This is a genomic window from Pedobacter sp. 01N310 (assembly GCF_056399805.1).
On sequence record NZ_JBFTSB010000005.1, the window covers coordinates 230,687 to 346,029 of the forward strand.

Below are 115,343 nucleotides of genomic sequence, written 5' to 3' on the forward strand. Positions count from 1 at the left end.
ATCTAAAACCAACTGACTGGTTTTGGCGATCACGATGTGATGATGTGGAAAGATACTAAGCCTTCTTCCTGCAGCACCCTGGTTAGTTACCATTACACTTCCATTACGGGCAATTAAGGCTTCGCAAAGGGTAATGCCTACCTCGGCCTGTTCAAAATCTTTATCGGTTTGGTAAAAAGGAAATTCATATTTGCTCAAAAACTGTTGAAGTTCTGGTTCCCAGCAGTATATTTTCCGCCATTTAAACTTGTCGGCCAGCTGTAGCATGTTTTCAAAAAAATCGATCCCGTCTTCGCAGAAGATAAAGTTGCCAGATACGGCGGTGAGCTGTTCGGCAAATAATACCTCTAGCTCATCTGTATTTTTTTTATACAATTGACTTTCTTCTAAATTAGGATAAGGGTTTTCGCGCTTCTCTAATAGTGCTTTCCTTATCTTTTTTAGTATTTGTTCTTTCGCTGTCGTATTATCCTTCATTATAAAAAAAAGCTACCCTAATAATTAAACTAGGGTAGCAAATGTAATAATAGAAATTATTATTTATGCTTCTACCGGAGTAATATGTCCGGGAGTTCCGCTTTCTCCTTGGTTTTCGAATAATCGTTTACCAAAAATCACTTCTAAATCGTCTTTAAATAAAACTTCTTTTTCAATCAGGATATCAGCCAATTGGATCAATTTATCTTTATTTTCTTCCAATAAACTAATTGCTCTTTGGTATTGGCCTTCAATTAATGCCGAAATTTCTTTGTCGATAGTTAAAGCGGTATCCTCTGAATATGGTTTAGAGAAATTATACTCGTTCTGACCAGATGAATCATAATAAGTAATGTTTCCTAATTTATCGTTCAAACCATAAATGGTAACCATTGCTCTGGCTTGTTTGTTCACTTTCTCTAAATCGCTAAGTGCACCGGTAGAAATGGTATCGAACATCACTTTTTCAGCTGCCCTACCACCCATAGTTGCACACATTTCATCAAGCATTTGGTGAGGGCGAACAATTAAGCGTTCTTCAGGCAAATACCAGGCTGCACCTAGGCTCTGTCCGCGTGGTACAATAGTAACCTTAACTAAAGGCGCCGCATGTTCTAACAACCAGCTTACTGTGGCGTGACCAGCCTCGTGTATCGCAATAGCGCGTTTTTCGGCTGGTGTAATGATTTTGTTTTTCTTTTCTAAACCACCTACAATTCTATCAACAGCATCTAAGAAATCTTGCTTATCAACTGCCGATTTATTTTTACGGGCAGCAATTAATGCCGCTTCGTTACAAACATTTGCAATGTCTGCTCCTGAGAACCCAGGCGTTTGTTTTGCTAAAAATTCGGTATCAAGCTCTTCTGATTTTTTAAGCGGAGTGATGTGAACTTCGAAAATTTGTTTACGCTCGATAACATCCGGTAAATCAACATAAATCTGTCTGTCGAATCTACCTGCTCTTAATAATGCCTTATCTAATACATCGGCACGGTTAGTGGCAGCTAAGATAATAACGTGTGTATTCGTGCCAAAACCATCCATTTCAACTAAAAGTTGATTTAAGGTGTTTTCGCGTTCATCATTTCCACCCATTACACCGTTTTTACCACGGGCACGGCCAATAGCATCAATCTCATCAATAAAGATGATACATGGCGATTTATCTTTTGCTTGTTTAAATAAGTCGCGAACACGAGATGCACCTACCCCTACAAACATCTCTACAAAATCTGATCCTGACAGAGAGAAGAAAGGAACCTGAGCCTCGCCTGCAACAGCTTTAGCCAACAAGGTTTTACCAGTACCCGGCGAACCTACAAGTAAAGCACCTTTAGGGATCTTTCCACCTAAATCGGTATATTTTTTAGGGTTTTTTAGGAAATCTACAATTTCCATTACCTCTGTTTTTGCTTCTTCTAAACCTGCAACATCGTTGAACGTAATGTTTACCTGGCTTTCTTTATCAAATAAAGTTGCTTTTGATTTTCCGATACTGAAAATCTGACCGCCACCGCCAGCACCACCGCCCATTCTGCGCATCATAAAGATCCAGAAACCGATTAAAAGCAACACAGGTAAAATGATACTTAAGAACCAGCTTGCTAACGGATTGCTGCGACTGGTTTTTTCCGCCAATACCCTTGGTTGGTTAGCAGGAAGATCTTTTTGCGAATCGGCAAGTTGTTTGTCAAGGCCATCCATCGTACCTGCATTGAAATATACAACAGGGCTAGCTGTGTTATTTACACTAAAAGTGTTATTACTTTTATATGCATCGTATAATGGTTTTTTTAGGCTATCTTTTTTGATGTAAACCTCTACACGGACTAAATCGTCTGATTTATAGGCAACAACTTTCTGAACATCACCTTTAAGTAACATCTGTTGTTCAAACTTTTGATAGGTAACCTCTTTACCGCCATCGGTAGTAAATAAAAACTGTGCGGCTATAATCGCAATGATAATGGCTGCATAAACCCAGAAAATATTAAATTTTGATCCTTTTTGTGGTTTTTTAGGAATATTTGGAATTCTTTTTCCTTGTTTTTCGTTGGTATTTTGATTGTCGTTCATTTGTCTTTGTCAAAATGGTTCTATAGGTTATGCGCTTTGATAATTTGTGCTTTCTGCATCCCCCCAAAGTTCTTCTATGCCATAAAAGTGGCGCTTTTCGGTTTTAAAAATGTGCACAACCACATCGAAATAATCAAGAATAATCCAATCTGCTGATTCAAAACCTTCTTTATGTCTTGGATCGGCCTGAGTGGCTTTGTATATTTCTTTTTCTACACTATCAGCAATAGCTTTTACCTGAGTACCAGAGTTGGCGCTCGCAATAATAAAGTAATCAGCCACTGAGGTATGAATATTTCTAAGATCTAACCGCACTATATCTTCTCCTTTTTTTTCCTGTATGCCGTGAACAGCTAACTCAGAAAGGTATGTAGAAAGGGCTACTATTTTCTTTTTTACCATTAAAATGCTTTAATTTTGGAATTACAATATTATAAATTCAACACTTGCAAAATAACACTTTTTCGACACTATTTGTTGGTCAAAATTTAATCAAATTAAAAGAAGTTGATTCTACTAATAACTTTTTAAAAGATTTGGTGTCAAAATCCGAGCCATTAGCCGAAGGGACTGTAATTATGGCAGATAATCAGTTTGCCGGAAGAGGACAGCAGGAAAGCGTTTGGGAAACACAGGCAGGAAAAAATATAAGCACAAGCATTTATTTGAAACCTTCTTTTTTGCCTCTTAATAAACAGTTTTATTTAAATATGGCCGTTAGTTTAGCCGTTAGTGATGCTTTATCTTGCTTTGTACCGGGAGGGATAAAAGTAAAATGGCCTAATGATATGTATTACCAAAATAAGAAATTAGGCGGAATATTAATCGAAAATACACTGACAGGCAATTCTATTAAATCATCAGTAATTGGCATTGGTTTAAATATTAATCAATCCGAATTTTCGGATAGTATTAGCCAACGTGCTACTTCCGTCATTCAAATTTTACAAAGAGATGTGTCTTTAATGGATATTATGGATAAATTATTCATATTTATGGAAAAATACTACTTAATTTTGAGGACTGGGAAATATAGTATTTTACAAAATGATTACCTTTCAAGGCTTTATAACTTTAATATTCCAGCGTTATATATGCAAAATGGAGCGTTTTTTGAAGGTACTATAACAGGAGTTGAAGATGATGGTAGGCTAACGGTTGATACAAAGAATGGCTTAAAAGTCTTTAATTTTAAAGAAATAGAATTTACACACACAAAATAAACACACAATGAAAAAAACCACCCTAGTGCTTTCGATGGTACTTTTTACCATCGCAGGTGCATTTGCCCAAATCGAAAAACCGGTTACCTGGGCTTATTCTGCAAAGAAAATAAGTAAAGATGAAGCCGTTATATATTTAAAGGCTACAATCGAAGACAGGTGGCATATCTATTCGCAAAATGTGAAAGACGGTGGTCCGGTAAAAACTACATTTACTTTTGCCCCTTCTAAAGATTTTAGCCTGGTTGGTAAAACAATCGAGCCCAAAGCAATTGTTAAATACGAAAGTACATTTAAAATGAATGTAAGTTATTTCGAAAAAGCAGTGATTTTCCAGCAAAAGGTGAAATTAAATAAGGGTACAACTGCTGTTAAAGGAAAAGTGGAGTTTATGGTTTGTAACGATAAACAATGTCTTCCGCCAGAAGAAGTTGAGTTCAGCGTTCCGGTTAAATAGTTGACATCAAAATATTTACAAGCAGTTCCGAATTTTCGGGACTGTTTCTTTTTAAAGTAAAATCTACGTGGAGTAGTGGTTTAAAAAAAATCGTTTCTAAAATTATTCTTAATTTCACGGTTTCAAAAAATACACACACAAAACACACAAATGAAAAAGGTTTTATTATTGTTATTAATGGCTACAATGTTTATTGCATTGCCAGCCCTTAAGAGTTATGCCCTGGTAACCCAGGATACCACAGCAACTGCTCCTCCCGATGATATTGTTTTTACTGAAGTAGGTTCTGCACAGGATAGTGCAGCCAATAGCAAGGTAAAAACGGAAAAAGATACCCTAAAAAAGGATACAGCCAAAGTAGAAAAAGCTGCGGTAGCTGGTAAGGATGCCCCGAAACAATCGCTTTGGGTAACCTTTGGTTTAGGCCTTTTGGCCGGTATTGCCGCTTTTTTTCTTCCATGTATTTTTCCCATGGTTCCACTTACTGTTGGTTTTTTTACCAAAAGAGCCGAAAGCAGAGCAAAAGGAATCAGAAGTGCCATAATTTACGGCTTATCGATCATTGTAATTTATGTTGGTTTAGGCGTAATTATTACCTTGATCTGGGGCGCCAGTGCATTAAATGAAATATCTACCGATGGATTTTTTAATATTTTCATCTTTCTTATACTCATTGTTTTCGGCATATCGTTTTTAGGTGCATTCGAAATTACCCTGCCAAGTTCCTTTGTAAATAAACTTGACGCAAAATCGGATGCTAAAGGTTTAAGCGGGATCTTTTTCATGGCAGCAACCTTAGCTGTTGTTTCCTTCTCTTGCACGGGTCCACTGATCGGAACCTCATTAGTTGCCATTAATACCGATTTGCTAACACCTGTTGTGGTAATGTTTGGTTTCTCATTATCGCTAGCGGTAATTTTTACCATGTTTGCCATTTTCCCTAGTTTAATGACGGGACTGCCAAAATCTGGCGGCTGGTTAAACTCCATTAAAGTTTTTCTTGGCTTTTTAGAACTGGGCTTATCTTTAAAATTCCTTTCAACAGCCGATTTGGCTTATCACTGGGGCATATTGGATAGAGAGATTTTCTTGGCCATTTGGATTGTACTTGCGTTAATCTTAGGTGTTTATTTATTGGGAAAAATCAAATTTTCTCACGATAGTGATCTTCCCTATGTTTCTGTGACTAGATTATTTATTGCAACAGCAACTTTCGTATTTGCATTATATTTAGTGCCAGGACTATTCGGCGCACCTTTAAAAGGGGTAAGCGCATTGGTGCCGCCTTTGTCAACCCAGGATTTTGTAATCGGACAAGATAGTGGTGGTGGCGCCAGTCAAGCCAATACTCCTAGCCACCCAAAGCGGAAATATTCAGAATTCCTGCACATTCCGCATAATATTGATGGATTTTTTGATTACCAGGAAGCGTTGGCTTATGCAAAGGAGGTAAAAAAACCGTTATTCCTTGATTTTACAGGCCACGGCTGTGTAAATTGCCGCGAAATGGAGGCAAGAGTTTGGTCTGACCCGAGAGTGCTTAAAAAATTGAAAGAAGACTATATTGTTGTGTCGCTTTACACGGATGATAAAACTGATTTACCAGTTGCTGAACAATTTGATTCTAAAATTTTAGGCACAAAAGTGAATACAGTCGGTAAAAAATTTAAACATTTGCAGGCCGAAAGATTTAATACCATTTCGCAACCATATTATGTACTTTTGGGTACTGATGAAAAAGAATTAGTTTCGCCTCCTATCGGAGTAGAATTTAATATAGATAAATATTTGCAATATCTGGACAATGGATTATCAGAATTTGCCAAGAAACAAACAAATGAATAAGATTAAGAATATTGGTGTTTTAACCTCTGGCGGAGATTCGCCAGGCATGAATGCCGCAATCAGGGCTGTAGTAAGGGCCTCAATTTATTATGATATTGAAGTAACCGGGTTTATCCGTGGGTACGAAGGGTTGATCAACAATGATTTTATCCCTATGGACCGCAAATCTGTAGCAAATATTATCCAGCGCGGAGGAACCATTTTAAAAACCGCACGCAGCGAAGCTTTTAAAACCGTTGAGGGCAGAAAAACAGCTTACGAAAACCTAAAAGCCAATGGAATTGATGCCTTGGTTGTAATTGGTGGTGACGGAACATTTACAGGCGCAAATATTTTTTCAAAAGAGTTCGATTTCCCAATTGTTGGTTTGCCTGGCACTATTGATAACGATTTAGCCGGAACAGATTTTACCATTGGTTACGACTCTGCCATTAATACTGTTATCGATGCGGTGGATAGGATCAGAGATACAGCCGAATCGCACGACAGGCTTTTTATAGTGGAGGTAATGGGCCGCGACTCCGGGTTAATTGCTTTAAGAAGTGGAATTGGTGTTGGTGCCGAAGCCATTATGATTCCGGAAGCAAACATGAATGCAAACGACATTTTGCATAAACTGGAGCATAGCCGTAAAGATAAAGCCTCGAAAATTATTATCGTTGCTGAAGGTGATGATACCGGTGGCGCATTTAAGGTTGGCGAAATTCTGCAGGAAAAATACCCGCATTACGATACTAAAGTTTCAGTTTTAGGGCACATTCAGCGTGGTGGAAAACCGACCTGTATGGATCGTGTGCTGGCGAGCCGCTTAGGTGTTGCTGCTGTAGAGGGTTTAATTAATGGCGAAAGCGGTGTTATGGCTGGCCAGATTAACCGTGAAATTGTTTTTACTCCTTTTGATCATGCCATTAAACACATTAATGCAGAAAAAGTGAGCTCTAAATGGCTTAAATTAATCGATATACTTTCGTTTTAATCGAAAAACAGGATATAAAAAGAAAAGTCTTTCCCGCACCGGAAAGACTTTCTTGTTTTTGCTTAGTTTTCGCAATAAGCAAATTTCTTAATCTTCTAAAATTACAGCTGTACCATTGGCGCTCACCATTAACATGCTGCCACCGCTGCCTACCGTTTCATAATCTAAATCTACACCAACAATTGCGTTTGCGCCTAATGCGGCTGCATACTGTTGCATTTCGTTAACTGCTGTATCTTTTCCCTCTCGTAAAACGCGTTCATAAGAGCTCGATCTGCCCCCTACTATATCTGTTATGCCAGCAAATAAATCTTTAAAAATATTTGCGCCAATAATTGTTTCTCCAGTAACAAGACCTATATATTTTACGATTTTTCTGCCCTCAACTGAAGGCGTTGTGGTTACTAACATAGTTTCAGTTTTAATAATTAGAACAATTTTTTTTAGAAATGTTACATTTTTTTTGAAAAGCCCATTTTATATTTCTAAAAGAGTTTTTTTACTTCCAAAACCAAAAAAAGATGAAGCTTCGAAAATAAATTTATGTAATTACCAATGGTTTTGCATCACTATTTAAAATTACCATTATGAGACCATCTAAAACCTTACTCACCCTTCCCCTATTATTGGCCATATTTTTTGTTCAGGCGCAAATGCCTGTTTTAAAGGTGCAGCAAGCCGAAACCAGCGAGCAAAAAGATGCTGTTAAACTTAAAAAGTTAAATATTGATGTGCAGATTACCGGAAATATTGCTAAAACGGTAATGACGATGACCTTCCACAATAACAGTAACCGAATTTTAGAGGGCGAATTAACATTCCCTATGCCCGAAGGAGTAAGCATTAGCCGTTATGCTTTAGATATAAACGGAAAGATGCGTGAGGCTGTTCCGGTAGAAAAAGCGAAAGCAACGGAGGTTTTCGAAAGTATTGAACGCCGTAGGATAGATCCGGGCTTGTTGGAAAAAGTTGAAGGAAATAATTTCCGTACCAGGATTTATCCCCTACCTGCAAATGGCAATAGAACCATAACTGTAGGTTATGAAGAAGAGTTAAGTTTTAATAATAAGAATGTTTTAAAATATCATTTGCCATTAGATTATAACCAGGCCATTGAAAAATTTTCGTTAAAAACTACCGTTTTTGAAAGTATCATAAAACCAGAACTTGGTGAACAGCCAGACGGCAGCTTTGACTTAAAAGCCAATGGAAATACCTATGTTGGACAGATCGATAAAACCAACTATCAGCCTAAAAATGGTTTGACTATTAATCTTCCAAAGAGAAATGATCTGACAGAAGTGCAAATGCAAAAAGCATCAACAGGTTATTATTTTCTGGTTAATGTTTTTCCTAAAACTGAAAGCCGTCAAAAGCAGTGGGCTAACCAAATTGGTTTAATCTGGGATACATCTTTAAGTGGTCTGCAGCGCAATACCGAGAAGGAAATAGAACTGCTGGATTTAATCATCAGGCAAAAACAAAATTTAACCATCCAGTTAGGCTTGGTTAATAATGGTTTTAAAAACGCAGGCACTTTTGTCATCTCAAATGGTAACTGGACACAGTTAAAAGATAAACTGAAGAATCTAGTGTATGATGGGGGAACAAATTTCAGCGCCATAAACACTAAAAGCCTGCAGGCCGACGAATATATTTTATTTACTGATGGACTTTCGACATTCGGAAAAAATACGGTTAGCTTAAATAAACCGGTTCATTGTATCAACACAGCGTTTAAAGCTGATTATAGCACCTTGAAATTTATCAGTATGAAAACCGGCGGACAATTTGTAAACCTCAATTCCACCTCGGTTGCTGAGGCTTTTAAACAATTGAATCAGCAAAACCTTCAGTTTTTAGGGATTAAAAATGGAGTAGATGTAAGGCAGACTTATCCTTCAATGAAAGTAACCGTAAACGGGCATTTTTCGCTGGCCGGTATTATGAATGCGTTTAATACGGAATTTACGTTGCAGTTTGGTTTTGGAAATACTGTTGTTTCAGAACAGGTTGTTCGGTTAAATGCTACGGAGCATACTTTGAGCAGTATTGATGTTAGCCGCGTTTGGGCACAGAAGAAAATTACTGAAATGGACATTCAATATGAGGATAATAAGGATGATATTAGTGTTTTGAGTAAACAGTTTGGCATCGTTACCCGTAATACCAGCCTCATCGTGTTAGAAAATCTTGATGATTACCTGCGTTATGATATTGTGCCTCCTGTTGAATTGCAACAGGCCTACAATGCGGCTTTAAAGCAGCGCAGAACAGCAATTCTGGAACGTAAGCAGGATTTAATCAATGCTGCGATAGCAATGACCAAAGAACTGAAAACCTGGTGGAATACCGATTTCTACTATAAAGAACCAGGAAAGAGGGAAGAGAGATATCCTGATCCAGGGCAAAGGGATGTAAATGGAGATCCCACAGGCAATATTGCAATTTCTGATCCAGTTGGCGAAGGAAGAAGAAGCGCGCTTGTTGCTGAGCAAGTACGCGAGAGAAGAAGAGCAGAATCGGCAAGTCAGATGAGAATGCCAGCTGCGGCTGCGAAGCAGGAATTGGCCACTAGCGAAAACAACGCCCTTAATGAAGTTGTGGTCGTGGGATACGGTACTCAGCGAAAATCATCCGTTACAGGCTCAGCAGTAACCGTTAGTGGAAAAGATTTACAACGAGGTTCATCAAATGAAATAATGAGTCTGTTGCAGGGAAAATTAGCGGGGCTTAATATTACACGATCCACAGGAACGGTAGAAACCCAGCCCGCCATCGTTATCCCCGAATTTAAAAGTGATAAAGATTATATGAAAAACCTGGTTGGAAAACCAGACAGTGCTTATCCGGCTTATTTGAAAATGCGCTCGAAATACATTTCAACACCAATGTTTTATTTTGATGTGGCCAATTGGTTTTATCAGCAGAAAGATAGTGTTAAGGCACTCACCATTTTAAGTAATATTGCCGATCTGGACCTCGAAAATGCCGATTTATATAAAACTTTGGCCTATAAATTAAAGCAGACCGGAAATTATAAAGATGAACTTTTTATTACGCAGAAGGTTTTGCAATGGAGGCCTATGGATGCGCAGAGTTACCGCGATTATGCTTTGGCACTAGCAGATAATGGGCAATACCAGGCTGCGCTTGATCATTTATATAAGGTACTTACCCAAAGTTATAACAGTCAGATTGCCGATCGAGATCAAGGAATCGAGGAGATTGTGATATCCGAAATCAATAACCTGATTGCAAAACATAACAATAGCTTAAGTACCAAAGGGATTGATAAAAGGTTAATCCAGCCTTTGCCAGTAGATGTGCGCGTGGTGCTCAACTGGAATAAGAATGATACTGATATCGATCTATGGCTAACCGACCCAACTGGTGAAAAAGGATTTTATGGAAATTCGAGAACAAAAATAGGTGGCAGGATCAGCAACGATTTTACATCAGGTTATGGCCCTGAACAATTTATGATTAAAAAAGCAATAAAGGGAAAATATAAAATCGAAGTTAACTATTACGGTGATAGGCAGATTAACATTAGCGGACCAACAACCGTAACTGCCGAGATTTATACCCGATATGCCACAGGTAAACAACAAAGAAAAGTAATTGTATTGCCTATGGCGGCTGGAAGTAGCGGCGGAAACCTGGTAGGCGAATTTAATTTTTAGGATTATATTAACTAATTGCATTCATGGGCGTCGACTTAAGTCGACCCCTATGATTAATATTATAGTAATAACCCCGCTACCTCCTCCCAGGTATTTACACGTTCATATTCGGTTACAAGCAAATTATGTGGCGATGTAAATAATAAAGGGCGACCAGCAAAATTGACAAAGTTTTTAGTGCGGTCGTCAATTATAATATCAACATTCACAATTTTATTTCCGCAGAACATAATGTGCTGCCAGTCGATGAAAGGAAAATGCTCGGTCATCCAATCGTACTTATCAATCAATGAATTTCGGAACTCCATCGCCGCCGAAACAATATAAACATCATATTTCTCTTGTAAGGCCTTAATTACGCGTTGACTATCTTCGATAACTTCAAGATCTCGGAAAAAACCAGGTTCATTTATATATTCGAACCATTTCTGGTTAATCTCTTGCGGGACATGGTGATAGATTTCGTTTCCGGCATCAATTTTTAAATCTAAAGGAACGTTAAAATCCCGGTTATATAGTTTAATAAATTTTCCAAGGGCATCGGCAATTACCTCGTCCATATCAATCGCAATTCTTTCCATTTGTACCTGCAAATATTTCGGCGCAAATATCCTGAAAACAAAGAAATTAAACTATGTTTTTAATTTACAGTATTTTAGTTATCTTTGCAGCCCCGCAGCATGAAGCTCCGGGAACTATGTTGAATACATAAATACAAAAAGAAATGGCAACTAAAATCAGATTGCAAAGATTCGGTAAAAAAGGAAAACCTTTTTTCCACGTTGTGGTAGCAGATTCTCGCTCTCCACGTGATGGTAAATTTATTGAGCGTTTAGGTTCTTACAACCCAAACACCAATCCTGCAACCATCGAAATTAACTTCGAAAAAACTTTAGCTTGGGTTAACAGTGGTGCACAACCAACTGATACTGCTCGTGCCATCCTTTCTTACAAAGGTGTTTTGTACAAAAAACACTTAGAAGGTGGTGTTAAAAAAGGAGCTTTAACTCAAGAACAGGCAGATGAAAAATTTGCAGCTTGGTTAGATGCTAAAGCAGGTAAAATTTCTGGTAAATCAGAAGGTTTAGCTACTTCTAAAGCGGATGCGCGTAAAGCGGCATTAGCAGCAGAAGCTAAGAAAAAAGAAGATAAAGCAGCAGCTATCGCAGCTAAAAATGCACCAGTTGCAGAAGAAGTTGTTGAAGAAGAGGTTACTGAAGAAGCACCAGCTGTTGAAGCTGAAGCAACTGAAGAGGCTCCTGCAGCAGAAGCTACTAAAGAAGAAGGAGCAGAATAATTTTAATTATTTTGTCTCATAAAATAGCGTTCCGAATTTCGGAACGCTATTTTTTTAACTAAAAATGTCATCCTGAGGCACGAAGGATCTGTCCCATCATTAGCAGATCCTTCGTGCCTCAGGATGACAAATACAATTATATGAAACACGAAGAAGCATTTTATATTGGTTACGTTACTAAAACGAGGGGTTTAAAGGGAGAAGTTCAGGTATTTTTCGAATTTGACGAGTACGAACAGCTCGAATTTGATGTGGTATTTGCCGATATGAATGGTAAGCTTGTTCCCTATTTTGTGGCTTCGGCAAAACTGCAGGCCAATAAAACAGGCTATTTTAACTTTGATGATGCTGATCATATTGATAAAGTGCAGCCGCTATTAAAAAAGAAATTATACCTGCCCCTATCGCAAATGCCCGAACGCGAAGAAGGAGAATTTTTCTATACCGATTTTAAAGGCTATTTAGCAATAGATGAAACCTTGGGCGAATTGGGCGAGATTTTGGAAGTAAACGAATATCCGCAACAATTTGTGGCTACAGTGATATATAAAGAAACCGAAATCCTGTTCCCGTTAAATGAAGATTTTATTGTAGAATACGACGAGGATGAAAAAACATTAAACCTCGATCTGCCAGAGGGTTTACTAGATATTTATCTGGAAAACTAAAAATCAAAAACATTTACGTGTTTTACTATTGCTAAGCCTGTTTTGTAAAAAAAGCAATCTTTTAATAAAATATTCTAGATATATTAAAATACTTAATTCAGGTTTCCAGGCGGACAATCAGTACGATCGAATCAGGAAGTGTGTTCCTTTAACCGTATTGGCGCTAAAAATGGCCCGGGTTTTTGATAAGCCTGTTGAGGAAATATTTGAACTGGAGGAGGGCGATTAACAGATAATGTTTTTTAAGAAAAAATTGTTAATTTGGATCTCATACTAACCAAAATTAACATGCTCAAAAGAATATCAAAAATTGCAGTAATTTTCCTTACAGCGCTAACCATCTTTTCTTGTAAAACCGTACAACAGGCTAATTTAAAAGAAATCAAACCATTTGTTGGCATCTGGAACGATACTACTAACCCAGGAAGTAAGATTGTTTTTAAAGCGGATGGAAGTTTTTACAATATCGCCAATGAAGGTGGTGTACAGATCATCACGCATAGCGGTACATTTAAAATTTTGTCAAACAACATGTATGTGCTAAATATTTCGGATGCAAGGGCCGATGCTACTTACGATCTTAAAGGCAGGCAATATGCAAACTATTACACCTTAAGTAATGACAAAAAAACAATGAAAGTAAGCGGTGTTGTTGACGGACGGAACGGTAGAAAGCCGTTGCAATGGGCGAGCGATCTGATAAAGGTTAATACGCTGGATTAATATTTACCACAATGAATTTCTATAAGAGCCAAAATTGATACTGAGTATAGCAAAATTCTCCTTCAGGCTATAGACTTCAGACTAAAGGCTTACCTTTGCACCATGCGTTTCGATATTATAACAGTTTTACCCGCTTTATTAGAAAGTCCGTTTGCTCATTCTATTTTGCAACGTGCACAAAAAAAAGGCATAGCCGAAATTGTTGTGCATAACCTGAGGGATTATGCAACCAACAAACAGAAAAGTGTTGATGATTACCAATATGGCGGAGGGAGCGGTATGGTAATGAGTATTGAGCCTTTTGCGGCCTGTATCGAAAAGCTTCAGTCAGAAAGAGAATATGATGAAATTATTTTCATGAGTCCCGATGGTGTTACTTTAAACCAGAGCACGGCCAATGAATTATCTATTAAAAAGAATATCATTATTTTGTGTGGACACTACAAAGGCATAGATCAGCGTATACGCGATATCTTTGTTACCAGGGAGATATCAGTTGGTGATTATGTTTTAAGCGGTGGCGAGCTTCCTGCAGCGATTGTGGTAGATGCTGTTGTGCGTTTAATCCCGGGTGTTTTAAATGATGAAACTTCTGCCCTATCTGATAGTTTTCAGGGAGAACTGCTTGATGCTCCTGTTTATACCCGCCCGGCAGACTGGCGTGGACATAAAGTGCCCGATGTTTTATTAAGCGGTCATGAAGCTAAGGTGAACGAATGGAGGCATGAACAAGCATTGGAGCGAACTAAAATCCGCCGTCCTGACCTTTTAGAATAAAATTTCCTTGTAAATTATAAAGGTAAATTCTATTTTAGGAGAAACGCTTCTAGTTCCTGATAATATGCCCAAACAGATCGTTATTTGTGATGACCATTTACTTTTTTTAAACGGCATTTCCGAATTGCTTAAAAATACCGGGAAGAACTACGGCATTTTTAAATTCAGCGATGTACATTCTTGCCGAAACCATTTAATGCATAACATTGCTGATGTTTTCATCTGTGATTTAAATATTAACCACTTTGATGGATTTGTATTGATCGAAGAACTCAGATCCCAACTAAAAAACACCAAAATAATTGTTCTCACTGCTTATTACGAAGATTTTCTGATTCAAAAAGCAAAGAAACTAGGTGTGAATGCTTTCCTGAAAAAGGAAACACCTGCCGAAGAGCTTATCAGTATTATCGAATCAAATAAAGACACAACGTTTTATACCAATAAGAGTTATAAAAAAGGCGAGAGTGTGTATAGTGCCATTGATGGTTCAATTGTCAATAAATTCCGGATATCCAGACAGGAAAAAGAGATTATTAAATTAATTATCAAAGGATTAACCAGTAAGGAAATTGCTGAAGTCCTATTTATCAGCATAACAACCGTAACAACCCATCGGAAGAACATCCACCGGAAGTTGGAAATCAATAACAGCAGTTCGCTCATTAAGTTTGCTCATGAGAATAATCTACTTGATTAGCTTTCTGCTATTCCCGCTACTCTCTTGTGCACAAATCACAAACAAATCAATATCTGTAATATCCAGCTACGCTGTAGACCAAAATTCATCGTGGACGAGCGGGATACTCCAACAACAAAAATTTCATCCGTTTAAGCAGAATAGCAAGGTTAATATCGGCTACAACAAAGATGCGGCGGTATGGTGCAGATTTATTGTGAAAAATATAAACACTTCACAAAGTACTAAAACATGGTTGTGTTTTAACAACAACCATATCGATAGCCTTAGCCTTTATGATGGTAGATTAATTAAAACCATTGGCGATAGAACGGTTGGCCAGAGTCCGTTTATTGAAACCCTGGCATTTGAGCTTAATCTGCAACCAGGGGAAGAAAAATTACTTTGGGTACGGGTTAAAAAAGAGACTTCCTTTTTAGATTTTTCTTATAGTTTGGAAGATCAAGCTTATTTAGAAAGCAAATCATCTCAAAAAACAGCATTGACATCTTTTTTTATCGGTATGGTGTTTTTGCTGCTCATGATCAATGGGATATTGTTTTTCATGACTAAAAACAAGTTATACGGATATTACATTGGCTATTCTATATTAACGGTGTTTTACACAGCAATTACAACCAATTTCGCCAAGCACGTTTTATTTCCCGAGTTTAGGTTTTTTAGCGAGGGCCGGGTTTACACTGGAGCACTTTGGTATATTGCCCTGAGTATTTTTCTTGGATATTTTTTAAAGTTAAAAGAAAACCAGCCCGTTAAGCATAAGTTAATCATAGTGCTTGGTGGCATAAACTTTTTGTTGATTTTAATCTCTATTTCCTTATTGGTGTTTTATAAGGGTTTTGAATTTCGTTACTTTTTTGTGTTAGGCTACATCATATTCCTGGCTTCTATCGTCGTACTTTTCTGGGCGGCATTAACGCATCTAAAAATTGAAAAAACCCAGGCTATTTATGCGCTTCTTGCCTTTGCTCCGCAGTTTGTATGGGGTGGGTGCTTAATTTTAAAGACCTTTGAAATTATTCCAAAATCACTGAGCGATAATTGGATGTTGTTTATCGGTCTTTATGAAGTGTTTTTGTTCGGCTACGTTTTATCAAGAAATTACATCGATATTTTTTTGAAGAACAACGAGCTGATGCAACAGGTTATTTTCGAAAAAGAAAGCTCATTGAGGGCCATTAGTGAGGTTCAGCTACGTGAGCGGAGAAACATCGCTAACATTATTCATGATAATGTAGGGAGCAAGATTGCGCATATTATTCATCTTTTTGACATGAAGAATGCCGAGCTTGCCAAGCAAACAATTAACGAACTGGCTGAGGATATCAGAGAGATCTCTCATAAAATTCTGCCGAAAGCACTTGATGAAGGCGCTTTGATATCTAGTTTACAAAGCCAGATCTCAAGTCTGAACGCAGGTTTGACGGACGCGAAAATTGAGCTTTTCTGTTACGATTTTCCTGATAAAATTGATGAAAAATGGATTTACGATTTATATCTTATCGCACTGGAAGTTATAAACAATGCCATTAAGCATGGTAGCGCTGAGTTAATCACCATCGAACTTTATAAATATCCCAAAAATTACCATTTTCAATTTACGGATGATGGGCTCGGCTTCGATCTGCAGAAAACAAGCAGGGGCTTTGGGCTCGAAAACATCGAAAAGAGAGTAAATTACTACAAAGGTAATTTCGAAATCAGTAGTGTTAGAAACGAAGGCACTATTATTCAGATCAACATCCCATCCAATCGCTAGTCTTTAACTTTTTCATTAATTCTGTATATGTAAATATACCCTTTATTGGGTATTTCTGCCCGGGTATCTTTAGCATACTTTAGCTTAATAAAAGCAATACACCCTTTAAATTAATGGAAATGAAACAATTACTTACGGCAGTACTAAGTGTGCTGGCTATTACGGGTTATGCACAAGACTTAAGTCCAAAAAAGAACGAAAGTGGAAAATACGGATTTGTAGACAAGGCGGGAAAAGAAGTGATCCCTTTTAAATACGAAAAGACCGGATACAGCTTCCACGAGGGATTAATTGCGGTTAAACTAGATGGGAAATATGGATTTATAGATGAAACAGGAAAGGTAGTTATCCCATTCAAATATGATGATGCCATTTACTTTAAAGATGGTTTTGCACAGGTTGAGCTAAATAAGAAATCGGGTTATATCGATAAAAAGGGTAAGGAAATCACCGCTCTAAAATACGATGTTGCCTTTGATTTTTATGAAGGTATTGCCAAGGTGAGACTAGACGAGAAATATGGTTTTATTGATGTTACGGGCAGAGAAATCACTCCTTTAAAGTACGAAGACGGAAATAACTTTAAAAATGGTTATGCAAGTGTGAAACTAAAAAACAAATGGGGTTTTATCGATAAAACGGGCAAAGAATTTACAAAGTTTAAATACGACTATGCAAAAGATTTTAATGATGGGGTTGCTCCTGTTGAAAAGAATAAACTCTATGGCGCCATTGATCAAAACGGAAAAGAAATCATCCCTTTCAAGTATAGGTTCATTGCTGATTTTGAGGATGGTTTAGCTAAAGTTGGACTTAATGGAAGAGAGGGCTTTATAAACAGAACAGGCGAAGAAGTTATACCGATTAAATACGATGCGGTTGGTAGCTTTGAGAATGGAGTGGCCAGGTTTAGATTAAACGGCAGATGGGGAGCGATGGATAAAACAGGTAAAGAAATTACACGATAAATAAACATAGACATGAAAAAATTAACAGTATTGTTTTTTTTGCTTTATGGCTTTTTTGCCTTTGGTCAGGAGACTTACGAGAACAAAAAATTAGCCCTTATTAACGATATTTTTTATAAAACCACAAGGCAAAACATCAACTCCTTTATGAAGGATAAAGGTTTTGAAAAAGGAGACGTTGAAGAAGGGGAAGGTGATGTTAAAGAAATATTGGCCTTCGACTCCAAATTTGACATGATGGAGGTGTCTTACGCGAAAAGTGGTAAAATTTCGACTATAGTTTGCATTTTTTCAGGTGCGATTAATGTGGCATTTATCGATATGGAGCTAAAAAATAAAGGATATACAGCTAAAGTTGTTAAACAATCTATAGATGGGCAGCCGGTTAATAAAAATATCTGGAGCAAATCCGGAACGAAGTACAATTTTGTTACCTATGCCGATGAAAAGGAAAAAATTGGCGTTTTAGGCTATGGCGTGTATTAGGACTGGTCGTTAAAACCCTGGCCTGCTTAATTAATAAAAATGAAACTCAAAGGCGCAGAAAAACAGTTCTGGTGGCATTTTGGACATATTACCGAAGCTAAAAATATCCCTACAGAACTGCCTGGTTTTGCCAGTATCGATTCGATGGTTGATGATGAGTATTTAGCCATGCTTTTTGCAAAAGTTTCGGTTATGGGGAGTATTTATTTAAAAGAAACGAGAGTGACCGATGAAGGGGTGAAATTGATCAGCAATGTTAGGCAACTTAAAGATTTAACCCTGATGAAGCATGAAAATATTACTAAAGCGTGTTTGCCTTATCTGAACAAACTGACCGATCTGGAATACCTCGATATCTGGAGGACTAAAATTCGCTTAGAAGATATAACGGTTTTAAAAGATTTAAAAAACCTTAAAGAACTGTATATATCGCCTCAAGACGAAGGGATGGAAGAAAGTCAGGATACCATTTTAGAAAAGATAATAAAAGCGGAGGAAACCTTGCCTAATTGTATTATTCACACTTGATACCATCAATAGGTAAATATTTTACCTCAGGATATTAAACACTAAATTCGCCATATATTAGGGAATAAGTGCTCTCCTGATCTTTTGGAATAGAAGCATTTAACACAATCGAATGTGGAATTCATAAAGAATGTGGAAAAAATTAAAATAGGTTTTTTTTTCTCAAAAAAAATCCCTAATATTGCAATCCGATTTTCACGGGATGAAATATCGATTTAATAGCTTAAAATCATGGATTTAGTAAAATTTGTTGAAGAGCAGGCCATCGCGAAAAAAGATTTTCCTGCGTTCAAGTCTGGCGATACAGTGAGCGTACACTATAAAATTCGCGAAGGTAATAAGGAACGTATCCAAATTTACCAAGGTGTTGTAATACAACGTAACAGTGCTGGTGCTAACGAAACTTTCACAGTTCGTAAAATGAGCAACAGTATTGGTGTTGAGCGTATTTTCCCTATCAATTCTCCAAACATTGAGAAAGTAGAAGTAAATAGCTATGGTAAAGTTCGTAGAGCGAAATTGTTCTATTTACGTGCTTTAACTGGTAAAGCTGCTCGTATCAAATCTTTGAGAAAATAATACTCTTTATTATAAGATATAGCCTTCACGATTAATTTCGTGGAGGTTTTTTTGTTTGTACCTTTGTTAAATGTTAGATTCTGCTTTTTTCGACCAAGTTTTTTGGGGTAACACCGTAAAAGCCTATTTCCTTTTTGGAGGGATACTTTTTTTAGGCTTAATGTTTAAAAGGATTGTATCAAAACTTTTGAGTAAACTGCTGTTTAAGCTCTTTAGAAACTTCTCTAATCAATCTCACGATGAAGCGTTCGTTGGGCTTTTACTTAAACCGATAGAGGTTTTTATTCTGTTAACCACACTTTATCTATCCATCAACCAGTTAAAACATCCGTTAGAGGTGGCTGTATTCCATTACAGCAAATTAATTGGCAAGGTTAAAGAGTTAATACCTGTAACAATTGGCGATTGTATTGACCGGATATTTTTGTTCGGGATCATCTTGTCTATTTTTTGGATTATTTTAAGGATAATCGACTTCATTAGCCATGTGCTTCTTTATAAAGCTTCGCTTACAGATAATAAGGCCGACGATCAACTGGTGCCCTTTTTAAAAGAGCTGTTTAAAACGATCGTAATCTTTATCGGTTTTTTTACTCTTCTGGGTTTTGTTTTCGAGGTTAATGTATTAACGCTGATTACAGGATTGGGTATCGGTGGTATTGCCATTGCTTTGGCTGCTAAAGAGAGCTTAGAAAACCTAATAGGTTCATTCACCATTTTTTTAGATAAACCTTTTACCGTTGGCGATCTGGTAAAGGTTGACGGTGTGGAAGGAACGGTTGAAAAAGTAGGTTTTAGGAGCACAAGGATCAGAACTTCTGAAAAAACGATGGCTACCATACCTAATAGGGGTATGATTGATGGTGTTTTAGAAAACCTTTCGCTCAGGAATTCGCGCAAGGTCTCTTTTATTATCGGGCTTACTTACGAAACCAATTCGGAGTCACTTAGAAAAATTATTACCGAGATAGAAAGTTACATCAATAATCATCAAGGTACCAGTGATGATGGAAATGCTTCCTTTAAGAGCTTCGGCGATTCGGGTTTAAATGTAGAGGTTAACTATTTTGTAACCGTGCTAAATTATGCCGAATTCCTTAAAATCAGACAAGAGATCAACCTTGAAATTATGGATATCGTTATCCGTAATAAGTCGGATTTTGCCTACCCTACACAACGATTAATCAGCGACAGGCCAGCTCCGGCAGGTAATAATGACGAGGTAGGTAATGATACTATGGATTAAGTGATTACGTACCCGATGATCGTCATGCTGAATTTATTTTACAAGTAGAAATAGTATTTTCAATTGCCTTGTAGCTACTACGTGGTCAGCATCTTTTCCTGCAGAATAGACCCTGAAATGTATTCAGGGTGACGACTAAATTAAAATATATATAGAATATCTTAAAGGGATATAAATCAACACCAAAATATTTGTAAATGAACAAAGAAGCCGACTTAGTATAAACTAAATCGGCTTTTATTATAAATTGTATTGTTCTTTTAGCTTAAAGTAGCTAGTGTAGTGATGCCGCCTTTTACAACCTGGTTAAGTTCTACGTTCACTTTTGTGCCTATGGGTAAAAACACATCAACCCTCGAGCCGAATTTGATGAAACCAAATTGCTCAGCCTGTACTACCTGATCGCCTTCTTTAACATACCATACAATTCTGCGGGCTAAAGCACCAGCAATTTGACGGAACAATACAGGGGTGCCATTTTTATGCTCTACAACAGTTGTAGTACGTTCATTCTCCGTTGATGATTTTGGATTCCACGCAGCAAGGTATTTTCCTGGATGATATTTGAAGAACTTTACCACTCCAGAAATTGGATTACGGTTAATGTGAACATTTATTGGCGACATAAAAATCGAAACCTGTAAACGTTTATCTTTAAAATATTCTCCTTCTTCTGTTTCTTCAATTACCACTACTTTGCCATCTGCCGGGCAGATAACCAGGTTTTCGCCCGAAGAAAAGCTGCGGCTCGGGTTTCGGAAAAACTGTAGTACAATAATAAATAATGCAGCTGAAAAGATATAAATGAACCAGCGCAACCAGGTTATATCGTGATATTTATAATCAACTACCGCATTGATTACGAAGATAAACAATATGCTTAAGGCAATGGTAGTGTAGCCTTCTTTATGTATGGTCATTGTTTTAGAAATTATTGGGCAAAGGTGCGAAAAATAAATTAATACAATCTAAAAATTATGCCTCGGTTGCTCTGTAAATATCAGTCAGGTTTCTACCAAGACCATTATAATCTAATCCGTAACCCACAACAAATTCGTTAGGTATTTCAAAACCAACGTATTCCAATTCTTCAATTTCATATTTTAAAGCACTTGGTTTAAGCAAAAGAGAAGCTACTTTAATTGAAGCAGGATTTTTTTCTTTTATCGTTTTTAAAATATGCATTAAGGTTAAGCCTGTATCAACAATATCTTCCACAATGATTATATCTCTGCCTTCGATGTTATCAGGCAGTCCGATTAATTCTTTTACATTTCCCGAACTTGCTGTACCTTCGTATGAGGCCACACGCATAAAAGCAACTTCGCAGGGTACGTTTATTTCCTTGATTAGATCGGCCATAAACAAAAAACTACCATTTAATACACCAATAAATAGCGGGCATTTGGCCTCGTAATCAACATTGATCTGGATGCCCAGTAAACGGATCCGTTTGTTTAAGGTATCGTTCTCTAAAAATATCTCGAACGCTTTATCCTCTACTTTTATTTTGTGCATGTTACTGTTGAAAGGTTATTGTTGTTTAATTGTATGAATCGGTTAATCGTGGGTTTTAACTAAGAACTGTAAACTACCAATTGCAAACTCGGTCATGGTTAATTGTTTAAATCTGCTAATCATCTCTAAACCCCAAACTAATTTTGGTTAATTGTTTAATCATTTGGCTCACTGGTAACTGCCGACTGGCAACTGCAAACTGATTACTACTGAGTCTTTTCCAATTCCTTTTGCCGTCTTCGTTCTTCCCTACGCTCCTGCCTTAATTGTTTTTTGGTTTTAGTGGTATCGGCTGGCGTGGTTATCTGTTTACTTGAGGTATCTTTTTTAGATCCGCCACCAAAAAGGCGTTCGAAGAAGCTTTTATTTTTGTCGTGTACAATTACAACCGGTAAGCCGTCTCCATCATCATCAAATGCTGTAGTATCAATAACAGCCGTGTCAGGGGCTAAATACTGGCGGAGCCCCTCTCTTAAACGTACGTTATAGAAACCATACCCAGAAGTATCGCTCGGCACTAAACCCCTTCTTGCCATAATATTTCCCATAAACCTAAAATAGTTGAACATGTAAGGTTTCAAGCTACCATCAGCCATGAATTTATACATCGATGCCTTTGGTTTAGGAACAATACTCGCCAGGAACAATCCATCACCGATGGTTAAATCAGCAGGTTGTTTTCCAAAATAATAGCGCGAAGCCTCACCTATTCCATAAATATTCTGGCCTAGTTCCATAATGTTGAAATACACTTCGAGCATCCGTTGTTTGCTTACCAGGTGGTTATGCTCAATAAGCCAAACAATTAATATCTCCTCGGCTTTACGGGCCAAGGTTTTTTGACGGCTTAAATAAACATTTTTAACCAGCTGCATACTGATGGTACTGCCACCGCGTTTAAATTTCTTTTCTTTAAAGTTTACGGCGATTGATTTACGGATCGATTCTTCAACAAAGCCGTTGTGCGTAAAAAATGACGGATCTTCTGCTGTTAAAACTGCATTGATAAAGTTTTTCGAAATTGACGATAAAGGTGTAAAATTTGGGTTTGATGGGCCTATGGTAATATCGCGCATTGGTTTGCCATACTCATAAGGGGTATAAACAAATGGGCTGTTGATTTTTTGCAGATTGGTTTTACCCCATTGTACAATTTTGAAATCAACGGGTGTTAAGGTAGAGCTAAAGCGCACGCTGTCTGGTACTTTAGTGTCTAAATAAAAATTTAGGTTATATTTCACCTTGCCCTGTACTTTTAATCCTTCCAGCGATTCGAACAGGCCTTGTGGAAAAGCATCTAAAACCCCTTGTGCATCCTGTTCTTCGGCATTTAGCTTTAACTCATATATTTTGTTCTTTCCTAAAGTATATTTAACAAAAGGATGGATCTGTGCATTTTTTAGGTATGCTGTTGAGGTGCTGTCTAAGGCAATGAAATTAGGCCCAACTAAAATATCGGCATCCAGTTTTGCACTTTGTACAATGATGTCGTTCGAAGCAATGCGTGGCTGATTAATCAGCATGTTTTTTACCGACCAGGAGCCAGAAATTTTATAATCGTCGCCGCTGTATTTTGCATTTTTAAGCTCGGTTTGTAAGGTATCAAAACTGATTTTTGCGTGTAGCTTATTGTTTAAGTAAGGTAATTCCAGTTTTTTTCCATCAGCATAAGCGGTAAAGCTCAATTCTTTGCTGCCTGGGTTTACATAACCGTTTACATGCCAGGTAGATTCGTTATTGTTTACATCAATGGTTGATTTTAAATCGCCGCCATCAATTGTAGCCGTTGTTGCAAAAGTCAACTTGGCTGTATCGTGGTCATTTAATTTAAAGATCATGTTCTTCACATCCATATCGTCAGGGATTTTGTATAAAACCTGATTTAAGATGTTGCTGGCTATTTCTGGTAAGTTGGCTTTTCCATTGGTTTGGGTGCTGTCTTTTTTCTTGCGCTTTAAGATGAAATCGATATTTGTGGTCGAATCTTTAAGTACAACACTTACAAAGCCATTGTTAAGTTTTACTTCTGAGAGTTTTACTTTGCCAAAAATAAGCGGGAAAAGTTTTACACCAACACTGAGTTCGCCAATATTAGAAAGCGTATCCCTATCTTTAGGAACAACAGAAATATTGGTCATTTTTACGGTGCTAAGCCCTGTAAAACCGGCCGATCCGATTTTAACCTCCAAACCATAATCCTTGTCGGCCTTGGCAATCGCTTTGGCCACCATTTTTTTAAGAAGTGCTTCCCTTTTGCTATAGGCTACCGCACCCAATGCAATACAAACAACTAAAAAAACACCTAAAATCCAGGCTCCGATTTTTAAATATTTTTTGGGGATCTTAATTTTTGGTATTCGCATATAGTCGTTAAAATGGTTAATTGCTTAAACGTAACAATTAAATGTTTATTTCGTGTTAAAATTACAGTTAAAAAGCCTAAATAAAAGTATTTGTGGCTATGTTTTGTTAATTTTGAATTTAAATTAATACCATGCAGATTAGCCCGCAACAAGTTTTAGATGCGCTTAAAAATGTTGAAGATCCCGATCTTAAAAAAGATCTGGTTACTTTAAACATGATTAAAGATTTACAGATAACAGATAACCAGGTCAATTTTACATTGGAGCTTACTACGCCGGCATGCCCGATGAAAGAAATGCTGAAAAACGCCTGTACAAATGCCATCAAGCATTTTGTATCGCCAACGGCAGAGGTAATCATCAATGTAACTTCGAGGGTTACCCAACCAAGCAATTCATCATCGTTAGATAACATCAAAAATATCATTTTGGTTTCATCTGGAAAAGGAGGCGTTGGTAAATCTACCGTAGCAAGTAACCTGGCAGTTGTATTGGCTAAAGATGGTGCCAAAGTTGGCCTTATCGATGCCGATATTTATGGGCCATCGGTACCCACCATGTTCGATCTGGTTGATGCGAAGCCAGGCGCTGAAGAAACAGCCGATGGTAAAACCAAAATTTTGCCGATCGAAAAATACGGGATTAAATTATTATCGTTGGGCTTTTTTGCAGATCCGGGGCAACCAGTGCCATGGCGCGGACCAATGGCATCAAACGCAGTAAAACAATTGTTTAACGATACCAACTGGGGGGAACTGGATTATCTGATCGTAGATCTTCCGCCGGGAACGGGCGATATCCACATCACCATTACGCAGAGTTTCCCAATTTCGGGAGCGGTTGTGGTTACGACACCTCAACAGGTTGCTTTGGCCGATACGCACAAAGGTTTGGCTATGTTCAGAATGCCGGGAATTAATATCCCAATTTTAGGCGTTATTGAAAACATGTCGTATTTTACACCAGCAGAATTGCCGGAGAATAAATATTATATCTTCGGAAAAGGTGGCGGTACCGAACTTGCCGCACGTTTTGATGTGCCATTTTTAGGCGAAATTCCGATCATACAAAGCATTTCGGAAGCTGGAGATAAAGGGAAACCGGTAGCACTAAACCAGAACCCTCTGCTTGATGTTATATTTGGAGATATTGCAAGTAAAATTGCTCAACAGATATCCATCAACAATGCGCAAATGGTGAATTGCTAAAAAATTACTATTTTTATAAATTAAAATATATATAATGAATTTAACAGAACAAGTAGAACAGGCATTGGAAACTATCAGGCCGTATTTAAAGGCTGATGGAGGTGATGTTTCTGTTGAAGAAATTACATCTGAAGGAACAGTAAAGCTTAAGCTTTTAGGCAACTGCGGTTCTTGCCCGATGAGTTTCATGACTATGAAATCTGGTATCGAACAAGCCATTATGAAAGCTGTTCCTCAGATCACTTCGGTAGTTGCCGTTAACATGGCCGAGCAAGATTAAGCTTTAACACTATTTAACAAGGAAGTTTTATTAATAAAATTACTTTTGTCTTAATGAGATATTGTGTTGCCCTAATTTGCCTTATTTTTTCTGTTACCGCTTTTGCACAACAAAAGCCGGCACAGGATAAACTTATCCAATTTTCAGGGATTATTACCGATATCGATAGCTCAAATGTGATTCCTTATGTTACCATCACCAATCTTTCTGCAAAGAGTAAAAGGGTTGGTGCTGATTATAGAGGATATTTTACCTTCATTGTTAATCCTGGTGATACCATCTTGTTTACGGCCATTGGTTATAAGAAGTTTTCTACTGTAATTCCTGAAGGCACACCTGATAGCAAATACACCATTATGGTTAAATTGAAGGCTAATGTGATCGATTTACCATCGGTGCGTGTTTTTCCATGGGCAACAACAGAAGAATTTACCCGCGAGTTTTTATCAATGAAACTGGCGGATGATGATATGGCCATAGCCAAAAAGAACCTTTCGCGCTCCTCAATTGATGGTTTAATTCAAACCTTGCCACGTGACGGACAGGAAATAGGCAGCCAAAACTATCGGTATAATTTTGATAGGATGATCAATAAAAACATGGTACAAACCAATCCCCTACTTAATCCTTTCGCCTGGGGTAAGCTGATGCAGCAGATTTTTGATGGGGATAAGAGTAGGACGAATTAGTCTGGAGTCTTAAGTTCGGAGTCCTTAGTCTTGGGATGCAGAAGACCAAACGCTATTTAATCATTATCTTATTTATTTTAGTTAGCAGTCATCCTGAATTTATTTCAGGTTTTATGCGGCTATAAAGATCCTGAAATAAATTCAGGATGACGACCGAGAGTAATTAATACTGTAGACCTTAAAACAAAAAAGGGAAAACGTTTCCATTTTCCCTCTGATATCTTACATCAAAACTTATCTTTTCTTACTCTTATTCGGAAACTTCATTTTGTAATCTGTTTTGATATTTCCTTTCGAAATCGCATCCAGTTTGCTTTTAAGCATGGTTTTGCGAAGAACACTTACTTTGTCTGTAAATAATTTTCCTTCAATATGATCATATTCATGTTGGATTACGCGTGCAGGCATTCCGTCTACATCTTCAGTATGTTCTACCCAGTTTTCATCAAAATAGGTAATTTTGACATTCGGCTTGCGCATAATGTTTTCACGGATATCAGGAATACTTAAGCAGCCTTCGTTAAAACTCCAGGCCTCTCCCGTTTCTTCCAAAATTTCGGCATTGATAAATACCTTTTTGTAGCCCGGTGTGCCATCTTCATCTTCACCTGTATCAACAATAAACAAACGGATAGGCAAACCAATTTGAGGGGCAGCTAAGCCTACACCATTTGCATAATACATGGTGTCGAACATGTCGCTGATTAATTGTTTTAATCCTGGATAATCTTTATCGATATCGGTTCCTACCTTTTTTAAAACAGGATCACCGTAAGCTACTATTGGTAATTTCATTGTATTATATTTTTTTCAGATCTCAATCTGAGTTTGTTAATTAGTGCAAAATGCTGTCAGTCTGAGCCTGTCGAAGACCCCTAGTTAAGTCCTTCGACAGGCTCAGGATGACAAAACGAAAGATTTTGACTTACAAAAATAAGAATTATTCCTCTATTGGGCAGAAAGTAAAGATATTCAGTTGCTCGATATTTAAAATTTCATCCGTAACTTCTGCCATTTGCTTGGTGGTAACGGCATTTATTTTCTCAAAAACAGTTTCCAGAGAATCGATTTTGTTATGGTCGATCAGGCTTTTGGCCATCGAAATGATTAAACCGATCCTGTTTTCTTCACCCAAAGCAATCTGTCCGATAAATTTGTTTTTGGCTTTTTGTAACTGCAATTCATTTAAAGGATGTTCTCTGAGCTTTTTGATCTCCTTAAAGATTAAAGAGAGTGCTTTGGCCTGCTTTTCTTTATCTGTTCCAAAATAAATGGAAAAAATACCTGTATCGCTTAATGGAGAAAAATTGGACTCAATGGTATAGGCAATCCCATGTTTTTCTCTGATCTGTAGATTTAATACCGAACTCATTCCATTGCCGCCAAAGTAATTATTCAACAGCATTAAAGGCACCTTTTGCAATTGGTGCGTAGAATATGCCTGCCTGCCTAAAATACAGTGTGCCTGCATAATCGGCTTGTAGATAGTTGTATTGTTTTGTGCGATTATACCTGGCTTAACCCTTTCTTTGTTTGGATTATTCTCTTCAACATCAGCAAAATGTTTACTCCCTTTATTTACAACACTATTTAGGGTGTAATTGCCTAAAACGGCTACCACAATTTCGTTTGTGCGGTAATTGGCCTTTATGAAATTGATTACATCCTCCCTGGTAAAATGCTGAACGGATTCGGTTGTGCCCAAAATGTTATTGCCCAGTGCATGCCCAGCGAAAAGCATATCTTCAAAATCATCGTTTATGGCCTCTTCCGGTTGATCTAAATAAGAAGAGATTTCATCCAGGATTACACTTTTTTCTTTATCCATTTCCTCTTCAGGAAAGGTTGAGTGGAACAGAATATCGTTGAAAAGATCTAATGTTCTATCTAAATATGGATTTAAAAAAGAGGCGTGCACGCAGGTGTATTCTTTTGTAGTATAGGCATTTAGATCTGCCCCAACACTCTCCAAACGATTTAATATCTGGTTGGTGCTCCGTTTTTCGGTACGCTTAAAAATCAAATGCTCAATAAAGTGTGCTAAACCCGCTTTGTTTTCAGGCTCATCGCGCGATCCTGTGTTGACGATGATGCATGCGTGAGATATGGCAGAGGCCGAGGGCACATGCAGTAAGCGTATGCCGTTTGGCAAAGTGTGAACATTGTATTCCATTGGGGGGCAAAGATAAGGCTAATTGCTTACAAAGCCTCTGTATCTGGGTATTGCAATTGTAAAGCGGAAATCAATTTATTCTTGGTAGGCCTTTTGAGTATCAAAAAAATAAAATTAGCTGCACCAAATATCAAAAAGAATGAATTATGTGTCATAAAAAAACCAACAATATTGAAAAGAGCACCCCCTTCCAGCATTGCTGAACTAATGATAAACGCACTTTGATACATGTTAATCTTCGTATCGGCAGGAGCTTTTTTGTCGATTTTTGCCATTAAGTTTCTGTAAAAAAAGATGCTCGCCGAGATGGTGATCAAGCCCATAATTGGAAATATTGGGTTAAAAGGCGAAGTGGTTTTAGGGTTGGCATCAAAAAACATGATTTCGCGATTGAGAAAGATGGTTACTAGTGCAAAGAGGAAAACGCCAGCGCATAAAGCAAGGTGGATAATTTGGAGTGTTTTTAGTTTAGTGTTCATTGTGGGATGTAGCTTGATTTAAATTTTAAAAAGGATGTTCGTCATTCCCAACTTGATTGGGAATGACGAACCGAGTAAAAAATTATTTCGTTATCCCCTCCAACGAGAATAGAAACGCCCAGCGTAACGAAACATCTTTTAAATAATCGAAACGGCCTGATGCGCCGCCATGGCCAAATTCCATATTGGTTTTAAGCAATAATACGTTCTTATCAGTTTTAGTTGCCCTTAATTTGGCTACCCATTTAGCTGGTTCGAAATACTGCACCTGGCTATCGTGTAGGCCTGTAGTAACCAACATGTTCGGATAGGCCTTTTTCTCTACATTTTCATATGGAGAATAGCTTTTCATATAATCGTAAGCTGCTTTTTGTTTAGGATTTCCCCACTCGTCAAACTCATTGGTGGTTAATGGAATGCTTTCATCCAACATGGTGTTAATTACATCTACAAAAGGAACATCAGCAATAATACCGTTCCATAAATCGGGAGCCATATTAGCCACAGCGCCCATCAATAAACCACCTGCGCTACCTCCATGTGCATACAAATGGCCTTTTGATGTATATTTCTGATCAACCAGGTACTCGCCCGCTGCAATGAAATCGGTAAAGGTATTTTTCTTTTTCATCAATTTACCGTCTTCGTACCATTGGCGTCCCATTTCCTGTCCACCACGGATGTTGGCAATGGCGAAAACAAAGCCACGGTTTAATAGACTTAATCTTGGCGAAGAGAAGTTTGCATCTGTACTCGATCCATAGGATCCATAAGCGTAAAGCAGCAATGGTGCATGTCCATTCTTTTCAAAGCCTTTTTTGTAAACCAAAGCAATTGGGATTTTTGTGCCATCTTTTGCTGTCGCGAAAACTCGTTCCGTTGCATAATCTTTAGGATCGTAACCACCAACAACTTCCTGCTGTTTCATTAGTTTTTTATCCTTTTTCTCGAGGTCGTAATCGTAAACTGAGTTTGGTGTGGTTAAAGAGGTGTACGAATAACGCAGTGTTTTGCTGTTATATTCTGGATTTGCGCCAACACCGGCAGCGTAAACAGGTTCATCAAACTTGATATAATAATCGCTACCATCCTTCTTCAGTACGCGTAGCTCGGTTAAGCCATTTTTACGTTCTGATAATACCAGATGGTCTTTAAATTCTTCTCCATATTCGAGTAAAACATCTTTGCGGTTTGGAATAACCTCTTTCCAGTTTTCTTTTTCTGTTTTATCCAGAGGGCATTGCATCAAACGGAAGTTTTTGGCATTCCAGTTGGTTACGATGTAAAACTTATCATCTACGGTTAAAATATCGTATAAAACATCTTTTGAGCGTGGCGAAAATACTTTAAACGCTGCCTCTGGATGATCGGCATCAATCATTCTATATTCGGTAGTTAATGTTCCCTGCGACGCAATAAAAATAAAACGGCCATTTTTCGATTTCATTACGCCAATATAGTTGCTGTTGTCTTTTTCATCATAAACGACAGTATCTGTTTTAGCATCGGTGCCAAGTGTGTGTTTTTTAATTTTTTCGCTTAATAGTGTAATGGGGTTTTTCGAAGTATAGAAAAGTGTTTTATTATCATTTGCCCATGCTACCCCACCTTCGGTATTGGTAATGGCATCCTTTAACATTTCGCCGGTTTCTAAATTTTTAACATTGATGGTATATTGGCGGCGCGAAACCTGATCTACTCCAAAAGCTAAAAGTTTATTGTCGGGACTAACACTAAATCCGGTTGCGCTGTAATAGGCATGGCCTTTTGCCAGATTATCTACATCTAACAGTATTTCCTCAGCGGCCGATAAGCTCCCTTTTTTACGACAATACTTAAAATATTGCTGTCCGTCTTCGGTTCTGGTGTAATAGAAATATCCATTCTTGAAAACAGGAACAGATTCGTCTTTTTCTTTAATCCTCCCTTTCATTTCTTTAAACAGATCAGCCTGAAATTGATCTGTACTTTTCATCATCGTGTTGAGGTAAGTATTTTCAGCTTTTAAATAATTGACAACTTTTGTACTATCAGGCCCTTTTTTAAAATAATCGATCATCCAATAGTAGTTATCTACCACGGTATCGCCATGTATTGTTCTTTTATGCGGAATAATCTCTGCTATAGGGGCCTTGGCATCGGGCCATTTAATTGCTTTCATTTCTTTCTTTTGAGGGTTGTTACAAGCCGTAATTGCACTGAGCAATATTATGCCTGGTAAGATACGTTTCATAGTGGTTTGAGTTAGGGTGAATGCAATTTAATAATTTAGTTCAATAGTTCATTGGTCATTTGTTCATTGGTAGCGTGGCGGTTAACTGGTTAATTGTTTAAATCGGTTAACTTGTAATAAGCAAGCGGTACTTCTGACCTCCGTCACCAAACTTCGGACTTATAAAATAGTTCATTTGTGATTGGTTAGTGGCATGGAGGTTAATTGTTTAAATCGGTTAATCGACTCCAAACGCCAAACTCCCAACCCCAAACTAATTACCATTTTTGTAAAAAACCATTATGCCCATAGATAATCATCTGAATTAGAAAAATTGATGGTAAATTGCCACATCAAATTGCTTGAAAATAATAATGAAATTAGGGTACAAAAAAATAGTTGTTAAAGTTGGTTCGAATGTAATTACACAGGCGAATGGTTTGCCTGATGAAGCAAGGATTAAACATCTTGTGAATCAACTGGCCGATATAAAAAAACTTGGTATTGAGGTTATTTTGGTTTCTTCGGGTGCGGTAGCATCAGGCAGAAGTTTGATCAAGGTATCTGAAAAACAAGACGCCGTAACTACCCGCCAACTGTTAGCAGCCATTGGTCAGGTTAAACTGATCAATACCTACGCTAATTTTTTTGCAGCACATGAAATTCAATGTGCACAGGTTTTGGTTACCAAAGAAGATTTCCGCGACCGGGCACATTATTTAAACATGAAGAACTGCTTACAGATTTTGCTTCAAAATGAAGTAATCCCTGTGGTGAATGAAAACGATGTAGTTTCGGTTACTGAATTGATGTTTACCGATAATGATGAACTGGCTGGATTAATTGCTTCGATGTTAAATGCCGATGCCTTGATCATCCTGTCGAATGTAAACGGCATCTACAACGGCGATCCGAAAATGGAAGGATCGGCTGTTATTGAGGAAATTAATGGTTCGGTTGCTAATTTGGCCTCTTTTATCCAAACGGGTAAATCGCAATTTGGCCGTGGTGGAATGATTACTAAATCGACCATGGCGCAAAAAGTAGCAAAATTAGGCATAACAGTCCATATTGCCAACGGAACGCAAGATGATGTGCTCACTTCTTTACTAAACAATGAACTGGTGCACACACGCTTTGTTCCCGAAAAAAGTAAATCGGGCAAGAAAAAATGGATTGCCCATTCTGAAACTGCTGCTACGGGCATTGTGAAATTAAACGATGGCGCAAAAACAGTATTAACCTCTGGTAAAGCCACCAGTTTGTTGCCCGTAGGGATTATCGAAATACAAACAGACTTTTTAAAAGGCGATATTATTAAAATTATTGACGAAAAAAACAATCTCATAGGGCTCGGGATAGCAGAATATGGATCAGATAAAGCCAGAGAACGTATCGGACAGAAGAAACAAAAAGCGCTGGTACATTACGATTATTTTTACTCGGCTATTTAAAGGTTTAACCACAAAGGGCACAGAGAAAATCACGGAGAGACACAGAGTTAAGCAAATTCTCTCTTTTTCCTCTGTGTAAAACTCGGTGGCCTCTGTGGTAGAAAAAGGACAAAATGGATTACAAACAATACTTCGAAAAAGTAAGGCAGGCAAGTCGTACCTTGGTTAGCCTGAGCAAAGAAACAACAGATGCAGTTCTAACAGATCTGGCTGCGGCTTTAGTGGCCAATACTGAATTAATTCTTGCTGAAAATGTAAAAGATTTGGCAAAAATGCCCATCGAAGATCCAAAATACGACAGACTGAAGTTGAGTGCAGCACGTATTGCTGACATTGCGAATGATCTTAAAAATGTTGCTGGCTTAAGCAGTCCGTTGGGTAAAATTCTCTCAGATAAAACGCTGGAAAATCAGCTTCATATACAAAAAGTTAGTGTGCCTTTAGGTGTTGTAGGTGTGATTTACGAAGCGCGCCCAAATGTTACTGCTGATGTATTTTCACTCTGTTTTAAAACCGGAAACGTTGCTGTGCTTAAAGGAGGCAGTGATGCTGAATTTTCGAATCTGGCTATTGCAAAGGTGATACACGAGGTTTTGGATAAGCATAAAATCAATCGAAATGTTTTAACCCTATTGCCAGCCGAAAGAGCTGCAACCGAAGCTTTATTGAATGCAAGAGGTTTTGTAGATGTGCTGATTCCAAGAGGAAGTCAATCGTTAATTAATTACGTTCGCGAAAACAGTAAAATCCCCGTTATTGAAACCGGAGCTGGGATTGTACATACTTATTTTGACGAGACGGGCGATCTAGAGAAAGGCAAAGCAATTATTTTTAATGCAAAAACCAGAAGGGTAAGTGTTTGTAATTCGCTTGACTGTGTATTAGTTAATCAAAATCGGCTTAATGATTTGGCTGCGCTTTTATCTCCCCTAGCTGATGGCGATGTTGAGTTATATGCTGATGAAAAAAGTTTTGAGCTATTAAAAGCTTCTTATCCTGAGCAATTGTTAAATCAGGCTAAACCTGAACATTTTGGTACAGAGTTCTTATCTTTAAAGCTAGCTGTTAAAGTAGTGGCTGATTTAGCTGAAGCTTTGAACCACATTGCCGATTATAGCTCTAAACATAGCGAAGCCATTATTTCTGAAGATGCCGCTAATATTGCCCAATTTTTAAACGAAGTAGATGCCGCTGCGGTTTATGCCAATGCCTCTACCGGATTTACGGATGGTGCACAGTTTGGCCTTGGCGCTGAAATTGGTATCAGCACACAAAAACTCCATGCCCGCGGACCAATGGGGCTGGAAGAATTAACCAGTTATAAGTGGGTGGTAAGAGGTGACGGACAAGTGAGAAAGTAATGTTATTGTCATTCTGAGGGTTAATTTATATTATAAAATCAATATTAATGATTATTTTTTTTACCCTACAGCTCATGCTTTCCTCGGCTCACCGCCGCCGATGGGCTCTTTCTTTTTGGTGTCAAAAAGAAACAAAAAACACCGGCTGAAAATTTTTCTTTCGAAGTTAGTGGGTTGGCTGTGTGGGTGGAGTCCGAAAAATTTGTTAGGCCGGATTTAAGTAGAACGGGGACACGGTGCTACGGCCTAGTTGGGTGGAAATACGCAGGCGACATAAACCATTTATATTTAGATGATTGCAAAATAACGTTAATGGCAGTGTAGCAAAGAATCAAACCATAGAAAACAGTCATTAGATTTGTTGCCTTCAGTATAAATGTTAGCGCAGTGCAACTAACTTAAAGATTCTTCGCCGGGCTCAGAATGATAGCATAATATTATAATTCAAAGACCTCTCCTCTTTCTGGCACGGCAACATTAAAGCCATCTTCTTGTAAAGCCAATGATAAACTTTTGAGGCTTTTATCTTCACCATGAACCAAGAAAACTTTTTTGGGCTGTCCTGTCTGTTTAATTGTTTTCACTAAGTCATTGTGATCGCCATGGCCACTGAGCAGATCAGTTTGGTGTATCGTGGCGTAAACCATCATTTCCCGGTCTTTAATGCGGACAATAGGTGCTCCGCTTAATAGCTTGTAACCGAGTGTTCCTTTTGCACAGTAGCCAATAAAAAGAATGGTGCAATAATAGTTCTGAATGTTGTAGTACAAGTGATCCTGAATCCGCCCGCCTTCTAACATGCCTGCAGAAGAAATAATGATACAAGGATCAAAATAATTAGAAACATCTTTACTTTCTTTCATCGTTTGAACATAAGCAAGATGCTCAAATTCAAACTCATCACCCATGGTTTGGTAAAAATCTTTCGCTTCCTGATTTACCAGGTTATGGTGTTTGCGGTAAACCTCGGTAGCTTGGATGGCCATGGGGCTATCTACAAAAATCTGAACGGGCGGCAATAGTTTTTTGGTGAAAATCTGGTTTAAGGCAAATACCAACGATTGCGTACGGCCAATACTAAATGCAGGAATAATCAATCGCCCAGGGCTTTTAATGCAGGCTTCGGTAATTTCCTGAACTAATCTTTCCTCTAAGGTCTGGTCTTTGGTGTGCACCCTCCCGCCATAGGTTGCTTCACTTACCAGGTAATCAACCTCTGGCAGCGGTTCAGGGTTAACCAATACCGGATAGTTCTCTCTGCCAATATCGCCTGTAAAAGCAACTTTCTTCTCTACGCCATCGTCATTGATGGTTAAAATAGCTGCAGCAGCGCCAAGCAAATGGCCAACTGGCACAAAGGTTAGGCTAATATCGCCGTTGATCTTGAAAGGCTTGTTAAATGCAATGGTTACAAAACGATCGATCGTATCCATTACATGTTTGTGCAGGTACAAAGGTTTTGGTCCGCTAAAATTGCCGCGTTTAGTTCTGGGTTTTCGGCCGGCCTTCCTTAAGAAAAGTTCTACAGAATCGAATAATAGTATCGAAGTAAGATCGGCTGTTGGTGGTGTACAGAGCACCTGACCTTCAAAACCCAATCGAACCAGTGTAGGTAAATTACCAGAGTGATCGATATGGGCGTGAGTTAAAATAACGAGGTTTATACTTGCCGGATCGAAAGGGAATTGCTGGTTTTCTTCCTGGTAGGTTTCCTTCTCGTAATCTAATCCACAATCTATCAGTATTTTATAATGTCCAACTTCTAGCAGGTGCATACTCCCTGTTACCTGTTGTGCTGCGCCCCAAAACGTTAACTTCATCTTCTTATCTATCGCGTAAGTTCTTTAGCCGTAAAGTAATATAAATGATGGGATTTTTAAACAATCAAGCGTAATTTTTTAATTATAGTCCATTTTCTTCCCTAAATTTGAGTCCCTTCGATATTTCACTTTTTGCCTCTTCCGAAAAATCTTCTAAATCAGCTGTTGTAATGATTTTATCTACAAGCATAGCAATTACAGTATCTAAAAACCATGAATTTCTAAGCCCGTCATATCTTCTGGCGATGTGTTTGTCGAAATCTGTTACAGTGGTAAAAATTTTATAATAATCGTCTCTATTATCTTCAGGCTGTTGTGTTTTCCATTGGTCTAAAATTTCGGAGAATACCTGCATTTCTTTTTTTAGTTCCCGTTGTAAAGCTATCTCGAATAACTTTCTGGCAACTTTGTTATCTGCTTTAGAAAAACTCATATTCATCGTTAAAATTATAGCATAAAGATAACAATGTCTTATATATTCAGCCCAACTTAAGCTCAACAAAAAGATTTTTTATCTTTGAAGAAAAATATTCGATATGCAAGAACCTTTTGATATAGAAATCGGACCAATTAATTATTCAGTTTTCCCTGAAGGAAATGATTCGTATACCATTTTCAAAGATGGAAAAGAATATATTCAGATTCAGAAGGATACTTCATCTATCTGGTTAAAAATGGATTATAAAACCGAACTTCCAATTTTTGAAGAAGACGAGGAAGTGAATGCTATTGGCCAGGCCATTGAAAAATATGTGCCTGAACCTGAAGACGAGGAAGAAGACGAGTTATAATAAGTAATCCTCAACAAGGTTTGGTTAAACCAGCCTGTGTTGAGGATTTTAAATTTAGGCAAGGAGCTTTAATAATTCTTCTGCAACTTTTTCTGATGAGGCAGGGTTTTGTCCGGTAATCAATAAGCCATCAACTAAGGCATAGGGATTCCAATCAGCTATCTTGCTGTAATGTCCACCATTTTTTATCAACATATCCTCTACTAAGAAAGGCACTACGTTTGTTAATTGTACAGCTTCTTCTTCGGTATTGGTAAACCCGGTTACATTTTTGCCGTTCACCAGGTATTCACCATTTATCTTTACATCCTTAAGCACTCCCGGAGCATGACATACAAAAGCAACAGGCTTGTTGGCGTTATAGAATTCGGTAATGAGTTGTTGTGAAGTTGCGCTTTCTGCTAAATCCCAAAGTGGTCCGTGACCACCAGGATAAAAAACTGCATCATAATCATCCATCACTATATCGGCCAGTGGAATGGTATTTTTTAATTTGGCCAATAGAACAGCGTCTTTGTCCATTCTTTTCGTCGTTTCGGTTTGAAAAGAAGGATCTTCACTTTTAGGGTCAATTGGTGGTTGACCACCTTTTGGTGAGGCCAATACAATATCAATGCCTYTGTCGGCTAAGGCATAATATGGCGCTGCCAATTCTTCTGACCAAAAACCTGTTTTTAAACCTGTATTTCCTAATTCGTCGTGGCTTGTAAGCACGAATAAAACTTTCTTATTCATATTTTTTTGCTAAGTGTATCACAAAATTAGTGCTCTTGAATAGGGCAGCAAAGGACTTCAATCACAAATTTAATGTGCGCAAAATCACACTTTTGCGGAAAGCCTGCTTAAGGTTTCTCTAGAAATGCCCAGGTATGCTGCGATTATTGTTTTAGAAACCCGTTGCATCAATTGCGGATACTGTTGAGCGACTTGTTCAAAACGCTCTTTCGGGCTTGTGGTCAAAAGTGATAAAACCCTTTGCTGTAGCGCTACATAGCCTAAACTGTTTTTTATCCTGAAAAAATGCTCCATTTTATGGCTTTCGTTGCATAGCTGATCTAAACTATCTTTGCTGATAGAGAGTAGTTCGGAGTTTTCTAAGCAACTGATGTTCGTAATCGATTTAACATGCCCATAAAAAGCCCTAAAATCGGAAAGCCACCAGTTTTCCATTGCAAACTGAATAATATACGCTTTACCATTGGCATCTGTAAATGTAGCCTTTAGTAAACCTTTAACTACAAAATAAATGTGATTAACAAATTCGTCTTCCTGGATGAGGTACTGGTGTTTTTTAAGCGTTTTAGGTTTGAAATGTGCTGCTATATGCTCAAACTCCTGATCGGTAAGGGAAATGATTTCTTCGAGGTGTGTTTTTAATTCAAAACTCATGCTATAAATTTAACTAAATTAAGCATGAAACTCATTTTTTGCTTTTGGAATGAGGTAAGGAGAAAAAATAAGGCCCGATTTTTTATTGATCGGGCCTTCTGTCTTTTTAAATGGTTTACCTCGTGCAATTTGCTGTCCAGGTTTGCCCATCTTTCGAAACCAAAATTTTAAGGGTACTGGCATCAATACTGATACCGGTTAAACCCGATCCAATACTTACATAACTGTTGTCGCCCGTTTTTTCAAACTTTACTCCTGTAATATCAGGAATCCCGTTACCAAAGTAAAAATTATACGTTTCACCAATTTTGCTTACTGTTACTTTACCATCGGTACTGTTGATGGTAGTCTCACCACTACGATAGGAAACGGTTCCTTTGTAAGTACCCACAAAGAAGTCTCGATCTGCTGGATCGGTATCTTTTTTACACGATACCATTACGGTTAATGCTATTAAAAGCATGCTGAAAATTTGAACTGTCTTTTTCATCTCTTTCACTTTTTTAATTTTAAATAGGTAATAAATGTAACAGAGCTATGACAATGACTATGCCAAACGAGTCATTAATGCTCAAAAAATAGTGAGATACAGAATAAAAACAACATAAAAATGTATATTTAAAACGCTGTTTAATAGGTTTTTATAATTGCAATTGGTGGCGTTCTTCACTCCTGCTGCCCATAATAGATTTTTTACAGCTGCTTGCGCTCACAAATAAATAAAACTGTTCAGTTTAGAAGAACATCGCTTATTTATTGAAATTGATATAGACCGATATTTGAAGAAAAAAGAAATTTTTACCGCTCAAAGAAATCAAAGAGCAATATATTTCACGTTATTCTTTAGTATAATTTGAAGGTCCGTTAATGTCTACCGTTTTGCCTAAAAAGTGTGGTTTTCTACCAATTAAAATATCAATTGTAGATTTTACAACGGCAAAATATTCTCTAAAAGAAGCATATTTGTAACCCTGATACGTTCCTTGATCGGCAGCAAAGCCATATGATTTGACGCCCAATTTATTTCCAATATTGATACACCGGTTTAAATGATATTTTTGTGAAACCAGAATGGCCGTATCAACCTTGAAGATATATTTAGATCTATATAAGGTAGAGTAGCTATCAAATCCAGCATAATCAAGATAGATCTTATTGGTATCAACACCGTGCTGATAACAGTAAAGTTTCATCACCGTTAACTCGTCATGCTCATCGCTACCGTTGTCGCCAGATAACAGAATTTTATCAATTTTATGGTTTTTATAAAGTTCGATACCAGCATCGAGCCTATCTTTTAAGTATTTGCTAGGTTTATTATTGTTAATGCCTGCTCCGAAAATAATGGCCACTTTGGTTCCTGGTGTGTCTTTTTCTTTTGAAAAAATTACCGGATCAGTTTGAGATTTTACCAATAAATTTATGCCCAACACTACAATAATGCCCAATAAGGAGGCATAGATTAACAACTTTATGATTTTTTTAGTCTTCATGGATTAGACGGTAATAATTATTTATCTCTTAAAGATAGTTAAAGGCAAAACGGATTATCCCATGTATTTAAAAATTGATTTTCTGCAAATCTTTTTTACCCTGCCCAACCATCCCTATCTAAACTCCTATAATTGATGGATTCTGCTAAATGCTCGAGCTCTACATTTTCACTTCCGGCTAAATCGGCAATGGTTCGGGCCACTTTTAAAATCCTATCGTAAGCACGGGCTGATAAGCCTAGCCTTTCCATTGCGGTTTTTAATAAAGTAGTACCTGCTTCGCTGATCTGACACACTTTACGCACCATTTTCGGGCTCATTTGGGCGTTGCAGTGCAATTCTTCTTTATCAAGAAAACGTTTGTCCTGAACTTCCCGGGCTTTAATTACACGTTCCCTAATGTGGTTGCTTCGTTCTGTGTTGGCTGTGGAGGCTAATTCTGTAAAATTAACCGGCGTTACTTCTACATGAAGATCAATCCTGTCTAGAAGTGGTCCAGATATTTTACTCAGGTACTTTTGAACCACTCCTGGTGCGCAAACACAATCTTTCTCCGGATGGTTGTAAAAACCGCATGGGCAGGGATTCATTGAGGCCACCAGCATAAAGCTAGCCGGATACTCTACCGAAAATCTTGCCCTTGCTATGGCCACTTTACGGTCTTCTAAAGGTTGGCGCATTACCTCTAAAACGGTACGCTTAAATTCGGGTAGCTCATCTAAAAACAAAACGCCGTTATGGGCCAGCGATATTTCTCCGGGCTGTGGGTTTATTCCCCCGCCCACCAAAGCAACATCGCTAATGGTATGGTGTGGGGAGCGGTACGGACGGATGGTCATTAAAGCATCGGCAGCAGAAAGTTTTCCGGCAACGGAGTGGATTTTTGTGGTTTCTAAAGCTTCATTTAAATTTAATGGGGGTAAGATAGTTGGCAGACGTTTGGCTAACATGGTTTTGCCTGCCCCTGGCGGACCGATTAAAATAACATTGTGACCACCTGCTGCAGCAATTTCCAATGCTCTTTTAATATTCTCCTGGCCTTTAACATCGGCAAAATCGTGCTCGTAATTATTGATGTTTTTTAAGAATTCTTCTTTCGTATTGATTTTAACCTGTTCCAGTTTTTCACTCTTATTAAAGAAAGCGATTACCTGAGCCAGGTTTTCTACACCATAGGCAATTAAATCGTTTACAATGCCAGCCTCGCGAACATTTTGTTTCGGTAAGATGAAACCTTTAAAACCATCTTGTTGTGCTTGGATAGCGATTGGTAAGGCGCCTTTAATGGGTTGAATGGTCCCGTCTAAAGAGAGTTCGCCCATAATGAAATAGTCGTCCAATTCATCACAAGGAATCTGTCCAGATGCTGCTAAAATGCCGATGGCTATTGGGAGGTCATAGGATGAGCCTTCTTTTTTAATATCTGCAGGCGCTAAATTGACTACAATTTTCTGCTTCGGCATACGGAACCCCGAAATATTAATGGCGCTGGCCACACGTTGAAGACTTTCTTTTACCGCATTATCTGGCAGGCCTACCATATAGTATTTTGTACCTGCGCTAATATTCACTTCGATTGTTATGGTTAGTGCATTTACGCCATAAACAGCACTCCCGTATGTTTTTACAAGCATTGATTTTAATTAAAATAAATTCGGATGTAAATTATTCGGGATGAATATTGATTCTAATATACAGATTATTTAAAAAAGATCAAGTTTTAGTATCTATTAGCGAGTCGATTTCACCAACCGCTGTTAAATAAACCTGATTGGACGATCCCGACTTTATGTCGGGACAGGGAAAGCAGGGCTAAAACCCTCCTATGGAAAGCTGAACACTCATTTCCAAAACCTATAAAACAAAAATCCCGACCATTACTGATCGGGATTTATATTATTTTGAAAGATGCTGAAACAAGTTCAGCATGACGCTGTGGGTTGCGACCTGGATTTGTATTTTCACGAAGAATAAGGCCTTACGCCCTAAACCCTCTACTCTAAACCTTCTAAATTATCTGCCAAATGGCATTTTAGGCATACCTTTCATCATTGCTGCTGCGGCTGCCGGGTTAGAAAACTGCTTCATCATTTTACGCATATCTTCAAACTGCTTAATTAGTTTAGTAACTTCTTCTACCTTGCTGCCCGAACCTTTTGCAATACGTAAACGGCGGCTTTGCTGGATACTATCTGGGTTTTCTTTTTCAAACGGAGTCATTGAGTTGATAATCGCTTCAATTGATTTAAAGGCATCGTCCTGAATATCTACGTTCTTCATCATTTTGCCCACTCCAGGAATCATACCCATCAAATCTTTCATATTACCCATTTTCTTGATCTGCTGAATCTGGTTGTAGAAATCGTTGAAATCGAATTTATTCTTGCGGATTTTTTTCTGAAGTTCTGCTGCCTCTTTCTCATCGAACTGCATCTGTGCACGTTCAACAAGCGACACCACATCACCCATGCCCAAAATACGCGATGCCATACGGTCTGGATAGAAAACATCAAGTGCTTCCATTTTCTCGCCGGTACCGATAAATTTAATTGGCTTGTTTACTACCGATTTAATTGAAAGCGCTGCCCCACCGCGGGTATCGCCATCTAATTTAGTTAAAACAACGCCCGTAAAATCAAGTCTGTCATTAAATACTTTGGCTGTATTTACCGCATCCTGACCGGTCATCGAATCCACCACGAATAAAATCTCGTGCGGCTGAGTTTTAGCCTTAACTTCAGATATTTCGTTCATTAAAGATTCGTCGATCGCTAAACGACCAGCGGTATCTATAATGATTACGTTATTTCCATTTTCTTTACCGTGTGCAATACCTTCTAAAGCAATGCCAACAGGATCGTTTGAGGCACGGTTAGCGTAGACTGAAACACCAACCGAGGTTCCTAAAACCTCCAATTGATCTACAGCCGCCGGGCGGTACATATCGCCTGCAACCAATAAAGGTTTTTTACCCTTGCCTTTTAAATGCAAAGCCAGTTTACCAGCAAAGGTAGTTTTACCCGCACCGTTTAAACCAGCAATTAAGATAATGGTAGGATTTGCTTTAGTATCTAACTCTGTAACTTCGCCACCCATTAAAGCTGCAAGTTCATCGTTCATTATTTTGGTAAGCAATTGACCTGGAGAAACGGCTGTAAGCACGTTTTGCCCCAAAGCTTTTTGCCTCACATCATCGGTAAATGCTTTTGCTGTTTTATAGTTAACATCGGCATCTAATAATGCTTTACGAATTTCTTTCATGGTTTCTGCCACGTTGATTTCCGTAATACTGCCTTGTCCTTTTAGTACTTTAAATGCTCTGTCTAGCTTGTCCTGTAAATTATCAAACATCTTTTTTTAAGCTAAAAGCTTCATGCCGAAAGGCAAAAAGCTACTTGTTTTTAATAAAAGGCAAATGTATCAAATTTTGCTTGTAAATCTTAGCAACTCAAAGTCAAAACTTTAGGAAGATGAATATTAAATTTTTCTTTGGTGCAACATTTTGTTTAAGGCGTGGTCTTATACCTAACTAACCTAAACGAATGAAACGCTGCATCCTCCTTTTTTTTATATTTATTTGTGCTTTTTCCCAAGCCCAGGATATTTCGAAACAGCGCCAACTGGAAGCAAAAAGAACGCTGCAAAGCCCCAAAATAGACGGTATTTTAGATGATGAGTGTTGGAATAATGTTCCAATTGCTACTGATTTTATTCAGATCAGGCCAAACCCTGGAAAGATAGAAACTCACGATCGGCGCACTGAAATGAAGGTGCTTTACGATGACGTTGCGATTTATGTTTATGCCCGGATGTACGATCACCCTGACAGTGTTTCGCACGAGTTGGTTTCGAGAGATAATATTGGCAATGCCGATTTCATTTCAATTATTGTCGATCCCTTTTATGATAAGATGAATGGAAATGGCTTTTTCGTTACCGCTGCCGGTGTTCAGTTTGATGCCAAATACTCGCAGGTGGGTGATGAAGATGCAAGCTGGAACGCTGTGTGGGAAAGTGCTGTTAAAATTGATGATAAAGGCTGGACCTGCGAAATGAAGATCCCTTATTCGGCCTTGCGTTTCTCTAGTAGGGATGTCCAGAACTGGGGTTTGAATTTTAGCCGCAGGATGCAGCGGAAAAACCTTCAAACCTTTTGGAATTTTGTAGACCCTAAAGTAAACGGTTTTATCAATCAGGAGGGGCTGTGGACGGGAATAAAAGATGTTAAACCTCCGTTAAGATTATCTTTTTCGCCATATATTTCAGCTTATGTAAACCATTATCCGGTTAATTTGCCCGGGGTAAAAAACACAACCTCGCGGTTTAACGGGGGGATGGATGTTAAATACGGAATCAACAATAGTTTTACGCTGGACATGACTTTAGTGCCCGATTTTGGGCAAGTGCAATCCGATAACCGGATATTAAACCTCACACCTTTTGAGGTGAAATTTAATGAAAACCGACAGTTTTTTACCGAGGGAACAGAATTGTTTAACAAAGGTGACCTGTTTTATTCGAAGCGCATCGGTTCTATTCCATCCTATTATAATTACAGCGGGGTAGGCAGCAGTGATAAAATTGTAAAAGATCAAACTGAAGCCAAGGTATTAAACGCCACAAAAATTTCAGGACGGACAGCAAAAGGCCTGGGTATTGGGATATTTAATGCCATTACCAATAGCATGGAAACCGAGGTAGAGGATGCTCAGGGTAACCTTCGTATGGTAGAAACGCAACCGCTCACCAATTATAATATTCTGGTTTTCGATCAGTCGTTAAAAAACAACAGTTCGGCTACGTTTATCAATACAAATGTACTTAGGCAAGGCTCTGCTTACGATGCCAATGTGAGTGCGCTGCTTTTCAATTTAAACAATAAAGGCAATAAATATTTCGTAAATGGCGGGGGCAAAATGAGCTATTTACGGGGTGAAGAATCGAGCACGGGTTATAGCTACACCTTAAGGTTTGGAAAACAGAGCGGCAATTTTACCTGGAGCTACAATCAGGTATATGCAGATGATAAATTTGATCCATCAGATATGGGTTTCTTTACCAATAACAACTTTTTAGATCAGCGGATTGGTATTGGTTATAACGTATACAAGCCAAGTAAATGGTATAATCAATTTGAAAGCTGGCTTAATCTAAATTATTCTCGCAGGGCAATACCGAGTGCTTATCAAAAAATAGGTGCGAATGCAGGGTATTGGGTTCAATTTAAAAATCAATGGTCGGCAGAGTTTGATTTAAGTGTAGATAGAAAAGGGAACGACTTTTACGAAGCCCGAAATGGACAAATGTATCAGGCGCCAGGAAATTTTGGTGTTGCCTTGTATATAAATCCCAACCGCGCCAAGGCCTATAATTTTGGTGGAAATGTGCGCTATTTTGAACAGCATCTTTTCGGCGGCAAACAGTATAATTTTTACTTTTTCCAGAACCTGAGGTTAAATGATAAGATTGCTTTTGGTTTAGACCTGAACTTTAACCCAAACTACGATTATGTAAACTGGGTAACCGCACAAGGTGATAAAGCTATATTCTCTAAATACGACCGCAGAACGGTAGAAAACTCATTTGATGCTAAATATACCTTTACCAACTTAATGGGGCTAACCGTTGTACTAAGACATTATTGGAGTGATAGACGAAATAAAGAATTTTACCTGCTTCAGCCTGATGGCCATTTAACCGATTATCAAGGGCCAACGTTAACCGCGATGGATAGAAACTATAATGTGTTTAATATTGATTTGATTTATACCTGGCAATTTGCACCCGGTAGCACCCTTTCTGTTTCGTACAAGGATGCGGCCGAAACTTATGATACTTTTTATACGCAACGTTATAATAAAAACCTGAGCGGAATTTTAAATGCCCCTCAGAATAACAGCCTTTCTGTAAAGGTTTTATATTATGTTGATTATCTCGATTTGAAGAAAAAAAGGAAGAAGGGATAAGTTGGGTGTTCCTAGCCTTGGGTTTAAACCCAAGGCTAGGAAGTATACATATGAAGACTAAAGGTCCAAACCCCCAACTAAACTACCTTGCTTTACCAGGGCTTACACCGAATTTTTTACTAAAAGCACTACTGAAATGCTGTACCGAAGAATAGCCCAGTTCGTCGGAAATATTTTTGATATTTTTGCTGCTATCGGCCAGGAGTTCTTTGGCCCGCATCAATTTATAATCGCTTAAATAGCCAAAAACGGTGTTTTTGAAAATTTCTTTAAAGCCATGTTTCAGTTTAAATTCGTTTATGCCTGCAACCTTTGCCAATTCGGTTAAACATGGGGGATGGCTGGCATTGGCTAACAAATATTCGCGTGCATAATAAATGCGGTCTTTATCGTATGATTTAAGGGCTGGGCTTTCTGTTTTCTTAGCCGCCAATTCGAAAGCCTGAGCTTGCAATGCCAAAAGTTCGAGGCATTTAGATTGTAGGAACAAGAGCTTTAATCCACCAGTAAACTGGCAGTTCATAATATCATTTATACAACTGTGCATGGCTAAGCTGATGGGCAGGTTTTCTGATGAAAGCTCTACCGAACGGTTGTTCATAATTTTTTCGGCAAAGTTTTTTAGCAAAGTGCTGCTTTCGCCAGTTAAATCAACAAAACGTGATCTTTCGAAATTTACCTCGAAAAATTTATGCGGACCACCTACTGTAAATTCTGCCATCCCATCAAAATCAGGACTATAAATAATATTGTGCTGATTGGCTTTGATATCCAGGCGTTTGTTGGTGAGGTAATTTTCCATAATCCCGCCGCCTGTAATTGAAAAATGAAGCTCAACCATATCAGGCTCATCAAAAGATTTAATGCGCAGGCGGCTCTTTTTCACGAGCATATCGCCGTAAACAATGTAAATACCCGAAAAAGCGATCTCCACAATCTCTGCATCGCCAAACGGAAAGCTGTATTTATCCCTCCGCTCGGTTACCAGTGCCTGATTAAATTCGTTATTGTCGAACTTGTTACCAACAATATAGTATTTATCGTCACCATCATAAATGTTTAAAGCCATAAAATCCTTTTGATATAAACTTTAATCCTTTTGGTATAAAAAGATGCGTTTGTTAGACAACTACTTTTGTTCAAAGTTACTAAACAAAAGAATACGATGCCAAAATTACCATCATGGCTGGCCAACACAATGGAAAAAGTGATCAGCAATAAAATATATCAGGTAGAAGTTGTAGAAACTAAAATGTTAAGCAGCAACTTAAAGTGCGTTACCTTTAAAGGCGATTTTTTCGATGCCAAATTTATTCCTGGAATGGAAGTGCTGTTAAGGGTTAATGCCAATGAATATAGGCATTATACTTTATCTAGCTTTGATGAAGCGCACGAAACCTGCGAAGTTATTTTTTACTTAAACAGACAAGGACCGGGCCATAGCTTAGCTGTGAACATCCAAAAAGGAGACCATTTGAAACTTATTGTAGATCGCGCGAAGGTAAAATACAATGAAGAATCTAATCAGCATTTCTTTTTTGGCGACGAAACCAGCCTGGGCCTGTACGAATCGCTTGGAAAAAAAGTGATCGACGAAGATGTTGAATACTTTGGAGTTTTGGAGCTTCAGGAAGAAAACCTGAGTTCTGTTGATCACCTTAAGTTATTGATCGATACCGTGCCTTCTGATGTAAATGCCCCGGCAAAAAATGCCATTAACTGGATGGAAAATATGCATCCATTATGCTGGGAAATGTGGCAAAATGCTACTTTTTATTTAACTGGCAGGGCCAAATCGGTACAACAGTTTAAAAAATACCTAAAGCAAAGAGGCGTAAGCTTCAGGCAGATTATAACAATGCCGTATTGGGAAATAGGTAAGGTTGGTGGCGCCTAAACCTATCTGGGGAAGGTAAAGCCAAAACCCAGCGCTAAAGTTTGGTTCGCCTGTATTTTGTTTGTGCCTGTATCATCATCAAATAAAAGTACCCCAGTTAAACTGGTGTTCATAAAACGGTTAATTTTTGCTGTTAAAGCAATGTCTAACCTGTGGTCGATTTTACTTGCCTTAAAATCTTTATAAGGAATGAACATGGCATATCGCGCTTTTAGGTTTGTATTGGTGAAAATATCCTTATCGAAAGCACTCACGATCTGAAAAGCCAGTTCGTTTTTAAAGTTTTTCCCTTTTTCTACTGCGTAAACCTCATTTTTACCGTCGTATACCGCGGTATCGAGAACAAAAGTTTGTCTGGCTGTACCTGTACCGATCCGTGTAGAGAAATATTTAACAGGCTTGTACTCAAAACCGATTGATTCGGTTAAATAGCCTGGTGCCATAAATTTAGAAATCAAAACCTGTTGTTCATCTCCATTCCCATCCCTAAAGTATCTGAAGCCTTTATCAAACTGAGATTCAAAACTTATCGATCCGAAAAAGAACCAGCTTTTAGAGAGTTGGAAAGACGCTTTATTGTCCCAAAAAATACGGTCGTTGGTTTTCTTTTGCAGCTGATCTTTATTTTTGATTTTACCATATTGCAAAACAAGTTCACTGATATAGCTATAGCTGTTTTTATTATATTCTGCTTTCCAGTTTAGCAAGCCACCAACAGCCACAGAGTTGGTACCCCCACCTTTCCAGTTGTTACTAAACTGGGCCTGATTAACATTGATACCGATGTTGGTTCTTGTTTTCCAATAATTAATCTTGGCGTTTACCACCAAAGGCTTAATTTTTACCGGTTCAAAGTTTAATGGTCCTTGTCTGCTCGGCAAAGGACTACGCTTTAACTTTATATTCAGGTCTTTTGTATTGATCGGAATAGTATCAATTTCCTGTGCATATAATTTTGTAGAGCAGAAACTTAGAATCAGGATTATGGCAGCTAAACAGTTCTTCATTGCCTACAAAGAAAACGAAAAATTTTAGAGATAAAAAGCATTTAACAAAATGATTGTCAGATTGACAATTGAATTGAAGGTGAAAACTATTGTTTCAGATCTTTTTAAACCAGCCGTACCAATTACCCTTTTTTAGGTAATTTAAATCATTTTCATTTTCATAGGCTTCCTGCTCAAAAACGATGTTACGGTAGGCTAAATCATGGTTCCGGCATTTAATAAGATTAAGCAGGTAGTTAACCAGATATAAAATATAAAAAGGGAAAATAAGCAATTCTAATTGCTGGCGTAAATGGATTTTTTCGTGGTTAATAATGATTGGATCACTTTTAAACCGCGGCGATTTTAACAGGATAAATGGAAAGATTGCCATGCCCGCTGCCGGAAGTTTTTTAACGATGATAATTGGCGCTTTCACAGCTTATCGATGGTTATTTTAGGCAATGGAGGCAATTGCAGTGCTTTGGGGTTTAACCTGTAGCTTTTATAGGCATTTCTGATAAACTGGTTAAAAGAATAATCAGTAGCATCGAGCACAAACTGATAAGTTGGGCGGTATTGCTGCATAAAATCAATGAGCTCAGCATCTTTTATGCCTAATACCTGACTAACCAGACTGGCGCTGAAACGATAATCGATCAGGTCTTCACGATAGTCTTTTTCTAAAATTTTTTGAAGGTGGCGGGCATTTCTTCCTTGCTTGCTTAACAGATTATAGATCGCATCGATACCTAAACCAACACCGCCGTTACCTAAGTTTAATAAATCTTTACTACTTCCTTTCATGGTTTGGTAACGATATTCCTGAACATTTTTTTCGTATTGCTGCTGCGGACTTAATCTTTTTTGTTGAATAAGTACATCGCGCAGTCTTATGCCCAACGATCTGAGTTGAAAGTATGCGGCAGTTTGTCCCTTAAAAACAATAGTATCTACTCCATAGCCCGATAAAGCTGCAACTAAGGTGTCGCCAGGCAGCGCAAAGGTGCTAAACTCACCTTTGGTATTGTTGTATAAACCATCACCTGTACGGATGTTATAAATATAAACCTTGGCCAAACGCTGCTTTGTTTCTTTATCAATAACAATTCCCTGCACAGGTTTATTCTGTGCATGAAGCAACGTAGAGAAGCCGAAAGCAAGTATAAAGGGAAGAAAAAATTTCATTAAGCTACAAAACTACAAATATCTGGCAGGCTATGCTTGTACTTAACATTATTTAACCTTAAGTATCAGACCCAGTTTAATGGCGTCGGTACTCATTTCGTTCAGCATTTTTAACTGATCAACCGTTAAATTAAAACGTTTTGCAATATTGTAGAGTGTATCTCCTTTAACAACGGTATAAGTACCATCGGCAAGAATGGGTTTAGCTGCAGCAGGGGGAGGGGGTACTGGTGTAAATTTAGCCTTTTCCTGCGGAATATTCTGATTGATTTCTGAAAAGACACGATCCTCCCTGGCAATCTTTTGCTTTTCGCTTTCCGGTTGATCGTATTGGTAAAGCTGGTATTTTTCGATGGTATTGATCAATAAATCTGGATATTTTGGATTGGTGGCATATCCGGCTGTTTTTAATCCCTGCGCCCAACTTTTGTAATCGTTCTTATCCAACTGGAAAAGGAAGCTATAACGTTTGCGCTTTAAAAACTCAGAGTGATCCCTGAAAGATTCGCGCGCATCCTTATACACCCTAAAACAGTCGTTTTTTTGATCATCGTCCCGGAAGTAGTTTTTTCCCTTCCAGTCTAATGTACATTTAATACCAAAATGATTGTTGGCGTATTTAGCCAGGTCGCTATTTCCACTGCCCGATTCTAAAATTCCCTGCGCCAATGTAATACTTGCAGGGATTCCGTTTGCATTCATTTCTTCAACTGCCACTCCTTTAAACTCATCAATGTAACTTAAAGTATTGTAACTTTTGTACGAATTGTTGTTGGCTTTGTTGGCTGCTTTTTCTATTTGCTTGTTGTTTTTAGAAAATTTCCGCGTACCGCAAGAGCTAAAAAATATGAGGGTTGCTGCTATAAGGATGTAATGGCTGAATGAACGCATTGATGTTATGATTTGTTTAATCGGTTAATTGTTGGAATTGGTTAACTGTATGGCTTTATCGACTTTGGTTCATGACCCCGGACTCAAAACTTCAACTTCTGTCCTGGTTTTAAGTTCGCTTTTTTTATGCCGTTTTTTTGCATCAGGGCTTTAACGGTGGTGCCTTTCTTTTTTGCAATTATTCTTAGGTTGTCTCCAGATTTTACGGTATAAGTTTTGGCTGTTCTTCTGCTTTTGCTGCGGTGGTGAACTGGCGCTGCATAAACAGGCTCTTCATATCCTTCTGGCCTTTCATCATATTGGTAGAGTTCGTATTTTTTAATTAAGCCAATTACCTGGCTGGCCCAGCTTCTACTGCTGGCATAACCGCAACGGCGGATTCCGTAAGCCCAGCCTTTGTAATCGTATTGATCGTATTTTTCGAAAAGATTATTAAAAGGCTTGCGGGTTTCCATAATTTCTACAAAATGGCTGTAAGATTCATCCGCATTTAAATAATCGCGATAGGATGAACGGATTTCGGCATTGTTATTCGGGCCTTTTACTCCAAAATGATTATTAAGGTGTTGTGCGATTTTACTGTTTCCTGCAGCCGATTCGTGTATGGCAACAGCTAAAATAACGCTGGCTGGAATTTTATGATCGTGCATTAAACCCTGTGCATATTCTACGTGCTCTGCAATATATTCTTCCGTATCTTGCGCTCTTGCAACAATCCCTGTTAAAAGGAGCAGACAAAAAGTAAAGATTTTTTTAGTCATGGTTAACTGTACAAATTGTTTAATTGGTTAACTGTACGATTAACCGATTAAAACAATTAACCGATTAACCACTATATGTTAAGCTTTCTTCCTGATCACAAACAAACCATCGCGAACAGGTAATATCAGTTTCTCAACCCGTTCATCTGCAGCTATTTTATCATTAAAACTAGTAATATTTCTGGTGTCTTTATCCTGTTTCTCCTGCAGTACTTTTCCACTCCATAATACATTATCCACAATGATAACCCCGCCTGGACGAACGCGATCAAAAATCATATCGTAATAAGTGCCATTATTTTTCTTGTCGGCATCGATAAAAACAATGTCGAAAACTTCGTCTAAACCCGCTATTGTGGTGGTGGCATCGCCTAAGATATAGTTGATCTGATCATTAAATGCAGATTGCGCAAAGTTACGGCGCACCATATCTTCCAATTCCTCATTAATATCCAGCGTATACAACAGGCCATCTTTGGTTAAACCTTCAGCAAGGCATAAAGTAGCATAACCGGTAAAAGTGCCGATTTCTAAAATTCTTTTAGGGGAAATCATTTTGCTCAGCATGCTTAAAACCCGGCCCTGATAGTGGCCAGATAACATGCGGGGCATTAAAACTTTAAGATTGGTTTCGCGGTCTATCTGTTGAAGCAATTCGCTCTCAGGTTCGCAATAGGCAATTAGTAAATCCTGTAAATCGTCGTTTATTAGGCTCATTTGTTGGTTATAAACGGTTACTTTCCATAAAATATTGTAAAATGATGGTTGCGGCAATGGTATCAACCCGATCTTTATCTCTTCTGTCCATTTTTTTTAGGCCACTTTGCATAATGGCCTGATGGGCAAGTTTAGAGGTAAAGCGCTCATCAACCCAATGTCTTGGGATATCGGGGAATGATTTTTTTAGCAGTGTAGCAAAGCCCTTTACATGTTGTGCCGAATCAGACGGAGAGCCGTCCATCTGTTTAGGATCGCCCAATACAAAAGCCTCCACCTGCTCGGTGAGCATATACTTTTTAACATATTCGATCACATCTTTCGGATGCACCGTATCCAGTCCTGTCGCGATAATCTGCAAGGGATCGGTTACCGCGATACCGATGCGTTTTGTTCCGTAATCAAATGCGAGGATCCGTGCCATAAAAATAGTTAAGCGTTGGGTGTTTGACGTAAAGCGTTTAGCCCGTTTAAAAAAATAAAGCCAAAGGTAAGGTTTTTTAGGAAATGGGTTTTTTAGCAAAAAGGCTTCTTCAGAACCAATCAAAACCCTATTGCAGCGGCATCCCCAAATTAGTTCAATTTGGGATATAGCGGAAAGAGGGGCTGAACCGAACAAAAGCATTACCGGAACCAGCTTTTCTAAAAAATAAAATGTCGTTTTAATCTAAAAAATACAGATTCTGAAGCAAGTTCAGAATGACGAGGCTGTGAATCTCATATCTATTTCTTATTTTGCACCAAATGCAGTTTAAAGAAATCATCGGACAGGAAAGAGTGAAGCAACAATTGGTGCAAACGGTTAAGGAAAACCGCATTAGCCATGCGCAACTGTTTTTGTCGCCTGCTGGTTCTGGCGCTGTACCGCTGGCTATTGCCTACGCACAATACATTAATTGCCTTAACAAAGGCGAAAATGATAGTTGTGGCGAATGCTCGAGCTGTAGAAAATACGAACGTTTAATTCATCCCGATCTCCATTTCTCCTATCCTTTTTTTGCTTCTGCGAGTGTAAAAACAGCTGTAGATGTGTTGGAAGAATGGCGGGGTATGTTAATGCATGACCCTTATTTCGATATGGATATCTGGCGTTCTAAACTCGATGCAGCTAATAAACAGGCTAATATTAATATTGCCGAATGCCACGATATTATTAAAAAACTAAGTTATAAAGCCTTCGAAGCCGAAACCAAGGTTTTAATTATGTGGCTGCCCGAATATTTGGATAAAGCCGGAAATGCGCTGCTTAAATTAATTGAAGAGCCACCCGCAAATACTTTATTTATTTTAATTGCACAAAGCCAGGATCAGATTTTAACCACCATTTTATCCAGAACGCAAATTGTGAAAATCCCAAAACTTTCGTCAGAAGAGGTAACCGGATATTTATTGAATGCGAGGGGATTAAGCGAGCACCAGGCTATTGATTACTCATTTTTGGCCGATGGAAATTTAATTGAGGCAAAAGCACTGGCTGCCGATACGCAAAGTGATAGTTCGGGTACATTTACTGCTTGGTTGAGGATGGGTTTTGGCAACAAAGTTCCCGATCTGATCGAATTTACCGACGAGGCAGCGAAGTGGGGAAGAGAAAACCAGAAGAATTTTTTAAAATATGGCGTAAATTATTTACGCGAATGCTGTTTAATTTTAAGTGGTGCTGAAGAATTGGTGAAATTACCCCCCCTAACCTTCGAAACGGCTAAAAAACTCAGTACACACGTACTCACCTTGCCTATGGCAGAGGCTATAATAGGCGAACTGGAAAAGGCACATTACCACATTGAAAGAAACGCAAACCCGAAAATTCTGTTTTTAGATGTATCTTTACAATTGGTAAAAATTATCAAGTTTAAAACGCTCCCCGCGGGGACTCAATATATATATAATTAATATGGGATGTGGAAGTTGTTCAACAGGTGGTGGTTGCACCCCTAATGGATGCAAAAGTAATGGCTCATGCGGCACCGGTGGTTGCCAAACAATGGAAGTTCACGATTGGCTATCTAATTTGGATATGCCTTCTAATTATAAACCTTTTCAGGTTACAGAAATCAAATTTAAAGGCTCACGCAAAGAGTTTTTCCTTAATAATGATAACATTTATCTCGAAATTGGAGAACTTGTTGCCGTTGAAGGACCAACTGGTGGTTTTGATGTGGGGCACGTTTCGCTTACGGGCGAACTGGTAAGGATCCAGATGAAACGCCGTAAAACGGCGCTCGATCAGGTAACCAAAAAAATCTACCGTAAGGCTACAGAAGCTGATGTAGAAAAATGGAATGCCGCTAAAGGGATGGAGTGGGAAACTATGCACAAAGCCCGTAAACTAGCCTTGGATCTTCGTTTACAGATGAAAATCAGTGATGTAGATTATCAGGCCGACAAAACCAAAGCCACTTTCTTTTATACAGCAGATGGACGTGTGGATTTCCGTGAGCTCATTAAAAAAATGGCAGAGAGTTTCCGTATCAGGATTGAAATGCGCCAGATTGGGATGCGTCAGGAAGCTGGCCGTTTAGGCGGAATTGGCTCCTGCGGTAGAGAATTATGTTGCTCAACCTGGTTAACCAATTTCAAAACCGTATCTACTGCTGCGGCGCGTTATCAAAATTTATCACTAAATACTTTAAAGCTTGCAGGGCAATGCGGTAAATTAAAATGCTGTTTAAATTATGAGCTAGATACCTATTTGGATGCTTTAAAAGATATTCCCGATAGAATTGAAAACCTTGATACTGAGGCTGGTTACGCCCGTCACCAAAAAACCGACATTTTCAAAAAAATCATGTGGTTCAGTTACCAGGGTGATGAAAACTGGATTCCTGTTAAAGCTGCGCGCGTAAAAGAGATCATGGCAATGAACAAGGCGGGCAAAAAAGCGCCTAACTTAAAAGAAGAGGCCGTTCAGATTGCTGCGCCGGTTGTAGTAGAAAAACCTTTCGATTATGAAAATGTAGTTGGTCAGGATAGTTTAACCCGTTTAGATGAACGCTCGAGGGGTAAAAACAACCAGAACAAAAACAATAATCAGAAAAACAGCCGCAACAACAACCAAAATAAAAGAGAAAGAATTCCTATCGGAGAGAAAAATGCAGGCCCTAATAATAGAACTCAGCAACCTCAACAGGGCGCGCAGAAAGCTCAACAAGGCGGCAAACAACAGCCTAATGGACCAAAGCCACAACAGGCAGTACCTAAACCACAGCATGTAAACGGGCCAAAACCTCAAAACAATAAGCCGAAACAACAGCAGCCACAAGCGCAAAAGCCTGTAGTAAAAGCTGAAGGAAATGTGGCGGCCGAGGGTGTTAAGCCAGAGCAGAGCAAAAATAAAAACAGAAATAACCGTAGGAAAAACAATAACCGCCGAAACAATAATAATGGCTCAGAAAATAAACCTGCTGCTGAATAAAAAGCAAATAATTTTGCTTGGCTTTTTATTCATTACTTCGCTATTTGTTAGCTGTACACGCAGCGTAATTGATAGTAATGTAGAAATTGCCAACCGCAGGTGGACCTACCGTAACCATATTTCGACACTGTTTGAGGTTAAGGATAATACTAAGGCCTACAACATTTATTTTAAGCTTAGACATACCGCCGATTATAAATATGCCAATATTTTTATCCTTGCCCATTTTAAAGATGGCAAAAAGATGATAACGCGGCGTTATCAATACAAACTCGCCAAAAATGATGGCGAATGGTTGGGCAGTGGTTCTGGGAATGTATTTAGTTATACCCTGCCGATGTTAACTAACTATCATTTTCCCCGAAATGGTAAGTTTGAGATCGAAATCGAGCAGAATATGCGCGATAATCCACTTTTAGAGGTAAGTGATGCTGGTTTATTGGTTGAAGAGGCAAAATAAGTTTTGTTTTGACTTAGCATTTTATTGATTATTTAACCCATTGTCATTGTTTATTTGTATTTGAGTGTATTTTTCGGAATTTTATTTGGAAAAGTTAGCTTTCTCACTACATATTTGTAATAAAATTGTTATTATTGTTTATAAACCTATGAACTATGATACGAATTTTACTCAAAAACATCCTACCCCTTCTCCTCATTTTAATTTCTCCTCAATTATTTGCCCAAGGCTTAAAGGGTAAGGTAACCGATTCTGCAGGCTTAGCTATTCCAGGTGCTACAGTTCAGGTAGTTGGCTCAAAAATTGGAACATCATCTGATGGAAATGGGCTCTATGCCTTAAAATTTCCTTCGCCCGGGGCTTATAAAGTGAGGATTTCTTTTACAGGCTACCAAACGGCCGAAGTAGCTGTTCAGATCGATAATGCCGTAAAAACGATGGATTTTGCATTGCAGGATGCGAAAGAACTGTTAAGTGATGTAGTTGTGGTTGGATCAAGGTCAACGCCAAGAACGAACATCGAAAGTGTGGTTCCTGTTGATCTGATTTCTACAAAAGACGTTAAAGTATTTGCGCAGGCAGATTTAACGCAGATTCTAAACTTTGTAGCGCCATCTTTTAGCTCTAACCGGCAAACCGTTGCTGATGGAACCGATCACATTGATCCTGCATCTTTACGCGGTTTAGGACCAGATCAGGTTTTGGTGCTGGTAAACGGAAAACGTAGGCATACTACAGCATTGGTAAACATTAACGGTACTTTCGGGCGTGGCTCTGTCGGAACCGATTTAAACTCCATCCCGGTTTCGGCAATAGAACGCATTGAGGTGCTACGTGATGGTGCTGCGGCGCAGTACGGTTCGGATGCCATTGCAGGAGTAATCAACATTGTGTTAAAAAAGGTAACACCGTATAGTTTTTCTACCTCTTTCGGTCAGTCTTCATCAAGTGCTTTAGGGCGCGATTTTAGCGATGGCAGAACCTTTCAGGTTGATTTTAGCAAAGGATGGGCATTTAAAAATGATAAAGGTTTCATCAATTTTGCAGCACAATACCTCCAAAGAGGCTATACGAACAGGGGTGGCCTAGACACCCGTCCGTTATTATATTCTGCGAGCCCAACTAAAGGTTCAACAGAAACCGAAGCTGATTTTCAAGCCCGTTTTGCAAGCTTAAAGGCTGCTGATGATGCAAGGGCAAGAGCAAACGGCTTGGATAGAAACAACATGCGCGTGGGTAACTCCGATTCGAAAAATGGAGGAGGTTTTTTAAACGGACAGTTTAATTTTGGTAAAACCACTCAATTGTACTATGCAGCTGGCTTTACCCATAAAACAGGTAGCGCCGCGGGGTTTTATCGCCTGCCAACACAAACAACACAGATTGATTTATCCATCTATCCTAATGGATTTTTGCCTTTCATCGATACCAAGATTAATGATTATTCATTCTCAGCCGGATTGAGGGGTAAAATAGGCGCTTGGGATTACGACCTAAGTAATACAAGTGGAGAAAATACCATTGAGTTTAATATTGACAACACGGTAAATGCCTCATTACCAACAGGCACTAGTCCTACTTCGTTTTATGCAGGAGAATTGTTGTTCAGACAAAACACCAGTAATCTTGATTTAAGCAAAAAGCACACTTTTGACGGTGGATTTTTAACTTCATTAAATACGGCATTTGGTGCTGAATTCAGGATAGATAATTACCAGATCAAAGAAGGTGAGCTTTTGTCGTATTCAAATGGTGGAAGATTAATCGGAACATCCCCTACAGCATCAGGTGCGCAGGTATTCCCAGGCTTTAAACCGAGCAACGCATTGGATAAATCGAGGCACAATGTTGGTGCTTATGCCGATCTTGAAGCCGAGTTTGGGCCCCGGGTAACTTTAGGGGCTGCTGGCCGTTACGAAAATTACAGTGATTTTGGTTCTAACTTCTCGTATAAATTTACAGGTAAGGTTAAACTTTTTGGTGATATTTCGCTGCGTGGAGCTTATTCCACAGGATTTAGGGCACCATCTTTACACCAACAATATTTTAATAATGAGAGTACACAGTTTGTAGGCACCAATGCAACGCAGGTTTTAACTGTAAATAATGCAAATCCTATTGTGGCCCAATTTGGTGTAGGCGCATTAAAACCTGAAATTTCTAAATCGGGAAGTTTAGGCTTAGCAGGCAGAATTGCCAAAACTTTTACTTTTACCATAGATGCTTATAATATCGATATCAGCGACCGGATTGTTTTCTCCAGCCAGTATGCCCGCGAACGTGCTGGTGGTGTTTTAGTGCCAACCGGCGTGGTGAATCAGATTTTAAATACGGTAGATCCAGCGGCACAAATTAACAGTGTACAGTTTTTTACCAACGCCATTACCACCAATACCGCAGGTATCGATGTTGTTTTAACCAATAAGTTCAATTTGGGCGCAAAAAGCAGCTTAATTTTAAGTGTTGCTGGTAACGTTAACAAAACCGTGGTGAGAAGTATTCAGGGTTCTGATAAAATTGAAAGTGATCCTACATTAAAGGCTAAACTTTTCGATCGTTTAGAACGCTCCCGTTTCGAAAGTTCTGTGCCTAAAAACAAACTGAATATCACCGCAACTTATAATGTAAATAAACTATCGTTTGTGGCAAGAACAGTTCGTTTTGGCGAGGTTACCTATTTAAATGCTATCGATCCCAATGTTGCTGCCAACGGCTTACCTACGCAATTGGATCAGACTTTTGCGCCTAAATGGATAACAGATTTCTCGGTAAGTTATGCCGCAAATAAAACCTGGTCGGTTACCGTTGGGGCCAATAATATTTTTGATGTTTACCCTGATAAATTATATATCGATCCGCGTAATAATGAAAATAATTTGAGCGGAAACGCTGCGGGCAATTATTCAGGGGGATTAGACAATACCTCGAATGGTAGGTTTTTGTACTCAAGAGCTGTTAGCCAGTTTGGTTTTAGCGGTAGGTATGTGTATGGCAAAATTGCCTGTACATTTTAAAGAAATTTAAAAAAGAAAAGCGTCCAGATTTTAAATCGGGGCACTTTTTTGGTTTTACGCCTCTAAGGTAATGCCATTCCCTTAGGGAGAAATAATAAAACGTTGTCATCCTGAGCCTGTCGAAGGACAAATGTTTTATTTATTTCGAAAATTAAGAGGTCTTCGACAAGCTCAAACTGACAGCAGAATGTTTAAGTTACCGATACTGCTCTTCGTGGATTTGAAACTACAGATATTGTAACAAACTCTCCAGTTTCATTCCTCTTGATCCTTTTAACAATACCAAATGATCCTGAACCGGGTTTTCCTGTAAATATGCGGCTGCTTCGGCCGGACTTTCGAAAAATGTGCCCTTAAACTTGTCTTTAAATGAATAGAAATCCTTCCCGATAAAAATTAGCTGATCTAAGCCGCTTTCATTAGCCTGTTTCGCAATGAGTTCATGCTGGCCATAAGATTCTGGTCCAAGCTCAAACATACCACCCAAAATAGCAGTCTTTTTATCGGCCGATAATACTACAATATTTTTCAGTGCAGCGGTCATGCTGCTTGGGTTTGCATTATAAAAATCGCAGATTACCGTATTCTTTTCTGTTTTGGTTAACTGAGAACGGTTATTTTTTGGCTGATAATTAGATAAACCGGAATTGATTTCATCCGGAGTCATATCAAAGAAATCGCCAATACAGATTGCAGCAAGAATGTTTTCGAAATTATAACTACCTGTTAAATTGGTTTTAACAGAAGAAGAAACCTCATGGTTGGTCCAATCTACCTCAATAAAAGGGTCGCTGCTTTTTAATTTACCTTTAATGGTATTGCCGTTTTCTGTTCCATAATAAATCAGTTTGTTTAAACCTGCGGCAGTGCTCATTTCAAGCAAGTATGGATTGTCTCTATTGATAAAAGTATAACCATGGGTTTCTTTTAAATAGGCATAAAGTTCTGCTTTGCCCTTTTTTACCCCTTCAAATCCGCCGAATCCATCTAAATGTGCCATGCCAACATTGGTAATAATGCCATGTGTGGGCTGAGCAATGGTACAAAGTAGCTCTATTTCCTTCTGATGGTTTGCTCCCATTTCGATTACCGCGATCTGCACCTCACCGGTGATGGACAAGATAGATAGCGGAACACCAATGTGATTGTTTAAATTGCCGAATGTGGCAAAGGTTTTGTATCGTTCTGCTAAAACAGCATTTACCAATTCTTTGCTGGTTGTTTTGCCATTACTGCCCGTTAAACCGATTACCGGGATATTTAATTGTTTGCGGTGATAACGTGCCAGATCCTGCAAAGTGCTTAATACATTTTCAACCAATAGGCATTGACTGTTTTTGGCATACTTTTCTTCATCTACAACTGCATAAGCTGCGCCTTTTTCAATAGCTTGAGCAGCAAATTCGTTGGCATTAAAAAGATCTCCCTTAAGCGCAAAAAAGATACAACCAGGGCTAATGTTTCTTGTATCGGTAGAAATAACAGGGTTTTCTTGGTAGTAATCGTATAATCTTTCGGTTGTAATCATGCCTATGGTAAAAAATATGATGTAAAATTAAGCTTTCGCATTAACAAAAAACAAAATTAGTACATTAGGTAAAATTATTTTAACATGAAGAGACTGTTGACGTTCTGCCTAATCTCCCTTACTTCTATTTTATTTGTACATGCTCAGGTAAAATCTCCCGACGACTTTTTAGGATACGAGCTGGGTTCGCACTTTACCCCGCACCATAAAGTGACCGATTATTTTAGACAAACCGCTGCGGCTTCTGCTAAAAACATGAAACTGATAGAATACGGTAAAACCAATGAAGGCAGACCTTTAATGGTGGCAGTTGTTTCTTCACTAGAAAACATAACCAAACTCGAACAGATTAGGAATAACAATTTAGCTTTGGCAACTGGTACCAATAATAGTGTGGATTTAACAAATCAGCCTGCCATACTTTGGTTAAGTTATAATGTGCATGGTAATGAGGCAAACTCAACCGAAACTTCAATGAAGATGCTTTATACCTTAGTTTCGGGTGTTAATAAACCTGCAACAGAATGGTTAAAAAATACAGTTGTGGTGATTGACCCTTGTTTAAACCCCGATGGAAGAGACCGTTATGTGAATTATTTTAATAGTGTGGTGGGTAAAACACCCAATGCTGATCCGTTATCAAGAGAACACATAGAGCCATGGCCAGGCGGCAGACCAAACCATTATTATTTTGATCTAAACCGCGATTGGGCCTGGCAAACCCAGGTTGAAAGCGTGCAAAGGTTAGCGCTGTATAACCAATGGATGCCACAGGTACATGTCGATTTTCACGAGCAAAGTTATAATGAACCTTATTATTTTGCACCGGCAGCAGAACCGGTTCACCAGGACATTACGCCCTGGCAAAAAAGTTTCCAGGTAGTGGTAGGTAAAAACAACGCCAGGTATTTTGATGCGGAAGGTTGGCAGTACTTCACCAAAGAGCGTTTTGATTTACTATATCCATCTTATGGCGATACTTATCCCTTATACAATGGATCAATAGGCATGACCTATGAGCAGGGTGGAATCAGGGCCGGATTATCTGTGGTGACTAACGATGGCGATACGTTAACCTTAAAAGACCGCATCGCACATCACTTTACAACAGGAATGTCTACCCTTGAAGTAACTTCCTTAAATCATCAGAAGTTATTAGCGGAGTATAAAAAATATTTCCAGCAGGAATTAGCCAATAGCCCTGGTGTTTATAAAAGTTATATCATAAAAGCGACTAATTTGTCACGCTTAAAAAAACTGGCTGAACTGCTAACCAAAAACAAAATCGAATTTGCTTTTGGTGGTGATAAAATGGGAAGAGGTTATGATTACGATACCCAAAAGGAGGAAAGTTTTAGCATCGCCCGTAACGATTTAATTGTTAATATTCAGCAGCCAAGGGCCGTTTTGGCGAACGTTTTATTAGAGCCCCAAACTCTTGTAACCGACTCTAATACTTATGATATTACTGCATGGGCCCTACCTTATGTATACGGATTAAAAGGTTATGCCAGTAAAGAAAGTATTAAAGGGAAATATTCAGCAATTGAAGAGGCAAAGGTAATCAGTAATGAACTTGAGAAGCCCCTGGCCTGGTTATTTAGCTGGGGAACAGGCGAAGATGTTCAGGTTTTAACTGCGCTGCAAAAAGAAAATATAAAAGTTAGACAGGCCGATCAGCCATTTGTGGTAAACGGTAAGGACTATCCTGCCGGAACCTTAATTGTGTTGAGGGCAGAAAACGAAAGACTGATCAAAGGGATGAAAGATAAGGTTACATCGATCGCCAAAATCTTAAACAGGCCAATTCAGGCAGTTAGCAGTGGTTTTGTAGAGAAGGGGAAGGATTTTGGCTCTAATGTTTATCCATTGTTAAAACAGCCTAAAATTGCCATTGTATCTGGCATGGAGGTTTCTTCTCTTGCGTTTGGCGAAGTTTGGTTTTTTCTTGAGCATGATCTAAATCTTTCACCAAGTATTATTAATGTCAAGGACCTGAATAACCTGGATATTAATAAGGTAAACACCTTAATCTTGCCGGATGGAGGTTATAGCGCTTTTATTGGTGATGGTTTAACCGCATGGATAAATAAAGGAGGAAAATTGATTTTGATGGAAGATGCTATAGAAAGTGTATTCGAGAAAAAAGGATTTGATATTAAAAAGAAGGAAGCGGTTGTAAAAAAAGATGAAAAGCCAGAGGCAAACAAACTCCTTTTCAGGGATAAGGACAGAGATGATTTCGAAACGACCATACCCGGTGCAATTTACCGGATCAATCTCGATGCTAGTCACCCTTTTTCTTATGGCCTGGGTAAAACCTACTACAGTTTAAAAACAGACCGTAAAATTTATGAGCCCTTTGTTAAGGGGTGGAATGTGGGTTTAATTAACGAAAAAAGTTTAATGGCCGGTGTAGTGGGTAAAAAAGCAAGGGAAGAGCTTAAAACCGGGCTTTTAATCGGCGTACAAGATTTTGGGCGGGGCAAAGTAGTTTATTTGGCTAACGACCCGCTGTTTAGAAACTTCTGGGAGGGTGGAAAAACCCTATTTGAGAATATAATTTTTTGTGGATATTAACAACCGTACTTGAAAACAGGCGCTGATTACTAGATTTTTAGTTAAAAGTTTAATTAGCATAAAAAAGTTACGCCTGTGAAATGGGCCTCAGGGGGCATTTAAGATGCCATTAGTTAAAAATAGTTAAAATAAATTTGCTTCAGGAGTTAACTAACTCTAATTTAGCATAAATTTTAATACATTAACTAACCTATTTCTACTATGAAAAAACTTCTACAGAGTTTGTTCATCCTCATGTTTTTTACGGTAAACGTAATGGCACAGGATCGAACAATCACAGGAACAGTTACGTCTTTAGAAGACAAACTACCAATTCCTGGAGTAAGCGTAAAAATTCAGGGGGCTGCTGGTGGCACCTCTACCGATTCGAATGGGAAATTCTCCATTAGAGTTTCATCAGATGCTAAAACAATAGAATTCTCTTCTATTGGATTTACATCTCAAACCAAGCCGATCGGAAGCTCAAACGTAATTAATGCTGTTCTAACTACTGATTCTAAAGCATTAGGCGAGGTTGTAGTAACTGCTTTGGGCGTTAACAAGGCCACAAAAACTTTGGGTTATTCTCAAAGTACCTTAAAATCGGCAGAGGTGAATGCATCTGCACCAGCAAGTTTATTTGGCGGTTTGCAGGGTAAAGTTGCAGGGGTAAATATTTCCAACACATCTGGTGCGCCAGGTGGATCAACTAAGGTTATTTTAAGAGGTTATTCTTCCATAACGGGAAGTAACCAGCCTTTATATGTTGTTGATGGAGTTCCGTTGGATAATTCGACGGCAGGTTCTGATAACAATTACGATTTTGGTAACAATGCAAATGATATTGATCCAAATAACATAGAAAGTATCAGTATTTTAAAAGGATCAGCAGCAACAGCCTTATATGGTTCACGTGGATCGAACGGTGTTTTGATTGTTACAACTAAAAAAGGAGCAGCAGGCAAATTGAAGGTAGATCTTTCTACAGCTACTACTTTAACCAATGTAGCATCTGTTTATAAGCTTCAAGATCAATTCGGGCAGGGCTGGGATGGTACTTACATTCCTTCTGAGAATGGTAACTGGGGTCCAAAATATGATGGTCAACTGAGATCATGGGGCGCAATAGTTGATAACTCTCAATTGTTAAAACCTTTTTCATTCATTAAAAACAATGTTAGGGATGCGTTAACTACAGGTATAGAGTTAAATAATAATATTGCCTTGAGTGGAGGAAATGACAATAGTACGGCTTATTTTTCTTATGGTAATATTTACAGCAATGGCTATCTTCCGTCTGATAATGATTCGTATAAAAGAAACAACTTTACCTTAAAAGGATCAACCAAATACGGAAATTTCTCCGCTGATGCATCTTTAAACTATGTTGGTAAAACTACAAAATTTATCAATCAGGGAGGTGGCAATTCAGGTATCGGTTCTTCATTTTATGAAGATATCCTACAGATCCCTGGCGATATTCCAATTAAAGATCTTCAAGATTATAAAAACAAATTCTTTAACGTTGACAATTATTTTACTCCTTATGCAGAAAATCCTTATTACTCTATTTATGAGAATGGAAGTAGGTACAAGAGTGACCGCGTGTATGGAAATATTAATTTGAATTACAAAGCAGCAAGCTGGTTAAGTTTTCAATTCCAACAAGGTGCTGATATTGATAATGCCATTAGCAAAATCTGGCATAATAAAAATGCACCGAGCCCAGGTAGTTATAATGCAGGTGGGAACATTGAAGGTTCTTCGAGAGCAGCAGATGCCGGTGATGTAATCGATGGATCTGTAAAAACGTTTGAGTACGATTCGAAATTAAATGCACTATTTAACACAGAATTAAATAGCCACTTCGATTTAGATGGTTTAATTGGTGTTAACTACAATGATCGTGGTTCAAGGGTATTGACTACGGGTATCGAAGATTTAGCAATACCAGGTTTTTATCAGATTAATAACTCAGCAAACAAACCAACATCAACAAGTGCAGAATCACATCGCCGCTTATTTGGCGCGTATGCATCCGCAACACTAGGTTACAACAAATACCTATATTTAACACTAACAGGTAGAAACGATTGGTCGTCAACACTTCCACAGAACAACAATAATTACTTCTACCCTGCTTCGAGTTTAGCTTTCATCGCTTCTCAAGCCATAGATTTAACCAAAACACCCATCAGCTTTTTAAAATTTAGAGCAAGTTATGGCGAAACAGGAAGTGATACAGATCCTTATCGTGTATTTAACAGCGCCACAAGAACATCCGTTCCTTTAGGCTTTGGAACCTTAACTTTTCCTGTTTTTGGTGTACCAGGCTACTCAATCTCTAACCAGTTGAACAGTAATAACTTTAAACCAGAACGTGTTAAAGAGGTAGAGTTGGGTGCTGAGATTAGGTTTTTAAAGGATCGTATTGGAATCGATGCAACTTATTACAATAAATTAAGAAAAGATCAAATTATCCCATTGCCTATTGATCCAGCAACGGGCTATTCATCATACATTGTAAACTTTGGTTCGGTTCGTAACAAGGGCGTAGAAATTGCCGTAAATATTAAACCAATCAAAACAACGGATATTGACTGGAATTTAAATTACACGTTTACAAAAGAAAACAGTAAAGTAACCGAATTGCCGATCGGACTAGATAAGGTCGTTTTAAATTCGGCTTATGATGCGCAGTTTGTAGCCCGTGTTGGTCAACCATTAGGTATTATTGAAGCGCCTACACGTACTTATAGTCCAACAGGTCAGGTTATTGTTGATTCAAACGGATATCCAGTATATTCTTCTGAAAACGTAAGTTTTGGATCAACGGTGCCAGACTTCGTAATGGGATTGAGTAATCAGTTCCGTTATAAAGATTTTTCACTTTCATTTACGTTAGATTGGCATAAAGGTGGTGTGTTTTATTCAGGAACAGCCGATTTATTAAACTTCGTGGGTGCAGATGAAAAGACGACTTATAATGATCGCCGTCCGTTTATTGTTCCTAATTCTGTTCAAAAATTAGCTAACGGTACATACGTAGAAAACACTACTCCTATTACCGAAGCCAATACCGACGATTTTTACTACCATACATCAAATAAGGCTGATGCTTATGCTAACCGTATTTTAGATAGATCTTTCTTAAAATTAAGGGAAGCCACTTTAAGCTATAACCTACCTAAATCTATTGTGGGCAAAGTTGGCGCACAAAGAGCATCAGTCTCTGTTTTTGGAAGAAACCTTGTAACCTGGTTAGCTAAAACGAACAACACTATTGATCCCGAGGTTTCTAATTTCGGAAACGATTTAGGAAGTGAATTTGGTGAGTTTAGAACTGCTCCTCCTGTTAGGTTCTTTGGTGCATCATTAAAAGTTTCATTTTAATCTATCTTGTAATGAAAAATAATAACATAAAATATAAAGTGCTGATGTTATCAGCAATAGTGTTACTTGCCTTTGGATGTAAGAAGACGCTAGATATTAACGTAAGTCCAAATAACCCTTTAATTGAAACCACTACTCCTGAAGTGTTGTTTCCTTCAGCAGTAATGTCAACTACAGGTCGTGTTGGCGGTGATCTGACCATTTTGGGTGGCATTTGGGCTCAATATTACACACAGGCAAATGCTTCAAATCAATATAAAACAATTGATTCTTATGCATTAACCCGTAATGATTTTAACGGTAGTTATAATGAGTTATTCTCTGGTGCATTAGCTGATTATCAATTGGCTATAAACCTAGCTGTAGCAAAAAGTGATTGGCGCTATAATTTGATGGCCACGGTAATGAAAGCTTATACTTATCAAGTACTGGTGGATCTGTACGATAAAGTTCCATATACAGAAGCGTTAAAAGGCATTGATAATCTGCAGCCTAAGTTTGATGATGGCTATACTATTTACGTGGGCCTACTTGCAGAAATAGATGCAGCACTTGCGAAAGATTATACCAGTATTGCGTTAAGCAGTGACCAAAAGAAAACCGATTTTCTTTTTGGTGGCGATATGAGCCTTTGGACTAAATTCGCAAATACCTTAAAGTTAAAAATGTATTTAAGAATGGTTAATGCAAAACCTGCAGAAGCGCAGGCTGGTATTACAAAATTATATACAGATGGTGCGAACTTTTTAACCACCAGTGCAGGTATTGCTACATTTGATGGTACACCAGACAATAGTAATCCTTTTTATGAATATAATGTACGTCGTTTAAATACCACTACAAACTTGAGGGCTAGTAAAACCTTTACCAGTTGGTTGTCCGCAAATAACGATCCAAGGGTTAATTATTATTTTGGAACGGCTAGCCCTGTGCCAATAAACCAAGGTGATTATACTGCAACAGCAACCCAGCAGCCGACTTATGCAAGTGCAACAGTTTTTGCTCAAACGGCTAAAGATCCAGTTTGGTTTATTTCTGCAGCCGAGTCGTATTTCATGCAGGCAGAGGCGCTAGAACGCTACTATGGGGGTACAGGTGCTGCGGCTATGTATCAAAACGGTGTGAGGGCAGCTTTTACTCAAGTTGGATTAGCAGTAAGTGCAGTTCCTGCACCTTATCTAGTATATCCAGCAGGTACTTTTGAACAAAAACTAGAAAAGATAATTGTTCAAAAATGGGCCTCTTTCGCAGGCTCCCATAGCCTTGAAGGTTTCTTCGAACAAGAGCGTACGGGATATCCAAAAACAAGTACAGTATATTCGACAGATGCTAGCTATATCGCTGGCCAGTGGGTGTATTCGAAAAATGGAGTTACATCAGGGTTGTTTCCTAAACGTTTGGTGTTTCCTGCTTCATCAAGAGATAGAAACAGCAACACACCAACAGAGGTGCCAATTACGACTAAAGTTTGGTGGGGTAAATAGTATTTAATTGATAAAAAGATGAAAAGATATTTAACAATAATCATATTGGGAGTTATAAGTATGACTTATAGCTCTTGCAAAAAAGAGTCCTTTGACTATCCGGAAGGTTATGTAGGTATTTCCAAAATAACTGTGTTTCCAATACTAACTATGAAAGGTGATAAGTATGTTGCAGTTGCCAAAGGAGCAACTTATACGGATGCTGGCGCCACAGCAGTAGCAGGAACAAGTACTATTGAAGTAAAAACTACAGGTCTGCCAAATACAGCAACAGCTGGTGTTTATTTGATTACCTATGCAGCTACAAATACTGATGGTTTTTCTGCCACAGCAACTAGATCTGTGGTGGTTTATGATACTAAGGCAGATGCATTAGTGAATGATTTTTCGGGAAACTATTTGAGGGCGGCTACAGGAACAATCACAAAATGGACTAAATTGGCCCCTGGCGCTTATCTGGTAAATAACCCCGGCGGTGCAGCAACTGGGACAACAGTCAACGTAATTGCCATTAACCCTACTGGTAGCACAATTGATATTCCACAACAGAATACCGATAGCGGGCCGTGGGGGTCAAATACCGAGAGTAAAGATTTAATTACAGGCAATTATTCATGGGCAGTTGAAAATCCTGGTTATGGTACCGCGGTTAGAACTTTTGTTAAACAATAATCAATAGAGCGATGAAAAAATATTTTTATATACTAACACTTTGTGTACTAAGCATATCTGCTTGTAAAAAAGATGAACCAGTTGGCGGTACAGCAGTACAGGACCTATCTGGTGAGTGGTGGGTGCAGATTGATGGTAAAGGCGATTATTATGGAATCTCTACCTACAATACAGCTGATAACTCATCAAGCCAGATGTGGTTAAATTTGACTAATTTTTGGGGCAGTTCAACTCAAACTGTTTTTGGTAAGGTTAATGTAAACCTAGATAACAAAACCATTACTGGGCAGAATATTATTAATGCAGGTACTTATACAGGTGGTATAAAATTTACGGTAACCAATGGAAAGATCACAACTAATGGTGCCGTGGGACCATCATCTAAAGCACCAACCGATGCCATTGCATTGGATGTTGAATTTTCGGATGATCCGGGAACGGTTTATCACTTAAAAGGTTACCACCGAACAAAATTTGTTGAAGACGATCATTAACTATTCGTAATAAGTAATAAGGCCCTCCATAATTATTTCTGGAGGGCCTTGTTGTTTTAAGAGAAATTTATAACAAAGGCTTTAAATTTTTAAAATGCTACCCTTTTAATAAGCGGTATTTAAGAACCTAAACCGCTCTAAAATTTCATTTTTTGTATAACTATGAAGACGGTTATTTTTAACTAAATTATTAGTTTTGTTGGTTTTTGATGCTTTTTTTGTCAAATAGTTATTTTTTAACAAAAAAAAGGGTTAAATGTTAAAAATTGTTAAAAATAATTTGGTTGTATACATAACTAACTCTACATTAGCCTTTATAAATCATTAACTAACCTATTTTCAAATTATGAAAAAACTTCTACAAAGTTTGTTCATTCTTGTGCTATGCGCCTCCTCGGCGTTTGCCCAAGAAAGAACAGTATCTGGTACAGTAACATCTCAGGAAGATGGACTTCCTGTACCTGGTGCATCGGTAAGGGTAAAAGAAATCCCTAATTTAGGTGCTCAAACGGGTGCTAACGGAAAATTTTCACTAAACGTTCCCAAAAATGGTAAAACTTTAGTGGTAACCTTTTTAGGTTATGCAACAAAAGAGTTTGTTATTCCTGCTAACAATGTTGTAAACGCGGTTTTAAATTCAGATGTCACCTCATTAAATGAGGTTGTTGTAACTGCCGGTGGTGTTACAATTCAGCGCCGTCAACAAGGTAACCAGTCTACTACAGTTAAAGCTGAAGAATTAACTCAAGGCAAGGCATTTAACGTTGCGAGTGCCCTTACCGGTAAGGTTGCGGGTTTGCAGGTAAATGCGGTAAGTAGCGGTGTTAATCCAAGTATCCGTTTAGTATTAAGGGGTAACCGTTCATTGTTGGGGAATAACCAGGCTTTGGTTGTTGTTGATAATGTTATTGTACCAAGTGATATCTTAGGAAACTTAAATCCAGAAGATATTGAAAACATTGAAGTGTTAAATGGAGCAGGTGCTGCTGCACTTTATGGTTCTGATGCTTCTAACGGCGCATTAATCATTCAAACTAAAAAAGGTAAAAGAGGTTCGTCAACAATTAATGTTAGTCACACGACTAATATTGAGCAGGTAAGTTTCTTACCTCAGTTACAAGATCGTTTTGGATCTGGTACGGGTAATGATGATATACCAACTTATACGCCATTTGAGAACCAACAATATGGTCCGGCATTTGATGGCGTTGTTCGCCCGATTGGTAAACCTTTAGCTGATGGCTCGATCCAATCTGTGCCTTACTCATTTAATTCAGACGAGAATAAAAATGCTTTTTGGGAAACAGGTTACTCTAACCAAACAGACTTTAACTTGTCTTCTGGTGATGATAAAGGAACCTATTATTTTTCTGGACAGTATTTCGATCAAAAAAGTACTGTACCTGGCGATAAATACAACAGGTTTACCATGCGTGTTAATGGTGAGCGTAACTTAGGCAACAATGTCACCTTTAGTTTTAATTTAAACTATGTGCAAAATCGCTACGATCAATCAAGTGCAATTGCAACAGTTTATGACAACGTTTTACAATCACCAGGTGAAATCCCTTTAACTAGGTACAAAGATTATAAAAACGACCCGTTTTCTACTCCTGATGGATATTATAACGAATACTATCAAAATCCATACTTTGCTTTAGGTAATAACCGCAGTGCTACACGTAATGATTATTTAACGGGTAATGCTCAGTTAAAATGGAATCCGATTAAGGAATTATCTTTATTGGTTAGAGCGAATTTATCTAACAGATCATTTGCCAATAAATCTACAACCAATAAATTCACTTATTCAGATTATCGTTTAAAGGAAACGCCTAACTTCTCAAACGTTGTTGGCGGTGTGAGTGATTATTCAGGATACAATGTTCAGATCAATCCAGAATTCCAGGCACAATACATCAAAAAACTCTCTAAAGATTTCTCATTAAATGTTATTGCTGGCGCTACAATCAGACAGAATACTTACAAAAGTGTAAATGTTGGCACGAATGGCGGTTTAGCACTGGCTGATTTCTTTAATATTTCTAATGGTCTTCAAAATCCAAGTGCTAGTGAAACAAATTTCAAAGCCAGACAGATTGGTGTTTATGGTGACGCCCGCTTAGGTTTCAGAGATTATTTGTACCTACACGTTACTGGTAGAAATGATTGGAGATCAGTTTTGGCACCAGAAAGCAGATCATTTTTCTACCCAGCTGTCGACATTTCGTTCATTGCGTCGGATGCAATTCCATTCTTGAAAAACTCTAACGTAATTGAATCTTTAAAAATTAGAGGTGGTGTTTCTAAAGTGGGTAATGTTAACTTAGGTAATAGCTCTAACTTCGGTGCTTATGCATTGTTGCCAACATTTGGTCAAGGTTATGGTTACCCGTATGGAGGAATTCCGGGATTTACTTTGGGTGACCGTATTGTATCGCCAAACATTAAACCAGAAATTACTTTAGCTTATGAAGGTGGTGTTGATTTCTCATTATTAAAATCAAGAATTACCGGTAGTTTCACTTATTACAAATCAAATACTACTGATCAAACGGTTCCCGTTAACGTAGCTAACTCAACAGGTTTTTCATCTTTCTTAACCAATACTGGTGAAGTAAGTAACAAAGGTATTGAAACAAACCTTCGCTTGGTTCCTTACAGAAATACAAGTAACGGATTAGAAGTTACTGTGGGTGCTAACTATACATATAACGATAACAAAGTGGTCTCAATTAGCAACGGCCTTCCTCAGTTAGGTTTATCGGGAACAACTACACTAGGTGTTTGGGCTGTTGAAGGTGAAGCATTCCCTGTATTAAAAGGAACTGATTACAACAGAGATCCTCAGGGAAGAATTATTGTTGATAAAATTACAGGTTTTCCGAGCGTTACTACTGGTACAACTGTTTTAGGAAACACTGAACCTAAACACCGTTTAGGACTTGATGCCGCAGTTTCTTTCAAAGGATTCCGCTTAGCTGGATTATTTGAGTACCGTGGCGGTTTCGTAATGGCGCAAAACTCTGGAAGTTTTGATTTTTCCGGAGCAGGTATCAGAACAACCTATTTTAACCGTGAGCGTTTTGTGATTCCAAACTCTTCTTACTTAGACCCTGCTACGAATACGTATGTAGAGAATACCAATATTACGACCAGAACAGGTGGTGTCGATTTTTGGACGAACGGACCAACTAATACAGGTGTTGCAACAAATTATACTTATTCAGCTGCTTTCTGGAAGTTAAGAGAATTATCATTATCTTATGATATTCCTAAGTCGGTTTTAGGCAATTTGAAATATGTTAAAGCAGCCCGTGTAAGTGTTCAAGGTAGAAACTTATTTATATGGACACCAAAAACAAATATCTATACAGACCCTGAATACAGTGCTGCTGGTTCTGATAACAATGGTATTGGTATCACCTCTCTTGGTCAAACGCCACCAGCTCGTTTTTATGGAGCTACATTATCATTAACTTTTTAATACATATACATATGAAAAAGATATATAACGGTTTATTCATAGTTGCTTTAGCATTGGGCTTTTCTTCCTGCAAAAAGTATCTGGATATAAACACCAACACAAATAGCTCCACTAGCTCGACGCCTGCGTTGGTATTACCACAAGCAATTGTGGGTTCAGCATCTATCTCTCAGGCCTACAATAGTGCCTACTATTTTCCAGGAGGATTTGCGGCTAATATTTACGGCGTCGGAGGTTATGGCGCAGGCGTAACCTATGCATATACAGCAAGTAATTTTACCAATCTGTTTACATCTGTTTATGACAACGGAACTGATTATCAATACGTAATTGATAATACAGCTACAACACCGTCATTAGCATATTCTACAGCTATTGCTAGAATAATGAAAGCTTTCATGTTCTCTAAATTGGTTGATCAGTACAATGATGTTCCCTATTCAGAAGCATTAAAGGGAAGTGCCATTCTTACTCCAAAATATGATAAAGCTGAGGATATCTACAAGGATTTGGTTTCTCAATTAACAATTGGTATTAAGTTAATAAACGATGGCCAGGCTGGAAACGTTGCCAATGCCGTTGTTGCAAGTACAGACCCGCTATTTAAAGGTGATATGAACCTTTGGAAAAGGTTTGCGAATACAATTAAATTGCGTTTGCTAATAAAAATGGCGGGTGTTCCTGCTCAAGCTTCTTATGCAACAACTGAATTCGCTGCATTGAACACAACTGTTGGTTTCTTAGCAACCGATGCACTTGTAAACCCAGGATATGTTAAAGAAGCAAACAGACAAAATCCATTGTATAATTCGTTGGCCTTTGGAAGTGACAACGCTAGATCACAAAGTCAGGCTATTCCGACTCAATGGATATTTACTTTCTATAATGGCACTAAAATTTCAGATCAAGGTAGAGGTTATGCTATGTATAGAGGATTCCCAGGCACGGCAACAAACAGGCTAGGTGAAGAAAACGTAGGCTCTACTATTGTACCGCCATCAGGATCAACATCTTGGTTTACCGGAACTGATGCAAACACGCCTTATATCGGGGTTGCTAAAGGTCCGTCTCAAGGACAGCCACTAATGCTTGCCGCAGAAAGCCGCTTTCTTCAGGCAGAAGCATTTGCCAGAGGATATTTAACCGGGAGTGCGAAAACAGCATTCGACGAAGGTATTAAGGCATCATTCAAATACATTTATTCAGATCAAACAGGTGCTGCAATTGCTGGATGGGATTATGTCTCGGAATCAGCTGCTTACCAGACTACAGAAAACCCTACTAACCCTTTAGTAAATTACCCTGTTACTGGAACTTTACCAGCTCAAATTGAAGCAATTATAACCCAGAAATACATTGCAATGAATGTAATTCATTGTGATGAAGCGTTCAATGAATTTAAAAGAACAGGATATCCTAAAATTGTGGAGGGTTCTGCTGATGGCCGCCTAACTTTTGCCTCTAAACAATCAACTTCAACAAGATCTGATAAGTTATTGGGAAGAATTTTGTACCCACAACAAGAATATAACTTAAATCCAGCTAATGTTCCTGGCGGAGTTACTTTATTTGGATCAAGAATATTCTGGGATTTAAATTAATATTATAGAAATCATGAAAAAATATATTTATAAATCATTAGCCCTTTTTCTTGCGGTAACGTCGCTTACTTCTTGCTTAAAAGATGACTCTTTGGTCTTAGATCCTGCTAAAGGACATAACGTAATTGAATTTGCTAATCCGGCACAGATTGTAACAAACGGGACACCATCACCATTGTATTCGTTTTCTTACGAATCGACATCATTGCCAAGTTTGCCGATTACAGTAAGTTATTCTGGGCCCGAAGCAACAGCTCCTCAAGATATAACTGTTAAAATAGCTGTAGGTGCTACCTCAAAAATTACTGAATATAACACGGCAACAGGTAATCATTACGAATTACTTCAGCCAGTGAGTTATACACTTTCTGCAACCGAGGTTGTAATTAAAGCCGGTACTAATAAGGCAACATTCAATGTTTTATTAAAACCTTCAACTTTTAACTTCGCAGTTTCTGAGGTATTGCCATTAACGATTACCTCTGCCTCTTCGGGAATTATCAGCGGAAATTTTGGTACTATTTTATTGAATGTTAGTGCAAAGAATATTTGGGATGGTGTTTATGCCATGCAAGCTGGTAGTTTTGTGCAACGTTATAGCAATCCAACTACACCAACAGTTAACGATGGTTTAAATGGTAGTACAGCAGCGAATGCAGATGTAACATTTACTACAGTTGGCGCTAATACGGTGCAAATAGGGAACTTAAAATGGGCTGGTAATGCCTCTGGTGTTGGTGGTATCGACAACCTACAGGCAACAATTGACCCTGCTACTAATTTGGTAACCATGAAAGCACTAGGAAACGCTACGTTGGCTAACATACCTGGTTCTATAAACAAGTACGATCCGGCAACTAAAACATTTACGCTTAACTTCGATTGGAATCAAACTGCAACAAAAAGAACTTATACACTAATTGTAAAGTATAAATCTGCTAGATAAACACTCAGATTAATTAGTTTTAATGTCCTTTGAATGAGTTCAAAGGACATTTTTTTTGTTAATTAATTTGTATATTTAAAACACTTAACTAATCAGCTCTAAAATGAAAATTTATTTATCAACTCTTGCCGTTTTTGTAACATTACAATTATGTCAAGCCCAAGAACAAAAAACGTCATCGTTATCAGATCAAACTAAAGTTGTATACGCGATGAATGACTCAAAGAAGCTTGATGGAGTTTATTCCATCGTAAAAGATGAGGATAAAGTTTTTTTAAGGGGTATTTATAAGGATAATTCAAGAACGGGTAATTGGTATGCTTTTAACAATGATGGTAAAGTATTCTTACGGTATAATTATGATCTTAAAAAACTTATATATTTAGATACGGTAAGTATTAATCGCATAAAAGTTGAAGTGAGTACAACAGATCCGGTGATTAAAGAAAAGGCAAGCATTCCAGTTCCAATTGCCTCAATCGACCAATATATTTCTCTACTGGGGACCGAATTAAAAAGAGTTATTTTAAAGGATAATAAAAATGCAGATGGTACGCTTGATGCAGATTTAATTACCAATATCGATAAAAATGGAAAAGCTACTTATGAGGCCCATTACGTGGCAGATGGGATTCCGGTAACCAAACGTTTAATTATTGCTGAGAAAGCATTCGATATTGATTGGATTCCTTCAAGTTATAAAGGAACGAGCTACGCATCAGTATTTTCTGTAAAAGCAAGGATAGATTTTGCACAAAAGCCGGGCATAAAACAGAGATTTATTTGGGTATATTAATGCTTTAATAAGTAAGACTAATTTTCTAAATATAATTAAAAAAGTAATAGGAGTGATGGATGAGATCACTCCTATTACTTTTTTGTGGACTTTTATTAGAAAAATTACACGATCAATTTGGGTTTGTTAGCTCTGATTTAAAAGATTTTGTTTTTATGAAATTGTAAAATATTTTATATGCGAATAGCTAATTGCAGAATTAAACTTAATAAGTAGTTTTAAAGAGACATACTTTCCGAAGTTGCATCATGTCATTAAGAAGTCATATACTATGGTTTTAGTTAAAGTTCTCCAATCCAGCGCTATCTTAGCGCTTTTTAAATTAAAACTAATCATTTACTAACTTAAATTTCATGAAAAAACTTCTACAAAGTTTGTTTCTATTGATGTTTATTGCAATTGCTGCAGTGGCTCAAGATAGAACAATAACAGGTACAGTTACTTCTACAGAGGACAATTTGCCGATCCCTGGAGTAAGTGTAAAAGTAAAAGGCACTCAGATGGGTACTGTTACAGATTCTAATGGAAAGTATTCCCTTAAAGCTGACGGTTCAAAAGAATTAGAATTCAATTTTGTTGGCTTTATTTCTGTAACCAAATTAATCGGTTCCGCTAATGTAATTAATGTTGCCTTAGCAAATGATACCAAAGCACTACAAGAGGTTGTTGTTGTAGGTTATGGTACTCAAAGTACAAAAACAATAACCAACTCCATTGCAAGAATATCCGGAGATGCCATTAAAAATCAACCTGTTCCTAGTGTTGCCCAGGCATTACAAGGTCGTTTAGCTGGAGTTCAGGTAACTTCGGGAGGAGGTCGTCCAGGTTCCCCAATCCAAGTAAATATTCGTGGTAGGTCTTCTATTTTAGCGGGTAATGATCCGCTTTATGTAATAGATGGGGTAATTCTGCCTTCAAATAGTGGAACAACCCCTATCTCTGCTGGTTCAGGCATTTCTCCGCTGGCCAATTTAAATAGCGAAGATATTGCCTCTATCGAAGTATTAAAAGATGCATCGGCAGCAGCAATATATGGTTCAAGGGGATCAAATGGCGTTGTTTTAATTACAACTAAAAAAGGATCAGCAAGTGGTAAATCGATCATCAATTTAAATGCCTATAACGGTTACCAGTCCTTTGCCGGGACTAAGGATTTTTTAGGTGCATCTTCTTATCGTCAAATGTATAATGAAGCTTTAGTTAATTCAAATTTACCTGCTAAGTTTACTCAAGCCCAAATAAATAATCCAGAAGCAGATGTGAACTGGTTAGATGCAATTCAACGAGATAAATCATTGGTGCAGAATGTGCAGTTTTCGGTGGCTTCGGGTGGTAATGCAAAAACACAATTTTACACGTCATTAAATTATTTTAATCAGGACTCTAAATTATTGAACGGATCATTCAAAAGATATGCTATTCGCTTGAGTGTTGATCACCAGGTGAACGATTTCATCAAAATCGGAAGTAATATCGCCATTTCAAAATCTGATCGTGCCGAAACCCCTGTTGATAATAGTATCTTCTCTCCTTTCCCTAGAGCCTTAATTGCGCGCCCAGATCAACCTGTTTATAATGCAAACGGTACCTTTGCAAGTAATGATTTTAATAATCCTGTACACATGTTCGAATCTAAGAATTATGTTGGATTGAGTAATATTTTTAACTCTACATATGCTGAGGTTAAAATCTTACCAGAATTAAAGTTTAAATCTTCAGTTGGTATTGACTATACTTACCTAGATCAAAGAACTTTTGATCCTTCTACTTCTTTAGCTGGTAACGGAACAATTGGTGCCGCAAGTAGTGGATATGTTCAAACTCAAAATTATTTAACTACGCAAACATTATCTTACCTGAAAAAATTCATTGATAATAAATTAACGGTTGATGGAACTTTAGTTTACGAATTTCAATGGAATAACAGGGATAACAACCGCGTAGATGGACAGAATTTCCCTTCTAACGAAACACCTTATTTAACCTCTGCTGCGAAAATTACAGGTGGAACTTCTTCTTTTACCAACTATAGATTAGAATCTTATTTAGGTCGTGTAAATTTAGCGTGGGAGAATAAATACTTGTTAGGTGGATCGATCAGAAGAGATGGCTCGACTAAATTCCCTACTAAGGGAAGAATTGGCTATTTCCCTTCAGTTTCTGGTGGATGGGTGGTTAGTGAAGAATCTTTCATGAAGGATATCACTGCAATTTCTAATTTAAAAATAAGATCAAGCTACGGTTTAACGGGTAATCAGGAAGGTATCGGAAACTTTACAAGTAGAAAATTGTTCGGAACAGGATTTAACTATGATGATCAGCCTGGTTTTGCTTTAAATGCATTGGGGAGTCCTGATCTTAAATGGGAATCGACCAGACAATTCGATTTAGGTTTAGATTTGGCTTTATTTAAAAATAGATTAACACTTAGTGCAGATTATTATCATAAAAAAACAAAAGATCTTTTACAGAACAGGCCAATTCCATCTACAACTGGATTCCCGACTATCTTAGAGAATATTGGTTCGATGGTTGGAAAAGGATGGGATTTCAATATCAATAGTGAAAACCTGGTTGGGGAAGTGAAGTGGAGTACCTCATTTAATATCTCTACCTATAACAATAAGGTAACTGAATTATATAATAATCAACCGGTAGATGGATCCTTTGTTACGCGTACTATGGTGGGCCAACCATTAGGTTCGTTTTTCGTAATCAAAGCTTTGGGGGTTAATCCTGCAACTGGTGATATGATGTATGAAGATCTTAATAAAGATGGATTTATTACTGGTGATGACAGGCAGTTTTTAGCAAGTCCGCTTCCTAAATTTTATGGCGGTTTAAACAATACTGTATCATACAAAGGAATCGATTTGGGTATCATGTTTCAGTATTCATATGGTAACTACCTGTATAATCTAGCTGCAGAGGGTACAGGCGGTAATGGAAGTTTAGGTGCAGCTGCAACAGCTACTGCAGTTGCTACAAATGTAGCTCAAGAGGTATTCGACGGCAGATGGACACCAACTAACACAGAGGCGGAATATCCAAGAGCTGTTGGTGGCGCAAGAGGTACTTATAATACTCAGCGTTCGTCTAGGTATTTAGAAGATGCAAGTTACATTCGATTGAAAAATATCACATTAGGATATTCTTTGCCTAGTAGTTTCCTAAATAAGATAAAATTATCTAGTGCAAGAGTTTATGTTTCTGGACAAAACTTACTAACCTTTACTAAATATAAAGGATTTGATCCTGAGGTTTCATCTGATTTTACCATTGCTAATACAGGGGTTGATCAAGGTGCTATCCCTCAGTTTAAAACAGTTATGTTCGGTATTAATGTTGGCTTATAATTCTCAAAAATGAAAAATAAAATATTTTTAATAGCTGTAGCCATTATTGGTTTAATGTCTTCATGCGAAAAACAATTGGATATCGATCCTAAAACTTCATTGTCGCCAGAAACGGTTGGCCCGGCTGATGTTCAGAAATTGTTAGCTGGCGTTTATGACGGCCTTCAAGAAGGTAATACAAGTTACTTTTACCTAAGTTATGCGGTAGAAGATCTGTCTGCCGATAACCTTGCTTATCGTGCTACTTTCTTTCAGAATGGGGAGATTGATAATAATGCTATCTTAGCTAATAATGTTTTAACACAACGTTATTTCAATGCCCCATACGTAGTTATCCAAAGAGCAAACGATCTTTTAGAGGTTTTAAATAACTCCACTACGGTTCCTGATGCGACTAAAAAGAGCCTTTTAACTCAGGCTTATTTTTTAAGGGCTTATGCTTACTATAAGTTGGTTACCCTATTTGGTGGCGTACCGGTTGTTTTCAATAGAGATGTAGTAAAAGTTCCGCGTAAATCTGTTGATGAGGTATATGCGCAGATTTTAAGTGATTTAAAAGCAAGTGTTGATGCTGGTGGTGTGAGTACAGATAGTAAATATGCCTCTGCTGATGCTGCAAAAGGATTACTGGCAAGAGTTTACCTCATTAAGAAAGATTATGTTAATGCAAAGAAATTTGCAGATGAGCTGATCGTAAGTCCTAAGTATGCATTAGCTGCTGATTATAATTCAATATTTGCTCCTCCTTATAATTCATCAGAGCATATCTTTAAAGTTGTTTTTACGCAAACAGAAGGATCAAATTCTTTGTCGTACTTTCTACAACATCCATCTATGCCAGGTGGAGGACGTGCAGAGTTACCAGTTGATGCAAGTTTAGTTGCAGCTTATGAGCCAGGTGATCAAAGAAAAGCGGCTTCAATGACGCAAATTGTTGCACCGGCTGCAAACCCAGGTTGGTACAGCCGTAAATATCAGGACCCAACTGGTGCGGCGGCACATCCTTATTACATTTTAAGGATTGCCGAAATGTATTTAATTTCAGCTGAAGCACAATTCTTAACCTCAAATAATGCAACCGATCCAATTGCTCTGGCATCTATTAACAGTGTTAGAACAAAAAGAGGTTTAGGTGCTTTAACAACTTTAACGCTGCAAGACATTATTAAAGAAAGAAGAGTTGAATTGGCTTTTGAAAATACAAGATGGATGGACATGAGAAGAACACCTTCTCCAACAAATCCTGCTAAATCTATGGCAACCGTATTTTTAGAGGCTAAGGGGAGATCTATCAATGATGAGATTTATCCAATTCCTCAGGCAGCTATTGATGTAAACGACTTATTAAAGCCTAATAATCCGGGTTACTAATTACCTTCATTAATTTTTTAAAAGGCCTTATCCATCTAACAATGGGTAAGGCCTTTTTGGTTTCATGCCTACCCGTAATTTCTTCTAAGCGATTGTTTTCGGGTGAGTTAAATTAACTAAACAGGAAGAGACAAAGCAGTAGTTAAGCTGATGTATCTTTTTTTTGATCGAACGTCAAGTAATCTTTCATAAAGGGGTTTGTTGAGTGTTGCATGGGGAATTAATATTGTTTTTCTATGTTTTGTTGGTTTTTTTAATAGACTTTAGTTTTTTTTGTGGGTATAAGTTTTTGATTGAAATGTTTTAAGTCTTATATTGGGTAATATTATTAACTAAACTAAAATTTTTTATGAAAAAACTTCTACGGAATTCATTCGTGTTTCCGTTTATTGCAAATTTTGCAATAAATTACGATCGAATTGCAGCAAAAATCCCTGTCATGTGGGATGATTCATCACCCTTTTCTGATTTATGTGTTAAAATGAAGTTTCAACTGACAGAACCACAACAGTTGTAAATTACGATAGCACATTTTATCATTCAATTAACAAATATTATTTCTTTAATTTTTTTACAAAAAAAGGTTAACTGACTAAATGAAGTTAATCTGTTTTTTAAGGGTATATTGATTTTTGAGTGAATAATGCAAATATAAAATTGTAAAATTTGCATTACAGAATACTAAGTCATATATTGGATTATTATTAACTAAACTAAATTATTTTTATGAAAAAACTTCTACAAAGTTTGTTCATATTGCTATTTATTGCCACCTCAGCAATAGCGCAAGATCGAACAATCACTGGAACAGTTACGGCTCAGGAAGATGGATTACCCCTTCCTGGCGTAAGTGTAAAAATTAAAGGTGCAACTGGCGGAACCACAACTGGTGCAGATGGCAGGTATTCACTTAGAGTTAATGGCAGAGTAACCGCACTAGAATTCTCTTATATTGGTTTCTTAAGCCAAACAAAAGCTATTGGCGGTAGTAATGTGGTTAACCTACAGTTAAAAAGCGATTCTAAAACATTATCTGATGTCGTAGTAACAGGTTATACCACACAATCAAAAAGAGATGTTACCGGGTCAATAGCGAGTGTAAGTGGAGAAAAGCTTAAAAACTTACCTGTTCAGAGTTTTGAACAAGCATTAGCAGGTAAAGCAGCAGGTGTAAACATCATTCAGCCAAACGGCGTTTTAAATAACCCTCCTGTTTTCAGGGTGCGTGGTTTTAACTCTATCTCTTTAAGTTCTTACCCATTAATTATTGTTGATGGTATTCCCGTATTTACGGGCGATCAATCGGCTAACAGTGCTGCAGGTAATGCATTGGGAGACATCAACCCTGCTGATATCGAATCAATCGATATCTTAAAAGATGCGGCTTCATCTGCAATCTATGGTTCTAGGGCAGCCAACGGCGTTGTAGTGATTACTACTAAAAAGGGTAAACAAGGGGTAACTAAAATTAATTATGAAGGTTGGGTAGGAACTACAAAAGCCCAAAACCTAACACCATTATTAAATGCCGCCGAATATGTTCTGATCAAAAATGAATCAAGAACAAATAATGGCCAGGCTCCAGCATTCTTTCTACAAACAAAATCGGATGGTTCACAAGTAGAAACCAATTGGTATGATTACGCTTATAGAACAGCCACATCTCAAAACCATGCTTTAAATTTTTCTGGGGCAAATGAAAAAACTTCATATTATGTATCATTAGGATATAGTAATCAAGAAGGTTTTATCATCGGAAACTCTTTTGAAAGGAAAAATGGCCGTGTAAATATTGATCATAAATTATTTAAAAACGTAACCATTGGGACAAACTTTTCATACAGTAATACTTTAAATCGTGCGCCCAATACAGGTTCTTTGCCTGGGCAGGCTTTCTCAACAGTTGGCTTGGGTAGGTTGGCCATTGTATTGCCTCCAAACGTAGCGGCATATAACGAAGACGGCTCTTATAATGTAAATGCGCCAGCAGGCTCTGTCGGTTTAGGCGCAAATACCATTGCATCAAATTATCCGAATGCAGCTGTGTTGGTACACGAAGATAAAAATACATCAGAAAGCGACCGTATCATCGCAAATGCTTATGCTTCAATCCAGATCGTAAAAGGCTTAACTTTTAAAACCACTTATGGTTTAGATAATCTTAAAATCGATAACAACTCATTCATTAACCGTTTACAGGGCGATGGGTTTTCTTATGGCGGTGGTGCTACCAGTAATTTTGTTAAAAATAGCAGATGGAACTGGTCTAACACCTTAAGCTATAACGGTGTATTTGGTGATCATACTTTGGGTGCATTTATTGGCGCTGAAGACCAGTATACCAAATCTCTTGGTTATGGTGCAACCAGACAAGGGGTAATTGATCCTTTCATTGAAGTCTTTCAGGGAGCCTTTGGTGCCATTACTCCTGCTGGATTAGTGCAGGGAGATAATGCTTTCCGCTCTTATTTTGGTAGTATCAATTACGATTATAAAAAGAAATATTATTTAACCGGATCTTTCAGACGTGATGGTTACTCCGGATTATCAGCCGGGAATAAATATGGTAATTTCGGTGGCGCATCAGCAGGTTATGCCATTTCAGAAGAAAATTTCTATAAGGACCTCGGTATCAGTAAAGTCTTAACACGGATCAAATTACATGGAAGTTATGGAGAGGTTGGAAATATCAACATTGGTAATTACCCAGCCTTGTTCTTATATAATCCAGGCTTATACGGTTCTTCACCAGCACTGTCTTTTTCACAAGCAGGTAATCCTGACTTACGGTGGGAGACTAGTAAAAAGGCCGATATTGGAATTAACTTAGAATTTTTAAGTGGACGTTTCTCATTAGATGTAGATTATTACCACAATGATATCGATAACCTGGTTCAGAACGCACCTCAAGCACCTTCAAAGGGTGTTCCGGGAAATGCAATCACAACCAATGTTGGTAAAATGTATAACAAGGGGCTTGAATTTACATTAAATTCAAGGAATTTTGATGGTGATGATTTCGGTTGGACAACCAGTTTTACTTTCAGTACATTGAAAAACGAGGTTACTGCTTTGGGTAATAATAATGCAGATTTATTTGGCGCTACCTCTTTAGAAACTGCAAATATTACGAGGGTTGGTTATCCTATCGGTTCGATCTATACTGTGGAAACTGCGGGTGTTGACCCTGCAACCGGTGAGCGTATTTTCGTTAATAGGTTTGGACAAAAATTAAGGTTCAGTTTTGGGCGTGCTACCGCAGCCCGTTACCAGTATCTTGATGGCCCGAATGCAGGCCAAAATGCCCCAGCAATTGATGCCGCATTAGATGCCACAATAACTGGACAATCAATACCAAAATGGTTCGGTGGTTTGGACAATAATTTCCGTTACAAAGCTTTTGATTTAAGTTTAGGGTTAACATTCTCGGGTGGTAACAAAATTTACTACGGATCACTGGCTGGTCTTCGTGATCAACGTTTTTGGAACAATGAAGCAGGTGTTTTAAACAGATGGACTACACCAGGTCAGATTACAGATATACCCCGTGTTGTTTATGGTGATAATACTTCAAATGGATCTGCTTTTGCACAATCACAGAATGTTTTCTCTGGTAATTTCTTAAAAGTTAGAAATCTAGCTTTGGGTTATACGCTTCCAAAAACACTTTTAAGTAAATATGGCATTTCAAACGTTAGGGTATATGCGCAATCTAGCAACCTTTGGATAATATCAGATTATCCAGGGCCTGATCCAGAGGTTTCTGTAAATGGTAACTCTACTACAACCGGAAATAGTGGTAACCTGGCGCCAGGCGTAGATAGAAACTCTGTGCCATCAGGTAGAACATTTACTTTTGGTATTAATGTTGGATTTTAAAATTAGAGATCATGAAAATTAAAATGAATAATAAAATAAAATATCTTTTTATAGCTGCTCCCTTGCTCTTCGCGTCATCATGTAAAAAGGATTTCTTAACCACAGCTCCAGATACAGCTTTACCAATTGAAGATGCATTTGCCAATCCGGATAGGATTTTGTCGCAGGTGAATGGAATATATGCAGGTGTAAAAAGTGGCCAGTTTTATGGTGGAAGGTATTTAATCTATAACGATATCCGTGGCGAGGACTTTGTGGTAAATAAACCCAACGGGGTAACAGGTTTAGATACTTGGAGGTTCAATTTAACTTCGAATACCAATGAGGTTGTTAATTTATGGGGCGCAATTTACGCTGCAATAAACAGGGCTAATCTGGTTATTGAAGGCGTAAATGCCAATGCATCTTTACTTGCCCCGGCAGTAGCGAAACAATATATTGCAGAAGCCAAGTTTTTGAGGGCTTTAAGTTATTATAGCGCATTACAATTATATGCAAAACCCTATATTACGGATAACGGTGCCAGTCTGGGTGTACCCTTAAGACTTAAAGGTGAAAAGGATCTGACTGGTAACGACTTAAAGAGAAGTACTGTTGCCGAGGTGTATACGCAAATTTTAAAAGATTTAAATGAGGCAGAGCCAGACTTGGCATTAACTTTACCAACAACGGCAACATCCATAAGGGCTTCCAGAAATACTGCTATTGCCTTTAAAACCAGAGTATACCTGGCGATGGGGAATTTACCTGCAGTAGTTACCGAAGCCAACAAAATTGTTAGCGCAGCAGCACCGTTTAAAGCAACAACAGGTACACCCTTACAGTTAGAAGCTAATATTGCTACTGTATTTGGTGGTGCTTATACAGGTAACGCTACAGCTACTGAAGCAGCATTGTCTTTTCCTATGGCTGATTTAGATGCGCCGGGGACACAGAATCAATTGGCTTATTATTACAATGTTTCACCAAACCAAGCGGGCGGTAATGAAGAATATTTCTTAAATCCTACAGGTATTTTGGCCAATCCTGTTTTCGCTGCCGCTTCTACCGATGCAAGAAAAAGCTTGACTACAGTTTCTGGAGCAAATACCTATTTAACTAAATTTAAGAGACCGTCTCCGTATACCGATTATATTCCTGTAATCAGATATGCTGAGGTTTTATTAAACTTAGCAGAAGCTACTGTGGTAACTGATCCTGTAAGGTCTATTGCACTATTAACTGCAGTTAGACAAAGATCCAATCCAGGGTATGTATTTCCAGCAACCGATTTATTACCTGCTAATTTGAAAAACACTATCCTAACCGAAAGAAGAATCGAATTGCTTGGGGAAGGTTTTAGATCTCCAGATGTAATGAGGTTGGGTGCTGGCTTCGTGGCGAAAAGTGGATCTCAAGGTACTGCTCCTGCAATTCCATTTAATACTGCAGGCTATATTTGGCCAATATCGGCTAATGAGGTTCAAAACAATAAATTGATTGTTCAGAATTAGATTTGTTCTTTAACAAGAAAGCCTGGCGAAGAAATTCTTCGCCAGGCTTTCTTGTTTATATAGTAACTATTTCTTATCCACACTATACTTACCCGGCCCAATAAAAATCAGTCCGAAAAATACAATACCCAATTCTATTGCATGACTGGCACCGCCTAATCCATCTCCTTTACCAAAATGAACCAGTGCCGCAATAATCATCGTAAAGATTAATAAAATCAGCGCCGGACGGAAAAACAGCCCTACAATTAGCAAGAAACCACCAAAGGTTTCGGTAGCGGCGGCCATAAAACCCCAAAATATAGGTAAAAAGTCTATGCCGATTACTTTCATACTTCCTCCCAGCCCGGCCCAACCGTTTGGGCCGCCTGCAAGTTTCGGGAAACCATGAATAATAAACATGGTGCCCAAACCAATACGTAGCAGCAACAAGCCAGTATTGCGGTATTTTCCTAAATTATCTAAAATTGCCATCCTATAAATATTTAAATTGAACGTTATTTGTTTCTACTTTTAAGTTTACCTCAGCACCTAAAACCATACTGAGGTTATTATCGATATGTCCAGTTGGAAAATTAAAGCAGACTGGAAAATCATAGTCCTTAACAATATCCCAAATTACCTCATCAGCCGTTTGCCCGAAAGAAATCTTTTCTTCTTCAATCTCATTAAAGGCACCAATAATCAAACCCTTTAAGACTTTTAGCTTACCCGCCCTTTTCAGCATCCGCAACATTCGGTCTATAGCGTATTCTTGTTCGCCAACATCTTCCAAAAAGAGAATTTTATCTGTAAAATCCATTTCCGAAACCGAGCCCTGTAATATGGTAAGCAAAGTTAAATTGCCTCCAATCAAAACCCCGGTTGCCTCTCCTGCCCGATTTTCAAAGGCACTTTGGTAAGAATAGGTCTGTTTCTCGCCAAATAAAGCCTGCTGTAAAGAAATTAAAGCTTCTGTGGTAGATTCGTCAAAAGTATAGGGCATTTGCGCGTGCATGCACTGGGTATTACATTGCGCAATCAAATGCGACAATAGTACGGTAATATCGCTGAAACCTACAACCCATTTAGGGTTCTTGTTAAATTCTGTAAAGTCAAGGTCATCAATAATCCTGATAGTACCATAACCGCCACGGCCCGAAATAATCGCTTTTATAGATGGATCGTCTAAAAAACGCTGAATATCTTTGGTTCTTAACGCATCAGTTCCTGCAAACTGGTGATGACTGGCGTATACACTTTCGCCCACAATAACCTCTAAACCCCAGCTTTCTAATCGCGCTATGGCATGGTCTATAGGTTTGGGTAATTTCTTTGCCGGACATACGAGGGCAATCTTATCTCCTTTTTTTAAATACGGGGGCTGCTTAATCATCTTCAAAACACTTATCTTTGCCAAATTAATAAAAATTGTTTTGGATAATAGTAAAATTAAAAGATATACCGTAACTGCAGCGCTTCCATATACCAATGGACCAGTTCATATTGGGCACCTGGCTGGTGTTTACATCCCTGCAGATATTTATGCCCGTTATTTAAGGTCGAATAAACGTGATGTAAAGTTCATCTGTGGATCTGACGAAAATGGTGTGCCCATTACTTTAAAAGCCAAAAGAGAAGGTATTACGCCTCAGGAAGTGGTAGATAAGTACCACAAGATTATTGGCGATTCTTTTAAAGAATTCGGCGTATCTTTCGATATCTATCACCGTACCTCATCGCTTACCCATCACCAAACCGCTGCCGATTTCTTCGAAACGCTTTACGATAAAGGTGTTTTTACCGAAGAGGTTACCGAGCAATATTACGATGCCACTGCAAAACAATTTTTAGCCGATCGTTACATTACCGGTACCTGCCCAAAATGCGGGAATGAAAATGCTTACGGCGATCAGTGCGAAAACTGTGGCTCTACGCTTAATGCGACCGATTTAATCAATCCAAAATCGACCCTATCTGGCGATAAGCCAATTTTAAAGGAAACTAAAAACTGGTTTCTGCCGCTAGATAAATACGAAGACCGTTTACGCACTTATATCGAAAGCCATAAAGAATGGCGCCCAAATGTGTATGGCCAATGCCAAAGCTGGTTAAATGCAGGTTTACAGCCTAGGGCCATGACCAGAGATTTAGATTGGGGTGTTCGCGTTCCGCTTCGCGATGCCGAAGGTAAAGTGCTTTATGTTTGGTTCGATGCTCCTATTGGATATATTTCTGCAACCAAAGAGCTTTGTAACTATGCCAAGCTCGATGTTTGGAACCCTAAAGCCGAAGAATATTACATCAGCAGTTACGAAAACGATAAATGTGGTTGGGAAGAATACTGGAAAAGTGACGAAACCAAACTGGTTCACTTTATCGGTAAAGATAACATCGTTTTCCACTGCATTATTTTCCCTGCAATGTTAATGGCACATGGCGAATATACCCTGGCTGATAATGTGCCGGCAAACGAATTTTTAAACTTAGAAGGACAAAAAATATCGACTTCTAAGAACTGGGCAGTTTGGCTGAACGAATATTTAAGAGAATTTGAAGGTAAACAAGATGTATTGCGTTATGTATTAACCGCAACCGCTCCCGAGACCAAGGATAACGATTTTACCTGGAAAGATTTTCAGGCGAGAAACAATAATGAATTGGTGGCCATACTCGGTAACTTCGTGAACAGGGTTGTGGTACTTACACATAAATACTTTGGCGGTTCGGTACCAACCTGCATGGAAATTACGGATGTAGATCAGGCTGTTATTGATGAACTGGCTGGGTATCCTGCTAAAATCTCTGCGTCTATCGAAAATTATCGCTTTAGAGAGGCCTTATCAGAAGTAATGAATGTTGCCCGTTTGGGAAATAAATACCTGGCCGAAACCGAGCCGTGGAAACTCATTAAAACGGATGAAGACCGTGTAAGAACGATATTGAATATTGCACTTCAAATCGCCGCCAATATTCAGATCCTGATTGAACCTTTCTTGCCATTTACAGCAGAAAAGTTAATGAAGATGCTTCAAAACGGCGGTCATGATTGGGATGATTCAGGTACGGTGAGCCTGTTAAAACGTGGCCACGAAATTGGCGAAGCTGTGCTCTTGTTTGATAAAATTGAAGATGCAGAGATCGACTTCCAGGTTGAGAAGTTAAACCAAAGCAAGGCCAGTAATGCAGCCAGTAATGTAGTTGCTGTTCCGGCAAAAGAGAATATCCAGTTTGATGATTTCTCGGCAATGGATATCCGTGTAGCCACCATTGTTGCTGCCGAAAAAGTAGAGAAAACAAAAAAACTTTTAAAATTAACGGTAAATACCGGTATCGACGAAAGAACAGTGGTTTCGGGCATAGCCGAATATTATAAACCTGAAGATATTGTTGGTAAACAGGTAAGTATGATCGTAAACCTTGCTCCACGCGAAATCAAAGGGATTTTATCACAGGGAATGATCCTGATGGCTGAAAATGCCGATGGCAAACTCACTTTTGTGGCACCTGTAGAAAAGTTCTCAGAGGGTAGTGTAATTAGATAGTGTTTGCCTGCTGTAATTAAAATATAAAGCCGTTTGATTAATTCAAATGGCTTTTTTTTATGCTATCTCTACACAATAATCCTAAAGGGCGGCTGTTGTAATTAATTTTTGAGTTTAGGCAGAGATTCCCACCAGGCAAGCAGTTCGGTTTTTAATTGAGTGGTTATTTTAACCTGTTTGGCGCTTAGCTCGGTAGTTTCATTTTTATCTTTCACAATGTTATAAAGCTGCACATCAGAGCCATCACTGTTCATAAGCAATTTCCATTCTCCAGTGCGCACCGCCAGGTTTGGACTTCTATTGGGTTTGGCAGGATATTTAAAGGCAATATCATTTCTGCCATACTCCCAAAACATGTTTTTTTTCCTCAGTGATGATTTTCCGGCGAAAACCTTACTCCGGTCTAACCCATCTCCCTGATAATCTGCAGGTAACTTTACTCCCGCCATGCCGGCTAATGATGGCAATAAATCTATCGCATTTACTTCCGAGCCCGCATCTATTTTTCCCTGGGGAATATGCCCTGGCCAACTAATTAAAAATGGCATTCTGGTGCCACCCTCGTATAAAGAAAGTTTAGTGCCTCTTAAACCACCAGTCCGGCTCCCTTTAAAACTCGGTAAAGGCCCATTGTCACTGGTGAAGATAATGATGGTATTTTTGTCTTCACCCATTGTTTTCAAACCATCCATTAATCTTCCTACTTGCTGGTCAAGTTCCTTCAGCACTAGTTTAAAGGCCTGCTCAGATTCTTGTCCCAAAGGAAACTTACCAATATATTCATTTCCAACATTGGGTACCCATGGCGTATGTACATCATCTGGCCAAAGATTTACAAAACGTGGTTTATTTTTATTTTCTTTAAAAAACTCGAGTGTTTTATCAACAAAATATTTGGTTCTGTCCCAGCGTTTTATGCTGTCTTTATCCGACCAGATCCAATTTGTAGCAGTAAGCAGTGGGTCTGGCTGAGGACTTTCGTAAGTACTGGCGTGGGCATCGTAACCATATTTCTCAAAAACCGGTGCATCCTTCACATCTCTTCCTCCGCCCATGTGCCACTTACCAAAATGACCAGTTGCATATCCGGCAGATTGGAAAATTCGGGCGATAGATGGCGCTTGGGGATTTAAGTAATCTGCTTGTTGTGCATTTTTATTGTGCTTTTTATTATCCAGATAAGTACTAAAATTCCACCTTCCGGGGTACATACCCGTGAGCAAGCTAGTTCTTGATGGCGAACAGATTGGTGCGCCACTATAATATTGGTTAAGCATTAACCCATTTTTCGCCAAACGATCTATGTTGGGTGTAGGCACAAAATTTCCGCCGAAGGTGCTTACATCGCTAAAACCCATATCATCAACAAGAATAATAATGATGTTTGGCTTGTTGTTTTGAGAGAAAGCCGAATAGCTAAATGCAAGCAGGAAAAAGGCAAATAATAACTTTAAATATTTCATATTAATCTTTTGGTTGATGTTTCGGCTGACGGCTTAGGGCATCCAGCTCCGTGGCCAGGCCTTTATCGTTTTGTTGTTTCATAAAAGTAGCCAGTTTAGATGAAAGTTCGCTTTTTACTTTTTTAAACTTAGGATCTGCAATCAGGTTTTGGAGATTAAATGGATTTTTGATCACATCATACAATTCTTCTTTTGGCCTCTTTTGATATGCATTTGCCCGAGTTGAATTTTTCTCCCTCCAAGTTTTAAACAATGCTCCCTTGGTTACTGTGTTCTTGAAAACCCATCGTAATTTAGGTTTTCGATATAAAAAAAATGGGCACTTCTAACCGATCTCATGGCGTAGGCATCACTACCGCGAATAATTCCTCTGGTGGTATGTTCGCCATAAACATAATCTCTGTGGCAAGCAGAGTATCTAGATTTACGTAAATCTGGCTAGAGCATCTGCAACTTTCGTCTAGAAATTACAGGCGTTGGTCTAGTGATTACCAACGCTGGTATAATACAGGGTTTTCGCCTGCAACGTTTGATGTATGGCTGCGTCTTAATAACAAACAATAGCAAAAACTTAAAATATAAAAGATATGAAAACCTTGGCAAAAACATTATTCGCAGCAGCATTAACAGCAGTAGTATTTACTTCATCAGCAATGGCAACTTTTGCCGCTGAGCCAGTTAAAGCAGAAACAAAAACTTCTTCATTATCAAAATTCAGCAGGATCTGGGTAAGCGGGAACGTGAAGATCATCTTAACACAAGGTGAAAAGCAAAATGTAGAAGGTGCCGGCAACTACGACGCTGCAAAAACCTCAGTATCAACTGATGGACAAACCTTATTTATCAATTCATTGGAAACAAGTCAGGTAACGCTGAATATTACCGTAAAAGATTTAGAAAGAATTGAAGCTTATGGTCAATCGGTTGTGCTAACCAGCAATAATTTTGATGTAAAGTACCTTCAGTTATTTTTGGGTCAAAGTGCTACAGCGAAGATCAAAACTACAGCAGGCAGTTTATATACAATCGTTAAGGACGATGCGGTATTAAAATTAAATGGTACCGCTGATCAAAGTACAATGATTGCCAGCAACATGAAAAATGTAAAATTAGCTGACTTTGCCAGTCTTAAATCAGCATCATATGCTTCTGAAGCGATGATGGAAGCTGAACAAAACGCAATGGTTTTAGCAAAATAGAAAATCTGTTTTTAAGATAGATCAGAGCCGCCCATTTGGGTGGCTTTTTTATTTATTTAGCGAAAGTGATTTTGGGCAATAATAATTCCTGTTCTGTCTTGCCCTTCAACTTTGATCTTTAAAAGAAAAACGGGAACCATCTAATAGACGGTCCCCGTTTTAATCTAAATTAACGCTCTCAGTATATAATACGTGTATTGGGATAAATTATTGCCCTACAGGTATAATAATTTAAAAATTTCCATGTATCAGGGTATTCTTTTTCCAAATTAGCAAAATAAAAACCGGATAACGGGAGTATGCAAAGAACAGCTATCCGCTTTAACTTCTAATTTCCCTACGCATAAAAAGGTAATAAGCAATGGCAAAACAACCTGTACTGGCGGCAATCATCCCGCTTAACTGGGGCCATACAATCATCAGGCTCTCTTTTACCGGCAGCGGACTGGGAATGGCCCCTGCCATTTGCTCCATACTCATCGGGCCGAGGCTCCGTATCGATGGCATCAATAGTGTAGTGGCCGCATCGGTATAAAGCTGGTTAGGTGCAATCCGCATGATATCTAAGATAAATTCATTGTAACCCATTACCTGTGCCTGCGTAAGGTAGGCAGGGTCGGGTAAAAAGGCCCTTATAATCAGGTTAACGATAATCGGATAAAAAACGGTAAAAAACAGCCACAGCCCCAAAGCGCTCAGCGCAGCAGTTGCCGGTTGCCGAAAAACAATAGAAAGCAGGATCGATAAACTTAAATAGAATGCAACGTAAAGAAGCGTTACAAAAACAAAACCCATTATTCTGATCAGTTCCTGGGCTTCTAACCTAACGCCTGTTAACACCAGCCCCCCACCAATCATAAGTAAGGTGAGCGAAAGAAAAAGCATGCCTACTATCAGTATTGCACTGCTAAATTTAGCCAGCAGCAGGTTATCCCTGTAAATCGGCTGTGCCAAAAGCCGGGTTAAAGTTCCGTTGTTCTGCTCCGAGTTAATGGCATCAAAACCCATGCTAATGCCAAGCAGCGGTGCAAGAAAACTGAGCAGCACATGGAAAGGTGGCATAGCGTTATCTGTTGATGTAAGCAGCTTTAGGTACATAAAAGCATGGTCGGGATCGTTTGTATTGGTAAAGGCTGTTCTGATATTGCTTACCGAAACATATAAAGAAGCCACAAAGGTTAACAGCACCAAAGCAACCAACACCAAAAAGCGCCAGCTCCTGATGTGATCGGCAATCTCTTTTCGGATGGTTACGCCAAAGGCCCTGTTTGGCTGAGGCGAGGCTGTATATTTTTTATCTTTTGTGCTGCCCGAAGAAAGCGCGCTTAAAGATACCGTTTGATTTTCCATGATTTAGATTTTCATTAAAACTACTTTCAAAATATTTCTGATAGATCTCATCCAGGCCATACGCCTTACGGCTTACCTGTAAAATGTTGTAACCCTTTTCCACTAAATGGCGAACAATGCGCGGGGTAATATCATGCTGGGTGGTAAACTCCAGCGTATCGCCAGAAATGGCGATCTCTGTAAGCGCTCCCCATTGCCTCATCTCTGCCTCCAATGGCCAGGGCTGCTCAATTAAATCTGCTGTTTTAATTGTGGTAACGGCTCCTTCTTTGCCGAAAAGGTTAGCGGAAAGCGAGGCAATATCGCCCTGGGCCAACAGTTTCCCACCAACAAATATGCCTACACGATCGCATACCTGTTGTACATGGTGCAGGTGGTGCGAAGAGAGCAAAACGGTTAAGCCCTGCTGCTGGCTCAGGGTTTTAATCAAGGTTAGAAATTCCTTTACCCCTGCAGGGTCTATGCCGAGTGTTGGCTCGTCGAGTATAATTACCTCGGGGTCTTTGATCAATACATCAGCCAAACCCAGCCGCTGTTTCATGCCCCGCGAAAAAATGCCGGCTTTTTTATCCATGCTGCAGGCAAGCCCCACTATATTAAGTACTTCTTCGGCCCGGTCTTTTAATGTGCTTTCGTCCAGGTTGTTCAGCCTCCCCAAATAAATTAAATTTTCGAGCGCCGTCATGTGGTTATAAAAGCCCACGCTATCTGGCATATAGCCCACCTTTTGCTTTACTGCAATGGGGTTTTTGGTGGCATCATATCCACAAACACGGGCAGTACCGCTATGGGGCTCGGTTAGCCCGAGCATCATCAATATGGAGGTGGTTTTGCCCGCACCGTTTGGGCCGAGCAATCCAAAAATCTCACCGCGGTATACTTCCAGGTTCAGTTCGTCAACCGCCTTAAAGGCCCCATAGCGTTTGCTTAGGTTCCTGAGCTGTATAATAGGTTCCATCTTATTTCGTGCTGTTAAAGAATGGATTATCTTCTGCCGTACTTGCGTATGAGGTAGTATACACTGCCAATGGCGAGCACAATCACCAGGATACCGATCCAGCCAGAAAGCAATGAAGTTTTAACAAACATGCGGAACGCCAGCTGTGTGTTCGCGTTGGCACCCGAAAGGCTAAAGGTTGCGGCATAATCTCCGGCTATTGTTTTATCAGGAACTTTTAAAAAAGCGGTAACGGCTACGCTTTTTCCTGCCTCAAGTTTACTGATCTTGGCTGGCTCAAAACGCACTTCCCAGCCGCTTGGCAGCTGACTGCTCAGCTCCAGATCGTTCAGGGCCAGTGTTCCGGTGTTTTTAACCTCCAGTTGTATGTCTTTATGCCCGCCCGAACTCACCTCTTCACTAAGCCTTCCGCTTGGTGTACTCATGGTTACGCCATACGAGCCTTTTACTACTGCTTCGAGGTTAAGTAGAAGGGTATCATCGGCCGAAACGGCTTTAAGGGGGATACTGTATTTTTTAGGTGATGCATTTGCACTGGCATTAATCTCCACTGCAATTTCCTGGCTTTTGCCTGCATCCATATTAAGCGAAGTAACCTGGCTGCCCTCTACTTTGTAACTCACCACCCAGCCCGCTGGCAACGCTGCCTTCAGCTCGTAAATGGCCTGCTTTTTGGTCCCGTTATACAGGGTAGTGCTGTACCTGAAAACCTCATTCGTGGCCGCCTCGATATTAATCAGCTTTGCCGTAAAAGCCGATGGGCCAGCCTTGGCTTGGTTTAAGGGTTGGGCAATAGTGGCCACTGATGGCGCAAAAAAGATGGTGAAAAAAAGCGCAAATCTTCCTGATAAGCGAAAACGGTTAAATAGTAATGCTGATAACATGATCTAAAATCAAAAAATAAATAATTGCTCTAAAAAATGCTTTCCTGTTTGTTTATCTGATGGAGATTCAAAAAAAAACAACAAAATAATATTTTCAAATTCCTTTAACATTTTTTAACAATTGGCGGCTTATGGCAGGCTGGTGCTTTTCGACATTACACCGATTACAAAAGCTGCGCTTTAAGTTTATACTGTTTCACCGAAAACTATTGCATCAAACCGTTGATGATCAATAAGCGTTTGTCTAGGAATTACAGGCGTTGGTCTAGCGGTTACCAACGCTGGTATAATACCGGGTTTTTGCCTGAAACGTTTGATGGGCAGCTGCGTCTTAATAACAAAACAATAGCAAAAACCTAAAATATAAAAGATATGAAAACTTTAGCAAAAACAATATTCGCAGCAGCATTAACAGCAGTAGTATTTACTTCATCAGCCATGGCAACTTTTGCCGCTGAGCCAGTTAAAGCAGAAACCAAAACTTCTTCATTATCAAAATTCAGCAGAATCTGGGTAAGTGGTAACGTGAAGCTTATCTTAACACAAGGTGATAAACAAAATGTAGAAGGTGCGGGCAATTACGATGCTTCAAAAACCTCGGTATCAACTGATGGGAAAACCTTGTTTATCAATTCAATGGAAACCAGTCAGGTAACGTTAAACATTACCGTAAAAGATTTAGAAAGAATTGAAGCTTACGGACAATCGGTTGTGGTTACCAGCAATAATTTTGATACAAAATACCTTCAGTTATTTCTGAACCAGAGCGCTACAGCAAAAATTAAAACGACAGCAGGCAGTTTATATACTATTGTTAAAGATGATGCGGTATTAAAATTAAATGGTACTGCCGGTGAAAGTACAATGGTTGCGAGCAACATGAAAAATGTAAAATTAACTGACTTTGCCAGTCTTAAATCTGCATCCTATGCTTCTCAAGCGATGATGGAAGCGGAACAAAATGCAATGAATTTAGCGAAATAAAAAATATCAATCAGATGAATTGAAGCTGCCCATTGGGCGGCTTTTTTAGCTACTCATAAAACTGGTTTTATAGTGTTTGAACGACCTCGACAGTAAACGAAAAATTAGTATCCGATTATTTTACAATGTTATAAATCAAAATACAGGGTTCACTAACAGATTTTTTGTTGGCATTAAAAACGATAATTTTCATTTAAAATGGAACTGAGATATTTAAATTAATTAACGACGGGCTTTATAGCGCTACAACATGTTCTTCTGTTTAGGATAAGCAGTATCATCCACAAGCACAATATTGCGCTCAGTACTTTCCATAGGGACACGGTTATCCGATTCGTTTTTAGGTTTCCAAGTTGCCTTTGGCATTGGAAAAGGTATTACCAGGGCTAATTTAGGAACGCGTGATAATGTATCTTTAAAATAGCGGTTAAATGTCTTTGTGCCGTTATAAACTCCAGAAACAGCTATTGTCTTTACCTTTTTGGGGTATTTGAAATATAAACGGGAGTCAAGTCTACCTGATGCATCGCCGGTTGTATCCAGTAAAACCTCATTGTTTAACTTGACCAAGAGCCGCTCACCCGGATAAAGCATAACTATAGCAACAGTGAAATTTGCACTGTCTTTATCTGGCATCCTATAAGTCTGGTCTGCTTTATTTTTACAGCCCAGTATGCCTATTGCAAGCAATATGTACAACAAAATTCTCATATCTTTTTTTGGGCGCACTCAATTAAACAGGGCAGTAAGTTATTTCGCTATTAATATAGATATTGACCCGGCTAAATACAAGTTTTCGCTTCATTTTGCTGCGAACTCTCTCAATATTAAGGTTCTATTAACGGTTTTTTAAGCAACCTGATTAGTGGCGTTACCCAGCCATTAACACACTCAAATGAATATTAACGGTAATAATGCCTGCTCAGTGTTCAATGCACATGCCATTGATATAAACTCCCCAACACTGACACCCTAATATGGCCATTCTCGCATCATGAGCGTTTCTATCTTATACTTCCCAATACTGTGAGGTGAGTAACGTCGCATATATAGTCCTCCAATCCGTAATGGAAACATGATTACTGTCTAACAATACCGAACCATCGTAATTATCCATATTCTGGAACTCTATACCATAGTCAAGTAAAATACCGGTGGTTGCCTCGCTACGGTTTAGGTGCTGAAAAATAAAATTGTGCCTGTTGGCAAGTTCGTTAGGCGTATCCTGAGCTAAGCATAAGCTCAAAGAAAGCGACAAAAGCAGAGAAAGAAAAACTGACTTTAGCATTGTTCGTAAAGATTGAGAGGGTTAATAACAAATTGATCGGACAATCCGATCTTTGACTGATTTAAATGGAATATTTAATGCTTTTTCTAGATATTAGCTTCCAGGCAGAACATGTTGTTCAATATGCCTTGTTTAATTGGTAAATTGGACATCGAACCGTCCATCCGTTATAGAAACTGTTTTTCCGGTCTTTTCATTTTTTGCAGTAAAGTAGAAACGTCCGGAAACGATGTTTTTGGAAACATCGTATTTAGTGATCGTTATTTTGCCTGCAACAGCTTGATAATTAAGATCTGGACTACTGTATCCGACTTCTTGGGTAACAGGGTATTCCCCTACTGCGGTCATATTCCTGACCGGAAGCCCAATAGCTTCATTTGAGCTTTTTCTTATCGACCGTAGATCGAGGATGTGATACTGTATGGAAGCTGTAAGTGCTGGCAGACCGATAACACCATCAGGTGTATAAACCTTTCCATCAATAAGACAGCCAAAAGTATCGGCCCCGGTCTGTGTTTCGGCAGGGAGTTCTTCTTTTTTCGTAAAATCAGGATTTTTTTTACAGGACGAGAGGTTTAAAGCGAATAACAATAGCACAACAAAACGGCTTGTCAGATGCATTGAGGTTTTCATAAATAGGAGATTTGAGCGTGTAGTTTTCCATTACCTAAGTTATATTATTTAATATACAAAAACAAAATTATTTTTTACAAAAAATCTCTGAACTGCCCGCAACTCATTATCATAAAACCCTTAACATTTAAAGGTCTTTAAATTGCTGAAATGAATTAATAGGTGTGAATAGCGTTTTCGTTGGGACGGATTGATGATGGCTTTCATATAACTACTTTGCCAGACTATGCTTTTCTTCCCGCCATGCCCAGGGTGCTACAGCATCTTTCTCTTGCCACAAGCCTACTTTATTTTTCCTGGCGGTTATTTCCAGTTGTGCATAAAGTAAATCGCTTGAATATTTTTTATAATGCCAGGCCATGCCCTGTTTAATCATTTCCTGGTTCACCACCTGTTTTTTGCGGTTAATTACTACAGCAATTAATCTTTTATAGCGGTCGTATTTCTGGCCTTGTACACTCACCATTTGCCCAAAACACAAATCAGAGAGTGCTTTTTTAGCATGATTGCCAAAAGGTTGCGACCCTCTTTTCTCAGGACAATCGATATGGGCCAAGCGGATTTTAATGGGCTGGTGCTGAAAGAGTACCTCCATGGTATCGCCATCCATAATGCGGATTACTTTGGCCGTAAAAATAAGATGGTTATAGTTTGTTATTGGTTTGCTTTCGCCTGGTGGGATGAAACAAGCCTGGAGCGTTAACAATAAAACCAATAAACTTACTTTTCCCAACCGCATAATGTTTTTCCGTCTTTTTTGGCTTTTTCTATTTCCACCTTTATAATTTTATACGTGCAATTGCCTAAACCGCGGCAATTGGAGGTATAGTGGTATTTTTTAGCGCCAGGACTGTTGCAAATGTACACGGTTGTATTTTCTTTACAAGTAATGTTGGTAAAGAAAAAGAGGAGTAAGGAGAGCGTTTTCATGATTAAGGGATATTTATTTTTTAATAAAATCTAAAATATATTTCACAGCTTCGGCTTGATTGCTTGCCGCAGGCTTAAGTTCAAACCTTTTTACACCAGAGCTTTTCATCCAATCGCCCCAAATTAACCGCATGATTTCCATATCTGTTGGATGTTTTGTAGCCGCCCCTGTTTTGGAAAGTGATCGATCATACATTTCGATCACGATAACCTCAAGGTTCTTTAAATATGGATTTTTTGCGGGGTTGATTTTAAACTTTGTATTTTTAGATAAAAATATCCCCATATCGCTTTCCTTTGATTTTAAAAAGGCATTACGGAAATCCGCAACTTTTTTTGCACTCAAATCGTAACCCTTATCATAAATACCGGCCTCAATGTAGCCATCAGTCATTAATACCATGATGTTACGAAACTTGTGCGTTATTTTACCAACAGCTACATCTGGCAGAATAATCCTATCATCAATACCTGATTGAAAATAGGTCCAAATATCGGCTCCATTATTAGATATTGCGGCTTTATCGTTAAACTTCTTATACTCTATAGTAAAGCTATATATGTCCTTAGGGAGTGAAGAGGTAACTTTATTTCTCTCCAATATATAATTAATCCGATCAACCTGTTTATCAAATTGCTGAAGGTCGATGCTTAATAGACTCGTATTGATTTTATACAACCCTATTAATCCTTTATTGATGAAATCGACGCTATAATGGTCTAATTGGCCATCTGTTCGTTTTAACTTCAATATGTCTGACCAAATTTTCTTCAATACTCCCTGAACAATATCTACATCGTTTACCGCTTTGGGGTAAAATTTAAGGTTCAGCCGATTTGATAGATCGGGTGCGAAGATTATATTATAGTCTGTAACCTCTTTTGTTTTTTGAGCCGCGACATATGTACAGGTCGAGCATATCAAGATGCTTATTAAAAAATACTTTTTCATTAGATTACCACCCGTTTATCTATTTGTGAACTTTTTACTTTCTCGTTTTGCCAATTTACAGCAGTATCAAATGCCTCTCGTGATTTTTCAGTAGCTTTTAAGATTGCATATTCTTCATGGAGGTAATCGTTCCAGCCTTCTAAAAAGATATTGATCCTATCATTTAGCGAATCGATAGAAATCGGAAGATTATCATTTTCGACATGGCTTTTATAAATGGTAGCAATATCTACAATATGTTGTTTTCCCGTAATTAAGTCTGTTTTTTTAATTTCCCGCAATAAGTTTAACTTATTTGGAATAGATGCGAGTTTGGATTCAGTGATCTTATATTGTGCTTCTAAACCGATGTTCTTTCCATCTATCACGTAAATTTCACCTTTAATCAATAGACTTTTTTGTTCTTCTAACTTTAAATCCTCATCCATTTGCTTGATGAGCAGGTTATTTTTTAATGTAGCAACATCAGGGTTTCTTTCATCAAAAATTGTCATAAGTTTTTCGAAAGCGAACTTTAGCATAAGCAAACCAAAGGCACCTAATAAAAACACCAGGTAGAAATTAGGATCTTTAAAGGCCATGGAAATTTTCCAAGGTTCTAGAACGTCTCCTATTTCATATTTCATTTGATAAATGGCTGCCGAAACTTTGTAGGCAATTGCCGTATCAACCAATACAATCCCAACGAGGAACATAGTTATTATAATCCATTTTTTCTTTGTAAAAAGTTTGATGAGTGCACAGAAAAGTGGGATACTTACAAAGAGTAAGATAAAAATGATACCTGACCCGCCTTTTGATAAGGTTAAAGACAATGCTTTAGGATTAAATATTTCCATCGGAATGGCATCAAGTCCTGCGGCTTTGGCTGCTTTTGAGTCTTCAACTGCAAACAATAAGATGTAACATGCTGAGGAGTAGAAAATAAAAAGATAAGTGATTAGGCAGATATTTGCGAACAATACTGGAATAAATTCATACCATTTAAACTTTGGGCTGACAAAATCTGTTTGTGCAATACGTATCTTATTCTTTATCTCGGCAATAATTTTTTCATGAAAACCAATTTTATTCTCTTTAAGGCTTTGGATTTCCTGTTTATTTTTTTCGATCTCTGCTTTGGTGTTAATGAGCTGGTTCTTGGCATTTAACGTTTCGTGTTCCGCTTCTGCCTCAGCGGTTTGTAATTGCAAATTAAGATTTTCTTCAAATGCATTAAGGCTCTTTACTTCCTGCTCATCAATCTTGGTTTTTAAACGTTTCTTTTTGTCTTCAACTACGTCAATATCGTTTATGAAAACTGAATAAACAGTATCTAGTGACTTAGTAAGTACCTGGTGATCACCATTGTTATATTTCGATCGCTCGTAACCTTGCCCCCTTAACATAGATCGATCAAAATTACCAACCTCGGCAGCAATCATCGAATCAAGCACCTTGGTAAATTCAGAAATGGCATGTTCTTTAGCCGTGTGGGTTTCGATTTTCGTCTCTACTTTTAAAGGTAATAAAGGAACATCAACCGTTTCGCCCCGTTGCAAGGTTGCCTTATGGTTAATGTCGTTAAAATTAGTGATTAAATGAGCTACAGTTTCGGCATGATTTGTTACAATTATACTTTCGTGATTATTTTTCCTTGCATTTACCGACCAATTATAAGAACCATGCAGTGCAATCCGTTTATCAATTACACAGAATTTTTGATTCATGATACCATAGCCAACATTCTTTATCTTAGTTACTGAAGCTCCCAAGGAAACAAGTTCATCAAAATCTAACTTTAGATTCTCTTGATTATCGGCGATGATTAGCTCAACCTTTACATTTTGAGCGGCTTTACTTTTAACGATAGCGAATAATTCCTCGTCAGTAAACCATGCACTGGCAATTAGAATTTCGAAATCTGCTCCTTCTAGCTCTTTAACTATCCGGGCAAAAATCTCTTTGTTGTCTTGCAACACTTGCTGATCGAGTTGGGTATTTTCTGTGAGCATGAGTTTTTCATTTAGGAATGAACACATTGCTGTATCCGTACTTGATTTAAAAATTATTTTAGTTGTTTAATCGTTGTTTGGTAATCTCTAAAGCTCTGTCCGAATGCTTCTGTAAACTCGTAATTGCTAAATTCGTATTCTTCGTTTAAGCCTGTATTCGTACGTAAATTGATCTGGCCATATTTGGCTATTGGGATCTGGTAGTTACCTTTAAATCTTTTATCTGGTGTACCATTTTTATTTACTTTGGCCCAGGTCCTGTCGATTACTTTCGAATCGCGAGGTACCGTACCGGTTTCGGTAAAACGAACATAACTTTGCTGCAGGTTAAGCTCATCAAGCCCGATGATGGCAAAATTTGTGTTATTGGAATACATGATGATGAAGCTGGGATAGAAATATAAATCCGCGCCATTTGCATTTTCGAAGTATAGTGCTTCAAAGTTTGATCTGATATCGATAAGTGATTTAAATGCAAACTTTACATCTCGTTTATTTACAATGGTGCTGGCAGATGATCGCGCTGCCACGCGATCTTGAAAATGGGCACTCGTTACATCCCAAATTTTATGGGAGGTTGTTAAGTTCCCGAATGCTTTCACTAAGCGATCGTACTTTTCCCTGATTTCGGGTTCAAATTCTATATCAAGCTTGACATAACAGTTGTCTATTTGAAGTGATGTTTGCTTGATGGCTTCTTTTTGTGCCGTAATATTTATTTTTAAGCTTGTGGGAATAGTCTTTTTTATTAGGCCATAGAGGAATATATAACTTAGCACGAGTTTAGTTTTCGAAACACCTAAAGTAGCCTGGATTTTTAATAAATCGCTTTTGAGTTCTTTCCTTTGCTGTTGGGCCAATAGAATAGCCTCTTTAACACCAAGCATGTTTTGGCTGGTTATTTCATGAATGTCGGCACTGAAAATATTGTCTAAAACCTCTACTGGCTCGTTTGGCAGGTATACCTGAGGCTGAGGACTTGAGCCTGAAAGTTTATGCCTGCTGTTAATGCCTAGAAGTGGAACAGAGGTGTTAAGATAGGTTCCTGATTTTCCGAAAGTCATGCTTGCCCCTTTAACTCCTATAGAAGTGGATATACCACTTTTACTTAAGTTTAAATGAACACCAGGGATAATTTTTATCCGTTTGTGAAAGCTCCAAGCCATTTTAGTATTTTTTAATTTTGATACTACAAAAATAAGTTGCTTGAAGGGGCTTACATTACGGGAAACCGTAAAGCAAAAAACTATTTTCACAATTAATTTTCAGCAAAATGGATTCATTAACAGCTGCTTACAAAACTGGCAAAATGTAGCATATATTGAATAAATTAACGCACTAATCATTCTTCGGCTTCACATAATCTTCTGATTTTTCTTTCTTCCACCAGCTATTATTGAGGCGTTTAATGGAATAAAAAGCGCGGTTTACACCTGGTTTCATGGTTGCGGTATCGAGGTGTCTGCGCCATACGTGGATTAGGGTATCGGTACCGATTACTATCCACCAGAAGGTTTTGCCATAACGTTTTGTGGTGTACACTTCGCTGATGGTGCCCTTAATTGTTTTGTTGTTGAAACCAGGTTCCATTAACTGATAGGTGATCACTTTCCTTTTTTGTGCCTGGGCATTGCCTATTATGATTGTTAATAATAGCAGTGTAAAGAGATGTTTCATGCCACTAAGGTATTTCGGCAAAAAATATATTCCTTACGGCTAACAGTAAGGGAATGATAGCAGGTTGTTTATACCAAAATGAGAGGTTGCCCTGCCTGGTTCGAAAACAGCCACGGAAACAACCTCTACATTTTTTGAGAGATGAGCGGATAATTAGTAGTTTTCTATAGTCTGATGCAACTGGTTTCTGTAATCGTAAAGCTCATCGAGGTTAAACAGCTGCTTTTTCTCGCCAGCGTCTTTTCCTTTCTCGAAAGTTTCGATGTACTTGTTAACGGTATTAAAATGGAACCTGCAAATTGGTTTACGATTATTGTCATCCAGCAATACGCCAAAGTAAGATTGGGTATCTCGTGCAGCGATCCTGGCAGATGGAATCTTCTCGCGCAAAATGGCCTTTACAATCTGGAAAGCTTCTAATTCCTCTTCAGTAGTTACGATTTTAGAAGCATCGGGATCTTCATTAATAGGAATCACTTTACCCTCCTCCTTTTTCTCAATTTTCTCGTTAATATTCAATGCCGATTTTAAGCGGTTGCTGATGGATTCATTGATCGAAATGGTAAGGGCTTTTTTGGTATAATCTTTAAAAGCAATCATCCGGTTTGCCGTTAAGGGTTTGTCGAAAAAACGGTTCACCAATAGTTTCACCATTTCATCAGAAGGGCTGTCTATTTCTTTTTCAAATTCCTTTCTGATGGCTTTGATGTATTTTAAACCTTCGGCCGAATCGAGAATCGTTTCTAAATTATATTCGTTTTTGGTAAAACTTTCGAGGATTTTAATGGCATTATCTTTCAGGTCTTCGATATCGATGGTTAAGAATGGTTTCTCGTCCATAATATTCGGTTTTTCCAGATCGGCGTAAAAATTGTAAACCGTACCATTGGTTAATACCCCAAACCGCGCTTTAGAAACATGGTAATAGCGATGCAACTGAGAGTTGTGCGCATCGGCACTTTCTTTCCAGTGTTTACATTCGAAAATGAGGATGGGCTCATTGTTTTTACGGATCACATAATCTACCTTTTCGCCTTTTTTGGTGCCGATATCACAGATGTGTTCGGGTATAACTTCTGTAGGGTTAAAAATATCGTAACCGAGGATTTGAATAAAGGGCATTACAAATGCATTTTTCGTAGCCTCCTCGGTATTGATCTGCTCTTTTAAGCCCACCACGCGCTGATGAAGTTGTTCTAACTTTAGTTTAAGATCCATAACTTTTTGCATTAAATGGTTTCATCTTTTACTGATGCATCCGGCGCATTTTCTTTAACCGATTCGATACCGTTATCTCTGGCATCAGCAGTTGTATACATTTGGCTGGTACCGATAATTTCGCCATTTGCAGCTTTTAAATTGAAATAGTACGCTCCGGTTTTGGCAATTTTTCTGTCGTACATGGCATCGGTTGGTGCATTGGTTTTTACCGATTCGATACCTTTGTTGCAGCCTGCTTTTGTGGCGTAACCCTCGCTGGTGAGGATAACCCTGCCGTTTGCCGCTTCGAGATTAAACTGGTATTCGCCGTTTGTTCTTTTGGTAATGATAAATTTTCCCATAGTTGTTTTTTTAAGCTGCTCAAAAGTATGGGAGGAATATGGTGCATCCTTACGGGAAACCGTAGGTTGGTTCATTAGTCAACAGTTCATTGGTTGATAATCTTAACGATAATCCACGTCAAATACTATTTTTTAAACCAAGGTTCGCAGCGGCAAAACAACGAGAATGCAGCAACGTAGGGAAAACCGTTTAAAGATTCTGAAACAAGTTCAGAATGACGAATTTGTGAAGGATCATCAAACGAGTGACTAAGCGAGACCAATCGTTAAGAGTATGGACTAAAGACTAACCTAAGCTAAATCACCTTATTTGCAATGCAATAAGCAATTAGCTGACCATTATTTGAAATATTGAGCGCGGTTTTAATATAATTTATGCGTTTTTCGATGCTGCTCAAGCCAGATGGCTCCATCTTTTTTTGTTTCAAAATGCCCGACATTTCTTTTTGGGTTTTTCCATCTAAAATGAGCGAAACGATTGTTTTATCATAGTGCGTAAAATTGTGCAGGTATTCTTCTTTTTGCCTCAGGTTGGGCGAATGGTATTTCTTGTTTTTATAAATGCTTTCTAAAGCCAGTTTAAGATCTTTGGCATCATGGCGGGCTTTAGGTACATAAGCATCGATATTTAATTCTTTAAATAGTGTATTGGCAATTAAGGCCCTGTTTTCTATCGAAAATACCAGCACTTTTAAATCGGGCTGTATTTCTTTTAAAGCTTTGATCAATTCTCTGCCTCCTGCTATTTTTTGTTTCGGATAGTCTTCATCAAAAGAAAGGTCGGTAATGATCAGTTCATAAGGATCGCCATCGCGTAGTGCTTTTTGTACCCGTGTAAATGCATCATCACAATAAAATACATAATCTTTATCGGCTATGGTAATGCCAAGATCTATAAGGGCGCTACGGAGCGATTTACTAACAATTTCATGATCTTCGGCGATGAGTACGTTTTTGAACATATTTATATTTTTATAAGGTTGGAAATGAAAATTTAACACGAAGCCCTCCATCGGGCTTGGTATCAAAAGTAATATGGCCAGAAATACTTTCTATACGGGTTTCCGTATTTCTTAATCCATTTTTAGGTGTTAAAACCTCCATTCCCTTTCCATTATCTACATATAAAACAGTTATACGGTCATTTTCACGTTTAAAATTTAAGGTAACGGTATCTGCCACACTATGCTTTTTCATATTGGTCATCAGTTCCTGCAAAATGCAAAACACTTCAGCTTTAGTGTCATCATTAATAGCTTCCCAAAGTTTTTCGCCGCCACCTTCAATCGTTATGTTAGTTTCCGCCGAGGCATAAGCGTATAACATTTTCGACAGTTCAATCGAAAAACTTTCTTCATTGTGGACATCTTTATTGTCGTAAGAAAGATCTCTCGATATTTTATAGATCACATCAAGTTTGTCGGCCAGGTCGTTCTTATCTATTTCGGGTGTGTTCTCTACCTCCGACATTACCTGGTATACCCTATTGGCCACACGGTCGTGAATTTTTTTTACATATTTGAGTTCCGTTTTTTTAACTTCTATTTCTTTTTCCTGTTGCAGGCTTTTTTTCCGTTTCTGGTATAAAAAATAGCCCAATAGCAAACACAGGATTAAAGTGCCAATCCCTATATTTCTGAGCAGTATATCTTTTTGTTTTTCAATATTCTCAGCTTTGGCCTTCAGAAAATCGGCTTTGTTTTTTTCCGTTTCGTAGCGGATAAGAGCAAATTGATTTTTGGCTGCATTACGGGCATTCTGTATACTATCATCAAGTTGTTGATAGATTTCAAAGTATTGCTTAGTCTTTATAGAAGAACTTAATTTAATAAGTTTTTGAAGTGCTTCGAGTTTATCGGTGGCACTATTTAATTTTTGTGCAATTTCATATCTTATCAGTGCATAGTTCAATGCAGAATCTGGCCATTTTGAGGTATAGTAATCAGAAAGATGTGCATAGCTTGAATTTTGCCCCCATAGATCATTTTCTCTTTTTCGAATCTGTAACGATTTCAAGAAATCGGGAACAGGATTATATCTAGGATTTTGAAGCCATTTTGTTTTTGCAATATTGGTTAATAAGCGAGCATATTCTACTTTATTTTTTGAAGCCTTTACTAAGATCTGATCATATATTTTTAGTGCTGAATGATAATCCTTTATTTCTTGGTACACTTTTGCCTCGTTATTTAAATACATACGGGTATCTAGGGGATCATCAGAAAACTTTATGGCTGAATGATATAATTTTAATGAATTATTATAATCTTTTAAATTGTATGTGGCAATACCTAAATTGTTATAATTAGATCCTAAATAGTAGTGATGCTTTGGATTATTTTCATTCAGATATTTATTGGCTTGAAGTGAGGTTTCCTGACCGCTAAAGTAATCACCTTCGTTCGTTAGTATTATTGCCATATTAATTAAGCTACTGGCAACGCTCAAGCTATCTCTATTCTGGAGTCCGAATTCTTTTGCCTGATAAAATAGAATAAAGGCACTATCTGGCTTTCCACTATCTCGATACTTTTTTGCTATATCGTAGTATGGATTATTAAATTTCTTTCCTATAGTTTCTTTTTCTTTGCAAGAAAATAGGAAGAACAGAAGGATAAATGAGAAAAGCAGTTTCAAGAGGCTATTTTTTATCCGAAAATACAAAAAATAAGAAGGTTTTATTCATTCAATTTTTTGTTCTCAGGTAGATTCTGTAACGGCAATAATATTTTTTCAAATCATTGTGATATAGATCATAAAGCTAGGTTGGAAGGGTGTGGGATTTTTAAAAGGTTAGTACAAAAAAAGGAAGATGGCCATAAGCCATCTTCCTTGTAAAAGATGTTACCTTGGAGGGTTTTGCCCTGTATCACCTCCAGTGCCATCGTCACCTGGGTCCGTATCTCCTGGGTCACCTGGATCACCAGGATCCGTATCAGTAGTATTTACAGTTGTTGTTCCGCCACAAGATGCAGAATGGTTTGTATTTGATGGAGTAGCTAATCCCAATAGGATAGCAATAAATAATGGTAAAAACATGATTCAAAAATTTTAGAAATGATTAACTCAGTAGTTCCCCGCGACCATTCGCGGGGTTTGCTACGATTTGTAAATCAGAAGGCCTTCTGAAATTTTTGGGAAGTGTTGAGTGTCTGTCGCGGGAGCCAATAACTGCTTCCCAAACCGGCTATTAACTACCGCGATTTCTACTCGTTTTTAACAGTTGATTCTTTGCTTGGATTATTGTTTGAATCGTTGCTTGAATTAAATGTTAGGACAAATATCTTAGCTTTAAATCGCTAGTTTTCAGATAATTCCGAAGATTCTAAATAATTCTTTTTAAATTCCATAGAATTCCGGAAAACCGTAAGGGTTCCAAAAATTCCATTTCTATTTTTACGCTTAAATTTTTTGAAAAATGCCTGAAGATTATCAAGACTTAGTATTGGCTACCTATAAAAAGATGAGAGATGGTGGGGAGCTTTATACAATTTTACCTAAAGAAACCACTACAAGATTAAGAACAGCTTGTTTAAAGGTTTATGATAGTAGATATATTCCAAAGGAAGCTGATATACTTCCAAACGATGCTGATATACTATCAGTGTTTTTTGAAGTAGATAAGATGAAGTGCGATGATTATCGGAAGGTTATCAATGATTCAGAGCCAGATGATTTTAAGGCTTTATGCAACCACATTAAAGGAGAGACAGGGAAAACTAGCGAAGAGAATACAGACCTTTTAGCCTGGTTAATAGATTTCCAACCTAGACCAAGTGGTATTTATTATTCGACCTTAGTAAGAGGAAAGGATAATGGACGGGGAGCTGGTGAACGTAAAACCAAGCCGAATAATCTCCTAACACAACAATTATTTCTTACACGTTATATTGTCGTTTCATGTATTTTCTTAATTTTTATCGGCAGTATTGCTTTTACGATTTGGGAAAATTGGTCTACAACGATTAGGATGCCTAATCCTGATGAAAAATACATGTATTGGGATGGCGACCATTATGAACCAGTAAAAGAAGGCGAACAAAAGGCTGGTGTTCCTACAATCAAATTAAACCTTCAAGCACTGAAACGGCAACGCAGAATTAATTTACATGATACGATGACCAATTATTCGGTAGGGAAAGTTTGGCATATTAAGATTGGAAATAATCCTGAGTTTTATACTGATAGTGGAATACATCCTGTAGATACAGCAAGGCGATTAAGGCCTATGAGTTCATATGTGCATACCAAATATAATTCTTATCCAAGATATATATTAACGCATTTAGTCTGGTTTATCTGCGCCGCCTTTTTGATAAGCATCTGTGGCTTTGGGGTAAGTAGAATTAAGAGAAAAGTGAGCGACGAAAAGAATGGACATACAACTAATGATAGTTTGCTCCATTTATCTAAAACGAAATTAGCCCAACAATAAGTTTAACCTATTATTGGGCTATGAAATGTATTTAACGGCTATTCATGGTGTAACCCAAATGCATCACACCTGGATTAAACCATTACCTGTTTTATTGGCCCCAGTTTACCTGGATGTTGTTTTTTTGGGCGTAGGCTTTACCTTTTTCCATTAAGGCATTAAAATTTTGCTCAAAGCGGGCGCCATATTTCTGGTCGATGCTGTTAATAATTTCATCTTTGGCACTTTGGCTGCCTTTACTGTCGCACAGTTTGGCATAAGCCAGGTATTCGTTTTTATAAACGGGGATGACCAGTTCGTACAATTGCTGCGAAAGGGCTTTAATTTCTTTTTCTTCATCGCCCGAGGTGGAGAGCTTTTTTACCTTTTCGAGCGATTGCTCGAGGTATAAAATTTTGTTGTTGAGGCTGGTGGTGGCTTCGTTGCCTTTCTTTTTACTGGATGGGATATCGGGATATTCTTTGGTTTCGTCGTTGAGGTGGCGGGCCAGATCAGGGCTGGCAAAATCGTTGATCATATTGGTGTTTAAGATCGTAATGTCGAAGAAATGTTCCGGGGTTTCGGAGCATGCGGAGAAAAAAAGTGTAATGAGGATTAAAATAGCGAATCTTGATTTTTGGGATAGTGCTTGTAATTTGTTCATGAGCTAAAATGGGTTTTCCTTATGAAATTTAAGCTTCGGTAGAAGCAAAGATTGAGCCGTTTTTGAGTTTTTACCTTATAAGAAATATAAGATCATTTAAGTGCCTGGTCGATTGATCAGTCCAGAGTTGGAAGTCTGGAGTTGGTTTACAAAAGATAGTTTTACCATTAAGAGGTTAGGAACATTAAGATAACCGCCTAGCTTGGTGTTCTCCGTGCCTAGACTCTGCGAAATTGCGGTTAAAAGATCAGGGTATTTCACCATTAAGGAGTTAAGATTGAGACCAGCGCTACGCCGGAAGCATCTCTATGTTCTCCGTGCTTTTTCTCTGCGGTCTCGGTGGTAAAAAATGCAAAGAGTCCGAAAGTCGGAGGACCAGGGGCGAAGTTAATAGCGCAAAAATAACCGCCTGCTTTGTATTCTTTGCGCGCTCTTCTCCACGAAATTGCGGTTAAAAGAGCTAAAATCAGCTATCTATCCGGCAACCATTTTTACTGCCAAAATGTGCTTACAAATACCTCTTTTACCCTGGTAGGTAGTAAACCATTCGCAGGTACAGCGGTAACCCTGTTTATTGATAACAACCTTGTGTAATACACCAGTGCCTTTAACTTCAGCCTCGATATAACTGTTTTCTTTTTTAAGGATCTGAACCTGCTGCTCATCAATCAGTTTTTTTGCATTTTTTAACCGGGGGTTTAAAGTTAATATGCGTTCCGTTTTAAAAGGAAGCTGCCGATAAAAATGGCTTCTGCCCATTAAATCGTAACCGAGTAAGCCGATTGATGATAAGCTTGAGGTGAGCTGGTCCATTGTACCAAAATCGATATCGTGCTCGATGGAAAGTAAGGTAGGGTCGAAATTTTCGTTTGCTTTGAGTAAACTGTTCAGTCCGTATACCCATTCAACCGGTAAATTTTCCGTCATCTGTTCAAGTGCCTTTCCTTCACCTGAAAATCCGCGGTATGCATCGGGAGAGAAAGCCATAAGCAATTGCATTTTACCAAATTCATATACAAAGGCCACGGTCTGTTTATCGGCAGATTCGTAAATGTAAACCTTATCGGCAATAGCTAAAATACCATCTAATAAGCGGAGCCTGTGTAAGCCCCCTATACGCACGGCATCAGCGGTTGCCAGTGTCGAAAACATAAATTTGCCTGCCCTTTTCGAAATAAAGAAATCGCCTTTAACTGTTCCTTTTGGCAGGTTTTGAAAAAGTTGTATGGTTTGTATTTTATTCAGTTCAAATTTTAGGTCCATATCAGCAAGATAAAGCTGTACACTGGTTAAGCCCTTAATCCAACGGGTGGGTAAGGTTACCTTTTTTTCTGTCACTTTAGTTTTGCTGGTAATTACCTGTACTTCTTGCTGGCCCACCGCCAGGGTTACTTTTTCGTTTTTCTGGATGCTGTTCAGGGCATTTAACATGGGATCGTTAAAATCGACATTGGTAGTGCCGCTTGCAATAAATTCACCATCTATAGATTCGGGTTTCATGTCCAGTCTAACATATACGCCGTTGCATGAAGAAAAACCTTCAAACCTGATGCGTTCAGTACCGGCAGTAACAATGGGATCTCGTAAACTTGGAGGGATTGGACCAAAGCTTGATCTAACTACTTTAGCAATGGTGCTCCAGCATTTAGCGGTAACATAAGGATCGGTTAAGCTTCCCCAAAAAAAGCAGGGGATATTGTTTACGGCCTCTATTTCGGTTTGGTGGGCTAAAACTAAACTATTAATTCCTTTAGTTTTGGTAAAGGCAGAAACGCCACTGTAGTGATATTGTAGGTCGGTCATGTTAAGCTGTAATAATTTGTTTAATTAAACCCTTAAGGGAAGCATTGTCTTTCCATCTTTCGAAAAATGCAATAGCCTCTGGCATAGGTTGTTTATTGGTTTTGTAAAGCATATCTATATAATGCTCAACCAGTTTTTTAAAGTTTACAGGAAGCTTTTCTGCAATAACCAGGTGTTTTAACAAGTTTTCAAGCAGTTGTAGAAATGCAGAATTGTGCAAGGCAGAAACATCTTTTAATGCCCCAATACTTTCTACCAGACGTAAAAATGCCCCATATTTATTTGAGGCTAAATAAGCAAGCTTTGTGGCCAAAAGATCCAGATCGATAATCCGTTTTTCGACCAGGTTGATCAATACTTCTGAAGCCATTAAACGGACTTCTTTTTTATCCATAAAAAACATACAGGCAAAAACCAACATCGAGACATCTGAAAAACGGAATCCTGTACTGTTGATTACATGAAGGAAACCTTTAAGTTCTGACGCACCCCCGCTGGCATGCAAGCATGATGAACGCAGTATAAACCAACTCAGGGCATCATTATGCTGCGGCATCAGGCTGTTCCAGTAATAAACATTGCCTTCGCTGTTCATCATATACTCCCAACTGTTTTTTCGGCCATATAAATCTAAAGCTGGCAAGAAAGAACCATGTACTGTAGTAAATGGGGGTAAATCGAAGCTTAGCTCGTACCACGATGCTGATCTTTCTATTTTCTTGGTCTGATAATTCGTATACTCGTTCCACTTTTCTTTAATCCTTATTTCGGGCTTAAACGGAGAAACAGCCATTGGATAATCTTTGAGGTAAGTATTGTTAAATACGGCAAAGGTTTCATCGGGATAGTACATTCTGGCGGCCATTGCCCACACGCTTTTTAAGCCGGCCTCTGTTGAACCTCCCATTTTCGTCAACAGTTTATTAAATATACTATCGCTTTTAATCGTAATATCTTTTGTAGTGCCCAAACAAAAGGCCATGAGTTGTTTAAGCTCGCCGTTAAGCTTTTCTAAAAGTGGAACCGCTTCTTCTACCTGTTCGCGTGGCATGCGGCTAATGGCAATAGTTAAATCGAGTGCATTGATTTCTTCTTCATTTTCATGATAGGTAATTAATCTTTCTAAAAGTATTTTTGGAGCCACCCAATATGGATAGTGTGTAGGGAAAGAAAGCATGGGTAGGCGGATGTTGCCAGCCATTCTTTTTTGCACGATATCTAAATAAGGCCTGATGAGCAGGAGCGTTTTGATTTTATGATAGGTATTTTGTGTTATGGTAAACACAAAACCGATATTTTTTATTTTTTCGCGCAGAAATGTGGCGATATAAGTTTTATGAACACTTTCAAAATATTTCTTTTCAACCTGTTGTCCGTAAGGGGCTAATTGTTTGGCATAATCAGCAGGGAATAAATGTTGTTGGGTGATGTAGGTATTTAGTAGTATCTCGGCATCGGCTATTTCTTCTGAAGCAATAAATTTGCCGAATAAATATACCACATCATTCCAATCCTTCGGCAATACAATGGGCTCATTTAGCACCTTTTCCTGTTTATGTTTAAAATGATAGCTTTCTAAAGCGTCATCAGCAACAAGAAAATCTTCGGCCGCGAGCAAACTGCTTAAGCCCGCGCGGACATTTCCCAACATCAGTGCCGAATAACCTGATAATTTTTCGTGTAATGCAATATCTTTTGGTGCTGCTATTTTTAAGAGCAGTTTACTTGCCCTTTCTTGCAGGTTAAGATCGGGCACCACATAAGTATCAGCAATCAGAGAAGTGATCCTTTTGTTTAATTTGGGTTGTGATTTATTCAGTTTCTCCAGAACAGGCAGAATGTTCTTAATGGCCGTTTTGTTATCGTTGCTCATCATCAAAGGTTCAAGCCAATCGAGAAAAGAGTTGGTGTTAAACTTTTTCTCTTCATAAATCTGTTTGATCAACGCTACCGATGCATTTACAACTGGTGCAAAAGCATATTGCAAACAAGCAAAAAGGTATTCCTGATAAAGCACAAGCTCTGCAGCAGTAGGATTTAAATCGCTTAATCTTTTTCGATAAAAAGATTTAAGGTTGTTGTTCCAATCTTTGGTTTGGATTAAAATGGCCTGTTCTATAAACTGTTGCCGATCTAGTTTCCCATCCTGCAATAGGGCGTTGTAGATAATCTCCCATATAGAAAATTCGTTATATGCCTGGGTATCGTTATCTCTGAAGTAATTGTTCTGTATCCCGGTTTCGTAGTAGTATAAATTGGGTACATCGCGTGTATAGGCCAACTCATCGTTCAGTATATATTTGATAAAATCTCTTGTCTTTATTTTAGACGACCACTCCCTAAAGCGGCCTAAACACAACGTATACAGTTCGGGCAATGGTTTAATTAAAGCATGACTTTCGAGGAAACGCAAGGTTTGGTAACTAAAATTCCGCCACTCGCTTTTTTTCACTTTATCGAGAATAAAATCGTTAATCCAATCGGGTTGCGCCCATTGCAAAATGGCTAAAATTTGAGGGTCTTTCGCTTTTTCCAATATGTCGAAAGCTTCATCCCAGGCCATAATATCTGTTTTGCTCAGTAGGCCGATGGCGGTAAGTGTAATAATATCTCTTAATTTCTCATCCCCTCTTGTACCCCACCTATGGCTTGCAGACTTAAACCCTGGTTCATTGCTAAGGTCAATATAAGTCATCCAGTGCCGTTTTTTAGCTTTAATATGCCTTTTAAGTACTTCTATATTTCCTTTGGCGTTTTGTTGCAGAAATGGTAATAATGCTGCCAGATTTCTCTCCATCAAAATGGCGTCGTAAGCATTTAATATTTCGGTTACATCTTTACCTCCACTTTTTTTAGGTGTGGATAGCACCTGGCTGATAATTACTTCACCCGTTTCGGAATAACCTTTCTTTGTTTTTTCGCTCAGCAGTTTTTCTGCGGTTTTTAAACATTGGTCAGCATCGTCAAAAGTTTTAGTCTGCGAAATACCGCTGGTTCCATTTCGGC

The 115,343-nt window shown here is 38.4% G+C and carries 98 protein-coding genes (2 of these 98 running past the window's edge); 45 read left to right on the forward strand and 53 right to left on the reverse strand.

The window, feature by feature from the left end; all coding sequences use genetic code 11:
• The 3 genes from AC1DNH_RS12825 to rsfS all read right to left on the reverse strand — a co-directional run.
• On the reverse strand, positions 1-477 hold the 5' portion of the coding sequence (locus AC1DNH_RS12825; protein ID WP_477584600.1) for a LutC/YkgG family protein. It extends 168 nt beyond the left edge of the window; only the first 477 of its 645 coding nucleotides appear in the window; it begins with the start codon at positions 475-477; its stop codon lies beyond the left edge, outside the window.
• Positions 478-540: 63 nt separating this feature from the next.
• Entirely contained in the window at positions 541-2,556 is a 2,016-nt protein-coding gene (gene ftsH, locus AC1DNH_RS12830) for an ATP-dependent zinc metalloprotease FtsH (protein WP_215165229.1), read from the reverse strand.
• Between the two features lie 27 nt (positions 2,557-2,583).
• On the reverse strand, positions 2,584-2,958 hold the full coding sequence (gene rsfS / locus AC1DNH_RS12835) for a ribosome silencing factor (protein ID WP_057930976.1): 375 nt from the start codon (positions 2,956-2,958) through the stop codon (positions 2,584-2,586).
• Positions 2,959-3,002: 44 nt separating this feature from the next.
• Between rsfS and AC1DNH_RS12840 the strand changes: the two genes are divergently transcribed.
• From AC1DNH_RS12840 to pfkA, 4 genes are all read left to right on the forward strand, one after another.
• A complete protein-coding gene (locus AC1DNH_RS12840; protein WP_477582156.1) occupies positions 3,003-3,779 on the forward strand; it encodes a biotin--[acetyl-CoA-carboxylase] ligase in 777 nt (258 codons plus the stop codon).
• A 7-nt stretch (positions 3,780-3,786) separates the two neighbouring features.
• Positions 3,787-4,236 carry a protein-disulfide reductase DsbD domain-containing protein gene (locus AC1DNH_RS12845; protein ID WP_477582158.1) on the forward strand — a complete coding sequence of 150 codons (450 nt, stop codon included), beginning with the start codon at positions 3,787-3,789 and terminating at the stop codon, positions 4,234-4,236.
• A gap of 150 nt (positions 4,237-4,386) precedes the next feature.
• Positions 4,387-6,081, forward strand: a complete 1,695-nt coding sequence (locus AC1DNH_RS12850) for a protein-disulfide reductase DsbD family protein (protein ID WP_477582159.1) — start codon at positions 4,387-4,389, stop codon at positions 6,079-6,081.
• Positions 6,074-7,057, forward strand: a complete 984-nt coding sequence (pfkA, locus tag AC1DNH_RS12855) for a 6-phosphofructokinase (RefSeq protein WP_029274900.1) — start codon at positions 6,074-6,076, stop codon at positions 7,055-7,057. The genes AC1DNH_RS12850 and pfkA overlap by 8 nt, the downstream gene beginning before the upstream one ends.
• Positions 7,058-7,144: 87 nt before the next feature.
• Here the strand turns inward: pfkA and AC1DNH_RS12860 are convergent, their stop codons facing one another.
• Positions 7,145-7,468, reverse strand: coding sequence for a heavy metal-binding domain-containing protein (locus AC1DNH_RS12860; protein ID WP_029274899.1), 324 nt, complete (start codon positions 7,466-7,468; stop codon positions 7,145-7,147).
• Between the two features lie 176 nt (positions 7,469-7,644).
• Between AC1DNH_RS12860 and AC1DNH_RS12865 the strand changes: the two genes are divergently transcribed.
• Positions 7,645-10,743, forward strand: coding sequence for a VIT domain-containing protein (locus AC1DNH_RS12865; protein ID WP_477608940.1), 3,099 nt, complete (start codon positions 7,645-7,647; stop codon positions 10,741-10,743).
• Positions 10,744-10,802: 59 nt separating this feature from the next.
• Here the strand turns inward: AC1DNH_RS12865 and AC1DNH_RS12870 are convergent, their stop codons facing one another.
• Positions 10,803-11,324 (reverse strand): 5' nucleotidase, NT5C type, encoded by a 522-nt coding sequence (locus tag AC1DNH_RS12870; RefSeq protein WP_477608942.1) that lies wholly within the window; start codon positions 11,322-11,324, stop codon positions 10,803-10,805.
• A 143-nt stretch (positions 11,325-11,467) separates the two neighbouring features.
• On the opposite strand from AC1DNH_RS12870, the gene AC1DNH_RS12875 reads away from it, so the two are divergent.
• The 11 genes from AC1DNH_RS12875 (at position 11,468) to AC1DNH_RS12925 (ending at position 20,474) form a co-directional block, all read left to right on the forward strand.
• The gene (locus tag AC1DNH_RS12875; protein WP_029274896.1) at positions 11,468-12,040 is read left to right on the forward strand and encodes a 30S ribosomal protein S16; all 573 of its coding nucleotides are present in this window, start codon (positions 11,468-11,470) and stop codon (positions 12,038-12,040) included.
• A 140-nt stretch (positions 12,041-12,180) separates the two neighbouring features.
• The gene (rimM, locus tag AC1DNH_RS12880) at positions 12,181-12,708 is read left to right on the forward strand and encodes a ribosome maturation factor RimM (protein ID WP_477580951.1); all 528 of its coding nucleotides are present in this window, start codon (positions 12,181-12,183) and stop codon (positions 12,706-12,708) included.
• Between the two features lie 288 nt (positions 12,709-12,996).
• Complete coding sequence (locus AC1DNH_RS12885) at positions 12,997-13,431, forward strand: hypothetical protein (RefSeq protein WP_477580953.1); 435 nt, start codon at positions 12,997-12,999, stop codon at positions 13,429-13,431.
• A 102-nt stretch (positions 13,432-13,533) separates the two neighbouring features.
• Positions 13,534-14,208 (forward strand): tRNA (guanosine(37)-N1)-methyltransferase TrmD, encoded by a 675-nt coding sequence (gene trmD, locus AC1DNH_RS12890; protein ID WP_477580954.1) that lies wholly within the window; start codon positions 13,534-13,536, stop codon positions 14,206-14,208.
• Positions 14,209-14,272: 64 nt separating this feature from the next.
• Positions 14,273-14,908 carry a response regulator gene (locus tag AC1DNH_RS12895; protein ID WP_215165259.1) on the forward strand — a complete coding sequence of 212 codons (636 nt, stop codon included), beginning with the start codon at positions 14,273-14,275 and terminating at the stop codon, positions 14,906-14,908.
• Complete coding sequence (locus AC1DNH_RS12900; protein WP_477580956.1) at positions 14,886-16,667, forward strand: sensor histidine kinase; 1,782 nt, start codon at positions 14,886-14,888, stop codon at positions 16,665-16,667. The genes AC1DNH_RS12895 and AC1DNH_RS12900 overlap by 23 nt, the downstream gene beginning before the upstream one ends.
• Before the next feature lie 119 nt (positions 16,668-16,786).
• Positions 16,787-17,635 carry a WG repeat-containing protein gene (locus tag AC1DNH_RS12905; protein ID WP_477580958.1) on the forward strand — a complete coding sequence of 283 codons (849 nt, stop codon included), beginning with the start codon at positions 16,787-16,789 and terminating at the stop codon, positions 17,633-17,635.
• Positions 17,636-17,647: 12 nt separating this feature from the next.
• Positions 17,648-18,121 (forward strand): hypothetical protein, encoded by a 474-nt coding sequence (locus AC1DNH_RS12910; RefSeq protein ID WP_477580959.1) that lies wholly within the window; start codon positions 17,648-17,650, stop codon positions 18,119-18,121.
• Positions 18,122-18,160: 39 nt separating this feature from the next.
• Positions 18,161-18,649, forward strand: coding sequence for a hypothetical protein (locus AC1DNH_RS12915; protein ID WP_477580961.1), 489 nt, complete (start codon positions 18,161-18,163; stop codon positions 18,647-18,649).
• A 231-nt stretch (positions 18,650-18,880) separates the two neighbouring features.
• Entirely contained in the window at positions 18,881-19,228 is a 348-nt protein-coding gene (rplS, locus tag AC1DNH_RS12920; RefSeq protein ID WP_025141628.1) for a 50S ribosomal protein L19, read from the forward strand.
• A gap of 187 nt (positions 19,229-19,415) precedes the next feature.
• Positions 19,416-20,474 (forward strand): mechanosensitive ion channel family protein, encoded by a 1,059-nt coding sequence (locus tag AC1DNH_RS12925; RefSeq protein ID WP_477580963.1) that lies wholly within the window; start codon positions 19,416-19,418, stop codon positions 20,472-20,474.
• 260 nt (positions 20,475-20,734) lie between these two features.
• Here the strand turns inward: AC1DNH_RS12925 and AC1DNH_RS12930 are convergent, their stop codons facing one another.
• The 3 genes from AC1DNH_RS12930 to AC1DNH_RS12940 all read right to left on the reverse strand — a co-directional run bounded on the left by AC1DNH_RS12930 (position 20,735) and on the right by AC1DNH_RS12940 (position 24,355).
• The gene (locus AC1DNH_RS12930; protein WP_215165271.1) at positions 20,735-21,394 is read right to left on the reverse strand and encodes a phosphatidylserine decarboxylase family protein; all 660 of its coding nucleotides are present in this window, start codon (positions 21,392-21,394) and stop codon (positions 20,735-20,737) included.
• Between the two features lie 55 nt (positions 21,395-21,449).
• Complete coding sequence (gene hpt / locus AC1DNH_RS12935; RefSeq protein WP_477580966.1) at positions 21,450-21,992, reverse strand: hypoxanthine phosphoribosyltransferase; 543 nt, start codon at positions 21,990-21,992, stop codon at positions 21,450-21,452.
• 206 nt (positions 21,993-22,198) lie between these two features.
• Complete coding sequence (locus AC1DNH_RS12940; protein WP_477608376.1) at positions 22,199-24,355, reverse strand: transglycosylase domain-containing protein; 2,157 nt, start codon at positions 24,353-24,355, stop codon at positions 22,199-22,201.
• Between the two features lie 131 nt (positions 24,356-24,486).
• On the opposite strand from AC1DNH_RS12940, the gene AC1DNH_RS12945 reads away from it, so the two are divergent.
• Genes AC1DNH_RS12945 through AC1DNH_RS12955 form a run of 3 tightly spaced genes read left to right on the forward strand, consistent with a single transcriptional unit; the run spans position 24,487 to position 26,532 of the window.
• Complete coding sequence (locus tag AC1DNH_RS12945; protein ID WP_029274885.1) at positions 24,487-25,563, forward strand: Mrp/NBP35 family ATP-binding protein; 1,077 nt, start codon at positions 24,487-24,489, stop codon at positions 25,561-25,563.
• A 34-nt stretch (positions 25,564-25,597) separates the two neighbouring features.
• Positions 25,598-25,843, forward strand: a complete 246-nt coding sequence (locus AC1DNH_RS12950; RefSeq protein ID WP_029274884.1) for a NifU family protein — start codon at positions 25,598-25,600, stop codon at positions 25,841-25,843.
• A gap of 53 nt (positions 25,844-25,896) precedes the next feature.
• Positions 25,897-26,532, forward strand: coding sequence for a peptidase associated/transthyretin-like domain-containing protein (locus AC1DNH_RS12955; RefSeq protein WP_215165279.1), 636 nt, complete (start codon positions 25,897-25,899; stop codon positions 26,530-26,532).
• A 234-nt stretch (positions 26,533-26,766) separates the two neighbouring features.
• On the opposite strand, the gene def is transcribed toward AC1DNH_RS12955, so the two are convergent.
• The 4 genes from def to AC1DNH_RS12975 all read right to left on the reverse strand — a co-directional run bounded on the left by def (position 26,767) and on the right by AC1DNH_RS12975 (position 31,417).
• Positions 26,767-27,327, reverse strand: coding sequence for a peptide deformylase (gene def / locus AC1DNH_RS12960; RefSeq protein ID WP_029274882.1), 561 nt, complete (start codon positions 27,325-27,327; stop codon positions 26,767-26,769).
• Positions 27,328-27,472: 145 nt separating this feature from the next.
• Positions 27,473-28,705, reverse strand: a complete 1,233-nt coding sequence (locus AC1DNH_RS12965) for a M16 family metallopeptidase (RefSeq protein ID WP_477580974.1) — start codon at positions 28,703-28,705, stop codon at positions 27,473-27,475.
• Between the two features lie 26 nt (positions 28,706-28,731).
• Positions 28,732-29,085, reverse strand: a complete 354-nt coding sequence (locus AC1DNH_RS12970) for a hypothetical protein (RefSeq protein WP_477580976.1) — start codon at positions 29,083-29,085, stop codon at positions 28,732-28,734.
• Between the two features lie 181 nt (positions 29,086-29,266).
• The gene (locus AC1DNH_RS12975; protein WP_477580977.1) at positions 29,267-31,417 is read right to left on the reverse strand and encodes a S9 family peptidase; all 2,151 of its coding nucleotides are present in this window, start codon (positions 31,415-31,417) and stop codon (positions 29,267-29,269) included.
• Between the two features lie 353 nt (positions 31,418-31,770).
• On the opposite strand from AC1DNH_RS12975, the gene proB reads away from it, so the two are divergent.
• Together proB and AC1DNH_RS12985 are read left to right on the forward strand one after the other, a co-directional pair.
• Positions 31,771-32,850, forward strand: a complete 1,080-nt coding sequence (gene proB / locus AC1DNH_RS12980; protein WP_477580979.1) for a glutamate 5-kinase — start codon at positions 31,771-31,773, stop codon at positions 32,848-32,850.
• A gap of 113 nt (positions 32,851-32,963) precedes the next feature.
• Positions 32,964-34,211: a glutamate-5-semialdehyde dehydrogenase gene (locus tag AC1DNH_RS12985; RefSeq protein ID WP_477580981.1), complete on the forward strand. Its 1,248-nt coding sequence runs from the start codon at positions 32,964-32,966 to the stop codon at positions 34,209-34,211.
• Between the two features lie 437 nt (positions 34,212-34,648).
• On the opposite strand, the gene AC1DNH_RS12990 is transcribed toward AC1DNH_RS12985, so the two are convergent.
• Entirely contained in the window at positions 34,649-36,031 is a 1,383-nt protein-coding gene (locus AC1DNH_RS12990; protein WP_477625423.1) for an MBL fold metallo-hydrolase RNA specificity domain-containing protein, read from the reverse strand.
• Positions 36,032-36,113: 82 nt separating this feature from the next.
• Positions 36,114-36,464 (reverse strand): hypothetical protein, encoded by a 351-nt coding sequence (locus tag AC1DNH_RS12995; protein WP_477610513.1) that lies wholly within the window; start codon positions 36,462-36,464, stop codon positions 36,114-36,116.
• Positions 36,465-36,567: 103 nt separating this feature from the next.
• Between AC1DNH_RS12995 and AC1DNH_RS13000 the strand changes: the two genes are divergently transcribed.
• Entirely contained in the window at positions 36,568-36,822 is a 255-nt protein-coding gene (locus tag AC1DNH_RS13000) for a hypothetical protein (RefSeq protein WP_477610512.1), read from the forward strand.
• Between the two features lie 54 nt (positions 36,823-36,876).
• On the opposite strand, the gene AC1DNH_RS13005 is transcribed toward AC1DNH_RS13000, so the two are convergent.
• The 6 genes from AC1DNH_RS13005 to ffh all read right to left on the reverse strand — a co-directional run bounded on the left by AC1DNH_RS13005 (position 36,877) and on the right by ffh (position 43,055).
• Entirely contained in the window at positions 36,877-37,557 is a 681-nt protein-coding gene (locus tag AC1DNH_RS13005; RefSeq protein ID WP_477625424.1) for a type 1 glutamine amidotransferase domain-containing protein, read from the reverse strand.
• Positions 37,558-37,641: 84 nt separating this feature from the next.
• Positions 37,642-38,211: a Crp/Fnr family transcriptional regulator gene (locus tag AC1DNH_RS13010; protein ID WP_477579302.1), complete on the reverse strand. Its 570-nt coding sequence runs from the start codon at positions 38,209-38,211 to the stop codon at positions 37,642-37,644.
• A 115-nt stretch (positions 38,212-38,326) separates the two neighbouring features.
• On the reverse strand, positions 38,327-38,701 hold the full coding sequence (locus AC1DNH_RS13015; RefSeq protein ID WP_477579304.1) for a hypothetical protein: 375 nt from the start codon (positions 38,699-38,701) through the stop codon (positions 38,327-38,329).
• Between the two features lie 346 nt (positions 38,702-39,047).
• Positions 39,048-39,704 (reverse strand): SanA/YdcF family protein, encoded by a 657-nt coding sequence (locus tag AC1DNH_RS13020; protein WP_477579306.1) that lies wholly within the window; start codon positions 39,702-39,704, stop codon positions 39,048-39,050.
• Between the two features lie 95 nt (positions 39,705-39,799).
• Positions 39,800-41,338, reverse strand: coding sequence for a YifB family Mg chelatase-like AAA ATPase (locus tag AC1DNH_RS13025; protein WP_477579308.1), 1,539 nt, complete (start codon positions 41,336-41,338; stop codon positions 39,800-39,802).
• 379 nt (positions 41,339-41,717) lie between these two features.
• The gene (gene ffh / locus AC1DNH_RS13030; RefSeq protein ID WP_215165338.1) at positions 41,718-43,055 is read right to left on the reverse strand and encodes a signal recognition particle protein; all 1,338 of its coding nucleotides are present in this window, start codon (positions 43,053-43,055) and stop codon (positions 41,718-41,720) included.
• Positions 43,056-43,246: 191 nt separating this feature from the next.
• Between ffh and AC1DNH_RS13035 the strand changes: the two genes are divergently transcribed.
• Entirely contained in the window at positions 43,247-45,670 is a 2,424-nt protein-coding gene (locus AC1DNH_RS13035; RefSeq protein ID WP_477625425.1) for a DUF5916 domain-containing protein, read from the forward strand.
• 82 nt (positions 45,671-45,752) lie between these two features.
• Here AC1DNH_RS13035 and AC1DNH_RS13040 read toward each other — a convergent pair whose 3' ends face one another.
• Positions 45,753-46,739, reverse strand: coding sequence for a helix-turn-helix transcriptional regulator (locus tag AC1DNH_RS13040; RefSeq protein WP_477579312.1), 987 nt, complete (start codon positions 46,737-46,739; stop codon positions 45,753-45,755).
• Between the two features lie 96 nt (positions 46,740-46,835).
• Here AC1DNH_RS13040 and AC1DNH_RS13045 point away from each other — a divergent pair, with 96 nt between their 5' ends.
• On the forward strand, positions 46,836-47,567 hold the full coding sequence (locus AC1DNH_RS13045) for an SIP domain-containing protein (RefSeq protein ID WP_477579314.1): 732 nt from the start codon (positions 46,836-46,838) through the stop codon (positions 47,565-47,567).
• A 2-nt stretch (positions 47,568-47,569) separates the two neighbouring features.
• On the opposite strand, the gene AC1DNH_RS13050 is transcribed toward AC1DNH_RS13045, so the two are convergent.
• The 7 genes from AC1DNH_RS13050 to ruvX all read right to left on the reverse strand — a co-directional run bounded on the left by AC1DNH_RS13050 (position 47,570) and on the right by ruvX (position 52,534).
• Complete coding sequence (locus AC1DNH_RS13050) at positions 47,570-48,574, reverse strand: DUF3078 domain-containing protein (protein ID WP_477579316.1); 1,005 nt, start codon at positions 48,572-48,574, stop codon at positions 47,570-47,572.
• Positions 48,575-48,668: 94 nt separating this feature from the next.
• Positions 48,669-48,992 carry a hypothetical protein gene (locus AC1DNH_RS13055; protein ID WP_477579318.1) on the reverse strand — a complete coding sequence of 108 codons (324 nt, stop codon included), beginning with the start codon at positions 48,990-48,992 and terminating at the stop codon, positions 48,669-48,671.
• Positions 48,989-49,741 carry a hypothetical protein gene (locus tag AC1DNH_RS13060; RefSeq protein WP_477579320.1) on the reverse strand — a complete coding sequence of 251 codons (753 nt, stop codon included), beginning with the start codon at positions 49,739-49,741 and terminating at the stop codon, positions 48,989-48,991. The genes AC1DNH_RS13055 and AC1DNH_RS13060 overlap by 4 nt, the downstream gene beginning before the upstream one ends.
• Before the next feature lie 48 nt (positions 49,742-49,789).
• Positions 49,790-50,632 carry a glucosaminidase domain-containing protein gene (locus tag AC1DNH_RS13065; protein ID WP_477610502.1) on the reverse strand — a complete coding sequence of 281 codons (843 nt, stop codon included), beginning with the start codon at positions 50,630-50,632 and terminating at the stop codon, positions 49,790-49,792.
• Positions 50,633-50,715: 83 nt separating this feature from the next.
• Positions 50,716-51,393, reverse strand: a complete 678-nt coding sequence (locus AC1DNH_RS13070; protein WP_477610503.1) for a glucosaminidase domain and LysM peptidoglycan-binding domain-containing protein — start codon at positions 51,391-51,393, stop codon at positions 50,716-50,718.
• A gap of 78 nt (positions 51,394-51,471) precedes the next feature.
• Complete coding sequence (locus tag AC1DNH_RS13075) at positions 51,472-52,110, reverse strand: O-methyltransferase (RefSeq protein WP_215165355.1); 639 nt, start codon at positions 52,108-52,110, stop codon at positions 51,472-51,474.
• A gap of 7 nt (positions 52,111-52,117) precedes the next feature.
• Positions 52,118-52,534 (reverse strand): Holliday junction resolvase RuvX, encoded by a 417-nt coding sequence (gene ruvX / locus AC1DNH_RS13080; RefSeq protein WP_025141594.1) that lies wholly within the window; start codon positions 52,532-52,534, stop codon positions 52,118-52,120.
• Positions 52,535-52,854: 320 nt separating this feature from the next.
• Between ruvX and AC1DNH_RS13085 the strand changes: the two genes are divergently transcribed.
• From AC1DNH_RS13085 to AC1DNH_RS13100, 4 genes are all read left to right on the forward strand, one after another.
• Positions 52,855-54,003: a DNA polymerase III subunit gene (locus tag AC1DNH_RS13085; RefSeq protein ID WP_477625426.1), complete on the forward strand. Its 1,149-nt coding sequence runs from the start codon at positions 52,855-52,857 to the stop codon at positions 54,001-54,003.
• A gap of 1 nt (position 54,004) precedes the next feature.
• Entirely contained in the window at positions 54,005-55,525 is a 1,521-nt protein-coding gene (locus AC1DNH_RS13090; RefSeq protein ID WP_477580642.1) for a PSP1 domain-containing protein, read from the forward strand.
• Positions 55,494-55,985, forward strand: coding sequence for a gliding motility lipoprotein GldH (locus tag AC1DNH_RS13095; protein WP_477580644.1), 492 nt, complete (start codon positions 55,494-55,496; stop codon positions 55,983-55,985). The genes AC1DNH_RS13090 and AC1DNH_RS13095 overlap by 32 nt, the downstream gene beginning before the upstream one ends.
• Before the next feature lie 155 nt (positions 55,986-56,140).
• Positions 56,141-58,999: a TonB-dependent receptor gene (locus AC1DNH_RS13100; RefSeq protein WP_477580646.1), complete on the forward strand. Its 2,859-nt coding sequence runs from the start codon at positions 56,141-56,143 to the stop codon at positions 58,997-58,999.
• A 226-nt stretch (positions 59,000-59,225) separates the two neighbouring features.
• Here AC1DNH_RS13100 and AC1DNH_RS13105 read toward each other — a convergent pair whose 3' ends face one another.
• A complete protein-coding gene (locus AC1DNH_RS13105) occupies positions 59,226-60,527 on the reverse strand; it encodes a UDP-N-acetylmuramoyl-tripeptide--D-alanyl-D-alanine ligase (RefSeq protein ID WP_477580648.1) in 1,302 nt (433 codons plus the stop codon).
• A gap of 84 nt (positions 60,528-60,611) precedes the next feature.
• Here AC1DNH_RS13105 and AC1DNH_RS13110 point away from each other — a divergent pair, with 84 nt between their 5' ends.
• The 13 genes from AC1DNH_RS13110 to AC1DNH_RS13170 all read left to right on the forward strand — a co-directional run bounded on the left by AC1DNH_RS13110 (position 60,612) and on the right by AC1DNH_RS13170 (position 86,058).
• Positions 60,612-63,107 carry a M14 family metallopeptidase gene (locus AC1DNH_RS13110; protein WP_477580649.1) on the forward strand — a complete coding sequence of 832 codons (2,496 nt, stop codon included), beginning with the start codon at positions 60,612-60,614 and terminating at the stop codon, positions 63,105-63,107.
• Positions 63,108-63,308: 201 nt separating this feature from the next.
• Positions 63,309-66,479, forward strand: coding sequence for a SusC/RagA family TonB-linked outer membrane protein (locus tag AC1DNH_RS13115; RefSeq protein ID WP_477607923.1), 3,171 nt, complete (start codon positions 63,309-63,311; stop codon positions 66,477-66,479).
• 11 nt (positions 66,480-66,490) lie between these two features.
• A complete protein-coding gene (locus AC1DNH_RS13120) occupies positions 66,491-67,963 on the forward strand; it encodes a SusD/RagB family nutrient-binding outer membrane lipoprotein (protein WP_477582229.1) in 1,473 nt (490 codons plus the stop codon).
• Positions 67,964-68,113: 150 nt separating this feature from the next.
• Entirely contained in the window at positions 68,114-68,635 is a 522-nt protein-coding gene (locus AC1DNH_RS13125; RefSeq protein WP_477582227.1) for an immunoglobulin-like domain-containing protein, read from the forward strand.
• Between the two features lie 11 nt (positions 68,636-68,646).
• On the forward strand, positions 68,647-69,129 hold the full coding sequence (locus AC1DNH_RS13130) for a lipid-binding protein (RefSeq protein ID WP_477582225.1): 483 nt from the start codon (positions 68,647-68,649) through the stop codon (positions 69,127-69,129).
• 346 nt (positions 69,130-69,475) lie between these two features.
• Positions 69,476-72,616: a SusC/RagA family TonB-linked outer membrane protein gene (locus tag AC1DNH_RS13135; protein ID WP_477607921.1), complete on the forward strand. Its 3,141-nt coding sequence runs from the start codon at positions 69,476-69,478 to the stop codon at positions 72,614-72,616.
• Between the two features lie 11 nt (positions 72,617-72,627).
• Positions 72,628-74,217 (forward strand): SusD/RagB family nutrient-binding outer membrane lipoprotein, encoded by a 1,590-nt coding sequence (locus AC1DNH_RS13140; protein ID WP_477581002.1) that lies wholly within the window; start codon positions 72,628-72,630, stop codon positions 74,215-74,217.
• 13 nt (positions 74,218-74,230) lie between these two features.
• On the forward strand, positions 74,231-75,163 hold the full coding sequence (locus AC1DNH_RS13145) for a DUF1735 domain-containing protein (protein ID WP_477581004.1): 933 nt from the start codon (positions 74,231-74,233) through the stop codon (positions 75,161-75,163).
• Positions 75,164-75,266: 103 nt separating this feature from the next.
• The gene (locus tag AC1DNH_RS13150) at positions 75,267-75,959 is read left to right on the forward strand and encodes a hypothetical protein (RefSeq protein ID WP_477581006.1); all 693 of its coding nucleotides are present in this window, start codon (positions 75,267-75,269) and stop codon (positions 75,957-75,959) included.
• Between the two features lie 353 nt (positions 75,960-76,312).
• Positions 76,313-79,315, forward strand: a complete 3,003-nt coding sequence (locus AC1DNH_RS13155; RefSeq protein WP_477581008.1) for a SusC/RagA family TonB-linked outer membrane protein — start codon at positions 76,313-76,315, stop codon at positions 79,313-79,315.
• 9 nt (positions 79,316-79,324) lie between these two features.
• Positions 79,325-80,686 carry a RagB/SusD family nutrient uptake outer membrane protein gene (locus tag AC1DNH_RS13160; protein WP_477609228.1) on the forward strand — a complete coding sequence of 454 codons (1,362 nt, stop codon included), beginning with the start codon at positions 79,325-79,327 and terminating at the stop codon, positions 80,684-80,686.
• 726 nt (positions 80,687-81,412) lie between these two features.
• The gene (locus AC1DNH_RS13165; protein ID WP_477609226.1) at positions 81,413-84,565 is read left to right on the forward strand and encodes a SusC/RagA family TonB-linked outer membrane protein; all 3,153 of its coding nucleotides are present in this window, start codon (positions 81,413-81,415) and stop codon (positions 84,563-84,565) included.
• Positions 84,566-84,576: 11 nt separating this feature from the next.
• Complete coding sequence (locus AC1DNH_RS13170; RefSeq protein WP_477581012.1) at positions 84,577-86,058, forward strand: RagB/SusD family nutrient uptake outer membrane protein; 1,482 nt, start codon at positions 84,577-84,579, stop codon at positions 86,056-86,058.
• A gap of 66 nt (positions 86,059-86,124) precedes the next feature.
• Here the strand turns inward: AC1DNH_RS13170 and AC1DNH_RS13175 are convergent, their stop codons facing one another.
• Together AC1DNH_RS13175 and AC1DNH_RS13180 are read right to left on the reverse strand one after the other, a co-directional pair.
• Positions 86,125-86,532, reverse strand: a complete 408-nt coding sequence (locus AC1DNH_RS13175) for a DoxX family protein (protein WP_477609224.1) — start codon at positions 86,530-86,532, stop codon at positions 86,125-86,127.
• Between the two features lies 1 nt (position 86,533).
• Entirely contained in the window at positions 86,534-87,433 is a 900-nt protein-coding gene (locus AC1DNH_RS13180; RefSeq protein ID WP_477625435.1) for a S66 peptidase family protein, read from the reverse strand.
• A 40-nt stretch (positions 87,434-87,473) separates the two neighbouring features.
• Here AC1DNH_RS13180 and metG point away from each other — a divergent pair, with 40 nt between their 5' ends.
• Positions 87,474-89,582, forward strand: a complete 2,109-nt coding sequence (gene metG / locus AC1DNH_RS13185) for a methionine--tRNA ligase (RefSeq protein ID WP_477581014.1) — start codon at positions 87,474-87,476, stop codon at positions 89,580-89,582.
• 101 nt (positions 89,583-89,683) lie between these two features.
• Here metG and AC1DNH_RS13190 read toward each other — a convergent pair whose 3' ends face one another.
• Entirely contained in the window at positions 89,684-91,045 is a 1,362-nt protein-coding gene (locus tag AC1DNH_RS13190; RefSeq protein ID WP_477581016.1) for a sulfatase family protein, read from the reverse strand.
• A 1-nt stretch (position 91,046) separates the two neighbouring features.
• Positions 91,047-91,298, reverse strand: coding sequence for a hypothetical protein (locus AC1DNH_RS13195; protein ID WP_477581018.1), 252 nt, complete (start codon positions 91,296-91,298; stop codon positions 91,047-91,049).
• Positions 91,299-91,632: 334 nt separating this feature from the next.
• Here AC1DNH_RS13195 and AC1DNH_RS13200 point away from each other — a divergent pair, with 334 nt between their 5' ends.
• Positions 91,633-92,244 carry a GIN domain-containing protein gene (locus tag AC1DNH_RS13200; RefSeq protein ID WP_477581020.1) on the forward strand — a complete coding sequence of 204 codons (612 nt, stop codon included), beginning with the start codon at positions 91,633-91,635 and terminating at the stop codon, positions 92,242-92,244.
• A 321-nt stretch (positions 92,245-92,565) separates the two neighbouring features.
• Here AC1DNH_RS13200 and AC1DNH_RS13205 read toward each other — a convergent pair whose 3' ends face one another.
• The 3 genes from AC1DNH_RS13205 to AC1DNH_RS13215 are packed head-to-tail and all read right to left on the reverse strand — an operon-like array spanning position 92,566 to position 95,436.
• A complete protein-coding gene (locus AC1DNH_RS13205) occupies positions 92,566-93,594 on the reverse strand; it encodes an ABC transporter permease (RefSeq protein ID WP_477581022.1) in 1,029 nt (342 codons plus the stop codon).
• Positions 93,539-94,552 (reverse strand): ABC transporter ATP-binding protein, encoded by a 1,014-nt coding sequence (locus AC1DNH_RS13210; protein ID WP_477581024.1) that lies wholly within the window; start codon positions 94,550-94,552, stop codon positions 93,539-93,541. The genes AC1DNH_RS13205 and AC1DNH_RS13210 overlap by 56 nt, the downstream gene beginning before the upstream one ends.
• A 26-nt stretch (positions 94,553-94,578) precedes the next feature.
• On the reverse strand, positions 94,579-95,436 hold the full coding sequence (locus AC1DNH_RS13215) for a COG1470 family protein (protein ID WP_477581026.1): 858 nt from the start codon (positions 95,434-95,436) through the stop codon (positions 94,579-94,581).
• A gap of 372 nt (positions 95,437-95,808) precedes the next feature.
• Between AC1DNH_RS13215 and AC1DNH_RS13220 the strand changes: the two genes are divergently transcribed.
• Positions 95,809-96,420, forward strand: coding sequence for a GIN domain-containing protein (locus AC1DNH_RS13220; RefSeq protein ID WP_477581027.1), 612 nt, complete (start codon positions 95,809-95,811; stop codon positions 96,418-96,420).
• A gap of 243 nt (positions 96,421-96,663) precedes the next feature.
• Here AC1DNH_RS13220 and AC1DNH_RS13225 read toward each other — a convergent pair whose 3' ends face one another.
• From AC1DNH_RS13225 to AC1DNH_RS13290, 14 genes are all read right to left on the reverse strand, one after another.
• Entirely contained in the window at positions 96,664-97,131 is a 468-nt protein-coding gene (locus AC1DNH_RS13225; protein WP_477625427.1) for a hypothetical protein, read from the reverse strand.
• A 298-nt stretch (positions 97,132-97,429) separates the two neighbouring features.
• Entirely contained in the window at positions 97,430-97,708 is a 279-nt protein-coding gene (locus AC1DNH_RS13230) for a hypothetical protein (RefSeq protein WP_477585320.1), read from the reverse strand.
• Positions 97,709-97,840: 132 nt separating this feature from the next.
• On the reverse strand, positions 97,841-98,341 hold the full coding sequence (locus AC1DNH_RS13235) for a Riean_0653 family protein (RefSeq protein ID WP_477585321.1): 501 nt from the start codon (positions 98,339-98,341) through the stop codon (positions 97,841-97,843).
• A gap of 211 nt (positions 98,342-98,552) precedes the next feature.
• Positions 98,553-99,080: a thermonuclease family protein gene (locus AC1DNH_RS13240; RefSeq protein WP_477625428.1), complete on the reverse strand. Its 528-nt coding sequence runs from the start codon at positions 99,078-99,080 to the stop codon at positions 98,553-98,555.
• Positions 99,062-99,271 (reverse strand): hypothetical protein, encoded by a 210-nt coding sequence (locus AC1DNH_RS13245; protein ID WP_477611062.1) that lies wholly within the window; start codon positions 99,269-99,271, stop codon positions 99,062-99,064. The genes AC1DNH_RS13240 and AC1DNH_RS13245 overlap by 19 nt, the downstream gene beginning before the upstream one ends.
• Before the next feature lie 13 nt (positions 99,272-99,284).
• A complete protein-coding gene (locus tag AC1DNH_RS13250; RefSeq protein ID WP_477611063.1) occupies positions 99,285-100,223 on the reverse strand; it encodes a hypothetical protein in 939 nt (312 codons plus the stop codon).
• Entirely contained in the window at positions 100,223-102,217 is a 1,995-nt protein-coding gene (locus AC1DNH_RS13255; protein WP_477625429.1) for a phospholipase D-like domain-containing protein, read from the reverse strand. The genes AC1DNH_RS13250 and AC1DNH_RS13255 overlap by 1 nt, the downstream gene beginning before the upstream one ends.
• A gap of 53 nt (positions 102,218-102,270) precedes the next feature.
• Positions 102,271-103,383: a DUF4236 domain-containing protein gene (locus tag AC1DNH_RS13260; RefSeq protein WP_477580014.1), complete on the reverse strand. Its 1,113-nt coding sequence runs from the start codon at positions 103,381-103,383 to the stop codon at positions 102,271-102,273.
• A gap of 172 nt (positions 103,384-103,555) precedes the next feature.
• Positions 103,556-103,894, reverse strand: a complete 339-nt coding sequence (locus AC1DNH_RS13265; protein WP_477580016.1) for a hypothetical protein — start codon at positions 103,892-103,894, stop codon at positions 103,556-103,558.
• A 153-nt stretch (positions 103,895-104,047) separates the two neighbouring features.
• Positions 104,048-105,112, reverse strand: coding sequence for a type I restriction endonuclease (locus AC1DNH_RS13270; protein WP_477580018.1), 1,065 nt, complete (start codon positions 105,110-105,112; stop codon positions 104,048-104,050).
• An 11-nt stretch (positions 105,113-105,123) separates the two neighbouring features.
• The gene (locus tag AC1DNH_RS13275) at positions 105,124-105,456 is read right to left on the reverse strand and encodes a YegP family protein (protein WP_477610197.1); all 333 of its coding nucleotides are present in this window, start codon (positions 105,454-105,456) and stop codon (positions 105,124-105,126) included.
• A gap of 296 nt (positions 105,457-105,752) precedes the next feature.
• The gene (locus tag AC1DNH_RS13280) at positions 105,753-106,418 is read right to left on the reverse strand and encodes a response regulator (protein WP_477580022.1); all 666 of its coding nucleotides are present in this window, start codon (positions 106,416-106,418) and stop codon (positions 105,753-105,755) included.
• Between the two features lie 10 nt (positions 106,419-106,428).
• Positions 106,429-108,093, reverse strand: a complete 1,665-nt coding sequence (locus AC1DNH_RS13285) for a tetratricopeptide repeat-containing sensor histidine kinase (protein WP_477580024.1) — start codon at positions 108,091-108,093, stop codon at positions 106,429-106,431.
• A gap of 207 nt (positions 108,094-108,300) precedes the next feature.
• The gene (locus AC1DNH_RS13290; protein ID WP_477580026.1) at positions 108,301-108,495 is read right to left on the reverse strand and encodes a hypothetical protein; all 195 of its coding nucleotides are present in this window, start codon (positions 108,493-108,495) and stop codon (positions 108,301-108,303) included.
• 379 nt (positions 108,496-108,874) lie between these two features.
• Here AC1DNH_RS13290 and AC1DNH_RS13295 point away from each other — a divergent pair, with 379 nt between their 5' ends.
• Positions 108,875-109,891 (forward strand): hypothetical protein, encoded by a 1,017-nt coding sequence (locus AC1DNH_RS13295; RefSeq protein ID WP_477580028.1) that lies wholly within the window; start codon positions 108,875-108,877, stop codon positions 109,889-109,891.
• 91 nt (positions 109,892-109,982) lie between these two features.
• On the opposite strand, the gene AC1DNH_RS13300 is transcribed toward AC1DNH_RS13295, so the two are convergent.
• From AC1DNH_RS13300 to AC1DNH_RS13310, 3 genes are all read right to left on the reverse strand, one after another.
• A complete protein-coding gene (locus AC1DNH_RS13300; RefSeq protein ID WP_477580030.1) occupies positions 109,983-110,534 on the reverse strand; it encodes a hypothetical protein in 552 nt (183 codons plus the stop codon).
• Between the two features lie 474 nt (positions 110,535-111,008).
• Positions 111,009-112,337, reverse strand: coding sequence for an SWIM zinc finger family protein (locus AC1DNH_RS13305; RefSeq protein WP_477580032.1), 1,329 nt, complete (start codon positions 112,335-112,337; stop codon positions 111,009-111,011).
• A gap of 1 nt (position 112,338) precedes the next feature.
• On the reverse strand, positions 112,339-115,343 hold the 3' portion of the coding sequence (locus AC1DNH_RS13310) for a DUF6493 family protein (protein WP_477625430.1). The gene runs 88 nt beyond the window's last position; the window shows 3,005 of its 3,093 coding nt (coding positions 89-3,093); its start codon lies beyond the right edge, outside the window; it ends in the stop codon at positions 112,339-112,341.

What these genes read in the sequence shown, in the direction of transcription:
- AC1DNH_RS13240 (WP_477625428.1), bottom strand. Translation starts at nt 99,080, where the DNA reads ATGCGGTTGGGAAAAGTAAGTTTATTGGTTTTATTGTTAACGCTCCAG.
- AC1DNH_RS12900 (WP_477580956.1), top strand. Translation starts at nt 14,886, where the DNA reads ATGAGAATAATCTACTTGATTAGCTTTCTGCTATTCCCGCTACTCTCT.
- AC1DNH_RS13295 (WP_477580028.1), top strand. Translation starts at nt 108,875, where the DNA reads ATGCCTGAAGATTATCAAGACTTAGTATTGGCTACCTATAAAAAGATG.
- AC1DNH_RS13090 (WP_477580642.1), top strand. Translation starts at nt 54,005, where the DNA reads ATGGGATGTGGAAGTTGTTCAACAGGTGGTGGTTGCACCCCTAATGGA.
- AC1DNH_RS13110 (WP_477580649.1), top strand. Translation starts at nt 60,612, where the DNA reads ATGAAGAGACTGTTGACGTTCTGCCTAATCTCCCTTACTTCTATTTTA.
- AC1DNH_RS13085 (WP_477625426.1), top strand. Translation starts at nt 52,855, where the DNA reads ATGCAGTTTAAAGAAATCATCGGACAGGAAAGAGTGAAGCAACAATTG.
- AC1DNH_RS13150 (WP_477581006.1), top strand. Translation starts at nt 75,267, where the DNA reads ATGAAAATTTATTTATCAACTCTTGCCGTTTTTGTAACATTACAATTA.
- AC1DNH_RS13190 (WP_477581016.1), bottom strand. Translation starts at nt 91,045, where the DNA reads ATGAAATATTTAAAGTTATTATTTGCCTTTTTCCTGCTTGCATTTAGC.
- AC1DNH_RS13115 (WP_477607923.1), top strand. Translation starts at nt 63,309, where the DNA reads ATGAAAAAACTTCTACAGAGTTTGTTCATCCTCATGTTTTTTACGGTA.
- AC1DNH_RS13000 (WP_477610512.1), top strand. Translation starts at nt 36,568, where the DNA reads ATGCAAGAACCTTTTGATATAGAAATCGGACCAATTAATTATTCAGTT.
- trmD (WP_477580954.1), top strand. Translation starts at nt 13,534, where the DNA reads ATGCGTTTCGATATTATAACAGTTTTACCCGCTTTATTAGAAAGTCCG.
- AC1DNH_RS13250 (WP_477611063.1), bottom strand. Translation starts at nt 100,223, where the DNA reads ATGAAAAAGTATTTTTTAATAAGCATCTTGATATGCTCGACCTGTACA.
- AC1DNH_RS12870 (WP_477608942.1), bottom strand. Translation starts at nt 11,324, where the DNA reads ATGGAAAGAATTGCGATTGATATGGACGAGGTAATTGCCGATGCCCTT.
- AC1DNH_RS13175 (WP_477609224.1), bottom strand. Translation starts at nt 86,532, where the DNA reads ATGGCAATTTTAGATAATTTAGGAAAATACCGCAATACTGGCTTGTTG.
- AC1DNH_RS13270 (WP_477580018.1), bottom strand. Translation starts at nt 105,112, where the DNA reads ATGGATCTTAAACTAAAGTTAGAACAACTTCATCAGCGCGTGGTGGGC.
- AC1DNH_RS13255 (WP_477625429.1), bottom strand. Translation starts at nt 102,217, where the DNA reads ATGCTCACAGAAAATACCCAACTCGATCAGCAAGTGTTGCAAGACAAC.
- AC1DNH_RS13125 (WP_477582227.1), top strand. Translation starts at nt 68,114, where the DNA reads ATGAAAGGTGATAAGTATGTTGCAGTTGCCAAAGGAGCAACTTATACG.
- AC1DNH_RS13220 (WP_477581027.1), top strand. Translation starts at nt 95,809, where the DNA reads ATGAAAACTTTAGCAAAAACAATATTCGCAGCAGCATTAACAGCAGTA.
- AC1DNH_RS12930 (WP_215165271.1), bottom strand. Translation starts at nt 21,394, where the DNA reads ATGACCATACATAAAGAAGGCTACACTACCATTGCCTTAAGCATATTG.
- AC1DNH_RS13205 (WP_477581022.1), bottom strand. Translation starts at nt 93,594, where the DNA reads ATGGAAAATCAAACGGTATCTTTAAGCGCGCTTTCTTCGGGCAGCACA.
- AC1DNH_RS13015 (WP_477579304.1), bottom strand. Translation starts at nt 38,701, where the DNA reads ATGAAAAAGACAGTTCAAATTTTCAGCATGCTTTTAATAGCATTAACC.
- AC1DNH_RS13130 (WP_477582225.1), top strand. Translation starts at nt 68,647, where the DNA reads ATGAAAAAATATTTTTATATACTAACACTTTGTGTACTAAGCATATCT.
- ffh (WP_215165338.1), bottom strand. Translation starts at nt 43,055, where the DNA reads ATGTTTGATAATTTACAGGACAAGCTAGACAGAGCATTTAAAGTACTA.
- AC1DNH_RS13120 (WP_477582229.1), top strand. Translation starts at nt 66,491, where the DNA reads ATGAAAAATAATAACATAAAATATAAAGTGCTGATGTTATCAGCAATA.
- AC1DNH_RS13140 (WP_477581002.1), top strand. Translation starts at nt 72,628, where the DNA reads ATGAAAAAGATATATAACGGTTTATTCATAGTTGCTTTAGCATTGGGC.
- AC1DNH_RS13100 (WP_477580646.1), top strand. Translation starts at nt 56,141, where the DNA reads ATGATACGAATTTTACTCAAAAACATCCTACCCCTTCTCCTCATTTTA.
- AC1DNH_RS12895 (WP_215165259.1), top strand. Translation starts at nt 14,273, where the DNA reads ATGCCCAAACAGATCGTTATTTGTGATGACCATTTACTTTTTTTAAAC.
- AC1DNH_RS13075 (WP_215165355.1), bottom strand. Translation starts at nt 52,110, where the DNA reads ATGAGCCTAATAAACGACGATTTACAGGATTTACTAATTGCCTATTGC.
- AC1DNH_RS13225 (WP_477625427.1), bottom strand. Translation starts at nt 97,131, where the DNA reads ATGAGAATTTTGTTGTACATATTGCTTGCAATAGGCATACTGGGCTGT.
- AC1DNH_RS13040 (WP_477579312.1), bottom strand. Translation starts at nt 46,739, where the DNA reads ATGGCTTTAAACATTTATGATGGTGACGATAAATACTATATTGTTGGT.
- AC1DNH_RS13050 (WP_477579316.1), bottom strand. Translation starts at nt 48,574, where the DNA reads ATGAAGAACTGTTTAGCTGCCATAATCCTGATTCTAAGTTTCTGCTCT.
- AC1DNH_RS13155 (WP_477581008.1), top strand. Translation starts at nt 76,313, where the DNA reads ATGAAAAAACTTCTACAAAGTTTGTTTCTATTGATGTTTATTGCAATT.
- AC1DNH_RS13065 (WP_477610502.1), bottom strand. Translation starts at nt 50,632, where the DNA reads ATGCGTTCATTCAGCCATTACATCCTTATAGCAGCAACCCTCATATTT.
- AC1DNH_RS13235 (WP_477585321.1), bottom strand. Translation starts at nt 98,341, where the DNA reads ATGAAAACCTCAATGCATCTGACAAGCCGTTTTGTTGTGCTATTGTTA.
- AC1DNH_RS12945 (WP_029274885.1), top strand. Translation starts at nt 24,487, where the DNA reads ATGCAGATTAGCCCGCAACAAGTTTTAGATGCGCTTAAAAATGTTGAA.
- AC1DNH_RS13305 (WP_477580032.1), bottom strand. Translation starts at nt 112,337, where the DNA reads ATGACCGACCTACAATATCACTACAGTGGCGTTTCTGCCTTTACCAAA.
- AC1DNH_RS12985 (WP_477580981.1), top strand. Translation starts at nt 32,964, where the DNA reads ATGGATTACAAACAATACTTCGAAAAAGTAAGGCAGGCAAGTCGTACC.
- AC1DNH_RS13265 (WP_477580016.1), bottom strand. Translation starts at nt 103,894, where the DNA reads ATGAAACATCTCTTTACACTGCTATTATTAACAATCATAATAGGCAAT.
- AC1DNH_RS13300 (WP_477580030.1), bottom strand. Translation starts at nt 110,534, where the DNA reads ATGAACAAATTACAAGCACTATCCCAAAAATCAAGATTCGCTATTTTA.
- ruvX (WP_025141594.1), bottom strand. Translation starts at nt 52,534, where the DNA reads ATGGCACGGATCCTCGCATTTGATTACGGAACAAAACGCATCGGTATC.
- AC1DNH_RS13105 (WP_477580648.1), bottom strand. Translation starts at nt 60,527, where the DNA reads ATGATTACAACCGAAAGATTATACGATTACTACCAAGAAAACCCTGTT.
- AC1DNH_RS13210 (WP_477581024.1), bottom strand. Translation starts at nt 94,552, where the DNA reads ATGGAACCTATTATACAGCTCAGGAACCTAAGCAAACGCTATGGGGCC.
- AC1DNH_RS13275 (WP_477610197.1), bottom strand. Translation starts at nt 105,456, where the DNA reads ATGGGAAAATTTATCATTACCAAAAGAACAAACGGCGAATACCAGTTT.
- rplS (WP_025141628.1), top strand. Translation starts at nt 18,881, where the DNA reads ATGGATTTAGTAAAATTTGTTGAAGAGCAGGCCATCGCGAAAAAAGAT.
- AC1DNH_RS13245 (WP_477611062.1), bottom strand. Translation starts at nt 99,271, where the DNA reads ATGAAAACGCTCTCCTTACTCCTCTTTTTCTTTACCAACATTACTTGT.
- AC1DNH_RS13045 (WP_477579314.1), top strand. Translation starts at nt 46,836, where the DNA reads ATGCCAAAATTACCATCATGGCTGGCCAACACAATGGAAAAAGTGATC.
- AC1DNH_RS12845 (WP_477582158.1), top strand. Translation starts at nt 3,787, where the DNA reads ATGAAAAAAACCACCCTAGTGCTTTCGATGGTACTTTTTACCATCGCA.
- AC1DNH_RS12990 (WP_477625423.1), bottom strand. Translation starts at nt 36,031, where the DNA reads ATGAAGTTAACGTTTTGGGGCGCAGCACAACAGGTAACAGGGAGTATG.
- AC1DNH_RS12970 (WP_477580976.1), bottom strand. Translation starts at nt 29,085, where the DNA reads ATGTTTTTTGATGCCAACCCTAAAACCACTTCGCCTTTTAACCCAATA.
- def (WP_029274882.1), bottom strand. Translation starts at nt 27,327, where the DNA reads ATGAAATTACCAATAGTAGCTTACGGTGATCCTGTTTTAAAAAAGGTA.
- AC1DNH_RS12940 (WP_477608376.1), bottom strand. Translation starts at nt 24,355, where the DNA reads ATGCGAATACCAAAAATTAAGATCCCCAAAAAATATTTAAAAATCGGA.
- AC1DNH_RS13070 (WP_477610503.1), bottom strand. Translation starts at nt 51,393, where the DNA reads ATGACTAAAAAAATCTTTACTTTTTGTCTGCTCCTTTTAACAGGGATT.
- AC1DNH_RS13025 (WP_477579308.1), bottom strand. Translation starts at nt 41,338, where the DNA reads ATGCTTGTAAAAACATACGGGAGTGCTGTTTATGGCGTAAATGCACTA.
- AC1DNH_RS13035 (WP_477625425.1), top strand. Translation starts at nt 43,247, where the DNA reads ATGAAACGCTGCATCCTCCTTTTTTTTATATTTATTTGTGCTTTTTCC.
- AC1DNH_RS12860 (WP_029274899.1), bottom strand. Translation starts at nt 7,468, where the DNA reads ATGTTAGTAACCACAACGCCTTCAGTTGAGGGCAGAAAAATCGTAAAA.
- AC1DNH_RS12885 (WP_477580953.1), top strand. Translation starts at nt 12,997, where the DNA reads ATGCTCAAAAGAATATCAAAAATTGCAGTAATTTTCCTTACAGCGCTA.
- AC1DNH_RS12875 (WP_029274896.1), top strand. Translation starts at nt 11,468, where the DNA reads ATGGCAACTAAAATCAGATTGCAAAGATTCGGTAAAAAAGGAAAACCT.
- AC1DNH_RS12865 (WP_477608940.1), top strand. Translation starts at nt 7,645, where the DNA reads ATGAGACCATCTAAAACCTTACTCACCCTTCCCCTATTATTGGCCATA.
- AC1DNH_RS12965 (WP_477580974.1), bottom strand. Translation starts at nt 28,705, where the DNA reads ATGGAATACAATGTTCACACTTTGCCAAACGGCATACGCTTACTGCAT.
- AC1DNH_RS12910 (WP_477580959.1), top strand. Translation starts at nt 17,648, where the DNA reads ATGAAAAAATTAACAGTATTGTTTTTTTTGCTTTATGGCTTTTTTGCC.
- AC1DNH_RS13145 (WP_477581004.1), top strand. Translation starts at nt 74,231, where the DNA reads ATGAAAAAATATATTTATAAATCATTAGCCCTTTTTCTTGCGGTAACG.
- AC1DNH_RS12955 (WP_215165279.1), top strand. Translation starts at nt 25,897, where the DNA reads ATGAGATATTGTGTTGCCCTAATTTGCCTTATTTTTTCTGTTACCGCT.
- AC1DNH_RS13260 (WP_477580014.1), bottom strand. Translation starts at nt 103,383, where the DNA reads ATGGCTTGGAGCTTTCACAAACGGATAAAAATTATCCCTGGTGTTCAT.
- AC1DNH_RS13230 (WP_477585320.1), bottom strand. Translation starts at nt 97,708, where the DNA reads ATGCTAAAGTCAGTTTTTCTTTCTCTGCTTTTGTCGCTTTCTTTGAGC.
- AC1DNH_RS13135 (WP_477607921.1), top strand. Translation starts at nt 69,476, where the DNA reads ATGAAAAAACTTCTACAAAGTTTGTTCATTCTTGTGCTATGCGCCTCC.
- AC1DNH_RS13060 (WP_477579320.1), bottom strand. Translation starts at nt 49,741, where the DNA reads ATGAAATTTTTTCTTCCCTTTATACTTGCTTTCGGCTTCTCTACGTTG.
- AC1DNH_RS12995 (WP_477610513.1), bottom strand. Translation starts at nt 36,464, where the DNA reads ATGAGTTTTTCTAAAGCAGATAACAAAGTTGCCAGAAAGTTATTCGAG.
- AC1DNH_RS12950 (WP_029274884.1), top strand. Translation starts at nt 25,598, where the DNA reads ATGAATTTAACAGAACAAGTAGAACAGGCATTGGAAACTATCAGGCCG.
- pfkA (WP_029274900.1), top strand. Translation starts at nt 6,074, where the DNA reads ATGAATAAGATTAAGAATATTGGTGTTTTAACCTCTGGCGGAGATTCG.
- hpt (WP_477580966.1), bottom strand. Translation starts at nt 21,992, where the DNA reads ATGCACAAAATAAAAGTAGAGGATAAAGCGTTCGAGATATTTTTAGAG.
- rsfS (WP_057930976.1), bottom strand. Translation starts at nt 2,958, where the DNA reads ATGGTAAAAAAGAAAATAGTAGCCCTTTCTACATACCTTTCTGAGTTA.
- rimM (WP_477580951.1), top strand. Translation starts at nt 12,181, where the DNA reads ATGAAACACGAAGAAGCATTTTATATTGGTTACGTTACTAAAACGAGG.
- AC1DNH_RS12975 (WP_477580977.1), bottom strand. Translation starts at nt 31,417, where the DNA reads ATGAAACGTATCTTACCAGGCATAATATTGCTCAGTGCAATTACGGCT.
- AC1DNH_RS13290 (WP_477580026.1), bottom strand. Translation starts at nt 108,495, where the DNA reads ATGTTTTTACCATTATTTATTGCTATCCTATTGGGATTAGCTACTCCA.
- AC1DNH_RS12915 (WP_477580961.1), top strand. Translation starts at nt 18,161, where the DNA reads ATGAAACTCAAAGGCGCAGAAAAACAGTTCTGGTGGCATTTTGGACAT.
- AC1DNH_RS13165 (WP_477609226.1), top strand. Translation starts at nt 81,413, where the DNA reads ATGAAAAAACTTCTACAAAGTTTGTTCATATTGCTATTTATTGCCACC.
- AC1DNH_RS13280 (WP_477580022.1), bottom strand. Translation starts at nt 106,418, where the DNA reads ATGTTCAAAAACGTACTCATCGCCGAAGATCATGAAATTGTTAGTAAA.
- AC1DNH_RS13160 (WP_477609228.1), top strand. Translation starts at nt 79,325, where the DNA reads ATGAAAAATAAAATATTTTTAATAGCTGTAGCCATTATTGGTTTAATG.
- AC1DNH_RS13180 (WP_477625435.1), bottom strand. Translation starts at nt 87,433, where the DNA reads ATGATTAAGCAGCCCCCGTATTTAAAAAAAGGAGATAAGATTGCCCTC.
- AC1DNH_RS13020 (WP_477579306.1), bottom strand. Translation starts at nt 39,704, where the DNA reads ATGAAGACTAAAAAAATCATAAAGTTGTTAATCTATGCCTCCTTATTG.
- AC1DNH_RS13010 (WP_477579302.1), bottom strand. Translation starts at nt 38,211, where the DNA reads ATGAGTTTTGAATTAAAAACACACCTCGAAGAAATCATTTCCCTTACC.
- AC1DNH_RS13200 (WP_477581020.1), top strand. Translation starts at nt 91,633, where the DNA reads ATGAAAACCTTGGCAAAAACATTATTCGCAGCAGCATTAACAGCAGTA.
- ftsH (WP_215165229.1), bottom strand. Translation starts at nt 2,556, where the DNA reads ATGAACGACAATCAAAATACCAACGAAAAACAAGGAAAAAGAATTCCA.
- AC1DNH_RS13095 (WP_477580644.1), top strand. Translation starts at nt 55,494, where the DNA reads ATGGCTCAGAAAATAAACCTGCTGCTGAATAAAAAGCAAATAATTTTG.
- proB (WP_477580979.1), top strand. Translation starts at nt 31,771, where the DNA reads ATGAAATTAGGGTACAAAAAAATAGTTGTTAAAGTTGGTTCGAATGTA.
- AC1DNH_RS13215 (WP_477581026.1), bottom strand. Translation starts at nt 95,436, where the DNA reads ATGTTATCAGCATTACTATTTAACCGTTTTCGCTTATCAGGAAGATTT.
- AC1DNH_RS12850 (WP_477582159.1), top strand. Translation starts at nt 4,387, where the DNA reads ATGAAAAAGGTTTTATTATTGTTATTAATGGCTACAATGTTTATTGCA.
- AC1DNH_RS13170 (WP_477581012.1), top strand. Translation starts at nt 84,577, where the DNA reads ATGAAAATTAAAATGAATAATAAAATAAAATATCTTTTTATAGCTGCT.
- AC1DNH_RS12905 (WP_477580958.1), top strand. Translation starts at nt 16,787, where the DNA reads ATGAAACAATTACTTACGGCAGTACTAAGTGTGCTGGCTATTACGGGT.